We start from the raw sequence: 112,266 nt of genomic DNA on the forward strand, positions 1-112,266 counted from the left end.
TCAACATCCACCAAAGAGCCGACTTACGGCTCCGGTCATACAGGTAAATAGCCGCAAGTCCGCAGATGACCGCGGCAGCTAGCCCGATATTGACCGCATGGATATAGGATATGCCCACCTGATCCCCCTTTTTTATCCGGGTAACAGATAAGGACCTAATTTGAGGTAAACGCCGGTTTTCTGCAGCCTTGCGATGCTGCCAAATCCACACAAAAACGGGCGGAAATGGTTTCCGCCCGGTTAATTCGTCGATTAACGGTTAACGAGGTATTACCAATCGCGCACGTCCACAAAACGGCCCGCGACGGCCGCCGCGGCAGCCATGGCCGGAGAGACGAGATGGGTTCTTCCCTTGTAGCCCTGGCGGCCTTCGAAATTCCGGTTGGACGTCGACGCGCAGCGCTCTTCGGGCTTCAACCGGTCGTCATTCATGGCCAGGCACATTGAGCAACCCGGCTCACGCCATTCAAATCCGGCTTCGATGAAGATCTTGTCGAGCCCTTCCTGTTCTGCCTGGGATTTAACCAGCCCCGATCCCGGAACCACCATTGCATTGACCCGGTCGCTGACCCTGTGCCCCTGCAGCACGGCGGCGGCAGCGCGCAGATCTTCGATACGGCCATTGGTGCACGAACCGATGAAAACGCGATCGATCTCGATATCGGTGATCCTGGTGCCCGCAGTCAGGCCCATATATTCAAGCGCCCGCTGCTTCGAGGCGCGCTTGGTTTCATCTTCGATGTCGGCCGGATTGGGCACATGCCCGGTAACGGACACCACGTCTTCCGGTGAAGATCCCCAGGATACGATGGGCGGAAGGTGCTGCGCGTCCAGCACGATCGTGCGGTCGAAATGGGCGCCCTCGTCGGTTTTCAGCGATTGCCAGTGGGCTACGGCCAGATCCCAGTGCTCAGCATCCGGCGCCATCGGGCGGCCCTTCAGATATTCGAAAGCCTTTTCGTCCGGAGCGATCAGGCCAGCGCGTGCGCCGCCTTCGATGGTCATGTTGCAGACCGTCATGCGCCCTTCCATTGTCAGGTCAACAATTGCCTGGCCGGCGAATTCGATCACATGTCCCGTGCCGCCCGCAGTACCGATCTCACCGATAATGGCAAGGATGATGTCCTTAGCGGTGACCCCCGCCGGCGCGGTGTTGTCAACGCGCACCAGCATGTTCTTTGCCTTTTTCTGTATCAGCGTCTGAGTGGCCAGCACATGCTCGACTTCGGATGTTCCGATACCATGGGCAAGCGCCCCGAAAGCCCCATGGGTCGACGTGTGGCTATCGCCGCAGACGATCGTTGTTCCGGGAAGGGTAAAGCCTTGTTCCGGCCCGACGATATGAACAATACCTTGGCGCTCGTCGGCTTCGTGAAAATATTCAACGCCGAAATCGGCGGCATTTTTCGCCAGCGCTTCGACCTGAACGCGGCTTTCCTCGTTTTTGATGCCCTCTTTGCGGTCCGGCGTCGTCGGAACGTTGTGGTCAACCACCGCCAGCGTTCGCTGCGGGTGACGCACGTCGCGGCCGCTGTTACGCAGCCCCTCGAAGGCCTGCGGACTTGTCACTTCGTGAACGAGATGGCGGTCGATATAGAGCAGGCAGGTACCGTCGTCCTGCTCGTGGACGACGTGCTCGTCCCAGATTTTGTCGTACAAGGTTTTAGGTGCAGTCATGAATTTCATCCGAATGGGAAACGGTAATAAGGACGGATTGGCAGTGCGCGATTAACCCGCAAGACACCCGTCGGAGTGCCTCAGACGTGCAAAAAAACGCCCGGGAAGCCGTTTATGGTCATGCACAGGCAGGTAAGCCGTCGACGTCCTGTGACGGACGCGGCCGGTAAATTTTTTGCCTGTAATGATCAGGTTTTCCGTCATTGGAACCGTTCTTATCAAGCTTTTTGCCCTGCGGCAATCAGCCTGTCTCATCAATATTGCCGGCCTGCCGCAAACGGCGTTCAAGCGCTCTCAGCGCCAGTGACAGGCCCACTGTCAGCAACAGATAAATATAGGCAACGATGGAGTAGGTTTCAAAAAACCGGAAGGAGCCGGAGGCATAGACCTTGCCCATCTGCGTAAGGTCAGCAACGCCGAGGACCGAGACGAGCGAGGAGTCCTTGACCATGGCAACAAAATCATTCCCCAGCGGTGGCAAAATGGTGCGCAGGGCCTGCGGCATGATGATCAGTCGGAAACGCTGCCAGCGGGTGAGACCCAGCGCCTGCGCCGCCTCGATCTGTCCTTCGTCGACGGCCAGAATGCCGGCCCTGAACACTTCGGAAATAAATGCCGAATAGCCGATGGTCAGCGAGATGATGGCCCGCCACATCAGCGAAATGTCGCGCACCTTGAGCTCGTCGATAAGGCCGGCTTCCTGAAGCGGCGTCGACAGGTAATTCCAGGCGACCACAAAGCCGGGCGCGCCGACAAAGGCGATGTAGAAAAGCAGTACGAGAATGGGAACGCCGCGGATGATCTCGACATAGAACCGTGCCACCTGGCGCATCACCAGCGACCGCGACAATCCCATCACCGCGATGATCAGACCTAGCGCCGATGCAAGCGAAAAGCCGACAAGCGTAACGAAAATGGTGATCCACACGCCCTTCGAAACGATGACGAGGACCTGCGTGTAGAGGTCGTTGGTGGCGATGACGATGGCGATGAAAACCGCTATCGCGGTGGCCGCCACAAGCCAATAGGGAAAATCGCTGTCACTGGAAGGCTTGCTGAGTGCCATGGGCGCCAATCGATGCGCGGGCGGGAGAACCCCGCCCGCGAAAGAGCTTCAGTTATCCGGGTTTACTGGCCCAGTTCGTATTCCAGAAACCATTTCGTATTCAACGCGTCAATGGTGCCATCACCCTTCATGTCGGCGATTGCCGCATTGATCGGACCGACGAGTTCCGAGCCCTTCGGAAAGATAAAGCCGAAGTCTTCGGTACCCAATGGCTGGCCGACGAGCTTGAGCCCACCATCCGATGCCTTGACATAGCCCTTGCCGGCGGTGCCATCGGTCAGCACCAGGTCGACATCGCCTGCCTTTAAGGCCTGGACCTGCGCACCGAATGTCTCGAACAGTTTGATGCGCGGGTTCTGCTCATTACCGTCCAGAACTTCATAAACGGCGACGTAAAACGGCGTCGTGCCCGACTGTGCGCCGACCAGCCCGTCCTCAAGCGCAGCAAAGCCCTTGTGGTCTTCGAAGCGATCCTCATCGCCGCGCACCAGCATGAACATTTCGGAGCGCATATAGGGATCGGAAAAATCGACCTTTTCCTTGCGCTCTTCCTTGATGGTGATGCCGGTCATGCCAAGATCGTACTGCGCATCGGATACCGCCTGGATCATCGCGTCCCAGCTGGTGTTCTGATATTCGACTTTCATGTTGAGCCGCTTGGCGATTTCGTTCATCGCATCATATTCCCAGCCGATCTGGTCGCCTGTCTTCGGATCGATGAACTGCAGCGGCGGATAGGCATTCTCCGTGACGACGACGACGGTCTTGCCGCCCATGTCGGGAAGTTCGGACGCCATGGCTGCAAAGGGTGCGATCGCGACGGTCAGCGCCGCGGCAATGACAGATTTTACAAGTGACATGAAAAGCTCCCTGTGTTTGCCCGGCATCTTGCTCCAAGGCGCCGGCGAGAGCGAACAATGTCACAAACCCGCCCGCCAAGACAAGCCTGTGTGGACATTGCATTTTTCAAGGCAGGGAATCAAAAAGCGCGCACCGGCACGGTACGCGCTTGATTGAAATCCGTGACCGCTTGCGCGGGCGTTTGGCCTATTCGGCTGCGTCGTCCGCGGCGGTTTTTTCAGCAGCTTCGGCAGCGGCTTTTTCAGCGGCCTCCGCAGCAGCCTTTTCGGCAGCGAGCGCTTGAGCGGCTGCCACCTTTTCGGCTTCGATGCGTGCCTTCTCGGCAGCCAGCGCCTGGCGCTCGGCATCGTTCAGCTTGCGGGCGCGAACATTGGTGTTTTCGACGATACGGGCCGATTTGCCGCGACGCTCACGCAGATAGTAAAGCTTGGCGCGGCGAACCTTACCGCGGCGAACCACTTCGACGCCTTCGACCATTGGTGAGTAGATCGGGAAGACACGCTCGACGCCTTCGCCGTAGGAAATCTTGCGAACGGTGAAGTTCTCGTTGATGCCGCCGCCTGAGCGGGCAATGCAGACACCTTCATAGGCCTGCACGCGGGTGCGGCTGCCTTCGGTGACGCGCACCAGGACGCGGACGGTATCGCCGGGAGAAAATTCCGGCAGCTTGCGCTTTGATTCGATTTTAGCGGCCTGTTCGGCCTCAAGTTCACGGATGATATCCATGGTCCTGAACCTTTCTTTCTTCTAAAACGGTCAGAGCGCCTAACTGCCCTTTGGTCCTTGCCTCGGGGATTTGCCTTGCGGCGGAGCGGGTTCACCATTCTTTGCTTGGTGGTGTCGGATTATTCCGGTTGGCGGGGCACATACACCAATGTCGGCAAAATGTCATCCCTATCGCGGCTTTTTTTTGACCTTAAGCAGGTCCGGGCGCCGCTCCTTTGTCAGTTTCTCCGATTCCTGTCTTCGCCAGGCATCGATTTTGGCGTGATTGCCTGAAATGAGCACCTCCGGGATCGCCCGATCCTCCCATAGCTGCGGCCGCGTGTAATGCGGATATTCGAGCAGCCCTTCCTCGAAACTCTCCGACGCGCCGGAGTCCTCGTTGCCCATGACTCCCGGAAGCAGGCGGATCACCGCATCCAGCAGGATCAGTGCCGCCGGCTCACCGCCCGAAAGGATATAATCGCCGACGGAAACCTCTTCGAGACCGCGCGCATCGATCACCCGCTGGTCGACACCCTCGAACCGTCCGCAGACGAGAACGACGCCGGGACCGGACGCAAGTTCCCGCACTTTTTCCTGCGTCAATGGCCGGCCGCGCGGGCTGAGCAACAGGCGCGGGCGTCCGTCGCCTTCCGGGCTTGCCTGATCGATTGCGGCGGCAAGAATATCGGGCTTCAGAACCATTCCCGCACCGCCGCCGGCGGGCGTATCGTCAACGCTCCGGTGTTTGTCATGCGCAAAGTCGCGGATCTGAACGGTGTCCAGCAACCAGTCGCCCCTCTCCAGTGCCCGGCCGGCAAGCGATTCTGCAAGATGGCCGGGAAACATCTGCGGATAGAGGGTCAATACGCTGGCGCGGAAGCTCATGAACGCTCCTCTCCGGCAGGTCTCGCCTTTTTATTGGCCCGCGAAGGACGGCGCCGCCGGCTGCCCGGCCCCTGCTCCTCTTCCGAACCGTCAAGCCCCGCAGCGGCCGGATCGACGGTAAGAACACCGCTTTCCCAGTCGATATGGGGCACTGCGGCCTCGGAAAACGGGATCATCACCGGTTTTTTGCCGTGGCGCGACAGTTCCAGAATGTCACCGGCGCCAAAATTATAGACGCCACTGACAGTGCCATGCTCATTTCCATCGGGGTCGCGCACGGTCAGACCTTCCAGATCAGCATGGAAATACTCTTCCTCTTCGAGAAGATCGTCGGGCAGGCGATCGCGCGGCACATAAAGACTGGTGCCCTTCAGCGCCTCGGCGGCTTCGCGCCCATTGATGCCTTCGAGGCGAATGACTACAACATTCTTTGCCGGGCGCACCGACAAAACCTTGAAGACCCGGCCGGTCTCGTCGCAAAGCGGACTGTAATCGCTCAGCGCCAGCGGATCGTCGGTATGCGGATTGGCGCGCAGTTCCCCGCGCACCCCGTGAGGGGCGCCGATAACGGCCATCAGAACCATATCGTCGGGTTTTGCCATTTCCACCACGCACTACAAACAAAAGCGGGCAGCACATATATGCCGCCCGCTTATCATAACGCCATCTTGGACTTATTCGGCAGCGGCTTCTTCGGGAGCAGCCTCTTCCGCCGGCGCGGCCGCGGCCTCGGATGCCGCAGCAGCGGCGTCTTCTTCCTTGGCTTTCAGCTCTTCAAGGCGCTCCTGTGCCTTCTTGCCGGGCTTTGCCTTGTTCGGGTTGTTGCGGGCCGGGCGCTTTGCAAGGCCTGCCTCGTCGAGGAAGCGCAGCACGCGGTCGGTCGGCTGTGCACCCTGATCAAGCCAATGTTTGATGCGCTCTTCATTGAGCTCGACGCGGGCGCCGTCCTTCGGAAGCATCGGGTTCCACTTGCCGACACGTTCGATGAAACGGCCGTCGCGGGGCGCGCGAACATCGGCGATGACGACGTGATAGTAGGGGCGCTTTTTCGACCCACCACGGGCCAGACGTATTTTAAGTGCCATTTTGTTTTTCCTTCAAAAGTTGTTTCTGCGTTTTCATTGAAGCTGCTGGCGCAGCCCTAATTCGTTGGACGGATCATTTGGTCTCCGCCTCGTGCCTAAAGGCCTCGTGATGGCGGATGACTTCCTTGATGATGAAATTGAGGAATGCCTCGGCGAAGTCGGAATCGAGATCGGCTTCCTCGGCCAGCTTGCGCAGGCGTTCGACCTGCCGCTTTTCCCTGTCGGGATCGGCGGGCGGCATGTCGAATTCGGCTTTCAGCTTGCCCACAGCCTGCGTGCAGCGGAAGCGTTCGGCCAGAATATGGATAAGCGCCGCATCGAAATTGTCGATGGAACGGCGCAACTCGTGCAGTCTTTCTACCGGATCGGTGGTCATCAGCGTCACTTCTTCTTAGGCAAACCGGGAAGGCCGCCAAGGCCGGGAAGTTTCGGACCGCCGAGACCGGGCAAGCCGCCGCCTCCGCCAAGTCCGGGCAGGCCACCGCCTTTGCCAAGGCCTGCTGCATCGGCCTGTTTTTGCAGAGCCTCGAGCTGTTTGGCGTCAGGCATGCCGCCCATGCCGGGCATTCCACCGCCAAGACCACCCATCATCTTGCCGAGCATCCCGGCCTTTTTGCCCTTGCCGCCCATCGCCTTCATCATGTCGGCCATCTGGCGGTGCATCTTCAACAGCTTGTTGATTTCGGCGGCATTGGTGCCGGAACCGGCAGCTATGCGCTTCTTGCGGGAGTGTTTGAGTATGTCGGGATTGGCCCGTTCCTTGCGCGTCATCGAGGAGATGATGGCCAGTTGGCGCCTGAACACGGTGTCGTCGAGACCGGCAGCGGCAATCTGATCCTTCATCTTGCCCATACCGGGCATCAGGCCCATGAAGCCGGACATGCCGCCCATTTTCTGCATCTGTTTCAGCTGGTCAGCCAGATCATTGAGATCGAACTTGCCGGCCTTCATGCGGTCGGCCATGACCTGCGCTTTTTCGGCGTCGATTGTTTCGGCGGCCTTTTCGACCAGCGAAACGATGTCGCCCATGCCGAGGATCCGGTCGGCAATGCGGCTCGGATGGAACTCTTCAAGCGCATCCATCTTTTCGCCGGTACCGATCAGCTTGATCGGCTTGCCGGTCACCGCACGCATCGACAGCGCCGCACCGCCGCGTCCGTCACCGTCCATGCGGGTCAGAACAAGGCCGGTAATGCCGACGCGTTCATCGAAATTGCGGGCTAGATTGACCGCGTCCTGACCGGTCAGCGCATCTGCGACAAGCAGGATTTCGTGCGGATTGCCCTTGGCCTTGATATCCGCCATCTCGACCATCAGCGGCTCGTCGATATGGGTACGGCCGGCGGTGTCGAGAATAACGACATCGTGGCCGCCGAGCTTGGCCGCCTGAACGGCGCGTGCCGAAATCTCCGTCGGCGACTGGCCGGCGACGATCGGCAGGGTATCGACACCTGTCTGTTCGCCGAGCTGGCGGAGCTGTTCCTGAGCGGCCGGCCGGCGCGTATCGAGCGAGGCCATCAGCACATTTTTCTTGTCGCGCGATGTCAGCCGCGCGGCGATCTTGCCGGTGGTGGTGGTTTTACCCGAACCCTGCAGGCCGACCATCATGATGACGACGGGTGCCGGCGCATTCAGATCGATCGGAACGCCCTCGGCGCCGAGCATCTCGACCAGCTCGTCATGGACGATCTTGACGACCATCTGTCCGGGTTTGATGGATTTAAGCACTTCCGCGCCAACGGCCTTTTCACGCACCTTGTCGGTGAACGAGCGCACCACTTCGAGCGCCACGTCGGCCTCGAGCAGCGCCCGGCGCACTTCGCGAAGTGCGGCCGATACGTCCTTTTCCGACAATGCGCCGCGGCCGGTCAGTCCATTGAGGATGGAACCAAGGCGATCTTGAAGGCTTTCAAACATCCACTAATCCTTTGCTTTCAGGGCCTGTCCCTGAAAGATTGTTACCCCGCGCCAAATTGGCAAGCCCCGAAGGCAGATGACCGGCAATCGGCCAAAGCACAAAAGCACCCGGGGGCGCATCGCGCTGCCGGGTGGTGGCTTCCGGGATCTCTTTATACCTTTGCGGGTCCCGGTCAGCTGCTCGGAGTGTTCAACTCGTCGCGGAATAGGCGCGGATAAACAGGATTGGGGGGCAAATGTCAAGCGGGGCCTGATCTGGCGGGCATGTGGAACCGACCACCCGCTGGCCTCTTTGTCCTCATCGGGATAAAACAGTGACATCCGGGGGAAAGACCCATGTCATCACAACGGCAGTCCATCAGCGGCCTCACGGTGCTTGGTACCGCAACACTGATGATGACGGCATTCATCATCGGCACCGACTTCACCGGCGCGCTTTTGCTGGTGCCAGCCATCGAAAGCGAGCTCTCTGCCGACATCACCACCACACAATGGGTTCTGAATATCTACGCCCTGACATTTGCCATGTTCATGGTGACGGGCGGGCGTCTCGGCGACACGCATGAGCGGCGGCGCGTGCTCTTGATCGGGCTGGTGCTGTTTATCGTTGCCTCCGTCGGCTGCCTGTTGTCTACGACAATTGGATTTCTGATCGCAGCGCGAGCCTTTCAGGGTGTGGGCGCCGCATTGATCTGGCCGAGCATTCTGGCCATCGGCGCCACCAACGCGTCCGAGGATCAACGCGGCCTGGTTATGGGGCTAATCCTGGCAGGCGTGGCCAGCGGCAATGTAATCGGTCCCCTGATCGGCGGTGTCTCTACCTATCTTGGCGATTGGCGTTTGTTCTTTGTCGTCAATGCGGTGTTGTCCACTCTTGCCGCAATTCTGGTTTTCCGGATAGTGCCGAAACAGCCGCCGCAGACGGACAACGAACAGGTTGACTATGCCGGTATAACAATCCTGTCGGCCGCAATTCTGGCATTGCTCTATGCGCTTGACGTCGGTGCGAACCGGGGGTGGGGATCGCTTGTCATTGTGGGGCTGTTCTGTCTGAGCCTGATCCTGCTTGTGGCGTTTCCTTTTGTGGAACGCCGGGTCGCTGACCCCCTTCTGCCGCAGCAGATGATGCGGAACCGTGAATTTGTCCTGACGCTTTCTCTCAACGCGCTCATGGTGCCGGCGTTCTTCGTCGCGTTTTTATACTTTCCGCAATATATGCAAAAGACGTTGGGCTGGTCAGTTTTGCAGGCGTCCTTCGGCATGATCCCACTGATGCTGCCATTGGCAGTCGGATCGATCATCGCCGGGAACTTATACAAGCCTTACGGCCCGAAACGTCTTTTATTTGCCGGCTATCTATTAATTTCCCTGGGGTGCGCAACGGTTGTATTCCTGATACCGGCATGGGGCTATTTTGCAATCCTGCCTGCCATGCTGCTGATCGGTATCGGCGCTCCGCTGGCGGTCGGACCCTCCGGAACCGCCGCTGTCAGCGCCGTGGCGCCCTCACGGGCCGGTCTTGCCGGTGGCCTCTCGTTTATGCTTCACCTCGCTTACGGCGCGGTCGGCGTGGCCGTGGCAACGGCGATCATGTACGCGTCGAGCCTGGACCGGATTCAAACAGCGCTCGGGCAAGCCGGTATTTCGCTGTCCGATGCGGACCTCGGTGTGCTGAATGCCGGTTCGGCCGGCGCTGATGCGGCAAAGTCGGTGCTTGCCCGCTACAGCGCGGAAGATGCGGACAAAATCCGGACGATCCTCACCGAAGCCTTTGCCGGCGGTATGAGCCTTGCATACTGGCCCGTGCTGTTGTCGACGGTAATCGGACTGTTTGTGATACTTGCAATCGACGAGACCAAACTGCACGCTATCGACGAATAGTCTGTTCCATGATCGGATTGAATCGGATTAGACCGGCACGCGCACGACGATGCGGGCATTGACGATCGCCACGGATTCGCCCGAAGTCTCACCGACAACCTTCAGCCCACACATTAGACGAATTGATGAGTGTCTGGGCAATACATATTTAAAATCAAAACTTTGTAGTGAGTTTGTCGCCGTGGAGCCGTGTATAGGGCCAAAAGAAGGCACAACCCGTCACCATATGCCGAACTGAAACAGCAGGAACGGACACGATCAGGCCGATCTGCCCAACTAATCGCGCCCAGTTGGCGTGCTGCCTGGAGCGGCACCTGCACGATCAGGCCCGCATTGACGATGACGACGGGTTCGCCCGTCGTCTCGTCAATGACGTTCAACCCACCCTTTTGACCGTTTAAGTCCGGGCGCCTGCCTGCATCGGGGCAAAATGCAAGTAGACCGACCGGTCTACTTGCAGCGTCAACAAATGTACCTATCGGTAAATACCAATAAAAACAACATGATACAGCGCACTAACCATAACGGCGCCTTACAAGGTCGTGTTTTGTTTACAGCGGGAGAGGATAACAGAATTCAGAATTCTACCGGTCGTTTGCAAAATGGGATATCTGTACATTTCCCAGTCAAGGAAACGAAAAAATCATGTCAGACCCAACGAGCAGAGAACTGATCAATTCCATATGCCGGGGCTTTCCGGGCGCTGAGGTCTCCGATCCGTGGGGCGGCGGTCACGATGCCTGGAAGGTCGGCGGAAAAATGTTTGCCTGTATCGGCGCCGTCACGCCCGGCGTTTCAGTCAAGACCGACGGCATCGAGACAGCGCAGATGCTGATCGATGCCGGCGTCGGCGTAAAAGCCCCCTACTTTCACCGCTCCTGGGTCAATCTTCCCTGGGAAACGGAAGAGGACGAATTGCGTTACCGCCTGGAAAACTCCTATCGGCTGGTACGCAAGAGCCTGACCAAAAAAATCCAGTCCCAGCTCGATCCTTTTGAATGACGGCAAGGCATGAGCCGGGGTTCATTCGTCCCGGTGGGCTTCTTAGGCTGGCGTTTTACAGTCAGCCCTTCGGCTCTTCGTCGCAACCGATCATCCATTTGATGCCGAAACGGTCGGTGAGCGTTCCGAAGCCCGCGCTCCAGAATGTCGGCGCCCAGGCCATTTCCACCACACCGCCTTTTGCAAGCTTGTCGAACACTTCCTTGCCCTCGTCGGCAGTCGGAAAGCTCAGCATCACGGAAGAACCGGCCATATCGGGACACTCGCCCATAACATAATCGGATGCCATCAGATGGCCGTCTCCGACCCTGATCCGGGAATGCATGATCCAGCCCTTGCGGTCGTCCGCAACCGGATATTCGGGCGGCATTTGCGAAGCGGGCAGCTGTTCGAGAATCTCGCCTCCGAAAATCTCGGCGTAAGCCGCAATAGCCTCCGCGCACTGACCGTTGAAAAACAGATAAGGTGTCGGTGTCATATCGCTCTCCCTGCTCTGCTGGCGTTAATTGCCATATCAGGGTGCAGACCAACACAATTGTGAGGTGACAGTAAGACTGCCGGATAATCTGCGGGTATGATGGATCACCATCGCCGACGGGTTCCGCGGTATGACAGTCCAAATACAGACGGGTAAATCGGATATCTGCAGTCAGGAATGTGAGATGAGTATCGAAAGGTCATACGAGGCCGGGCGCAATCTGTCCCATGGACACGCGGGGCAGCCTTTCAGACAAACCCTTGCGGAAAAGCGGGCGCAGATTGAGGAACGGGGCAACCTCGACCACGCGACGATCGCAGAGCAACTCGACATTCTTAATCAGCTGGCAGAATTCCCGTTTGGCCGTTTCCTTCTACAAAATCAGGGCTGGAACGGGTTCTGGACAGACTTCGTCATGGAACACCCTGCACATGGCCGCAAGAGTGGCACCGCACCGGACGGGCGCGTCCTGACCGATCTGGAGCTGCGCCTCCTCGACACGTTTCCGATGGTGCTGGCCACACAGGAACGGTCCCGGCATTTTGCCGCCGCCATCCAGGATCATATTGTAGACGGTAATATCCTCGCTTCCGTTCCCTGCGGCCTGATGCGGGATCTGCTTGGTCGCGATTTTTCCGCCGTATCGGATATCCGCCTTGTCGGCATCGACATCGACGAGGAAAGCCTTTCTAAGGCACGTCGCCTGGCCGCAGGGTACAATCTGCCGGCGTCGGTAACCTTTCACAAAGGTGACGCTTGGGAACTTGGATACCGCGGCACATTCGACCTGATCGCCAGCAACGGACTAAACACGTACGAGCCGGATGATGAGCGCGTAACGGAGCTCTATCGCGGCTTCTTTTCCGCGCTGAAACCGGGCGGGATTCTTGTGACCAGTTTCCTGACACCACCCCCCGAAGCCAGTCCGGCCTCCGAGTGGAATATCAACGCCATCGACCCCGAAGCATTGCGCCTGCAAAGGATTGTCTTTGCGGACATCGTCGGGGTTTCATTTCAATGTTACCGGAATTCATCAACCACCCGGCGACAGCTGCGCGAGGCCGGCTTTTTGGCCGCCGACGTGGTCTGGGACCGGGCACGGATCTATCCGGCGGTCATTGCCGGAAAGCCCGCGTGAGAGCAGTTTCAGCCACCCCGTCTCCAGCTTCCTGTTTGTTCACGAATTGCAGGTAGCCTGCTCGCCATGCCAAGCGTGAGAATTCAGGAAACGGACCTTTATGCCCCGGTCAAGAAATTGCTCGAGGCGCAAGGCTATGACGTGAAGGGCGAAGTCGGATCCGCTGACATCGTTGCGGTCCGCGGCGGCGAAGAGCCGCTCATCGTCGAATTGAAAAGCGGTTTTTCACTCTCTCTTTTTCATCAGGCAATCGACCGGCAACGCATGACGGACGCAGTCTATGTCGCGGTCCCGCGCGGATCGGGCAGGGCATTTGGTGTGTCGCTGAGAAAGAACATTAAACTGTGCCGGCGCCTCGGACTGGGCCTTATGACCGTCAGGCTGAAGGATGGCCTTGTCGAGGCCCATCTCGATCCCGCACCCTACAAACCCCGCAAGGCCAAACGCCAGCAGGCACGACTGCTGCGCGAATTTGCCCGGCTTGCCGGCGATCCCAATACCGGCGGATCGACGAGAAGAGGCCTTGTTACCGCATACCGGCAGGACGCCCTGCGCTGCCTGAGCTTTTTGAACGACCAAGGCCCGGCAAAAGCAGCGGTCGTTGCACGGCAATCCGGCGTTGAAAAAGCACGTCGCCTGATGGCGGACAATCACTATGGCTGGTTTGAAAGGATTGAGACCGGCATTTACGCGCTAAGCCCCAACGGTCATCGCGCGCTCGTGGAATACGCCGATGAAATCACCCGGATTTGTTCAACTCAGGTATCCGTGGAGCATGAGGGCGTTGACACATCCAGTCCACAACCGGCCGCACTGAGCTGACACAATCTGTACCAACTCATTTCGGTGGCCTGACCGCAGAGCCTCTTTGGGCTGGTTGCCGCATGCTCACCGCATATTTCCGCATGTAAAATTTCTATGAATTCTTCCCGCGCGAAGTTGTGATTTTTGTTACTTCCCTATAATCTGATGGGGTCGGGGGCGGCGACAGGAATGTTTGTGAGTATTGGGGGATGGCACAATGAGTAACGCCGCACAGGTCTATTATGGCCGCGCGTCGGATGGGGACGAAAACACAAAGTTGCACAGCACAATATCCGCAATCAGCACATTCGATGCACCGGATGGCATCGAACGGTATGTGGTGTTGCGGGAGGCGGAGTTCCGCGCCATGCATGAAGCGCTTGAACTCGCCGAATCCATGGCTGCGCAGTCGATTCTCGAAGCAACGGTGGAACCGGCAACACACGAAATCGCGGAAGTCGCACGCAACAGCGGCAACTCTGTCACAGCCGTGCGCGAAGTGCGCCGCATGAGCCTGCGGCAGCTTGCTGCCCGCACTGGTCTTGATGAGCATTATGTCATCGGTATCGAGGATGGCTCGCGACGCCCGACGCTGACGGCGATCAGCAAGATCGCCAGGGTTCTCAACGTCACCATCGACGACCTCGTCAACAACTGACGGGCTTTTAGGCGTTGCCTTGGGGCCGCCAGCCGGTCCCGGGGCTCAAAGTCCTGACTGCCGCGCCATTGCGTCCCAAAACATCCGCTCGTAGTCCTGCATCATGCGCGCCGCGCGTATGATGACATAAGGCTCAACGCCGCGCCGGAGATCGTAGTCGATGACCTGAGCGGCCCTGTCCTCCAGGGAAGGCAGGCTTGAAAAGCCGTCAAGAAATGCGGTCTCGTCCACACTCAGCCCGAAATGCTCCTGCAGGCCGCGGCTCATCATGCCGCAATTATGGCCCCACGCGGCAAGGTTCAGCGCCCGCGCGCAGGCAATCTCGGCAGCCGACCCGTAGCAGATCAGCCAGGCCTTGTAGGCGGCATATGCAAACGCCTCTGCGGAAGGTTCGAAGCGGTCGAATTCATCCATGCCCAGCCTGTTGCCGAGCGCGACAAACGCGGCAGCCGCCCCCGCTTCCACTTCGGGTGGCGTCAGAAACACCGCGCGATAGGGATGATCGGAGAACCGGAACATGGCAACCGATGTGGCGTCGGCATTCGGTTTCCACATCTGATACTGATTGCCGCAAAAGAGCTGTAGCGCCGCCCGGTCCGCCTGCCCCGCTTCAATCGCCACAACGAAGGCGTGCCCGCGAATTTTGCTTTCCGTCTCGGCAAGAACGCCCTTTGCCTCGTCGATAACCTCGTTTGCGTTCGCCATGGCGGGCCTCCTGTGACATGTTATCAGGATTGATGGCATGCCCGTCATCAATGTCAACGCCGCAAGGGAGCCATGATGAAACGTGTCAGGGATATGGTCGCCGAGGCCAATGAAATTGTCGATTGCCTTTCGGCCGAAGAGGCGATTGCGCTGCATGGAAATCCGGATGTGACCTTCGTCGATCTTCGCGACGTGCGCGAGCTGCAGCGCGATGGGTTCGTTCCGGGCGCCTTCCATTGCCCCCGCGGCATGCTGGAATTCTGGATCGACCCGGAAAGCCCCTACGCCAAGGAGGAGTTCCAGTCAGACAAGCGTTTTGTGTTTTACTGCGCATCGGGTTGGCGCTCGGCACTTTCGACCAGGGCGGCGAAAGAGATGGGTCTTGCCGGTGTCAGTCATATCGTCTCGGGATTCACCGGCTGGAAGAAGGCGGGTGGCCCGGTCGACGAGAAGTAAAACCATTAGCGTTAAGTTTGCAACCTGCAGTAAAGCCACGGATCTTAACTGCAATTATGACTAATCCCGTAAGTTTTCATGGACGCATTATTAACCCGTGCTTAACGCTGATACGTGAATATTTGAAAAGCCGAAACACCGCCGATCCGTAATTGTGAATCGAATCGCCGGTCTGCATGATGCGCGTTTTCGGGAGCCCCTCGGCATGGAATTCCGCTCCCCGGAGAAAGCGCTTCATAATGTTGATTTCCCGTAAGCTCCCCCTGGCAGCAGCTCTCCTGACCATCGTTGCAATCGGCGCATCCAGCGTTGCCGCACTGATGATCAGTTCCGATACGCTCGAGCAAAGTGCCTACGAAAAACTGGAGGCAGTTGCCGACGGTCGCCGCAATCAGGTCGAAACCTATCTGATGAATATCAGGAAGGATCTGCAGACGCTTGTCAACGATCCGGAAGTGGGAAATGCCGTCAGTGCATTCAAGTTCGGCTGGACCTACATGGAGGGCGATGCCACCGAAACGCTGCAGAAGCGCTACATCGACGACAATCCGCATCCGATCGGTCAAAAGCACCTGCTCGATGCGGCAGGCATAGACGGCTATGACGCCATTCACAAAAAATATCACGACAGGATGCGCAAGGTCATTCTCGATAATGGCTACTACGATCTTTTTCTGATCGATCCTGAAGGCAATGTCATCTACACCGTGTTCAAGGAAAGGGATTTTGCCACCAACCTTGAGACGGGTGAATGGAAGGATTCCGATCTGGCCAACGCGTTCCGGGACGTAATGGCGGGCGGTGCCACCGAGGCCTTCGTGCTCAAGGACTTCCGCCCCTATGGCCCCTCAAACGGCGCACCGGCTGCCTTCATTGCCCAGCCCATAGTGCAGGGCAGCGACATTGCCGGCGTCGTTGTGCTGCAAATGCCGAACGACATCATCGCCAATATCATGGGCAACACGACCGGTCTCGGGGAGACCGGGGAAACGGTGCTGATCCGCAAGGACGGCTATTTCATATCGGATTCTGCCAAGACCGAAGAAAACGAATCTCTCGTCACGCAGCTCAATACTGACCTTCTCGGTCAGACGACCCGCGACCATATCGCGACGGGCACGATCGAGGGCTATCGTGGAATGGTCGGCGATGCCGCGCTCGCAAGGATAGATTTCAACAATTCCGGCTGGACGGTTGCGGCCATTATCGACCGGAACGAATCGCTCGCCGGCCTGGCTTCGATGCGCAATATCGTTCTACTTGTTGCCTTCGGCATACTTGCGATTGCGCTGATTGCCGCATTCCTGTTTTCGCGCACCATCACCAAACCGATCTCAGAGGTCGTAGACAACATGTCGGAGCTTGCCAAGGGCAACACCGACCTTGAGCTGAACGGTGAAGAGCGCAAGGACGAGATCGGCGAAATGGTCCGTTCCGTTGCGGTTTTCCGCGACGCTGCGATCGAAAAGGAAAACCTCGAAAAGGAAGCCGAGGAAAACCGTTCGCTGAGCGACCGAGAGCGGGCCGAGCGCGAAGCCGCCAAGGCCGAAGAGGCGCGGCAGATGCAGGAAGCAGTCGATTCTCTTGCCGGCGGCCTGACGCGCCTTTCAGAAGGCGATCTGACTGTCAATCTGGATACGCCGTTCATGGACGGTCTCGAGCGGTTGCGTATCGACTTCAACGCATCGGTCGAAAAGCTCAACGCAACGCTTTGCAATATCCGCGACAACTCGGGCTCGATTGACAACAATTCGAGGGAAATTCGAAGCGCAGCCGATGACCTGTCACGGCGCACAGAGCAACAGGCCGCATCACTGGAGGAATCATCGGCGGCTCTGGAGGAAATCACCTCCGCCGTCAAGGGCACATCGGAAAGGGCCGGCGAAGCAGCCCAGATGGCCAGCGCAGCGCAGACCGACGCCGAAAAATCGAGCGCCGTTGTCACCGAGGCGGTTTCCGCGATGGAAGGTATCGAAAGCGCCTCCGGCGAAATCTCGAACATCATCAACGTCATTGACGAGATCGCCTTCCAGACCAACCTTCTGGCACTCAATGCCGGGGTCGAGGCGGCCCGGGCGGGCGAAGCCGGCAAGGGCTTTGCGGTCGTCGCCCAGGAGGTGCGCGAGCTTGCCCAGCGGGCTGCAACCGCTGCTCAGGAGATCAAGGAACTGATCACCAAATCCGGCGACGAGGTCAACAACGGCGTCAAGATGGTGAAGGCCACCGGCGAAGCCCTGACGCAAATCTCCGAACACGTCACGAACGTCAACAACGCGATCAGCGCCATCGCAACCGCCGCCAATGAGCAGCTCACCGGCATCCAGGAGGTCAATGCGGCGGTAACGCAGATGGATCAGATGACGCAGCAGAACGCAGCGATGGTCGAGGAAACAACCGCCGTCACCCACCAGCTTGCGGAAGATGTGACTGGCCTTTCCAACCTGATCGGCGAATTCCAGCTCGCCGGGTCGGCGCCAATGCCCGTCAAGGAAGCCGATGCCAGCCATGAAAGCGTGCCCTCGCCTGCGCGCCGGATCGTCAAGGCGGTCAGCAATGCCTTCGGCTTTGAGGGAAATGCGGCAAAGGCCGATCAGGACGAAAACTGGGACGAGTTCTGATCAGATACCGCTATGCGTCTTCGGTGAGGGCCGGATGCGGATAGGTTCCTGAAAGGGCGCGCCGGATGAAACCGGCGCGCTTTCCAGTTTCTGCAGGCTGAGCACGGCTATTTCCTGCGGCTCGGCAACCCCCTCCAGCTGCTGGGTGGTGAACTCCGCCTGAAGCGCGCCTGCATACCCTTTTTCCAGCGCCTCGCGATAGGTTGCAGCGGCGGCTATCAACCGGGAACCGATCACCTTGTTGTGTTTTTCCAGCTTTGCCGAATAGTTGACAGCCGACCCGATCACGGTGATCTCGAGCCGGTTTTCCTGCCCCACCGCACCGAAGGCAACCGGGCCCGAGGCAACGCCGAGGCCGATGCCGGTACTGCTGATAACCTTGAGCGCTGGCTCTTCCGCCGCCCATTTGTCACAGTCGCGCAGGATGCTCTCAGCCGCCTCGATGGCCTTTAATGAACCGGCGGCCCGGTCTCCGGCGAAACTGAACGTTGCCATGATCCCGTCACCCATGAACTTGTCGATAACGCCACCGCATTGCTGAACGATCGGCACCACGCGGCTTTGGTAGCGCGACAGCGTCAGCATAACGTCAGAGGCTTCCATCGCCGCCGCCATGCGGGTAAAACCGCGAATGTCGATAAACAGGATCGCAGCTTCCCTGTTTTCGCCCTTGCCGGCCTCCAGCCGGTCAGCGCTTTCGCGGATTCCGCTTGCGATGCTGGTATCGAAAAAGCGCGACAGATCACTCGCCGCCTGCTCTTCGGTCACCGCACTGACAAGCAGGTTCTTCGAGGCATTCACAACCAGAGTCAGCACGCCCGTTACAAACAGAATTGACAGAATCTTGTCGATCTCAGCGCCAATGAGGATCGAATTGGACGTCAGATACTCGACATAGGAGCGGGTCAGCATGTTGTCGCCGGAATCGATACGCGTCACGTAGATAATCACGGCCGCCCAGCCTGCGGCCGCGACCATGCCGGCGGCAATGACGAACCGGGCTTCGAAGCGAAGCGCACGAATGGCAATGAAGATAAAGACGTAAAGCAGCGTCGGCGCCTTCAGTATGAATGAGGCAGGCTGCATATACTGGATATGAAAACTGACCATCAGGCTGTAGAGCAGCCCAAAGTCGAACAGGATGGAACCGTAAACGGACCAGTGCGGCAATTTCTGGCGGATCGACCAGATCAAACCGATGATACTGACGACGAGATAGGCCCCCAGCACATAAGGCACCGGAGAAAACGCCTCGTCCGGGCTGGTTTTGGGGCTGATCGTGTAGATCGCCGAAAACAGCAGCACAATGGTCAGCTGGATGAGACGCGCCATGATCTCATTGGCGCGCTCACGCTCGTCGATCGCCGCACGAACGCGTTCGGGCAACTGATCTCGCCGGGTTCCACGGCGGAAATTTTTTGTGATGAACTCAAATGCGGCCAACACAAGTCTCCATTCCGCCCCGGTGTGCATAAACGAACGTCTGCAGCTCCCGGGCAGGTAGGGACACAATATCAGTTCACGGAGCCAGCGCAGTTCAATTCACTTGAACCACACGTGATCACCGGTTGATGACCGCTGCATTGGACAATGACGCAAAGGCACGGGTCCGGCCTTGTCATCCGGCCAGTGAAAGCGTGCCTGCCGAAGCCTTGGCAAATGCCTGTTTGAGATCTTCAATCAAATCCTCGGCATTTTCCAGTCCCACCGATAGCCTGATCAGCCCTTCGGTAACACCCGCTGTCTTGCGCGCCTCAAGGGGAACGCCCGAATGGGTGGTCGAGGCCGGGTGACAAACCAGCGATTCCGTACCGCCAAGGCTCACCGCAAGCTTGAAGAGCCGCAATTCGTTGAGGATACGGAACGCCAGCGCCCGGTCGTCATCGACAACGAAGGCGAAGGTCGATCCGGGTCCGGTGCACTGCCGCTCATAAACCTCGCGCTCGATTGCGCTGGCTGTGAATTCCGGATGCAGCACCGTGCATGGAATGATCGTATTGTGTGCAAGCCATTCGGCGACCTTGGTCGCCGAATCAGCAGCGCGTTCCATCCGCAAGCTCAGTGTTTCCATCGATCTTGCAAGCATCCACGAAGAATGCGGGTCGAGCTGGAAGCCGAAGGCGCCGCGCGAAAGTCGGATGGATTTCAACAGCTCCTTCGAACCGGTTATGCCGCCGGCAATCAGGTCGCTGTGGCCGCCGACATATTTTGTCAGCGAATAGACGCAGATATCAGTGCCGAGAGCGTGCGGCTTCTGGAAAACCGGTCCGAGCATTGTGTTGTCGCACACGATGATCGGACGTTGACCGGAAGTTTGAGACCACGCATCGACCACCCGCCGCGCCATGGCCAGATCAATCATCGCATTGGTCGGATTGGCCGGCGTTTCAAGATAGAGGATCTTGACCGGCCCGTGCCGCGCCGCCTTTTCGAGCGTATAGATCAGTGTTCCCTCCGACAGGCCGTCGACAAAGGGAATGGGCTTGATGCCCCAGCTTGAAAGCACCTTGCCGATCAGTGTTTCCGTACCGCCATAGAGCGGCGAATAATGCGCAATCGCATCGCCCGGCCGCAGGAAGGTCAGGAACACCGCACTGATCGCCGCCATGCCCGACGAGGTCAGGAGCGCGCTTTCAGCGCCATCGAAAAGGGCAAGCCTGTCTTCGACGATTTCGGTATTGGGATGGTTGAAGCGGCTGTAGACGAGCCCGCCCGCTCCGCCATCGTCCGGTGCCGGTTTGCGGCCGGCAACGACATCGAAGAACTCCGCACCCTCTTCAGCCGACTGAAATGCGAATGTCGAGGTCAGAAAGACCGGTGGCTTGACCGCGCCTTCCGACATGGACGGCTCATAACCGTAAGAAACCATCTGCGTTGAAGGGTGGAGCGTATGACTGCCCAGGTGCTTTCTGCGGAAGGATTTTGTTTCGGACATCGATTCGGCCTCCTCTTTGCATATGAGTTTACGCTGTTAGCGTTGGCCAAATCTCGCCTAATTTGCTAATATTCAGAAAAAGATTAGAGGTTTTCAGCCAAATTGCTCGACAATATAGACAAAAAAATCATCACAACGCTCACAGAAGACGGGCGCGCCAGCGTTGAAACGGTGGCCCATGCTGTCGGGCTTTCGCCAACGCCAACGCGCCGCCGCATCAGACAGCTGGAGGATGCGGGCATAATACGCGGCGTGCGTGCCGACATCGACGCCGAAAAATGCGGTCTGGAACTGGCGATTTACGTGTTCATCAAATTGCTCAATCGCGACCGGGTGACGATCTCGCAGTTTGAATCGCGCATCATGAACCTGCCCGAGGTCCAGCGATGCGACCTCATCACCGGTCCGCACGACTATATTCTGACGCTGCGGCTCGCCGGCATGAAGGACTACAACCGCTATCTGCGCGAGGTTCTGGCCGAACTGCCGGGCGTATCAGGCATCGAAACCAGCATCGTTATCGGCAAGGTCAAGGACAAGCCGCATCTGCCGCTGGATGCGGCCTGATCATGCTGCACTATCTTTGAATAGTTGCGCCGAAGGCAAAGTCCCCATCAGTCGCGCAGCAGCACCGGGCCCTTGGACGCAAATGTCACGCCCACCGCGTCGCCGGGTGTATATTCGGCGTCAACATCCGTGGACGTTGCGAAAATCTGGCCATGCTCTGTGCTGACGGTCAGTTCGAGATGATTGCCCACATAGGTAAAGCGCAGGATCTCGCCGGGGATGGATTTTTCCATTCCTGCTTCTCCGACGATTACCCGGTTCGGTCTGACCGCCAGAAGCGCGCTCCCGCTTTCAATCCCGCGGGAAGGAAGGTCGGCAACATAGTCCCCGAGCCGCACCTGCGCCCGGTCGGCAATCACCGATGCAACCTCGCAGGTGAGAATATTGGCTTCACCAATGAAATCGGCGACAAACCGGTTTGCCGGCGCGTCGTAGAGTTCGCGCGGCGTTCCGTCCTGAGCAACGACCGCATTGTTCATCACGATGATCCTGTCCGATACGGCCAGCGCCTCTTCCTGGTCGTGGGTGACATAGACGACCGTCAGGCCCAGCTTCTGCTGGATTTCGCGAATTTCCTCGCGCACCTGGCGGCGAAGCTTGGCATCGAGGTTGGACAAGGGCTCGTCGAACAAAAGCACCTGCGGCTCCAGCACCAGGGCACGGGCAACGGCGACACGCTGCTGTTGCCCGCCCGAAAGCTCGCTCGGCAGTCTCGTGCCATAATCTGCAAGTCCGACGAGCTCAAGGCCCGCCGCGGCACGTTCCCTGGTCTCATTCTTGCTGAAGCCGGAGAACTTCAGTCCGTAGGAAACATTTTCCATCACCGTCATATGCGGAAATAGCGCATAGGACTGGAACACCATTGAGACATCCCGATCAGTCGCCGGAAGCTTGGTGACATCCTTGTCGCCGATGCGGATCGTCCCGCCGGTCGACATCTCGAGACCGGCGATCAGACGCAGTGTCGTCGTCTTGCCGCAGCCCGATGGTCCGAGCAGCGTCACCAGGGTGCCGGCCGCAATATCGACCGAGATATCGTTTACCGCGCGCACATCGGTGCCGTAGATCTTGGTCACGTTCTCAAACGAGACGGATGCGGCGTTGCTGTTTCCTGTCAGGGTCATGGGGTCTCCGTCATCCGTTCGCCTGTACATTCGTGCGTGACTGGCCCAGCCTGCGTCCGACATTTGTGCGGCCGACCAGAATCTGCAGCAGCCCGACGGCTATGAGCATCACGATGATAAGTGTTGTGGAATAGGCGATTGCCAGGCCGTAATCATTGTTCTCAACCCGCCCGATAATATAGCTGGTCGCCATGTTATATTGCGCGCTGACCAGGAAAATGACCGCCGAAATAGCCGTCATCGCGCGAACGAAGGAATAGACCAGCGCCGCCAGAATGGCCGGTTTCAAAAGGGGCAGAATAACATTCAGGAAGGTCTGCCACGAATTGGCGCCGAGCGTCAGTGAGGATTCGTCCAGGCTCTTGTCGAGCTGTGACATGGAGGCGATGCCGGCCCGCACGCCGACCGGCATGTTGCGGAAGATAAAGCTGACAACCAGGATGACGCCGGTGCCGGTTATCTCTATCGGCGGCACGTTGAAGGCGAGGATGTAGCTCACGCCGATCACCGTTCCGGGAATGGCAAAACTCAGCATCGTGCCAAACTCGAAGGCGCTCTTGCCGGCAAAATTCTGCCGGGTCAAAAGATAGGCCGTCACCAGCCCGACCGCAGCCGTCAATGGCGCGGAGATGGCGGCAATCTGCAACGTTGTCCAGAACGAATCCCAGGCCGATCCCGTCCAGTGGATGCCGTGTTCGCCGAACTTGACCGAAAAGGCCGTCAGGTAGTGCTTGAAGGTCAGTGCATTGTTGACGCCCCAAAGTTCGACGAAGGATCCGTAAATGATCATGACGTAGATCGTCAGCGTGAAAATGGTCCAGATGCCGGCAATGGTAAAAACCGGCATGGCCAGTCTTTTCGGCAGTTGCGGATGAACGCCCGAATCGCCTTTGCCGGTCATCGTCGTGTAGGATTTTTTGCCGAGCCAGAAGCGCTGCGCATAGAACGCACCAAGCGTGAAGGCGAGCAGAACCAGCGCCAGCACAGCAGCGCGCCCCTGATCATATTGCGCGCCGACAATGGCAAAGAATATCTCGGTCGACAGCACATCGAAATTGCCGCCGAGAACCAGCGGGTTGCCGAAATCCGCCATGCTCTCGATAAAGCCGAGCAGGAAGGCATTGGCAAGCCCCGGCCGCATCAGCGGCAGCGACACGGTGCGGAACGTTTCCCACTTGCTGGCACGCAGCGTCTGAGCAGCCTCTTCCATGGAGGGGCTGACACCCTCCACAACACCGATAAGGACCAGAAACGCGATCGGCGTGAAGGCCAGCAACTGGGCAATGAGAATACCGGGAAGACCGTAAATCCACCGTGTCGGTGCGATGCCGAACAGATCGGCGACAAATTGCGTGACACTGCCCGACAGGCCAAACAGCAGGATGATGGCAAGGCCGATGACAAAGGGTGGGGTGATGATCGGCAGCACCGTCATTGCCCGAAGCCCCCGTTTGAAGCGAAATCCGGTCCGCGTGACGACCAATGCGAAGATCAATCCGAGGATCGTCGTCAGCGCGCCGACGAGGATGGCAAGCACAAGCGAGTTCCATGCCGCACCGCAACGGCCGCCGGAAAGACAGGCCAGACCCCACAACCGCCTGTCGGTGAATTTTTCAAAGAAGACGCCGACGGAATAACTGTTGTCCTGTGTAATGAAGGCAGAGGCCAACATGCTCAGGATCGGATAAAAAACGAACACCGTGACGATGGCGATGACGAAGCCGATGGCGCCGACGACAAAGATATCGCCGTTGATGGCGCCGCGCGCGGCAATACCTTGGGTAAAGACGAACAAAAAGGCGCTGGCAACGAGCAGGCCGCCATAACCCATGCCGAACTGGCGGTCGCCGAGCGGTCCGGCGAGGGCCTCGATCCACGCAAACTGCCAGCCCCTGATACCGATGGCAAAGCCCTGCGCTATCAGCCAGCCGAACCCAAGCGCACCGCAGATAATGAGGATCTTTGCGTAGGCCGGGTCGTCACGCGACCTTCCGAAAGAGAAAAAGGGTCCGGCCAGAAACAGGATCAGCGGCGCAAGCCAGAGTTTTTCGCCCTGCAGAACCAGGAACAGGGCCGGCGCCGTATCGGTATCAAAAAGATAGCCCCAGCTCAGCCACTCAAAGCCGAAAAATCCATCTTCGACCCCGTACCAGGGAACGAGGCAAAAACCGGCCCAGCCGACAATCAGCCACATAAGCAGCGTCGACTGGGCGGTTTTTCTCTGTCTTGCCGGTTTCACCATGCTTTCGCAGAATATTACTGCGGCAGCGTGGAGACCTCGTCATCCCATTTCTTCAACAGGCGCTTGCGCTCCGCGCTGGAGCCGTACTTCTTGAAGTCGTAGTCGATCAGCTTGATCGAAGACAGATCGGGTGCGGCCGGTGAAGTCTTGGCGCCCTTGTTGGAAGGAACCTGATAGGCCTTGACGTCCAGTGCACGCGATTGCGCATCCTGGGTCAGAGCCCAGTCGTAGAACTTCTTGGCCTCTTCCATATTGCGGGCGCCTTTGATGATCGACATTGAGCCGATCTCGTAACCGGTTCCTTCGCACGGTGCGACAACCTTGATCGGGAAGCCCGATGCGGCCTGCTTCACCGCATCGTGCATGAAGACGATACCGATCGTGTTCTCGCCCCGTCCCGCGGCCTTGATCGGCGCGGACCCGGACTTGGTATACTGGTTGATGTTCTTGTGCAGCGCCTTCATGTAGTCGAAGCCGCCCTCTTCCCCGAAGAGCTGCACCATGGTGGCGAGCGTCGTATAGGCGGTGCCTGAGGAGTTCGGATTGGCCATTTGTACGTGGCCCTTGTATTCCGGTTTTGTCAGGTCCTTCCAGCAAGCCGGCTCAGGCAATCCCGCAGCCTTAAGCAACTCTTCATTATACCCGTAGCCAAGGGCTCCGGAATAAATGCCGATGGTTTTGTCATCCGCCGATTGAGCCTGTGAAATCGCCCAGTCATTAAGCTCACCGCGCATCGGCGAGACATAAGGTTCGGTAAGGCCTTCCTCGGCGGCCTGCAGATGCGGGTCGCCCGTACCGCCCCACCAGACATCGCCCTTGGGATTGGACGCCTCTGCCTTGACCTGGGCGAATGTCTCACCGGAACTCTTGCGGGTCATGTTGACGTCGATACCGGTCGCTTCCTCAAAACCACGGGCCATGGACTGGCACCAGTCCTCCTGCGCGCTGCAATAAAAGGTCAGCTTTGCTGCGCTTGCCATCGAGGTCGAAGCCGCCAGCGCTGCGGCGAATACAACAATCGTTCTTGTAATCTTTGTCATTGCCTGCCTCCCTGATTTCGGAATGTTGTTACCGAAAAATCTATTCAACGGAACATACGTTCCATTGATTGCCTGCAAGGTCAAGCGAAAAGCACCTCCAGGTTTTCATGCGGAAAAACTTCCGCAATCAGCTATCTGACTTTGAATCGTCAAGTCTTGTCAATCGCTGATTGGCTTGTCACCGCCGGCCGGGGTTTGTCGATTGGCACCGCGGACAGTGCCGTCACATTTGTCACTGGCCCTTAACTGTCCGTTTTTCCTGAAACCGCCTCCAGCTGCCCACGAAATGCAGGCACATCCTTTGATAATTTGAGTAACCTTCGCACTAAAAACCAACTTGAACTTCCGTTCCCGCAACTTATCTTTTGGGCATGGAACACAGACCAGACAGCCTTGGAGCGGTCAGCCAGAACGACAAAAAGGCCGGCCGCAACAAATACTATTCCGGGCCGGTTTCCGACCATTTCGACGGCACCGTCTTTTTCAATCCCGGTGGCAACCCGCCAAACGGTCTTCGCGACCTACTCAAGTGGCAATTCGGCGAAAAGCGAAACCGTTGGCCCGCGAGCTTCGATAGCCCTTATTCCGGCACCGCGCCCGACGCACGTGTCGACGCAGGCGGCCTCCGTATCACCATGGTCGGTCACGCCACCATGCTCATTCAGGTGGCGGGACTGAATATATTGACGGACCCGGTGTGGTCGCAGCGCGTTTCGCCGCTTTCATTCGTCGGTCCGAAACGCGTCAACACGCCGGGCATCGCCTTTGACCGGCTGCCGGATATCGATCTCGTGCTTTTGACGCACAATCACTACGACCATCTCGATCTCGACACGCTGTCGCGGCTTCACAAACACCACAAGCCGCTGGTCATCACCCCGCTCGGCAATGACAGGATCGTGCACTCCGCCGTTCCGCATATGCGCATGGAGACGGGCGATTGGGGTGATCATATCGACCTGGATTGTGACGTGCGGGTCCACATCGAGCCCTGTCATCACTGGTCAGCACGTGGCAGCCGTGACCGCCGCATGGCCCTTTGGGCCGCCTTTGTATTGGAAACGCCGGCGGGCCGCATCTACCACATCGGCGATACCGGATTTCACGACGGCGGCAATTACCGCGCGGCGTTCGACAAATACGGCGGGTTCCGCCTGGCGATCCTGCCCGTTGGCGCCTATGAACCACGCTGGTTCATGAAGGATCACCACCAGAATCCGGAAGAAGCCGTTGAAGGCTTCGAAATATGCGCGGCTGACCATGCCGTCGGTCATCATTGGGGCACCTTCCAACTCACCAATGAGGCCATCGAGGCACCGACTGAGGCCCTGTCCGAAGCGCTGGTGAAAAAGGGCATAAGCCCGGACCGCTTCCGCGCTTTGCGGCCGGGTGAATCCTGGGATATTCCTGCCGCCTCTCAAGGAGCCGAAAGCGCAATGAAAAACGCCGCATCTGGTAATTTGTAAAGAGTTCGGCCATATACGCTCCTGAAAGGGCTGGCCGATGGCTGAAATGGTTCCATTTGCAAAGATGAACGGACTGGGAAACGACATCCTGGTGGTCGACATGCGCGGCCGCTCCGATGCCGTTACGCCCGCAGCAGCCATCGCACTGGCGGGTGGCGGAGCAACCGCCTTCGATCAGATCATGGCCATCCACGACCCGCGCATCAACGGCACCGATGCCTATATCGATATCCTCAACTCCGACGGCTCCAAGGCACAGGCCTGCGGCAACGGCACCCGCTGTGTCGTCCAGGCGCTCAGTGCCGAGACCGGCAAGCAGGTTTTCACTTTCCAGACCGTTGCCGGGATCCTCAACGCCCGTGAACATGAAGACCGCTCCGTCTCGGTCGACATGGGCAAGCCCGAGTTTGACTGGGAAAAGATACCCCTTGGCGAAGAGTTCAGGGACACCCGCATGATCGAGCTGCAGATCGGCCCGATCGACGAGCCGGTGCTGCATTCGCCGTCGGCCGTCTCCATGGGCAACCCGCATGCGGTCTTCTGGGTGGATGAGGATGTGTGGTCCTACGATCTCGCCAAGTTCGGGCCGCTGCTTGAAAACCATCCGGTCTTTCCGGAACGCGCAAACATATCGATTGCGCGCGTGCGCTCGCGCACCGAAATAGACCTGCGCACCTGGGAGCGCGGCGCCGGGCTGACCGACGCCTGCGGGTCGGCCGCCTGCGCCGCCGCGGTTTGCGCTGCGCGCACCAACCGGACGGACCGCAACGTAACGGTCCATGTTCCGGGCGGCCCGCTACGCATCGACTGGAACGAGGACAATGGCCGCGTCATCATGACAGGCCCTGCTGAATGGGAATTTTCAGGCACGCTCGATCCGCAAACCGGCATCTGGAGCCCTGACGCACAGGAAGAAGAGACCGTTTCATGAGCGGCGTCGACGTCATCACATTCGGCTGCCGGCTGAACACCTATGAATCGGAGGTGATGCGGCGCGAGGCGGAAAAGGCCGGGCTCAACAACGCCATCGTCGTCAACACTTGTGCGGTGACGGGCGAAGCCGTGCGCCAGGCCAAGCAGGCGATCCGCCGCGCCCGGCGAGACAATCCGCATGCGCGTATTGTCGTCACCGGCTGTGCGGCGCAGACGGAAGCCGCAGCCTTCGCCGGTATGGATGAAGTTGATGCGGTTCTCGGCAACGAGGAGAAACTGAAAAGCGCCAGCTATCGCAAGCTCCCGGATTTCGGCGTGTCGGCGGAAGAAAAGATCCGCGTTAACGACATCATGAGCGTGAAAAACACCGCACCGCAGATGGTCGACGCCATCGAAGGGCGCGCCCGCGCCTTCGTTCAGGTGCAAAACGGCTGCGACCACCGCTGTACATTCTGCATTATCCCCTATGGCCGCGGCAATTCCCGCTCCGTGCCCATGGGCGCGGTGGTCGAACAGGTCGAACGGCTCGTCGGCAATGGTTATCTGGAAGTCGTCATCACCGGCGTCGACGCCACCAGCTATGGCGCCGACCTGCCGGGCAGGCCGTCGCTCGGACTGCTTGCCCGCACTATTCTGAATCAGGTGCCGGACCTTGCGCGGCTGCGGCTCTCCTCCATCGATTCCATCGAGGCGGACGATCACCTGATGGACCTGATCGCCGGCGAGCCGCGTTTCATGCCGCATCTGCATCTGTCGCTGCAGCACGGCGACGACATGATCCTCAAACGCATGAAGCGGCGCCATCTGCGCGACCATGCCGTCGCCTTTTGCGAAGAGGTACGAAGCCTTCGCCCCGGCATTGCACTGGGTGCAGATCTCATCGCCGGCTTTCCGACCGAAACCGATGAAATGTTCGATAACGCCCTGTCGCTTGTCGATGACTGCGGCCTTTCCTTCCTGCACGTCTTTCCGTTTTCGCCGCGCGAGGGAACACCGGCCGCGCGCATGCCGCAGCTCGATCGCGGCCTCATCAAGACCCGCGCCGCAAGGTTGCGCGAAAAGGGCAGTGAGGCGCATCTGAAGCATCTGGATAATATGGTCGACACTGACCAGAAGGTGCTGGTCGAGCGCGAGGACCTCGGCCGTACGGAAAATTTCACGCTGGTCAATTTGGATGGCGGCAGGCCCGGATCGATCGTGCCCGCTCGTATTTCAGGCCATGACGGAGAACGGCTGAAGGCCGGCAAGGCGTGCAACCGGCCGTCATCGCGGGCAGCAGCATAACAGGCACGGAAACAGGCGGCACCATGGCACTCGGCTTCATCAAGAAGGTCTTTTCCTTCGGCAAAAAAAAGACCGTCGTAACGACGGATGATTCCGACACGCCAGCGCCGGAGGTCGAAGAGGCCGCATCCGCCTCTGAGGTGCCGTTCGAAGCAGAACCTGAAATAGAGCAGGCCGCCACTCCCGTCGCCGAGACAGTCGAAGCACTGAGTGTAGCGCCTGAGCCTGAGCCTGAGCCTGAGCCTGAGCCTGAGCCTGAGCCTGAGCCTGAGCCTGAGCCTGAGCCTGAGCCTGAGCCTGAGCCTGAGCCTGAGCCTGAGCCTGAGCCTCGAAAGGCTGGGGTGGAACCGCCGCAGATCAAGGCGGATAACGAAGCATCCACAGATGATTCGACGCCAGCTCCAGCGCCCTCTGGCAAAGTATCGGTATCGGCAAGTGTCTCCGCGGTGGAAGCGCCGGCAGCAGATCCAGCCCCGGCGGAACAGACAGATGAAGTCCGGCCATCATGGTTCCGCCGGTTGCGCCAGGGCCTGTCGCGCACCTCGTCGCAGCTCACCGACCAGATCAGCGGCATCTTCACCCGCCGAAAGCTCGACGAGGATACGCTGCAGGACCTCGAAGACGTGCTGATCCAGTCGGACCTCGGGGTCGAAACGGCGCTGCGCATCACCGACACGCTTGCCTCCGGGCGTTACGGCAAGGACATTTCCACCGAGGAAGTCCAGGAAATCATGGCGAGCGAAATCGAGACGGTGCTCAAGCCCGTCGCCCTGCCGCTGGAACTCGATCTCAGCCACAAGCCGCATGTCATTCTTGTTGTCGGCGTCAACGGCACCGGCAAGACGACGACCATTGGCAAGCTCGCGGCAAAGCTCCACGATGGCGGCCTCAAGGTCATGCTCGCCGCCGGCGATACTTTTCGCGCGGCGGCCATCGAGCAGTTGAAAATCTGGGGCGAACGCACCAATTCACCGGTGGTGTCCTCGAAACTAGGCGCCGATGCCGCCGGACTTGCATATGATGCCTTCGAAAAGGCGCGCGAGGCTGGTAGTGACGTACTGATTATCGACACGGCCGGGCGACTTCAGAACAAGGCCGAGCTGATGGACGAACTTGAAAAGATCGTCCGCGTCCTCGGCAAGCACGATCCGGACGCGCCGCACACTGTGCTGCAGACACTGGACGCGACCACCGGCCAGAACGCGCTGAACCAGGTGGAAATCTTTCGCAATGTTGCCGGCGTCAATGGCCTTGTCATGACCAAGCTCGACGGCACTGCGCGTGGCGGCATTCTCGTGGCGATATCCGCCAAGCACAAGCTGCCGGTTTATTTCATCGGCGTCGGTGAAGGCGTCGACGATCTCGAACCCTTTGAGGCGGACGAGTTTGCCGCCGCCATTGTCGGGCGCGCGCCTGCTGAAAACTGAATGAGAGCAAAATGAGCCAACCCATTTTCGAAAGAGACCCGTCGGATCCGGCACGCCAGGAGATCAATCCGGTGCTAAAACTGGCGCTGGAGCTCGGTCCCCTCCTGGTCTTTTTCTTTGCCAATGCGCGTGGCGAATGGCTGATGGAGAAAGTACCGGCATTCAGCGCCTTCGGCGGGCCGATCTTTCTTGCCACCGGCCTGTTCATGATCGCAACGGCAATCTCGCTGTCGGTCTCATGGCTCATGACCCGCACCCTGCCGATCATGCCGCTGGTCTCCGGCATCGTCGTCTTCATCTTCGGCGCGCTGACCCTGTGGCTGCAGAATGACACTTTCATCAAGATGAAACCGACCATCGTCAACGGCCTTTTCGCAAGTGTACTGCTCGGCGGCCTTCTCTTCGGCAAAGCACTGCTCGGCTACGTCTTCGACAGCGCCTTCCACCTTGATGCGGCGGGCTGGCGCAAGCTGACCTTACGCTGGGGCCTGTTCTTCGTCTTTTTGGCAATCGTCAACGAAATCGTCTGGCGCTCATTCTCCACCGATTTCTGGGTCGCCTTCAAGGTCTGGGGCATCATGCCTATCACCATCCTCTTCACCATGAGCCAGATGCCGATGATCATGCGGCACACGATCCATGATGAGGGTGGGGAGGAGTGATCTTCTCTTTGTAAGTTTTTGCGCTCACGCGTGAGCGGCCCTTCGGGCCTACGCTCCGCGAGGGCGCCGCATAAGCGGCGACGCGCAGTCGCGCTTGCGGCGCTGCGCACCGAAATCTTTTTCCATGATGGCTTTCAGGGGAAACCACTTCGAAGCGCAAAGCGCTTCGCAAGGCCGACTGGCCGTCGCCGCTCGTGCGGCGTGCCAGCGCAGGCCAGCCGCTTCAGCGGCGGTACGGCCGTGAGCGAGAACAAAACGACACGGTGCGCTGCACCGCAAGCGCGACCGCGCGTCGGGCCAAGTGGCCCGCCCCGTCCGGAGGTTAGCGGCAAAGCCGCGCTCAACCGTGAGGACATATCAAGAAGCGTTTAGCGCCTTCTCAATCGCCGGAATCAGGTCATCATTCACGCTGTCCGGGCTGAACGGTCCGATCTGCTTGAATGTGATATTGCCGTCTTTGTCGAGCAGGTAGGTTTCGGGAATGCCGTAGACGCCCCAGTCGATCGCGGCAACGCCTTTCGGATCAATCCCGACAGCGGCGTAAGGGTTGCCGAGCTCTCCCAGAAATCGCAGGGCGTTCGGCGTCTTGTCCTTGTAGTTGATACCGACGAGGTTGATGCGGCTGTCCTGCGCCAGCGCCATTAAAAGCGGATGTTCCTGGCGGCAGGGTACACACCAGCTCGCCCAAATATTGACGAGCGTTACCTTGCCTTCAACGACGGCGTCGGTCAGCGCCGGCACCTGAACGCCGTGGCGCTTCAGCCCTTCCAGCGGCTGAAGGTCAAGCGCCGGAGCCTTGGTGCCGATCAGCACCGAGGGAACCTCCGAGACATCACGGTCGGAAATCAGCTGGCTGAAGAAGATCGCGGCGAGCGCCACAAAAGCGATCAGCGGCACAAAGGCTATAAACCTGCGGCGGCTTTTGGCGGCAACCGGCTGGTCTGGAGCACCGCCTTCGCTTTGCCCTGCATCACTTGACATTTTCTGCCTCTGGTTTGTTACCGGCGGAGCGACGTCTGACACCACGCGCTTCAAGGTCGGCAAGTTCAGCCCGGCGCGCACGCTGGTCGAACAATACCCACAGGACCAGGGCCAGGATGGTAAGCGCGGTTACGCCGTAGGAAATCAGGACGAAGGCAAGATGACTCATGAACGCGCCGTCCTCACACAGCCGACCGGGCGGCCTGCCGGCGCAGCGCCGAGACCCGCCGCCGCCAGATTTCGTTGCGCATCGCCATCAGGTGCAGTGTGAAGAACAGCATCGTGAAGGCGACAGCCATGATGAGCAGCGGATAGAGCATCGACGGGTGGATTGTCGGTCCGTCAAGGCGGATGACACTTGCCGGCTGGTGCAGCGTGTTCCACCAGTCGACCGAGAACTTGATGATCGGGATATTGACGTAGCCAACGAGAATAATGATGGCCGAGACCTTGGCCGAACGGGTCGGGTCGTCCATGGCGCGGTTGAGCGCTATGAGGCCGAGATACATCAAAAAGAGCACGAAAACCGAGGTCAGCCGTGCATCCCAGACCCACCAGGTGCCCCACATGGGCTTGCCCCAGAGCGATCCGGTCAGGAGCGCCAGAAATGTAAATGCAGCGCCAATCGGTGCTGCGGCCTTGGCCGAGACATCGGCGAGCGGATGGCGCCACACAAGCGTTCCGATCGCCGACAGCGCCATCACCGTGTAGCACATCATCGCAAGCCACGCCGACGGCACATGGATGAACATGATGCGCACGGTCATGCCCTGCTGGTAGTCCTCGGGCGCTTGGAAACTCATAAAAAGACCGACCACAAAGAGTACGACCGTGATACCCGCCATCCACGGCAAGAGCTTCGCCACCACCGACAGAAAACGTGTCGGATTGGCGAGGCCGGTAACAAAATTGGCGGCGCTGGTGAACGTCATGGTCACTCTATTACCGTTTGGAATGGTTCTCGACAATGCTGCCGATAAAGCAAATAGGCAATTTGCCGTGATGATGCGAGGCGCGTAATGCCGCATGCGCCGCCGGCAGCGGCCTGCAAAACTGCGTTTTACAGCCGGGCATCAAGCACCTAAGACTGCATAGGTTATCAATTCCCGAGTCGCGCGGCGCATGAGCAATTCAGACAACAAACAGGCAAACGGCGCTGCGCTCGGCATCATGGTCGTCGTCGCGGCGACCGTCAGCATCAGCCTTTCAAGCATCTTTGCCCCGATGGTCTACGACACCGGCAGCAATCCGCAGACGCTGACGGTCTTCCGCTTCGGTTGCTTTGCGCTGGTGTGCGGAGCGTGGCTGAAGTTTCGCAGCACGCGGACTTCGCTGTCGCGCCGCGATCTCATGCACTGCATCGGAGCCGGCATCGTCTATACGATCGCAACAGGATCGCTCGTTGCTTCATTCGCATTCATACCGGTCAGTCTGGCCGTTTTGATCCTCTATCTGTTCCCGTTGCTGACCCGTCTCGGCGAAAGCCTGCTCGATCGGCAAAGGCCGGCCATGGCGGAAATCGCCTGTTTCATCGGGGCACTTGTCGGCCTGGTAATTTGCCTCGGTATCGGCTTTGACCAATTGAATATGCCCGGCCTGGTTTTCTCCGCCATGGCCGCGATTGGCGTTGCCACGTCGTTTTTGTGGACCGGCCGGAAGCTGCCGGCGGTCCAGCCGACGGTCACTACATTCTACATGGCGGTCACCGGAACAATCGTCTCGGTGGGTTTTACCATTGGCACAGGTGCATGGGCACCGCCGCCGGCGGAACTAATCGCCGGCATCATCATGGCCGCTGCGGCCTTGAGCTTTGCCGGAGGGTTTTTGGGCATGTTTGCCGGAGTGCGGATTATCGGCGCCTCGCGCACAGCCATGGTCATGAATCTCGAGCCGGTGGTGACGATCATCCTGGCTTTAATGATCCTGAAGGAAGACCTTTCAGCCACGCAGTTCCTCGGTGCGGCGTTGGTTATAACCGCCATTTTCGCCGCGCAGAAGATCCCCGCCAGCGGTCAGACTCAGGGGCTGTAGAGATAATCCTGCACCGCCGGTATTGAACCGACCATGTCGTTGGCCACGAGGAATGTCGCAAACCTTGCATATTGCTCCTTGTCGAGCAGCGCCGGCTGCGTTGTAAACAGCGGCACCGTTGCATCCCAGGACTTGCGATTGAGTTCGTTATCGAGTTTCGAATCATATTTGACGAACAGTTCCCATGATGCATCGGGGTCCTCGACGAGCGCCTTTACGCCGCGCTCCACCGCAACAAGGAATTTTTCGACCACGTCCGGGTCAACAATGTCGCGGTTGACGATGTAGACGAGTTCGCTGTAGGTCGGCATCGCGCCCTTTTCGATATCAAGGACAAGCGGTGTCTTTCCGGCGAGTTCCACCTGAAACGGCTCAAAATTGCGGTAGGCATCGGTCAAAACGTCGACCTTGCCCTCAAGCAGCGCCGGTACCATGGCAAATTCGACATCCACCAATGTGACATCCGAAACCGGTATGTCATGGGCCGCGAGCGAGATTTTCAGGAGATCGCTTTCGGTTTTCTCGCTGTCGGCATAACCGATGCGCTTGCCGCGCAGATCGGAAATCGTCTTGACCGGCCCGCCCTGCACGGCAAGAACGATATTGAGCGGCACCGGTATGAGCGTCCCGACAATCACAAGCGGACTTCCGCCGGCCACCTCGATCTGCGTGCGCGGCTGGTCCGACATGCCTATGGCAACGCGGCCGTCGAGCACCATAGTGACATTGTCCATCGTGTTTTCCGGCGGAACCAGTGTGACATCAAGCCCGGCGTCAGCGAAAAATCCCTTTTCAAGGGCAACAACCAGCGGTGCATGGTTGGGATTGACGAACCAGTCGATACCGATGGCGACTTTTTTCAAACCCTCATCGGCAGCCAGCGCCGAATGCGCAGCAAGGGTAAAGAGGGCAAATGCGAAGGCAGAGAAAAGACGCCGGGTCATGACAGTCCTCCGTTGATAACCGCACAGGATACAATCCAAGCTAGCAATCAAATTGCGGCGATATCAAGCGTTTGAGGCCACCTTGTCACGGTAGCGGAAAAGCCGAAGGTTTACGTGTCCGCATCGGACGTACCGCAAACTCTGCTCGCCTCGAAGTTCAGATCAGCCAGTTGCGTCAGCGTCATATTCTGCAAAGCCGGATGCGACAACGGATCCCTTCGCCACTGCCGTTGTGCGTCATCGTCACAATGTGCAAGGGGATGGCTGTCAGGCTGTGACCGATATCCGGTCTTTTGCCACATAGGAGCGACAAGGGTTCTGTATATATTTAGCATGTCTGAAGACTAGCAGTTTGAAAGTCGTTGGTTTATCGACTTTATCTGCACTTGGGTATAGAAAAACTAAATGAAAAATCTAAATCGCATCCACTTGTCTTCGCTGCGTGCGGTAGAAGCCGCCGGTCGTCTCGGCACTTTGCGCGCCGCCGCGGATGAGCTGGGGGTCACCGTCGGAGCGGTCAGCCAGCAGGTGCAAAAGGCGGAAAAGCAGCTCGGCCGCATTCTGTTCGAACGCCAGCCTAAGGGACTGCAGGCAACTCCGCTCGGCGTTGAAATCACGCGCCGCCTGACAACAGCCATGACGGAACTGTCGGCGGCGATTGAACTTGCCGAAACCGATCGCGAAGAAACCCTGACCGTTTCAGTCCCGCCGGTGCTTGCGGAAAAATGGCTGGTCAAACGGTTGAGCGGATTTCACAAACAGCATCCTCAATATCGCGTGCGCCTCGATGCGTCGGTCACGATCATCGATCCCGGCAGGTCCGATGTCGATATCTGCATCAGGGTGGGTCGTGAAAGCTGGACTGGCGTCAAGTGTGAAAAACTGCTCGAACAGCGGGTCTTTCCGGTCTGCAGCCCGGCGCTTGCGGCAGGGCTTGAGACGCCCCGCGACATAAGCGGATATCCCATCATATACGACCCGGATGCCATGTTCGGCTGGGAAATCTGGCTCGCGCCCAATGATTTGAAAAAGGACATCCTGAGGCGGGGACCGGTCCTGTCAAACGCTTCGCTGTGCCTGGACGGAGCGATAGCCGGGCTCGGCGTATTTCTGGCCTGGGAGCCGATGGCGACCGACGCAATCAATGCCGGACAGCTCGTCGCCCCGTTTGCGGATCGATATCCGACCGGTTTGTACTATTGGCTGATCGAGGCCGAGGAGGGATCCAGAAACCCCGGTGTTCGCGCATTTGCCGACTGGCTGAAGGCCGAACTACTTTGATGCTTCCTTCTGCTTTTCAAGAACACCGCACGCGGCGACCATGTGATCGCCGGAGGCGACCTGAACGCAGTATTCCATCGTGGTCGGCGTCAGGATGGTGCCGGATTTATAGCCATCGTCATCGGCCATCAGCAGTGTCTTTCCGTCGGCCCGCACGACGCCGACGAAAAATTCCCTCTCCTCGTGATTGCCCATGAGGCCGTGAAAGGACCGGTCGTCCTGACCAACAATGGTCATTGTGATTTCCAACCTGGGATCAAGCGAGCTGTAGTAGGTTGGTGTCGGGTCTGTAGGAATAATCCGCGCGCCGTGCTCAATCGTACCGCTCCACACACCCACAAGCTCCGGCTTGTACTGGGCATAAGCAAGATTAGCGGATACCGGAAGCGCCAGGAAAACCGCAACAAAAGCTGCAAGTATTCGGCTGTTCATGGTCGATGCTCCTTTCATGGGCGCCCCCAATATCCGGCGATGATTTTGTCCGCACATTTTGTGCTGCTTATGACGCAGAGCCCTGGCCTTACAGATCGTAAAGCCCGCCGAACTTATCTTCGAGATAGTCCAGCAACGGTTGGGCGGATGGCGCCTCACCGGTTGCTTCCTCAATGAGCTTCGGCGCCGGCAGCAAACGGCCTTTCACGTGGATTTTTTCGCGCAGCCAGTCAAGGATCGGCCGCGTCTCAGCAGTGCGGACCGTCGCGTCGCGGTCGGGCATATCCCGACGCATCGCCCGGTCGAGACAGGCCGAATAGATATTGCCGAGACTGTAGGTCGGGAAATATCCGAACAGGCCGATGGACCAATGCACATCCTGCAGGACGCCAAGACTCGGATCCGGAACGTTCTCACCAAAGTCGCGGGCAAAACGTTCGTTCCATGCCTCCTCCAGGTCTTCGGCCTCCAACGCTCCGCAGATCAGCTCGCGCTCGAGCTCAAAGCGAAGCAGGATATGGAGGTTGTAGTGAACCTCATCGGCCTCGGTGCGGATAAAACCCGAGTGAACCCGGTTCACCGCCGCATAAAGCGCATCCGGACCTGCGAGAGAGAATTCGCCGAACGCCTCTTTCATCTGCGGATAGAGCCAATCGGCAAAGGCGCGCGAACGGCCGATCTGGTTTTCCCAAAAACGCGACTGGCTTTCATGTACGCCCATGGAGCAATAATCGGCCGCCGGCAGGTACGGATCAGGCGCGCCCTGTGCGTAGAGCGCGTGGCCGACTTCATGGATTGTCGAATAGAGGCAATTGAGAGGATCGGCCTCGTCTATACGCGTGGTGATGCGCACATCACCGCCATTGCCGGAGCAGAAGGGGTGAACCACAGTGTCGATACGTCCGGCGTTGAAATCATATCCGATGCGGGCGGCGACCGTCTTTGCAAGCGCCAGCTGGGCATCGGCGGCAAAGTGTCCGGTGAGCGGTTGCGGCGCGGGTTTGCCGGCAATCTTTTCGCGTAGGGCGACAAGGCCGGGCCTGAGGCTCTCAAGCAACGGCAACAGCTCGGCTGCCTTGGCGCCCGGCTCGAATTCATCAAGCAGGCTGTCGTAAAGATCGGTGCCCGGGTCTGCAAGGCAAGCCGCCTCTTCGCGCTTTAGCTCGATATTGCGCTTGAGCGCCGGCACGAACATGGCGAAGTCTTTCGCAGCACGTGCACGCGCCCACAAGAGCTGGCCCTCGGAACTCGCCTTTGCACTTTCCTCGGCAAGTCGCGCCGGAATTTTGGTCGCCCTGTCATAGGCCCGTTGCGCCTCCTCGATATTGCGCCGGTCGAAGGGCGAAAGCGGGTCCGGATCAATCTTCGCGATCCATTCGGGCACACGCGGATCGCCATTGTAGGCATGGATCACCGAGGCAAGCACACCCGATTGTTCGGCCCGCTGTGCCGCGCCTTCCCTGGGCATCATCGCCTCCTGGTCCCATGAGATCAGGCCGGCGACCTGGCTAAGCGCTGCGGTTTTTTTGAGATGCTCTAGAAGTTCGGGAAGAGGCATGGGCTGACCTGTCATCTGAAACCAAGATCCAAGGCGTTAGTCCAACTTCGCTCAAAAGGCAACCGGAGGACGCATGCCTTCAGTCCCGGTCTGTCGATCCGATGGCGGCACAGGCGAATGCCGAGGCGGCTTTACAGATTTCATCCGAGTATTCCGGATCGTCCACAGTGCGCGCAAGCACCATGGCGCCGACGCAGGTCGCCGACAGCGACAATGCCCGTTCCCGCGCCGAAAGCCCGCTTTCAGGCTCAAGGTTCATTTCAAAGAACTGCACCATGGCTTCGAGAACCTGAGTATAGGCGGCACGTGCGACCGGTCCGGCATGCGCAACGTCCGACGGCAGCGCCATCAACGGACAATGGGCGTCAATGTCTCCCAAATGCGTGCTCGAAATATACCTGCGGACCATGTCGCGGGCTGCCTCACCGCCGCATTGCGGCGCATTGCCGTTGTCTTCCCGCCGCCGCGATGCGTAGGCCAGCAGAGTTTCCGCATAGAGATCCTCCTTCGCCTTGAAATGGTTGTAAAACCCGCCGCGCGTCAGCCCGGCGGCAGCCATGATCTCGTCAATGGAAACATCACCAAATCCATGGCGATTGAACAGTTGATGGGCGCACTGGACAATTCGCGCCCGGGTCTCCTGCTTGTGTGTGGCGCTATAGGGCATGGGCAATCCTCCCTTCTGTCAGCATCCTACCGCGGAAGCTTAATATGTTCTTGAACATATATTAGATGTGCCTCAAGCTGTTGCAAAACGAATGATGGAGGAGACGATGAGGCTTTATTATTCCGAGACCCCAAATCCGCGCAAAGCCTGCGCTGTGGCAAAACATACGGGCGCACCGGTCGAATATGTCCGTGTGGAACTTGCCAAAGGCGAGCACAAACAGCCCGCCTACCTCGCCGTCAATCCCAACGGCAAGACCCCGGCGCTTGAAGACGGCAACATTCACCTGTGGGAAGCGCACGCAATCATGGCCTATGTCGCGCTCAAAGCCGGATCGGATCTGTGGCCAAAGGATCCGGTTGCCCAGATCGAGGTGATGAAGTGGTTGAACTGGGACACGGCGCATTTCTCCCGCCACGCCGGCCGCCTTTGGTTCCAGAGGTTTCTGAAAGGCGCAATCGGTGCAGGCGACCCTGATGCCGCCGAGATCGAGGATGCGACCGGCTTTTTCCTGCAATTCGCCGGCGTTCTCAATGACTACCTCAAAGGAAAAGGTCACCTTGTCGGCAACCGGCTGACGATCGCCGATTTTGGCGTCGCGACCTTTATGCCTCTAGCTGACCAGGCCGAACTGCCGCTTGCAGAGTTCGGCGAAGTTCGCCGCTGGGCAGACGGTTTGATGGAACTGGATGCCTGGCGCCATCCGTGGCCGACCGAGTTTTCGGCACTCGGCTGAATAGCCACCGCATCGCGCCAGGGCGTTTGTTACTGCGGTGCGGCCTGGCCGATGCGCCGGGTCATCTTCAACCCGTCGCGGATATTGAGGCCCATCATGGTAAGATTGGCCGCTCCGGCAATCAGTTCGACCGCCTGGACTGCATAGAACCAGTCGTCGAAATCGCCGGCATTTGCCTTTGAAGCCAGGTAAAAGGCAGCCGGCACAAGAATGACAAGACCGTTTGCGGCAATGACCGGCATGCGCGTCTTTTTGACCTTTGTGAGCCGGTCCCGGCGTTTTCGGCCAAGCGACATGCCGGTCGCGCCGACAATGGCCATTGCCGGGATAAGGACGAACATGCCGCTCAAAATCCACGATTTGACGGCAGCGATGGCCGCAGGGGTTCCGAACAGTTCGACAGTGACGGTCGACGTCCAGAACGACAGGATTGTGAGGAAGCCGACAACGCCGGCAATTGCGTGAATTCTCGTTTTCATGATTACCTCGCTCCGAACCACATACGATTGAGCAGCCCGTCTCGTATGACAAATTGATGGTAAAGCGCCGCTACCGTGTGCAGCGCCAGCAATGCGATCATCAGCCGCGCGGCAATTCCGTGAAGACGGCGCGGCGGGTATTCGCTGAAATCGGGCAGGTTGGCGGCGGAACCCTCAACAATGGACGGGCCCGCCCCCGACAGAATCAGCATGCCGATGCCGCTGAGGCCAAGCCCCAGGATCGCGACATAAAAGAGCACGTGAACGATCCCCGACAGCCGGTTCTGCAGACCGGACGCCGGCAATGGCCGGGGCTTGCTGTCGGCAAGCAGCCACCAGCCGATACGGATCACGGTCAGCAGCAAAACGGCTATTCCAAATGGAATATGCACCTGCAGCAGCGCCACCTTTGCTGCGGTGGTTGCCGCGGCGTCTGTGCGCAGACCCGTTGTGATCAGCGCGAAGATGGCAAGAGCACTGACCCAATGGATGGTGATTGCAACGATGCCGAATTTTTGCGGTGTACTCTTGAGCGACATGACACAACTCCCACTCCAATATCCTGTTCAAAATATTTACATAGCATACTATATAACATTGCATAGCTTGCTATTCAAGTGAAATATCCGATTATGAGATTCGAGAAAATGAAATCAGCGGGATATCTGGCCAACCACATGGCGCGCCTCTTTGCGCAAGGCCTGCACGAACGCATCGCACCGCTCGGAATTGTGCCGGGACAGTTCCCGGCGCTGCTGGCACTTTGGGAACGCGACGGCGTGACACAAAAGGAGCTGGTCGCACGGCTTGATATCGAGCAGGCGACCATGGCCAATACGCTGACAAGGATGGAGCGCGACGGGCTGATCCGCAGAACGAAGCACCCGTCCGATGCACGCGCCCAGCAAATCTGGCTGACCGCGAAGGCCAGGGGCATCCGCGATCAGGCTTATGAAGCAGCAAATACCGTCAACTCGAGGGCGCTGGGCGGCTTTTCTGAAAAAGAGCGCGCGCAGTTCCTCGACTTTATGGGCCGGGTTATTGATTCAATGCAGGCAAAAGACTGAGCAAGGTCAGCCCACCGCATCCATCCTGACCTCCCCATCGTTCAAGAAGAATGTTTTGTTGAAAAGCTTCAAATCCACCGGATTTGGCAATCGGACATCCCTCAGGTCGGGGCATCGCCTTGCCGACAGATCATAGGACCGGTCAATCTGCGAAATGAAAATGATGATCAATCCCCTGTCGCCCGCGAATGACTTCAAAGCGCTGACCTGGGTTGCCAGCTCCGGGTTCTCCCGCTTCTGATCGAGCAGCTGCAGATAGTCGATGACCACCGCTGTTCCCCGGGGAGCAGATGCAAGCTGCTTCATGATATAGTCTGAACTGATGGCGTCGGAATTGTCGAATTCGAACCGGTCGCCGATGACCGCGGGATCTCCAACAAGCATTTGTAACCGGTTGAGGACATCACCCTCATTGTACTCAAGCGTAAAAAACACACCTCGATGGCCCGACTTCATCGCTTCGAGCAAAAGCTCCAGACCCAATATTGTCTTGCCGTGACCGGGGCGCGCTCCCAAAAGCACCAGGTCTCCCGGCTGCAGCGCGTTAAGCAGCTCTACGGCATGAACGGGAGCCGACGCCCGGGCCGCAAGCAGGCTCCAGCCGTTGAAGCCCTCTTCCGTCGCGATGTGGTCAAGCGCCTGATTCAGCGAAATGCCTTTTTCGCGGGACAAAGCCTTGGCCCGGCGTTTGAGGTGATAAATCGGTGCAGACAGTTTCATATCGAAACCTCCTATTGCGAGCGGTTACCGCATTCCCTCCTTATGCTTGATGCTCGAACAGTCGGTTCAAAATAAGCAGCCCCATATGTGATGTACTTTCCCGACCGGAGGGGGGAGGCACGGGCCATGGCCTGCCCGGCAGTATGAACCAACCTCCAAATAGGGGAAATACCCGGCCTGCATTCCGTTGAGGATAAACCGGCCTGACGGGGAAAGCCTAGTCAGGCGACGCCCTCAACGCCGCGCCCGCTGCAAAGGGACCAAGCACGGAAAAGAACAATGTGATGGCGCAAAGGATCAAGAACGGCGGCAGGAACGGCGCCGGATCCTCAATGGCGCCGTTAACGGCGCTGACGCCGAAGATCAGCACGGGAATTGCCAGCGGCAGCACCAGCACAGAGACGAGCACGCCGCCGCGCGGCAGCGCCACGGATACGGCCGCCCCGACCGCGCCGATAAATGTGATCGCCGGTGTCCCGGCAAGCAGCGTTGCCGCAACGGCAAGCATCGCCACCTCATCGATATTCATGAAAAGCCCGAGCACCGGCGATGCGATGATCAGCGGCAGGCCCGTTGCCGTCCAGTGCGCAAGGCATTTGACGAGAACGGTCAGGAACATCGGCGTTTCCTGCATCAGCATGATGTCGAGCGAGCCGTCCTCCCGGTCGAGCTGAAACAGCCGGTCGAGCCCCAGAAGTGCTGCAAGCAGAGCCCCGATCCACAGGATCGCCGGACCGATGCGGGCAAGAAGATTCAGGTCCGGCCCGACGCCGAACGGAATGACGGCAACCACCGCAAGGAAGAAAAGCACGCCGATCAGCGCGCCCCCGCCGGCCCGTATTGAAAGCCGCGTATCGCGGACAAACAACGCCCACATCAGGCCGGCTCCTGCGAGGCAAACGGATCGTGGCTGCTCATCGCTGCCTGCGAATCGGGATTGAGTATCAGGTTGCGCGTGTTCTTAAGCCCCAGCGAATGGTGGGTGGCGGCGACAACAAGCCCGCCGGTTTTCAGATGGCCGGCGACGATGCCGGAAAACATCTCTTGCGACTGCACGTCCAAAGCGGCGGTCGGCTCGTCCAGAATCCACAGCGGCCTGTAGGCCGTCAAAAGCCGCGCCATGGCAATGCGCCGCTTCTGTCCCGCCGAAAGATAGCCGAAGGGCAGATGATCAAGACCGTCAAGGCCGACCATGGCGACCGCCTCGATCACGCCGGCTGATACTTTGGTCTGATCTCCACCGGCCTCGCCCATGAAGCTGCGCCAGAATTCGAGGTTCTCGCGCACGGTCAGCTCCGATTTCATCCCGTTGCGGTGACCGAGATAATGCGCGCCCTCCGCCGCGGTTTCGAACCCTGCATCTTCCAGCCGTACAGAGCCTTCCGCATCCGGCAAAAGACCGGCGAGAACCCTTAGAAAGGTTGATTTTCCGACCCCGTTCGGCCCCGAGACGACAAGCGCTTCGCCCGCCTCAAGAGAAAAACTGATTCCGGAGAAAAATATATGGCCGCCACGTGCAACCGAAACATTGTCGGCAACAAGCCGCATTTACCAGTCCAATTCTTGCAGGCGATGCTGCATCACGGAAAAAACTCCGAATTCGTCTCGAAACGGTCTAGAACCGTTCTATAAAATTATCTATAAGGCCTGCAACCACGCCAGCGGTCGGCGTGAACACCATATTTGCGCCGAACCTGGTTAGCGGTCAATCGGACAGAATGACCATCCACGGACGGACAGCGGAAATGGCCGCACCCGCAGGCTTCAACGCGCACTCAAGCGCGTCACAAGGCGTTCGTTCGTAGTTTTCGGTGAACCAACGTAGAATGAGAGCCGCCTGTGACGAAATCACTCGACAGCTTCAACTGCCGCAGCACCCTGAAAGTGGGCGATGCGGAATACACTTATTTCAGCCTCACCGAGGCCGAGAAGAACGGCCTTGAAGGCATCTCGGCCCTGCCGTTTTCCATGAAGGTGCTTCTGGAAAACCTGCTGCGCAACGAAGATGGCCGCACGGTCACCAGGGACGACATCCAGAATGTTGCGGGCTGGCTTTCCGACAAGGGCACCGCCGGCAAGGAAATCGCCTATCGTCCGGCCCGCGTGCTTATGCAGGACTTCACCGGCGTTCCGGCCGTTGTCGACCTTGCCGCCATGCGCGATGCCATGAAGAGCCTCGGCGGCGATCCGGAAAAGATCAACCCGCTGGTGCCGGTCGACCTTGTGATCGACCACTCGGTCATCGTCGACGAATTCGGCACGCCCAGCGCCTTTGCCCGCAATGTCGAACTCGAATATCAGCGAAACGGCGAGCGTTACCGGTTCCTCAAATGGGGCCAGCAGGCATTTGAAAACTTCCGCGTCGTGCCGCCCGGCACCGGTATCTGCCACCAGGTGAACCTTGAATATCTCGGTCAGACGGTCTGGACCAAGAACGAAGACGGCGCAACGGTCGCCTATCCGGACACCTGCGTCGGCACCGATTCCCACACCACCATGATCAACGGCCTTGGCGTGCTTGGCTGGGGTGTCGGCGGCATTGAGGCGGAAGCCGCCATGCTCGGCCAGCCGATTTCCATGCTTCTGCCGGAAGTCATCGGCTTTCGCCTGACCGGCAAGCCGAAGGAAGGCATCACTGCCACAGATATCGTGCTCACCGTCGTGCAGATGCTGCGCAAGAAAGGTGTTGTCAGCAAGTTTGTCGAGTTCTTCGGTCCCGGCCTCAACAACATGACCCTCGCCGATCGCGCGACCATTGCCAATATGGGCCCCGAATACGGCGCCACCTGCGGCTTCTTCCCGGTCGACGATGAAACCGTTCATTACCTCACGGTTTCCGGACGCGAAGAAGACAGGATTGCTCTCGTTGAAGCCTACTCCAAGGCGCAAGGCATGTGGCGTGACGAAGGTTCCGCCGATCCGGTCTTCACCGATACGCTCGAACTCGACCTCGGCGATGTCGTTCCGTCCATGGCCGGTCCCAAGCGCCCGGAAGGCCGCATTCCGCTGGAAGGCATTGCACCGGGCTTCGCCAAATCGCTTGCCGAGGAATACGGCAAGACCGCGGGCGCCGACGCCCGTTATGTGGTCGAGGGCGAGGATTACGATCTTGGCCATGGCGATGTTGCCATCGCTGCCATCACCTCCTGTACCAACACCTCCAACCCGTCGGTGCTGATCGGTGCGGGCCTTCTTGCCCGCAACGCCGCCGCCAAGGGCCTGAAGACCAAGCCCTGGGTCAAGACGTCGCTGGCACCCGGCTCGCAGGTCGTCGCCGAATATCTGGACAAGTCCGGCTTGCAGACGGAGCTCGACAAGCTCGGCTTCAACCTGGTCGGCTTCGGCTGCACCACCTGCATCGGCAATTCCGGCCCGCTACCGGGCCCGGTCTCCAAGACCATTAACGACAAGGGCCTGATCGCCGCCGGCGTTCTTTCCGGTAACCGCAACTTCGAAGGCCGCGTATCGCCGGACGTGCAGGCAAACTACCTTGCCTCGCCGCCGCTGGTGGTCGCCTATGCGCTTGCAGGCTCCGTGACCAAAGACCTGACCAGCGAGCCGATCGGCGACGATTCCGACGGCAATCCGGTTTACCTCAAGGACATCTGGCCGACCTCGCAGGAAATCCAGGAATTCATCGCCGCAAACGTCACCCGCGAACTGTTCGAATCGAAATATGCGGATGTCTTCAAGGGCGATGAGAACTGGCAGAACGTGCAGGCGCCGGAAGGCCAGACCTATGCCTGGGACGACGGGTCGACCTATGTGCAGAACCCGCCCTACTTCGTCGGCATGGGCAAGCAGCCCGGCGGTATTTCCGACATTGTCGGCGCCCGCGTGCTCGGCCTCTTCGGCGACAAGATCACCACCGACCACATCTCGCCGGCCGGCACCATCAAGGCGCAGTCACCCGCAGGCGAGTATCTTATGGACCACCATGTCGCCGTCGCCGACTTCAACCAGTACGGCACACGGCGCGGCAATCATGAGGTGATGATGCGCGGTACATTTGCCAATATCCGCATCCGCAACCACATGCTCGGGCCGAACGGCAAGGAGGGCGGCTACACGATCCACTATCCTTCGAAAGAGGAAATGTCGATCTACGACGCCGCCATGCTCTACAAGCAGGAAGGTGTGCCGCTGGTCATTTTCGCCGGCGTCGAATACGGCAACGGTTCGTCCCGCGACTGGGCCGCCAAGGGCACCAACCTGCTCGGCGTGCGCGCCGTCATCGCCCAGTCCTTCGAGCGCATCCACCGCTCAAACCTTGTTGGAATGGGGGTCATCCCGTTTGTGCTGGAAGACGGCACAAGCTGGGAAAGCCTCGATCTGAAGGGTGATGAGGTCGTCACCATCGAGGGTCTCGGCTCCATCCAGCCGCGCGAGAAGAAGATCGCCAAGGTCACCTATGGTGACGGCACCGTCAAGGACGTGCCGATCATCTGCCGCATCGATACGCTCGATGAGGTCGACTACGTCAATAATGGCGGCATTCTGCAGACGGTTCTGCGCGATCTCGCCGCCTGATTGACAACGGAATTCCGAAATACAGCAAGGGCCGCCGGAGTTATCCGGCGGCCCTTTTCATTTCCCTGTTCAGGAAACGGGTGGCCCGGCCAACAGTCATGAGTCTCGCGCCTCTGAGGTCATGAAAGTTGACAGAGGTGATCACACCTCACCGGCATATTCGCCGCGGGCCGGATAGTTTTTCTCGATGGCAAAATCAAGCGCACCGACAAGCTCGGTAAAATGCGGGCGCACGAACGGCATGGTCTGAACCGATCCGTAATAGAGTGTCTGTTCGGGTGTCACCATGAACAGCCCCGGCTCCGAAAACAGCGCGGGTTCTTCGATACCGATGGAGGTCTTGCCGCGCGATGTGGAAATGTAAAGGCCCCATTCCCGCGCTTTCGCAAGCGAAAGATCATATCCGAACCGCAAGGCCCCGGCATCGACCTTTTCGGCCATGGCCTCAGTGCGGTCGCGGCCGTCGGAACTGATCGCAATTGTCGTCACGCCGCGCTCGGCAAAGACCGGCGTCTGCTTTTCGAGTTCTTTCAGATAATTCGCACAAATCGGGCAATGCAGGCCGCGGTAAAAGCAGATAACGACTCCGCGCTCCGATCGTTCCTCAGACAGGTTGAAATCGCTTCCGGAAAGAGTCGGAACCAGCAAATCCGGGGTTTTTTGACGTGGCATCAACATGAAAAACTCTTGCTCAAATTTCATTTGATCTTGTAGTATCAGAAGTTATGATCCATAAAATCCGAATAATATGATCAAAACACCCAAAGTGTTCCGATGAGCAAATTTGACCGTCTTTCAGCATTGATGCGGTATTTTCATATGTCTGTGAAAATGGTCGCCCCCGGCGAAGGCAACCTGATCGTTTTCGGAAATCCGGCAGCCGGCAGCCCCTGCGGGGTCGAGTTCTGGCCGCGGCATCAGACAGCGCAAAGTTCAATCCCATCAATGGAGCGGCTGCTTGAAGCCCGGGCCGGCTGGGGCGGTCACAGCAATCCTCTGGTTTCGGCGCTATCCGAACGGCTGGTGATGGAAACGGACGGCAACGACAACACGGCCATGCTTTTGCAAATGGTCATGGCCGAGGCCATCGGCAATCGTTGCGGATCGGCCTCGGCGCTCAATCGCCTTTGCGAAGTCCTTATCATCCGGCTGTTGCGCAGACAGCTCGAACTTGGCGCAACGACGCCCGGGCTTCTCGCCGGCCTTTCCGACGACCGGTTGAGCCGCGCCCTGGTCGCCATGCACGAAAATCCAGGCAAAAGCTGGCGCAATACCGAGCTTGCCGATGTCGCCGGAATGTCGCTCAGCCGTTTCTCGGAGCAGTTCGTGAGCCGCGTCGGTGAAACGCCGCAATCCTATCTGCGCCGTTGGCGCATGATCCTTGCCCGCCAGGAGATCGCTTCCGGCCGGCGCATTCAGTCGGTGGCGAGGAAACTCGGCTATTCCAGCTCCGAGGCGTTAAGCCGCGCGTTTAACAAACATTACGGCCGCAGCCCGGTCGCCGTGAGGAAAGAAAGCCGCGAATTGTCCATTGTGCGATAGGCTTCAGGCGGCACCGGCAGCCGGCTTGGCTTCAGGCGCATTGCGGTTCCAACGCCACAGCCCGCCAAACAGCAGATAATATCCGCCCGGCACGAAAAACAGGCTCAGCACGGAGGCAATTGCCAGCCCGCCGATCATCAGCGTTGCCATCGGCTCAAACAGCGCGCCGCCATTGATCGCCATGGGCATCAATCCGAATATGGTCGTCAGCGATGTCAGCAGAATCGGTGTGACACGTTTCTTCGCTGCCTCGACAACGGCGTCCTTCAGCTCCAGCGACTTGCGCTCGATATCGACCTGGTCGATCAGCACGATGGCGTTGTTGATGATGATGCCGGCAAGCGAGATCATCCCGAGAATTGCGAAGAAGGACAGGGGCTGGCTGGTGATCAGCAGCGCCAATGGCGCGCCGATGATGATCAGCGGCACCGTCATGAAGGTCAAAAGCACCCGGCGTATCGAATTGAACTGGAACATCAGGGCTCCAAGCATGACCATCAGCGCAAGCGGCATGCCGGCCGCCAGTTTCTCGTTCACTTCGGCACTGTTTTCCGTCTCACCGGCAATCTCAAGTTTGTAGCCGCCATCGAGGTTGAGCTGGTTGAGCGTCGGACGTATCAGCGCCAGCACCTGGTCGGCGGCGATCGTATCGCTCTTGCCTGATATCTTGATGAGGCGCACCTGGTTTTCCCGGCGAAGCTGCGAATATTCCAGCTGCGGATCGAAAGTGGCGACCTGGTCAAGTGAGGTGAGCCGGCCTTCCGCAGGTATCGCCAGACCTGCAAGATCCTCCAGGCTCTGCCGGAAACTCTCTTCCGCCCGCACCACGATTGGAATGGACTGATCGCCCTCACGATAGGTGGAATAGGACGTTCCTGAATAGAACGTATCCATCAGGTCCGATATTTCCTTGGATGACACGCCAAGCTCACGCGCCTTGCTCTGGTCGACGTCGATGACGATCTTGAGTGTCTTGTTTCCCCAGTCGTTCTCGTTCTGGGAAATTCCCGGAACCGCGTCAAACGCAACCTCAACCTCATCGGCGAGCATGAGCAGCTTTTCCGCATCCGGTCCGGCGATCTTGATCTCGACAATGCCGGATTCACCGCCACCCATGGACAGACGCTTGACCTTGAACCGTGCTGCCGGATGGTTGGCGACAAGATGGCGCTGCGCCCGTTGGGCGGCGACAACGGCACCCTCAAAGCTTTCGGTATTGATCAGGATGAAAGCGCTCGACGGATCAGTGTCGGCAGGGTTCAGCGCCAGATAAAAACGCGGACCGCCATCACCGACAAAGACGGTTGTGTTGACCACTTCCGGATTCTGCTCCTTGTCCCGCAGCCATTTTTCGATTTCCAGCGCTTCGGCCCGCGTTGCTGAAATAGCCGTGCCCTTCGGCATATTCAGATAGATCATGTATTCGGCCCGCTCCGACAGCGGGAACATTTCCTTTTTGACACTGCCGAATTCGGCAATGGAAGCCGCAACCAGAATGTAGCATCCGATAATGATAAAAGGACCGAAGGCAAGTGTCCTGCCTATGACCGCGCCGTAGCTGCGAACAACAATATTCGGCTGCCGGTCGGCGTCACCGGAAACCTTTCGCTGTGCGAACCACACGCATAAGGAGGGCAGGATATAAAGTGCTGTGAACCAGGAACCGGCAAGCATGATGCCGACGACGGCACCGAGCGAGAACGCGAATTCGCCTTCTGTGCCTTCCAGGATCAGCATCGGAATGAAAGCCGATACGGTGGTAATGGAGGCAACGGCCAGCGGGATGAAGAATTGCCGCCCGGCCGCAAGTGCCGAATCTTCCGGTGACAGGCCCCGTTTGATGCGGCCCTCGATATCCTCGACCACCACCAGTCCGTTATCGACCAGCAGCCCAAGCGAGATGATCACCGCCGCGATCGAAATCTGCTGCAGGTCGATTTCCATGATATTCATGCCGATCAAGGCGAATGTGACGGTGAACGGCACGATGCAGGCAATGATCAGTGCGCCGCGGAATCCGAGGAAAATCAGCATCACGATAAGCACGACCACAAATGTCTGCAGGACGTTCATCAGCGCGCCGTTGATGGAGGTCGTGACATTGGTTTCCTGGAAGGTGGAGAAATTGTAGGTGATACCGATCGGCTGCGTCAGTTCGTATGCGGCAACGGCATTCTCCAGAGAAAGACCTATCTTCTGGATATCCTCTTTGTCGGTCATCTCAACACTGACGATAACGGCCTGCTGCCCGTTGAAATAGACCGGTTTGTTGACCGGGTCCTGATAGCCGCGCCGAACGGTCATCAGGTCCTTCAGTCGCACGAAGCCGGAAAGGCCCTGAACTTTTGTCAGCACGTTGCCGATTTCCTCGACCGAGCGCAGGTCACCATTGGCTTCCAGGATAAGATTGACCCCATTCGCATCGATCTCGCCGGCGGGCAGGATCACGTTCTGTGCCTGCAGATCGCTCAGAACCTGGTTGAGCTGGATACCGACGGCCGCCAGCTTCCTGGTGTCGAGCTCCAGCCATATGCGCTCTTCCTGAACACCGTAGAGCGTGACCTTGGATATGCCGTCGATTTCATAAAGGTATTCCCGCAGGTCATCGGCCGAATCGCGCAGATCCGCGTTGGAAAATCCTTCACCCGTCACGGCAACAGTGGCGATTGCCACATCGCCATAGTCGGTGTTGACGAACGGTCCCTCCGTACCTTCCGGCAGGGAGGGTTTGAGATCATCCATCTTGTTGCGGATATCCTCGAAGACGGAATTGAGTTCCGTCGGCGTTACATAATCGTAGATCGACACTGTCACCAGCGTGCTGCCGGTTGAAATCAGCGTGTTTATATCCTCGACTTCCGCAATTTCCCGCGCCTTGCGCTCGATCGGTTTGACGATGAGATTTTCCAGCCGGTCCGGCGACATGCCCGGAAACTGGGCGCTGATTTGCGCAGTGCGTATGGTGATTGCGGGGTTTTCACGCTTCGGCATGGTGGAATAAGCCAAAAGACCCTGGAGGATCAGGACCATCATGACCAGAATGGTGAGGCGGGATTTTGAAAGGCCGAAGCGGGTCAGGAAATCCATCGTCGCCCCCTATTCGGCTTCTGCCAGCAGTTTGGCCTTCATGCCGTCGCGCAGGAAGGACACACCTGCACAGGCGACGTGCTCTCCCGGAGACAGTCCGTCGACCACAATCAGCTGATTGTCGCGAAGCCCGCCAACCATGACCTTGCGCAGTTTCACCGTTCCGCTCGGCTCATCATAGACGTAGAGTTCCAGGCTGCCGGGCTGGTTCGGATCTTTCGGAACGTTGAAGTTGCCTTCCATCGGCATCACCGTCAGCGGTAGCAGATACCCGGTGCCACCCGGTACAGCGAATTCCAGGGTAATTTCGACGGCCATTCCCGCCTTTAGCAGATCATTGCTCTCATCAAGGACCACAACCACCGGGAACGCCGAGACGCTGTCGGCGCGCGAGCCAAGCTCACTGACATGACCCGGCAGCACGATCGTCGGATCATCAGCAAGGCGCACCGTCGCGCCCTTGCCGACCGCTATGCGGTTGACAACGTCGAAATTGACGGTGAAGGAGGTTTCGAATTTGTCGTCGGCATAGATCGTTGCGACCGGCGAGCCGGCCGTGACATTGGCAAAGGAATCGACATCTACCGCGCTGACGATGCCGTCAAAGGGTGCCGTCAGAACTGCCTTGCCAAGATTTTCCTGTGCGGTTTCAAGCTGCTTGCGCGCCTGCACCACCTGCGCCTGGCTGGTTTCCATATTCGTCTGCGCCTGGTCGGCTTCCGCCTTGGTGATGACGCCCTGGTCGACGAGCTGCGACTTGCGCTTGAAATCGTCTTCCGCATTGCGCGCGGTCGACTGTGCCTGCTGCAAGGCGGCGTTAGCGTTATCGACTTGAATCTGAAGGGATTTTGGATCAATCGTCGCGATAACGTCGCCCGCGCTGACACTCTGCCCGACAGCCAGATTCATCTGTTCGAGGCGGCCGGTGACCTCAAAGGAAAGCGTCGTTGTCGAGGACGGCTGCAAAACGCTCGGATAGTGCCTGACAACCGATTCCTCGACATCCTCGACGAGACAGGTTTTCACGCCTCTGACGACTGGCTCGATCTCACCGGTTCTGTTGTCGTCCTCGCCGCAGCCCGACACCGCGATCAAGGTCAGCCCCAGCACCACCAGTTTACGCATACATCAGTCCCCTCAACACATCCGCCGGTTTTGCCGGGCATTTGACCACATTGATAACTAAGGTCAATGGCGGGAACAAAATAAGGCGCCACACGCCGGCCGGAGCAGACATGCGACGCCTTGCTCTTAGACGGCTATGATGTTGCTTTGCGGACCGTAGGGAAAGCCGGTGATGTTCTCCGCATCGGTGTTGCCGACGACCAGGATATCGTGTTCGCGGTAGCCACCCGCTCCGGGCGTACCCTCAGGCACCCATAGCATCGGCTCCATGGAAACGACCATGCCGTCAACCAGTTCGGTATCGATGTCCTCGCGCAGCTCCAGCCCCGCTTCCCGTCCGTAATAATGCGACAGGATACCGAAGGAGTGGCCGTATCCGAAGGACCGGTAGTCGAGCGCGTTGTGTTCGGCGAAGAATCGGTTGATCTCCTCGCAGATACCTGAACAGGTGGCGCCCGGTTTGATGAGGGAAAGCCCAAGCTCATGTGCGCCAACATTGATTTCCCAAAGCCGCCGTGATGCCTCGTCCGGCTCTCCGAGGAACAGGGTGCGTTCAAGCGCCGTGTAATAACCTGAAATCATCGGAAAGCTGTTGAGGCTCAGAATATCGCCGGCCTGGAGTTTGCGCGTCGTTACCGGATTGTGCGCTCCGTCGGTGTTGATTCCGGATTGGAACCACACCCAGCTGTCGCGCAATTCGCTGTCGGGATGGGCCCGGGCAATTTCGGCTTCCATGGCATCCCTGCCGGCCATCGCGACATCAATTTCCCGCACGCCAACGGCAATGGCATCGCGGATCGCTTCGCCGCCGACGTCAGCAATGCGTGCGCCCTCGCGGATAAGGACGATTTCCTCCGCCGATTTGACCATGCGCTGCTGCATGGCTGCCGGCGCCACATCGACCAGCTCGATACCGCCGAGAAACTCGGCCAGCGTATCGCGGGCGGCAAGGGTCAGGTGATCGCCTTCAATACCCAGCCGGCGGACGGCGGGCAGCGCCGATTTGACCGCACGCCAGTAATTGTTGCGCTGCCAGTCCGTGTAGATGATGTTTTCGCCGACCGAGCGCCGCCAGGGCTGGCTGCCGTCGATATTGGCCGAAATGGTCAGGCAGCTGTCGGCGGTGACAACGCAGCCATAGGGCCTGCCGAAACTGCAATATAGGAAGCCCGAATAGTAGGCGATATTGTGCATCGAGGTGAACAGGACCGCCGGGATTTCGCGCCGCTCCATCTCGCCGCGCAGCGCTGTCAGCCTGCGGTCATATTCGTCATTGGAAAAGGGCAGGGGCGCCTTGCCGCCATCGTGGCGGCTGAAAAATTCCGGCCTGTCGATTTGCTTGCCTGTCATGGTCGTCGTCTCCATCTGCCTGCTGGGCTGACAGATGCGAACAGCCCGGCAGGTGATCCGGGCGTGCAGGATGCTGTACCGTTTGCTGTTTAGGCGTTCATGGTCCGTCGACGCCATCGCCGGACACGCCATTTGGGACTGGTAACCGATTGCACTTCTGTGGTCAATTCCCGGTTATCCATCAGATAACTTTCACCGGAACGTGACTTTATCTTGAACACCGCCGCAGGTACAACATTGCGGGGCTTGGGACGCATTGGGTTCGATCAATTTGAAAAGACACGGTGCGCCTTTGGAGAGGTATGCACTCCTTTTGGCGAGCAGGCGACGACATGGCAAGAACCCTTAGTAGACTGTTAGGCATTGTGTTCGCTGTCAGCGCCCTGACAGCGTTTTCCATTTCCAGTGCCGACGCCGTGGACGATGCGCCTGTGGGCGTCGTTGAACTGTTCACCAGCCAAGGATGCTCATCCTGCCCTCCCGCCGATGCCGTTCTTGGTGAACTGGTCAAGCAGGGCAATGTCGTCGCGCTGGCTTATCATGTCGATTACTGGAACTATCTGGGGTGGGAAGACACTTTCAGCTCGAAGCAGAGCACCGACCGCCAATATGCCTATGCCCGCACCCTGGGCAGGAAAAGCGTCTATACGCCTCAGGTTGTCATCAATGGCCGCGACCATATCAACGGTGCGGACAAAGGCGGCATCAATAAAAAGCTCGATGCTTTTGACAAGAGCGGAAGGGGCTTGAATGTTCCTGTTGCCGCAAAGCTGGACGGCGAGAAGATCAAGATCAATATTGGCGACGGTCAGGGCAAGGCCAATGTGATTCTGGTCTATTTCGACCGCCAGAACACCGTTGACGTAAAGCGCGGCGAAAATAGCGGCAGGAAACTGACCTACTGGAATTCCGTGCGCGACATCCAGACCGTTGCGATGTGGGAAGGCAAGGCTGTCGAGCTTGACCTGCCGGTGTCCGTCATGTCGGGAGACGGCTATGACGGATGCGCCGTATTGCTCCAGACCATGAAGACAGACGGCGTGCCGGGCGCAATCATCGGCGCCGGCGTTGTCATGGACGCCAACCCCTCCTGAGCGGCAAATCCACCGCCGCGGCCCGCCCGACTTGCATTTCCGGACACATTTGGCAAACTGACACCGTTCCGTCACGGAACGCAGGGTGATTTGCACGGATACAAAGGACAAGGCATGGGAGGTAAGGCGGAACAGCCAGATAGCGAACCAGCGTCAGTTCTGGTCGATCTGAAGGAGTTCCGAAAGAAGCGGGAACAGCTGCCCGTGACGTTCCACCGCCGTGAACTCGATGCGATATTGCGCATCTACTCGCGCATGGTCGCCGAAGGCGAATGGCGCGACTATGCCATCGATCATCTCAAGGACAAGGCTGTATTCTCCGTTTTCCGGCGCGCCAGCGAGGTGCCGATGTTCCGCATAGAAAAAGACCCGAAGCTCGCCCGCAAGCAGGGCGCATTTTCAGTTGTTGCCACAAGCGGCCTCATTCTCAAGCGCGGCCACGATCTGACACACGTGCTGCGCGTCTTCGACAAATCGCCCAAGCTGGTGCGCGGCTAGAACCCTTCACTATGATCAAACGACGGCATCCTTTTCGGGACCGCCGGATCGAAACGACTGCTGGGGCAGCGTCCAGACGGTCATCTTTTTGTCGAGGCCCCTGATTGCAACGCCGTCATGACGAACGAGATCGGATGTGAGGCCGTCATCCGCTCCGGATTCACTGCGCGCACGCTCCAGAAGGTCGTCTGTCGCCGCCAGTTCCGCCGTCAGTCCGCGCGTGAGGGCTTCAATCCGGCTTGCGACATTCACCGTATTTCCGATCACCGCAAACTCCAGCCGGTTCGAGCCGATGTCACCCAGCACGGCCGGTCCGTAGTGAAGCCCGAAGCTGGCTTTGATCGGTTTCTCACCGGTAAGGGCCCGCTCTTCATTCCATTGCGCCATCGACCGCATCATGGCGCGGGCGCAACGGAGCGCGTTTATCGCATCGGCGTCGCTTGCAAGCGGCGTGCCGAACGTCGCCATCAGCCCGTCGCCAAGATATTTGTCGAGCGTTCCGTTGTGCTGAAACACCTCCCGCTCCATGCGCTGGTGAAACTGCCGCAATGTGACAATCACCTCTTCCGAGCTTCGGTCGGCTGAATATTGGGTAAAGCCGACGATATCGACAAAGAGCACGGCAATGTCCTGGGTGCGGATCTGTTTGAGCGGTTCGTCGTTCTGAGACAGCTCCTCGACAACATTCGGCGAGAAATAGCGCGAGAGATTCTCGCGCTCACGCTCAAGTGCCGCGTGGCCCATCAGCAGGTCGCCGTAGCGCCGCACGGAAACCGACAATATCACCGCGACAATTGCAAAAACGACGACTTCCTGAAAGCGGATATAGAATAGAAAATCATTGGGGTTGAGAATTTCCGCCAGGTCCAGGTCTGTTCCGAAGGCGGCATTCACCGCATCGGTCATTGCAATGTTTTCCTGCGAAAACAACCATGCAATACCGATTGCGCCAAACCAAGATATGGCCACTATGGATGCAAAACCACGCACCGTCCGCCATGAATAGGCAAGCGTCGCAACTCCCAGGAAGACGTAGAAATACATGAAGCCTTCGAAACGGAATTGCATCCCGAGCGGCCACTCATTGTCCGACAGCGGATTTGGTACGACAATAACTGTTGTCATCAACACGATATCGCACAGCAGTAGCGCGACCTCTGCCTGGGATCGCCCGACCCGGGCAACGCGCATTTGCGCCCAGCCGATCAGAACAAAAACCAGCAGTACAGCTTCGTAATAGATGATCTCGCGGTCAAAATTGATGATCGGCAGCATGATCGCGATCAAGGCCATGGCCACCCAGCGCGCCTTTACGGCAAGCACCATGCCTTCCCGTTTGTGACGCTCAAGCGCCGCCTCGGCAAACTTGTTGGATATGTCGGCATCTGACGGAGTATCGGACAGTTCGGAATTCGTCTGCGATCCGTTTGTGTCGGATTGGTTCGTCACGACCTAGCTCCTCAGCGTTCGATTGCGTATGCATTCGGAAGATACCAGTGAGCAGGCGGGAAAGACACGGCAGTTTCCAAAGGAGGACCAACTCACGATTGTCGGGGCTCAATGCGCCGTATTTGAAAACCCGTCTTGGTCTGCTCAAAACCGGTGGTGGCATAAAACCTTAACGTGGCTGGATCCTTCGAACCCGTCAAAAGCATCACTTTGTAGCAATCATGGCTCCAAGCCGCCGAGAGGGCATGATTCAGAAGCAATCGGCCATAACCACGCTTTCGATGTGCGTTGTCTGTCACCACGTTTTCAATAAGGGCATAGGGTAAACCTGCCCGTGTGAGATTCGGAACCACAACGAGCGTGCAGGTTGTTACGATCACATCGTCTCTAACGCCAATGATGATTGCGCTCCCTGGATAGAGCACCAATTGTCTAAGGCTTCGTTCCGCTTCTTTCACGGAAAGTATCCGATCGCCTGGATTTAATTGGCGGTACAGCTCCAGCAGGGATGGAAGGTCCGCCTTACCGGCGGTTCTAATTGCGAGATCGATTTGTATGTGCCCTCCGATGGCCCAATAGAACGGCGTATGCCGATCTAACCCTCAAATAACGTCCCCGGATAGGTCTCCGGATCGGGATCCGTTTGACTGCCCTCGCCAAGCGAAAGCTGCATGACAACGGTGTCGAGCCAGCGGCCGAACTTGTAGCCTGTTGCATGCATTGTACCGATCTCATCAAAACCGAGCGCGCGATGGAGCGCGACGGAGCCTTCCTCCGGGCCGCCGATAATGGCGATCATCTGCCGGAAGCCGAGCGCTTCGCATCGCTCTATCAGCCGTATCAGCAGCGCCTTGCCGATACCGCGCCCACGGGCATCCTTGTCGATGTAAATCGAATCCTCGACTGTCCAGCGATAAGCCGGCCGTTCGCGATAGGGGCCCGCATAGGCATAGCCTAGCAATTGGCCGTTTTCATCCTCGGCAACGATATAGGGATAGTTCCTGCTTGTGAGCGACGCGAAGCGCCGCTTCATTTCGACTAGATCCGGCGGCGTCAGTTCATAGGACGAAATGCCGTTTTCCACCGACTCGCGGTAAATGCCGGTGATGGCTTCAAGATCGGATGGATTGGCGTCACGCATCACATAGGTCATGTGTTTTGTTTGAATGAGACGCCAACGGATTTCAATAAAAAAGGCGGCCCGAAGACCGCCTTTTCATAATCGTTCAATCCGTGTCCTATTCGCGGTTCCCGAGGAACTGCAGGAGGAACAGGAACAGGTTGATGAAGTCGAGATACAGGCGCAACGCACCCATGATGGCCTTGCGGCCGGCGACGGCTGCGCCATCGGCTTCCAGATACATTTCCTTGATCTTCTGGGTGTCGTAGGCGGTAAGACCCGCAAACACCAGAACGCCGATCGCGGAAATGGCGAACTGCAAAGCGCTCGACTGCAGGAAGAGATTGACCACCATGGCAATGATGATGCCGATCAGACCCATGAACAGGAAGGAACCCATGCCCGTCAGGTCACGTTTGGTCGTATATCCCCAGAGCGAAAGTGCGCCGAAGGATGCGGCAGTAATAAAGAACGTCTGCACGATGCTTTGACCGGTAAACACCAGAAAGATCGATGACAGCGACAGTCCCATAAGTGCCGAGAAGACCCAGAAGGTCGTTTGAGCGGCGCTTACGCTCATTTTTTCGATGCGAAAACTGAGGAAAAACACCAGCGCGAGCGGCGCCAGCATGACAACCCATTTCAGCGGGCTCGCATACAGCATTGAACCAAACTGGGTCAGCTGACCATTGGAAACCGCCATGATCGACGTTCCGTAGGCAGCCACACCGGTAATTGCCAGGCCCATTGCCATTAGGTTGTAGACCCGCAGCATGTAGGACCGCAGGCCCTCATCAATCGCAGCACCGGCATGCGTACCAACCTGCTGGTTGCGCGCCTGGTAATCACGAAGATCTGCCATATTTACCTCTCAAATAGCCTCGTTACGTGCGACAACGTACCCGATTCTGGACGAAAAGGGCACGGTTGCACTGAATATGATGAATCAAAACGGCAACGACAAGACCCGTCACGCCGATTTTATGAGTCTTTCGTCGCAAAGCGAACGGTTCGTTAACGGTACAAGCCCCCAAAAATGCTACAGGTTTCGCAATATTGGAGCGGCTTTCTGGCCAAGAACCCGCCAAGTTCCCGCAAGTCCGATCCCGACCGTCAGTATCAGTGCCGCAATAACCGTCAAAACGGCGACATCCGGCAGGAACTGTGACGGCAGCGTCATGATCCGCGCAACGACGAACCATGCGGCAACGCCGCCCGCAAACAGCGCAAACACGGCTGTTGCCAGCCCGAGGATCAGATATTCATAGGAAAACGCCCTGATCAGCGTGCGGCGTGTCGCGCCGAGCGTTTTGAGCACCACGGCGTCATGCGCCCGTGCGCGGTTGCCTGCGGCAAGCGCTCCGGCGAGCACCAGAACCGACGCGATCAGCGCAACAGCGGCCGCGGCGCGGATGGCCGTCGCCAGCTGACCGACGATGCGGTTGACCAATTCAATGGCATCCTTGACCCGCACGCTCGTCACCGTCGGAAACTCGTTGGTCACCGCCCGCAGCACCTCGCCCTCCTCGCCCGGACCTGCGTCCGGATCGCTCAGCGTCGAAAGCCACGCATGCGGAGCACCTGCGAAGGTGTTTGGCGAAAACACCATGACGAAATTGATCGACAGAGATTCCCACTCGACATCGCGGAAATTGGCGATACGTGCGGTCACGTTGCGTCCGAGAACGTTGACGGTCAGCAGATCGCCGAGCTTGAGGCCCAGTTCACCGCCTTCCTCCGCAGAGAACGACACCAGCGGTTCACCCGTGTAGTCGGCTGCCCACCATTCGCCCTCCGTCAGTTTCGAACTTTCCGGCACGTTTTTCGCATAGGTAACGCCCCGGTCGCCGCGCAGCACCCATTGACCTTCGGGCGGCACGTCGATCTCGCGCACGTCGACCCCGTTGAATTCGGTGATCCGGCCCCGCAGCATCGGCACGCTGACGATCTTTCCGTCCGGTGAAATGTCCCGGACCAGGTCCGTGAACGCGTCGATTTCGCTGCTTTGCACGTCGACGAAGAAGAAGTTCGGCGCCCGTTCCGGCAGGCTGCCACTGATTTCGCGCCGCAGATTGCCGTCGATCAGCGCAATGGTCACCAGCAGCGCAAGGCCGAGCCCCAGTGAAAGCACCACCGATGGCGTGAGCGATCCGGGCCGGTGGATATTGCCGATCGCCAGCCTGAGCGGTGTCGAATTAACAGCTGGCGCACGCCGCGCGAAATATTCGATAAGGGCGGATACAAACCGCAGGATGATGAAGGCGAAGGCGATCGATCCGATGAAGATGCTGGCGATGAAGCGATCATAGGACGTGAAGATCGCCAGGGCCGCCAGCACCGCGACCATCAGTGCCGCTGCGAACAGATAGCGCTTGCGCGGCAGGCCCATCGCATCGAAACCCTGCTCGCGGAACAGCGCGGTTGCCGGCACCTCGCGGGACCGCCCAAGCGGCAGGATTGCGAAGGCAAGCGCCGTCAGATAACCGAACACGGCGGCGAAAACCAACGCCCCTGGATAAAGCGTGGCTTCTGATGAGACCGGCAGGACTTCCGCAAGCGCAACCGATGCCACGATCGGCATCAGCGCGCCGAGCACCAGGCCGAAAGCGATGCCGATGGTCGTTATGATCAGGATCTGGATCAGATAGACGGAAAAGACGAATTCGCCCGAAGCGCCGAGGCATTTGAAGGTCGCAATCACGCTGCGCTTGGAATCGAGATAGGCGCGCACCGCATTGGCAACGCCGACCCCGCCGACAATCAGTGCCGTGAGCCCCACAAGGGTCAGGAACTGCGAGAACCGAACGATATTGGCGCTCAGCGCCGGCGCGGCGTTGCTGCGGCTGCGCACCGACCAGCCGGCCGAGGGGAACTCGGCTTCGGCGGCTTTGCGCAATTGCACGATATTCGCGTCGCTCGTTCCGGGCGCCATCCTGATTTTATAGGCATATTCCACCAGGCTGCCGACCTTGATCAGCCCGGCGGCCGCCAGCCCGTCCTGCGAAAGGATCAGCCGCGGTGCAAAGCCGAAGCCATCCGAAAGCGCATCCGGTTCACTGTCGATCAGCGCCCGGATCTCGAACTGCGCATTGCCGAGGAGCACGCTGTCGCCGATCGACACGCCCAGCCGGTCGAGCAGCAGCGGCGCCACGGCCACCCCGAATTCGCCGCCTCTGCTGCTGAACATCGCATCAAAGCCGAGCCTCGGGGACGTCTCGAAGGAACCGTAGAGCGGATACAGGGAATCGACCGCCTTTGCTTCGACCAGCGTCTGGTCCGAGCCGTCAGGCAGTCGGGTCATGGAGCGCAGGCCGACCGTTGTCGTCATGTCGCCCTTGCTGCTGAGAAATGCCAGTTCCTCTTCGTTCGCCGCCCGGTTCTGCAGCTCAAAACGGATATCGGCACCGAGGATCGCCTGACCCTCTTCGGTGATGGCCGACGTTATCGAGCGCGACACCGAGTTGACGCCGGCGATCGCCGCCGTGCCGAGCGCGATACAGGCAAGAAAGATGTAAAACCCGGAAAGGCCGCCGCGCATCTCGCGCAGGGCAAGCCGCAACGCCAGCTTCAGTTCGGCCCCGGGCGACAGGGTTTTTCGGGCGGCCTCCGTCACGCGACTGCCGCCGCGCTGTCGTCCGCACTCTCTTCACTGAGAATTTCTCCCGAGCGCACCTTGACCTGGCGCTCGCAGCGGGCCGCCAGCTTGTGATCATGAGTGACGAGCAGCAGCGTCATGCCCCGTTCGGCGCGTTGCGCGAACAACAGATCGGCGATCTGCTGCCCGGTTTCGGTGTCGAGATTGCCGGTCGGCTCGTCCGCGATCAGCATTGCCGGGTGCGGCGCCAGCGCCCTTGCGATGGCGACACGCTGCTGTTCGCCGCCCGACAATTCGCCCGGATAATGGGTCAGCCGCTCGGCAAGACCGACGGCCGCCAGCTCTTCGCGCGCCACGTCAAACGCATCCGACCGCCCGGCAAGCTCCAGCGGCACCGCCACATTTTCCAGCGCCGTCATGTTGGGAATGAGATGAAAGGACTGAAAGACGATGCCGACATTGCGGCCACGAAAATCTGCGACCTCATCCTCGCTCATGGTGTGGATCGGGTTGCCCGAAATATGGATTTCGCCCGAATCGATCTTCTCAAGTCCGGCAAGGACCATGAGCAATGTCGATTTTCCCGAGCCGGACGGCCCCACGATGCCGACGGATTCGCCTGCCGCAACGGTAAGGTCCATACCTTTGAGGACGTGCACGGACGAGGCGCCATCGCCCAGCGTCAGATCGGCTTTTTTCAGTTCGATAATGGGTTTTGTCACAGCAACCGCTCACTATATGTAGAGACAGCAGCCACCGTGCCGCTCCTCCCCTGGGGTTCAAAAGGATTTAGGAAGCATCCTATGAAAATTAAAGCCGCATATCGAATTTTCGTTGTTTTTTGCGGCGTGGCGCTTGGTTTGGTAGGCGCCGCCAGGGCCGAAACGCTCAATATTGTCGGCTTTGGCGACAGTCTGATGGCCGGCTATGAACTGGCGCCGTCCGACGCCTTTCCCTCGCGCCTCGAAGCGGCTTTGAAGGAAAAGGGCTACGACGTCGTCATCGCCAATGCCGGTGTTTCCGGCGACACGTCCACTGGCGGACTGGCACGGCTCGACTGGTCGATTCCCGACGGAACGCATGCGGTTCTGCTCGAACTTGGCGCCAACGATGCTCTGCGCGGTATCAGCCCGGAAAAGACGAGGCAGAATATCGACGAGATGATCACAAGGCTGAAAGAACGGGGCATTGTTGTTCTACTGATCGGCATCGTTTCGCCGCCCAATATGGGCGACGACTATGCGGAAAAGTTCAACCGTATTTATCCGGAACTGTCGAAACAGCACGGCGTGCCGCTCTATCCGTTCTTTCTGGACGGGGTGGCGCTGCAACCGGACCTAGATATCGGTGACGGCATGCACCCGAATCCGGACGGTGTGAACGTCATGGTTTCGCGTTTTTTGCCCTTCGCGGAAGATCTGATCGGTAATATTCCTGTTAAGGTTAACGAATAAAGAACAACTTATCACCGCCGAATCACAAAGGTTTTTAGTTACTTACGCCGGTTATGCTGTGAATATGCAAATAAGGCGATAACAGGACTTGCCCTCGAAGGGCACTCGTGATTCGCTGGACCTGTACATACGAATCGGGGAGGCTGCCATGCCGCGTTTGTTTGTTGCCCTCGAGATTCCACGCGAAGCCGCACTAAGCATGTCGCTCCTTCGCGGTGGACTACACGGCGCCCGCTGGATCGATGTCGAAAATTACCACATTACCTTGCGGTTTATTGGCGACGTCGACGCCCCCACGGCGGACGAACTCATCAATGCGCTGGACCGTGTCCGCCGCCCCGAGTTCACTTTGTCGCTGGTCGGTATGGGCTCATTCGGATCGAAAAAGCCGCATTCCATCTGGGCGGGCGTTTCCGCCTCACCGGATCTCATTGCGCTTCAGGCAGAAATCGAGCGCATTTGCCAAAGATTGCGCCTCAAGCCGGATCCGCGCAAATTCACCCCCCATGTCACGCTCGGCCGGCTGCGCGGCGCGCGGGTCGAGGATGTCGTCGACTATCTTTCGGCGCGCAGCAATTTCTTCACCGATCCGTTTCCGGTCTCGCGTTTCGTCGTTTTATCATCGCGCGAGTCCGTCGGCGGAGGCCCCTATGTAACCGAAGAGGCTTACCCGTTGACCGCCGGTTTTCCACCCCAACCGGCGATCCATGCGGCTTCCAGTTCGTCTGGAAGATATTGATAATTATCTGATTGTTAAAGTTTTTTAGGAGTGCGGCAATGAATGCACGCCATCTGACATCCGTTATTCCGTCGGCTGTTCTCGCCTTTGCGCTGATGACCGGCATTGCCGCCGCCAAGGATTACCAGCGCGTTGTTCCGCTGCTGAATGATTCCAAAACGATCCTCGGTCAGCCGCTCGCCTACCCCTCAAAGGGAACCCCGAAAATCCAGTCCGTCATCGTGACCATGCTTCCGGGCGAGGAAACCGGTCCGCACACGCACCCCTACCCTACCTATGGCTACATCCTGGAGGGTGAACTCACGGTCTCCTATCCCGGCGGCATCAAGAAAGTCTACAAAAAGGGCGAGGCCGTCATGGAAGCCGTCAACGCAATACACAACGGCAAGAACACCGGTTCGGAACCGGTTCGCATCCTTGTCGTCTTCATGGGCGTTGCAGATCAGGCCAATACGCTGCTTCCGGAGAAAGACTGACTGCGCGTCGGGCTACTGGTTTAAAGGTCGTCAAGGAGCGCCAAGCATCCCTTTTTGAGCATGCGGTAAACCGTCTCGAAGCCTTCCGGCCCTCCATAATAGGGATCCGGCACATCCTCGTTGCGGCCCTGCGTATAGACCATGAACTGGTGAAGTTCTGCCCGGTGTGTGCCCGGTGCGCGGGCCCGGAGGGTCTCCAGATTGGATCGGTCCATCGCCAGAATCAGGTCGAATCGGTCGAAATCGTCCCGTCCGACCTGCCGCCCGCGCTGACCCGAAATATCGACACCGTGTTCGGCCGCCTTGGAAATGGCCCTTGGATCGGGTGCCTCGCCCACATGCCAGCCGCCCGTACCGGCTGAATCGATGGTCAACAGCCCCTCCTTGCCTCCGGTGACCGCCAGGTCCCGCAATATGCCTTCGGCAAGTGCGGACCGGCAGATATTGCCGAGGCAAAGAAACAGAATTGCCCTGGTCTTGCTGTCCGGTTGATTGGCGGCCATTATTTCCTCCGGGAGTATGTACAGATGACAGCTATAGAGATTGATGAAAATGAAGCAAGGGAGCGCCTGAAAGCCCTTGGCGACTGGCAGTTGCGGGACGATGGAAAGGCGATCGAGCGCAAGTTCAAGTTTCGCACCTTCAACGAAGCATTCGGCTTCATGACCCGCAGCGCACTTTCAGCGGAAAAGATGAACCATCACCCTGACTGGTCCAATGTCTATAACCGGGTCAATGTAGTTCTGACGACCCATGACACGGGCGGGCTGACAGAGCTCGATTTCAGGCTTGCAAAGGCCATGAACAGGGCGGCGGGGCAAGCATGACCCTTGCCAGGCCGGCCAAACGGCAATCGCCGCAACGACCCCATAAATCTTGAATGGGAGCGTTGAAGAGACCATATCAGTTCTTTGACCGGCGCGGTGCCTCAAACGGCAAACCAATCGCCGCGCGGCCGGGTGCGCACGGAGGAGCGACCGATGGATGATGTCAAAATCGGTGAGATTCTGGAACCTGGCGATGAAGATACGCGGCAGGGCCGCGAACGCAGGGTTCAGGACAAGTTCTGGAGCACGGTCCGCAAGGCCGCAAGGCAGGTTCCCTTCATGGAGGACCTGGTCGCCGCCTATTATTGCGCCTTCGATCTCAACACGCCGCACCGCGTTCGCGGAATTCTCCTGGCCGCACTTGCCTATTTTGTCCTTCCGATCGACGGTATTCCGGACTTTCTGGCCTTTGTCGGCTTTTCCGATGATGTCGCGGTTCTGGCGGCTGCCCTTGCAGCAATCCGGGCGCATATTACGCCAGCCCACTACGAGGCTGCGCGAACCGCATTGCGTGAAGCGGACCTGGAGCCGAACGGACGCGGCAATTCATGAACGCCGGGTCCGGATCCAGTTTGTCCACCCGCAAAGGAAGAATCGCTATATAGTCGAGGAATATCAGCGTGGTATGCACAGCATGGCCGAATTACAGTCTTTGCCCTTGAAATAAGGGGATTTCTGTAAGATTCAGGTGCTGTGTTGACGGTTTGGTAACCGAAAATTATGCAAATTAAGACAAATTGTTGCCAAACCAGCATGTTCAAGGCAAGGCCTTCTTCCATGAAGGCAATGGAGACAACCGGTAGGTTTATTATGGTTTTGAAGAAATTCGTGCCCGCACTCGTACTGTCGATCGCGATGACCGGCGCCGCCCTGGCGCAGTCGCCGACCCGCATCAGCCAGTTCAACGCCTGGGGTGCCTACTCCTATGCGGCTCCGACCGGCAAGGTCTGTTACATCCTGTCCCTGCCGACCCGCAAAGAGCCAAGTAATGTCGATCACGGAGACATATTCTTCCTGATTTCCCAGCGCCCGGGGCAAAACGTCAGTTACGAACCGCAGGCGATGATGGGTTATCCGCTGAAGGAGCAGTCCAAGGTCACCGTTACGGTCGATGGCAGAAACTATGTACTGTTTACAAAGGGCGACTCGGCCTGGGTCGAAAACGCCGCCGAGGAACCGGCTCTTGTCAGCGCCATGCGTGCCGGATCGTCGATGACAGTCAAGGCAACCTCGCGCCGGGGCACCGCCACCACCTATACGTTCTCGCTCTCCGGCGTGACCGCCGCGCTCAACGAGATCCAGAACTGCAGATAAGCCGTTCAGCAGTTGCAGTTTCAAAAGGCCGGCTTTTCGCCGGCCTTTTGGCATTATATGCTTGATACCGGGCCTGATTGCGTGTCGAGGGTGACGCGGGCTTCGATTGATGATAGAGCAGCGCGCCGGAAAGCAGGCCGCGCGGGTTGCACATATCCGCACTTCAAATTCATATGATCTGAAAGATCTGCCAGATGCCCCTGTCGATAGACCTCAAAGACACTGAAAACCGCGATGCGCTTGGCGCACGACAGGCCGCCGATGCATCCACTGCTGACACCGGCAAACCATCACTGATCGGCATGACCCGGGAAGAACTGGGCGAGACCCTGCGCGAAGCCGGCGTCAAGGACCGGCAGATCAAGATGCGTGTGCAGCAGCTCTGGCACTGGCTTTATGTGCGCGGCGTTTCCGATTTTGACGACATGCTGAACGTGTCGAAGGAACTGCGCAGAACGCTGGCCGGTCGTTATACGATCGCCCGCCCGGAGATTGTCGACGAACAGATTTCCGAAGACGGCACGCGCAAATGGCTACTGCGGTTCGCGCCGCGCGGCGCTGGAAAACCGGTGGAGATCGAAACGGTCTATATTCCTGAAGAAGGCCGCGGCACACTGTGCATTTCCAGCCAGGTGGGCTGCACGCTGACCTGCTCTTTCTGCCATACGGGAACGCAGAAGCTGGTGCGAAACCTGACGGCGGAGGAAATCCTGTCGCAGCTTTTGCTGGCCCGCGACCGGCTCGGCGATTTTCCGCACAAGGACACGCCCCAGGGCGCAATCGTTCCTTCCGAGGGCCGCAAGATCTCCAACATCGTCATGATGGGCATGGGCGAGCCGCTTTATAATTTTGACAATGTCAAAACTGCGCTTCTCATCGCCTCCGACAATGAAGGCCTGTCGCTTTCCAGGCGCCGCATCACGCTTTCGACCTCCGGTGTCGTTCCGGAAATCTACCGCACTGGCGAAGAGATCGGCGTCATGCTGGCAATTTCCCTCCACGCCGTGCGCGATGACCTGCGCAACGAGCTCGTGCCGATCAACAAGAAATTCCCGATTGCCGAACTGATGCAGGCCTGCCGGGATTATCCCGGCCTGTCCAATGCCCGGCGCATCACCTTCGAATATGTCATGCTCAAAGGTGTCAACGACACGCTCGAAGATGCCCGCGATCTCGTTCGCCTGCTGAAAGGCATTCCGGCAAAGATCAATCTCATTCCGTTCAACCCCTGGCCCGGCAGCAACTACGAATGCTCCGACTGGGAACAGATCGAAAAATTTGCCGATTTCGTCAACCAGGCCGGCTACGCCTCGCCGATCCGCACGCCGCGCGGGCGTGACATTCTTGCCGCCTGCGGTCAACTCAAGTCGGAATCGGAACGGCTGCGCAAATCCGAACGTCTGGCGCTCGAAGCCATGATGATTGCCGGCCACGGTGAGGGCTAAGCGTGGATCGTTTCCTGCTCTTTTTCATCCGGCTCATCATGATCACGATCGGCTTTGTTGCCGCATCGCTTGCAGCCGGAATTGCGCTTGCCTTCTTGACCCGGATCATCACACCGCCCGAAGCCGCACAGCTTTCCGATGCCGGCCTTGGCGCCGGTCTGGTCATTGCGGCATTCGCATTTTCGAGCATGACCGGCTATGTGGCTTTTTTCCCGGCCATGATCATTATTCTCTATAGCGAATTTACCCGCCGGCGCGACTGGCTTTTCTATGCACTCACCGGTGGTGCCATTGCTGCAATCGCGCCGCTGATCATTACCGTGATCAGAAGCACGGGCCGGCCGACGGATTTTGAATTTCTATTCATGAGCATTGCCACCGGAATGATTGGCGGCCTTGCCTATTGGCTGGTCGCCGGCCGCAGTGCCGGCAACTGGCTGCCGGTGCAGCGTCCGGCAGATTAGAAAGCCAATCGCCACGGCACGGGCGCACCTTATGGCTGATCGACCTTCACATACCAGTCGTCCACACCGGACAGTTCTTCGAATTTCCTGACAAATCCGGCCGATGTCAGGAGTCCGTAGATGCGCTCCCTCTGGTCGGTGTGGTTGTGTTCGCAAGTAACGGTTCTGACATCATATTTGTCGAAATCGAAGGCGTTCAGTATTTCGAATTCGCTGCCCTCAGTATCGATGGAAATATAGTCGATCCGGGATGGAGCATTGTGCTCTGTTAAAAGATCCATCAGGGACACGGTTTCGACATCATATTCCCTGGCATCGGCTCTCATCGCACCATGCATGTCACTGGAAACGAACTGGGAGATGGTCGCAAATTCAGCCGAACGCGGTTCGGAAAACCGCAGAACCTCACCCGTTGTATGCCACACGCATCTCCGGTCGATGGCGCATGACCTGTTTTTGGTCAGCGCTCTAAGCCAATGAGATGCCGGTTCGGCCAGTATCCCGGACCAGCCATAGCAATATTCGAGCAGGTGGGTATTGCTGAGATATACGCCGTCAGTTGCGCCAAATTCCACGAAGAAGCCGTTGCGCCTGAATCCGAGCTCGGACAACACGAAGAGGTCCTGTCCAAACTGCGATTTTGATGCCTTCAGATCCTGCAGGATTTGCGAAACTTCATGGTCGATCCTGGCATTCGCAGCCTGAATGCCGAATTCCGTCTTGCCGGCCTCGGTGACCTCTTTCAAATGACCGTAATAGCGGATTGAACTGGCTGCGCGGCTCTTGAAATCCGCAATAGCACGCGTCAATCGTCTGACACGGACGCTCAGCCTGCTCATAGGAATTTGCCAACTTTGTTGCGATGCCCCAACGTGCGGCCATTCTAGACTGCCGGCAGATATATTCTACCCTCAGTATAGCGACGCAATGTTATTTGACGTTTGGAAAAGTTACTTTCCTTCTGTCAACAGGATACGCACCGCAAAGACGGAAAAGACGCTTGCAAAACAATAGTCCAGCGCCCGCATGAAACGCCGGTTGGCCCTCAGCCAGTTGGCGAGCCTGTCGGCAGTAAATATCATCAATATCAACACCGGCAGCGAAATTACATTAAAAAACATCCCTAAAAACAACAGCTTGCCGCGAATAAACGGGTCGCCTGCCGACACGAACTGCGGCAGGAATGTCATGAAGAAGATGATGATCTTTGGATTCAGCAGATTGACCGCAAGACCGTGGCTCCAGCTCGCATACAGGGAGCGCCGCCGCTCCACGACCTCGCCAAGCCTGAAGCGCGCACCCTTGCGCACGGCCTGAACGGCAAGCCAGAACAGATAGGCGGCGCCACCGGTCTTCAGGATCATGAAGGCCGTCGGTGAGGCCACCACAAGCGCCGATATGCCGAAGGCGACCAGGACCGTGTGAACCACGATCCCTGTCATCGTTCCCGACAGAACGGCAATTGCCGCCGCCCGCCCATCCGACAGCGCCCTGCCGATAAAAAGCGTCATGTCTGGTCCGGGCGTTACCGCAAGCAAAAGCGATGCCACGGCAAAGGCGATCAGAACAGGAAGGTCCGGTATGAAATGCATGCAAATACCCGATTGTTGGGAGCCGCGATTGATTGCCGCCCCCGATTGATTGCGGGAAGGACACCCTGTAAAGAAGCGCTGACGAGCCGCCGCGATAATACTCGAATTGCACGCCGGCTCCAGCACTGATTAAACCAGTACGGGTCCTCGAACCCGGTCACATGCAAGCAACGGATTATACAATGAGCGCTCTGAAAGATGTGAAAAAGGTCGTGCTCGCCTATTCCGGCGGGTTGGATACATCCATCATATTGAAATGGCTGCAAACCGAGCTGAACGCCGAGGTTGTCACATTCACCGCGGATCTTGGCCAGGGCGATGAGCTGGAGCCGGCGCGAAAAAAGGCCGAAATGCTGGGCATTCGCGAAATCTATATCGAGGATCTGCGCGAGGAATTCATTTCCAACTATGTCTTTCCGATGTTCCGCGCCAATGCGGTCTATGAAGGCGTTTATCTGCTCGGCACGTCGATAGCCCGCCCGCTGATATCCAAACGGCTGATCGACATCGCCCGCGATACCGGCGCCGACGCCATTGCCCATGGCGCTACCGGCAAGGGCAACGACCAGGTCCGTTTCGAACTTGCGGCCTATGCGCTCAATCCGGATATCAAGATCATCGCGCCCTGGCGCGACTGGTCGCTGAAATCGCGGACCGATCTCATCGATTTTGCCGAAAAGCACCAGATACCGATCCCCAAGGACAAGCGCGGCGAAGCGCCTTTCTCGGTTGACGCCAACATGCTGCACTCCTCGTCGGAGGGCAAAGTGCTGGAAGATCCGTGGGAAGAGCCGCCGGCCTATGTCTATCAGCGCACCATTTCTCCGGAAGAGGCGCCCGATGAGGCTACGGCCATTGAAATCGAGTTCGAGAAAGGCGATGCCGTTGCGCTCAACGGGAAAATAATGTCACCCGCAACGCTCTTTGCCAAGCTCAATGACTATGGCCGTGACAACGGCATTGGCCGCCTCGACCTGGTCGAGAACCGCTTTGTCGGCATGAAATCGCGCGGTGTCTATGAAACGCCGGGCGGAACAATCCTGCTGGCCGCACACCGGGCCATGGAATCGATCACGCTCGACCGCGGCGCTGCTCACCTCAAGGATGAGCTGATGCCGCGTTACGCCGAGCTCATCTACAACGGCTTCTGGTTCTCACCGGAACGCGAGATGCTTCAGGCCGCAATCGATCAAAGCCAGCGGGACGTTGAAGGCAAGGTGCGCCTGAAGCTCTACAAGGGCAATGTCATTGTCACCGGACGCGAATCCGATAAGTCACTCTATTCCGACCAGCTGGTAACCTTCGAGGACGACCAGGGCGCCTATGATCAGAAGGACGCGGCGGGTTTCATCAAGCTCAACGCGCTGCGTCTGCGCACATTGGCAGCACGCAACAAATAGCCGTTGCAAAATGCGCCCGCCAACCGCGGGCGCATTTGCTGATTCTTTTCACTCTTTTGGGCAAGCCCTTGTATCGGGCAGGGCCGCCGCCTACATCGCATCCTACTATCGTCTATACTGGGGGCCTGCAGGATGAGCGATGTCAATGATCATGTCTTCAATTGGAACGGGCCGGCAGGCTTGCCACGGTTCGACCGGGTCAAAGACGATGATCTGGCCCTGGCCTTTGATGAAGCACTGATCCGCCACCAGGCCGAGATCGACCGGATTGCGGACAATCCGGCGCCTCCCGACTATGACAATACGATCATATCGCTGGAGACGTCCGGCGACGCGCTCGAACGCGTTTCGGCGCTGTTCTGGAATCGGGCCGGCGCCCACTCCAACGAGGCAATCCAGGCGCTCGAGCGCGACATCGCGCCCAAGCTCGCGCGACATTATTCAGCCATCGCCATGAATGCCGCCCTGTTTGCCCGTGTCGATGCGCTCTGGCAGGCGCGAGAAAATCTCGACCTCGGTTCCGAGGCCTTGCGGGTCCTCGAAAGACACTGGAAGAGCTTCGTACGTGCCGGCGCCCGGCTGAACGCTGTCGAGCAGAAGCGCCTTGCGGAAATCAATGAGGAGCTCGCCAGTCTCGGCGCAAGCTTCAGCCAGAACGTTCTGGCGGATGAAAAATCCTGGTTCCTGGGGCTGTCAACGGAAGAGGATCTTGAAGGCATTCCGGATTTCCTGCGCGATGCCATGGCCGCTGCGGCTCGCGAACGGGAGCTTTCCGAACCCTATGCGGTGACCCTTTCGCGATCGATCATAGAGCCGTTCCTGACCTTTTCCGAACGGCGGGACCTGCGCGAATACGCCTTCACCGCATGGACCTCGCGCGGAGAAAATGATGGCGAGACTGACAATCTCGCCAATGTCGCCCGAATCCTTGCCCTCAGGGAGGAAAAAGCCGGCCTGCTGGGATATGGCAGTTTTGCAGAGTTCAAGCTCGACGACACCATGGCCAAGACTCCGGACGCGGTGAATGCCCTGTTGATGAAGGTCTGGGACCGGGCGCTGCTGCGCGCCCGCAAGGAAGAAGACGAGATTGCGCTGCTTATCGCCGAAGAGGGCAGGAACCACTCGGTCGCGCCCTGGGACTGGCGTCACTATTCGGAAAAGCTGCGCGCACGCAAGTTCAACTTCTCCGAAGCCGAGCTTAAACCCTATCTGCAGCTTGAAAACATTATCGAGGCGTGCTTTTCCGTCGCCAATCGACTGTTTGGTTTGAAAGCATCCGAACGCCCGGACCTTGAAGCCTATCATCCGGATGTGCGGGTCTTTGAAATCAGAAATGAAAACGACAACTTGATAGGTCTTTTCCTGGGCGACTATTTCGCCCGGCCAAGCAAGCGGTCCGGTGCCTGGATGAGCAGTTTCCAAAGCCAGCACCGGCTGGATGGCGGGCAGATTCCCATCATCTACAATGTGATGAACTTTGCCAAACCGCCCGCCGGAAAGCCGGCGCTTCTGTCGCTGGATGACGCGCGTACGCTGTTTCACGAATTCGGGCACGCACTGCACGGCCTGTTGTCAGATGTCGATCATCCCTCGGTATCAGGCACGTCAGTATCGCGTGATTTCGTCGAACTGCCTTCGCAGCTTTACGAGCACTGGCTGACGGTACCGGATGTCTTGCGCCGCTATGCCGTTCACCACGAAACGGGCGAGCCGATACCGCAAGACCTGCTCGACAAGGTGCTGGCGGCACGCAATTTCAACGGTGGTTTCGCCGCCATCGAATACACTGCTTCAGCGCTGGTCGACATGGCGTTTCACACATCGGGCAAGATCAGCGATCCCCTGGCATTCGAGGCGGAAAAACTTGCCGAACTCGGAATGCCGAGCGCTATCGTCATGCGCCACCGAACACCGCATTTCATGCATGTCTTTTCCGGAGACGGATATTCGGCAGGCTACTATTCCTATATGTGGTCCGAGGTTCTGGACGCCGATGCCTTCAGCGCCTTTGAGGAAACCGGCGACGTGTTTCACGACGAGACGGCTGAGCGGCTGCACCGCCATATCTATTCGGCCGGCGGCAGCATCGATCCGGAGGACACCTACCTTGCATTCCGCGGCAAGATGCCGGACGCCTCAGCAATGCTGAAAAAGAAGGGGCTTGCGGCCTGACCGGCGGGTCTTTTGGAACACCCCTCTTTCGCAAACGCACAAAACCCTGTATGAGCGCAGCAACGGAATAGCAGCTGCGCCCAAGCGCGCGCGCAAAACCCCCAGGTAGAACTCATGTCTATGCGCAATATTGCGATTATCGCCCATGTCGATCATGGGAAAACAACACTCGTTGACGAACTCCTGAAACAGTCCGGCGCCTTCCGCGACAACCAGCGCGTTGCCGAACGCATCATGGATTCCAACGAGCTGGAGAAAGAACGCGGCATCACCATCCTTGCCAAGGCGACATCCGTTGTCTGGAACGATGTGCGCATCAACATTGTCGACACGCCCGGCCACGCCGATTTCGGCGGCGAGGTCGAACGCATCCTCAACATGGTCGATGGCGCGATTGTGCTCGTCGACGCGGCGGAAGGGCCGATGCCGCAGACCAAATTTGTCGTCGGCAAAGCCCTGAAGGTGGGCCTTAAGCCCATCGTTGCTGTCAACAAGATCGACCGGCCGGACGCCCGGGCCGAAGAAGTCATCAACGAGGTCTTTGACCTTTTTGCTGCGCTCGATGCCAATGACGAGCAGCTTGATTTCCCCATCCTCTACGGTTCAGGCCGCGACGGCTGGATGAACTACGAGCCTGAAGGTCCGAAGGACAAGGGCCTTGCCCCGCTGTTCGACCTGGTGCTGGATCACGTTCCCGAGCCTAGCGTCGGCGAGGGCCAGTTCCGCATGATCGGCACGATCCTGGAAGCAAATCCGTTCCTCGGCCGCATCATCACCGGCCGTATTCATTCCGGCAGCATCAAGCCCAATCAACCGATCAAGGTCATGGACCGCAATGGTGAATTGCTCGAGCAGGGCCGGGTATCGAAGATCCTCGCCTTCCGCGGTATCGAACGCCAGCCGATCGACGAGGGCCGCGCCGGCGACATTGTCGCCATTGCCGGTCTGACCAAGGGCACCGTCGCAGACACATACTGCGTTCCCGAAATCAGCGAACCGCTCGAAGCCCAACCCATCGACCCGCCGACGGTCACGATGTCCTTCATCGTCAACGATTCTCCGCTTGCGGGCACGGAAGGCGACAAGGTGACAAGCCGCGTCATCCGCGATCGCCTGATGAAGGAGGCCGAAGGCAATGTGGCGCTGAAGATCGAGGAAGCCGACGACAAGGATTCCTTCTACGTTTCCGGACGCGGCGAGCTGCAGCTTGCGGTGCTGATCGAGACCATGCGCCGCGAAGGCTTTGAGCTTGCCGTATCACGGCCACGTGTGGTCATGCAAAAGGACGAAAACGGCACGCTAATGGAGCCGGTCGAGGAAGTTGTCATCGACGTCGACGACGAGCACTCCGGTGTCGTTGTGCAGAAAATGTCAGAGCGCAAGGCCGAAATGGTCGAACTGCGCCCCTCGGGCGGCAGCCGCGTTCGGCTGGTTTTTCATGCTCCGACCCGTGGTCTGATCGGTTATCAGTCCGAGCTTCTGACCGACACCCGGGGCACGGCCATAATGAACCGGCTGTTTCACGATTATCAGCCCTACAAGGGTGAAATCGACGGCCGTGTGAACGGCGTCCTGCTTGCCAATGAAGCCGGCGAATCCGTCGCCTATGCATTGTTTAACCTGGAAGATCGCGGTCCGATGGTCATCGATGCAGGCGAAAAGGTCTATGAGGGCATGATTGTCGGCATCCACACGCGCGACAATGATCTGGAAGTCAATGTGCTCAAAGGCAAGAAATTAACCAATATGCGCGCTTCGGGCAAAGACGAGGCCGTCAAGTTGACGCCGCCCATCCGCATGACGCTGGAACGCGCCCTTTCGTGGATCCAGGATGACGAACTTGTTGAAGTTACACCGAAAACCATCCGGCTGCGAAAACTTTACCTGGACCCGCACGAGCGCAAACGGTTCGAAAAATCGAAAACCGCGCTGTCTGCCTGACCGTCTGCCCTTGCCTGACCGTTTAACAATCCGTTAATCTGGGCCTGTAGCTGCGGGTTTTACCTGTGGGTACGGGCCGGCATGATGCACGGAACCCTTCGCGATTCATACCGGAACGGTTAGGATTCAGTCATGACGACGCTAGCGGTTGATGTAAGACGAGCGGAACCGGATGACGCGATAGCGATATCCGAGACCCATCGTGCCGCCTGGCAACATGCCTATTCCGGTCTCATTCCGTACCGCACGCTGATGGCGATGGTTGAGCGGCGCAGCTATGCCTGGTGGCAGCGCGCCATTCGCGGATCGACAAGCATTCTGGTGCTGGAAGTTGACGGCGCAATCGCCGGCTATGCAACACTTGGCCTTAACAGGGCGCGCTCGCTTCCCCAGGAAGGCGAGATTTACGAGCTTTATCTGCGGCCAGAATATCAGGGGATCGGCCTTGGAAGCCGCCTGTTCGGCGAGGCGCGCAGACTGCTCGGCTCCCTGGGGTGCAAGGGCATGGTCGTTTGGACGCTGGAAGAAAATGAGCGAGCGGTGAATTTCTACATGGCGCTGGGCGGCATCGACATTGCCGAAGGTTCGGAGACCTTCGACAAACGTCCGCTGAAAAAGATTGCCTTTGTATGGCCCTGAGCGGCCAAGCGGTTATTGCCTGTTGCTGAAATTTGCCGGTCCTTGAACCATGTGGCAGCTGCCTTTCGCGGGCGGCCAACGGGTGCGAAAATGCGGCTGTGATTTATCCGGGGGGACAAATCGGTTGAAGAGCATATTGCGAGGGCCGGGCGATATCGCTGGCGGACTGATCCTGGTTTTGTATGTCGCCACCATTTGCGCAGTGGCATTATTTTTTCCTCTCGCCAATTGGGACATGATCGCCTATGTGGCCACGATCCTTGAAAATGGCGGGCACCTCGGACACGAACTGCATACGGACGCCTATGGGCTGGTGCAGCAGAATGTGAGCGACGGCCAGTTTGTCGTGCTGACCTCAGACCGGCCCTACCGCATCGCCCAGTATGAAGATCCCGATGCCTTCATCACCATGCTCGGCTTTTACCGGGTAAAGCTCCTTTACATTGAATTCGCGCAACTGCTGACCAACTGGACCAATCCTGTTGAAGCATTGCGCTGGGTCTCGACCATTTCGGCGGCCGGCTTCGGTTGCTTGACGTTGCTTTGGCTGGGCGAGCGCAAAAGCCTGGCCCTTGCGCCTCTGGCAATCGTCGCGCTGATGCTGACCGGGTTCGGCGACGCGGCCCGGCTTGTAACGCCGGATCTCTTTTCCGCTGTGTTCCTGGTGGCCGGCGTCCTGCTCTATGTCAGCGAGCGCGGTTTCAGCGCCGGCATTGCCTTTCTGCTTGCCATTCTCGCACGGCCCGACCACCTCGCCCTGGTCGGCGTCTTTGCAGTCGTGTCGGTCGTCGTCAGGCCGTGGAGCCGGGGCGTTGTTCTTTCATTCATCGCAGGGCTTGCAGCCACATTCGCAATTTCCGGCATGTCGGCCCATCCCGGCTGGTGGGTCCATATGTGGTTCAGCAATGTCGAATATGTACCGACGCTGGAAGGCTTCGATCCGCCCTTTTCCGTGATCACCTATATCCAGATCATCGTTAAAACCGTGGTGCGGTCGATAGTCGAGCAGAAATGGCTCGGCGTGTTGCTGGCGCTGGTCTTCCTGCTTGCCCTCATGCTGCGCAACAATTTTTCATTCACCCGACGCGAGGGGGTCGCGATCACGTCCATCCTGGTTGCGGTACCGGCAAAGTTTGTGGTGTTTCCGCTGTATGATTCACGCTTCTATTTTGCCTATCTCATTGCGCTGTGCCTGGTTCTGATTGCCGTCTATGGCCGGCAAAGGCAGCCGGTCTTCTTTTCCATGCCGCCAGTTCGGGAGAACTGATCCGGCCAGTTGTCCCCAACAGGATCTTGGACCAAAGACAGGTTGCGCTGCAGCGCACAAAAGGCTATTTCCCGCCCCAAGCCAAGATCAAAGGAACCGGTTACGCCGCATCGGGCGATGACCAGTGTTCCGGGATACGAGTAATAACAGGATGCACCATGCGCATAGACGCTATTACAATCGGCGACAATCCGCCGAACGATGTCAACGTCATCATCGAAGTGCCGGTGGGTGGCCAGCCGATCAAATATGAAATGGACAAGGATGCCGGAACACTTGTTGTTGACCGGTTCCTCTATACCCCGATGGCCTATCCCGGGAACTACGGCTTCGTTCCCCACACGCTGTCCGAAGATGGCGACCCGATCGACGTGCTTGTCTGCAACACAAGGCCGCTGGTGCCCGGCTGTGTGATCAATGCCCGCCCGATTGGCGTGCTGATCATGGAAGACAATGCCGGCCAGGATGAAAAAATCATTGCGGTTCCGTCTTCACGGCTGACCAAGCGCTACGATAAAGTAAATGAATTCAAGGATATGCCCGATATCACGCTGCAGCAGATCGAGCATTTCTTCGAGCATTACAAGGATCTTGAGCCCGGTAAATGGGTCAAGATCGGCGACTGGCAGGGCGCCGACATCGCCAGAAAGCTGATTGTCGAATCGATCGAGCGCGCCAAATAGAGCCTGATTTCTGAAAGGCGGTTTTGCAGCCGGTGACAATCCGGCTGCACACAAATGCGGGCGGCAAATCTCACGATCGTCCGGCCTATTTTTTCGACACCTTCAAAAACGGCCACACCGTCGCCGGATCAACACGCTCCGCGCCCCTGTAGGCTTCAATATGGACATGCGGCCCCTTGGATAGGCCGGTGTTGCCCACGGTGCCGAAATACGTACCCTTTGCCACCTTGTCGCCCGGCTCGACCCAATAGCTGTGGAGATGAGTAAACCAGACAACGAGATCATCGTCGAACTGCAGAACCACCGCTTTGCCCCACCGCGGTTCTCCCCGGAAAAGGTCCGTTGCCTGCAGGACGACCGCATCGGCCGGCGCGGCAATCGGGGTCCTGAGTTGGGCAGCGACATCGATGCCGGTGTGATCCCTGAGAAATGGACGCGGGACGCCAAATGGGGACGTAACCCAACCACCAGGAATGAAAGAATCCATGGACTTTAACGAGCCTGTTGAGGTGGCCAGGGCACCTGCGCCACCCACTGCAACCAGCGACAGGACGGCACAGTGGGCAATCAGCCTCGGCAGCCCGCGGCCTGAATATTCAAAACCCTTCAAGATGGCACTGATGCGCATTTTGTCGCTCCTTATGCTGCGGTGGGAAAACGATGGTGACAGGAAATTTGCAGCGAAACCGTTCGCGATCCGCATCGCATCCAGTAATGTCTCCGCATAGGATTTTCTGGTCTCAGCCGTTGCTTGCCTGAGGACAGCCGCATCGGCCCGCAGCTCGCAGGCATGGCGCCATCGAACCACAAGATCGCGCACAAACGGATTGAACCAGAACAGCGCGACAGCGAACGCAAGGACGAATGCGATATCGGGATCGCGATGCCGCAGATGCGCTTCCTCATGCGCGGCAACCATTGCAAGCCGCGCCTGCGGCCAATTGCTGATCATCGCATCAGGAAGAACGATGCAAGGGTGCCGCCCGCCAACTGCAAATGGCGCGACCGGCGCCGATGTCCTCAGAACGGGCCTGCCGACGGAGAATTCGTGAACCGGACGAGCACCACGCAAGAGCGAAGCGAGGCGCGTAAAGCCGCGCGCAAATACCAGCAAATGAACCAGCAGACCAGCCACGTAGACGGACAGGACCAGCCAGACAAGCCAGTCCGCGCTGTTTCGACCGGGTTCCATGACAAGTCGCCCGACCGACGCCGGCAGTTCGAGGAATTCAAGATCTGAACCGCCATCTAAGATCGCTAAACTCGGTGTTTGCGCTGCCGGTACCGTCCAGCCTGTCAACATCAAGGCGCACGGCAGGATCACTGCCAAAATCGAGATCAGATAAATGCGCGGGCTGCACAATCGGGCCAACCCGCCGTGATATGCAGAAAGCATGGCAAGCCAGATAACAGCGCCCCAGACCAGGCTGAAAAGCAGTGCGGATATGAGGGTCATTTGCCACCCTCTTCATCAAGAAATTTCTGCAGCTCCTCCAGCTCGTCCTCGGAGAGGATTTTGCTGCCGGTAAATGAAGACGTTGGAAGCGGACCGTCGATCTCCAGAACGGCGCGGGCGAATTGCCGGGTGAGACCCGCCAGCGTCGACACCTTTTCAACGGCGGCCCTGTAGACCTTCATCCCGTGCTGGTCCTCCGCCGCGACAAGGCCCTTGTCGATCATCCTGTCAAGGGTTTTTCGCGTCGACGACAACGACCAGCCAAGTTGGCTGGCGACCCGGTCGTGCAGTTCACGTGCACTGAGCCTGTCGTTAGACCAAAGGGCTTTCAGCAGCGGCAATTCACTTGGAGAAGGTTGCATGACATCCATCGCTTGTGGCATTTGTCACAAGTACGCGACAGATGTCGCACGATGTCAACCCCCAACAGGAAATGCCCTCATTTTGGAAGTTCGAAGCTACTGCACAAGGCGCCAGGCCGCTTCACGGAGCGCCTTGCCGTCGCCCTCAAACAGCAGGGTTTTCATGCGGTGGGTTTCCCCTGACGTGACCTTGATGCTGCTTTTCGCAACACCGCCGCGCTTGGCCAGCAGAGCAATCAGCGCCCTGTTGGCCCTGCCTTTTTCGGGAACTGCCCGGACCCGGATTTTCAGATAGGCACGCCCGTCGGCACCTTCTTCGATACCATCGATCCCGTCTTTTGACGCGCCCGGCGTCAGCCGGACAAAGAGCTGCAGTCCGTTACGGGCGATTCGAAACCAGCCCTGAGGCGTGGCGGTCAACTCACCATCGGAAAGACGCTGGTCCACAGCAGGCGGCGAATGAAAAAGATGATCAGAAGTAGCACGATCGGAGAGATATCAAGCCCGCCGAGATCCGGCAGGATGCGCCGGATCGGCCGCAGGGCCGGTTCCGTCGCCTTGTATAGGAACTCGCCGATCATGCCTACAAAGCGATTGCCCGTATTGACGACGTTAAAGGCATAGAGCCAGGAAAAAATGGCGCTGCCGATAATTATCCAGGTGTAGATCCCCAAAGCCAGGTCAATGGTCTGAAAAAGGGCAATCATCGCGGTCTCCAATATTTGATTTTCGACATGTAGCCATTGCATCGCGTTGCGGCAAGTCCGCAAACTCCTAATCGAAAAGATTTGCCGGACTTTGCAATTCGCCCTCAGGCTCTATAAAGGGCTTGATGTTCCCTCATGCCAAACCGGTCTGCCATGCAGCACCATGAAAAAGACGCTGCTGGCCGCTTTGACGCGTTCCGGCATAAATCCTACAGCCGTTACTGGTTTGCCCGCTTCCTGTCGGCTTTCGGCATGCAGGTCATCGCCGTCGCGGTCGGCTGGCAGATCTACGATCTGACCCGTGATCCATTCGATCTCGGCATAATCGGCCTTGTTCAGTTTCTGCCGTCCCTGGTGCTGATCCTGGTAACCGGCGCAGTATCGGACCGGTTCGGCCGCCGTATGATCATGGGCATCTGCGAAATCGTCGCACTGCTGGCCGCCGGCGCACTGATTTATCTGACGATGCGCGGCCTGACCTCGCCGCTGCCGGTCTTCGGCGTGCTCCTCGTCTTCGGTATCACCCGCGCCTTTTTCGCGCCCGCGTCAACGTCGCTTGCTCCAAACCTCGTGCCTGAAGAAGATCTGGCCAACGCTATCGCCTGGAACTCGATTTCCTGGCAAAGCGCCACAATCCTGGGGCCGGTTGCCGGCGGGCTGTTATACGGGCTCGGCGCGTCGGTGCCCTACTGGACGAGCTTTGTGCTGTTTGCCTTTGCCTCGGTGCTGATTTTCGCGATCCCCAGGCCGCAGCAGGAACGCGGGGTGCACAATCAGAGCTGGGAGACCCTCTCAGCCGGCTTTCGCTATATCTGGCGCGAGAAGATCGTTCTGGGTGCCATTTCACTCGACATGTTCGCCGTTCTGCTGGGCGGTGCGGTTGCCCTGATGCCGGTTTTTGCCCGTGACGTTCTTGATCTCGGGCCCTGGGGCCTCGGCCTGCTGCGCGCCGCGCCCGGAATTGGCGCAATCTTGATGGCCGTTTACCTGGCCGCCCATCCATTCCGCAATCATGCCGGCATCACCATGTTTGTCGCCGTCGGTCTTTTCGGCGCTGCAACGGTGGTGTTCGGCATATCGACCATTACCTGGATATCCATCCTCGCGCTGATCGTTATGGGTGCGTCTGACATGATTTCCGTCTATGTGCGGCAGACACTCATACAGCTTTGGACGCCGGACGCGCTGCGCGGCCGCGTCAGCGCAGTCAATATGGTGTTCATCGGCGCTTCCAATGAACTGGGCGAATTCCGCGCCGGCGGCATGGCGGCGCTGATCGGCGCCGTGCCTGCAGTCATTATCGGCGGTGTGGGCGCCGTGGGTGTTGCCGGGCTTTGGGCTTTGATCTTTCCGTCGCTGCGCAATATCCAGCAGCTGGAGCGTGTCGAGCACAGATCAGAGCGCGCGTGACCGGGACGGTTTGCGGGACGGCGCGACCTCTTCCGGTATCGCCCTGCCGAACACGACTTGCAGGAAATTTGCCAGCCAGTGACGCAGATTGGCGTCGTAGAGCAATCGGCCTTTCAGATGGTCATGTCCCAGCTGCGCGCCAGGCAGCACAAAACGATGGGCGCCCCGCACCACCCAGCGCTGCATCATGACCTGCGTCAGCTCGGCATGAAACTGTATGCCCCAGGCGTTCTGGCCATAGCGGAAGGCCTGGTTGGTATAGTCGTCGGCCGTCGCCAGAAGCGCGGCTCCGTCCGGCAGGCTGAAACCCTCCCGATGAAACTGGTAGACCATATCCGGCCAGTCCATCAGCGCCTCGCCCACGGGCGTCGACTGCAGCGGATACCAGCCGATTTCGGTCAGGCCGTCATTATGGCCGGAAACCGTCCCGCCAAGGTGCCGCACAAGCATCTGCGCTCCAAGGCAGATGCCGAGATAGGGCTTGTTCTCGCGAAGCGGCACACGATGCCAGTCGATCTCGCGCCGTACATAGTCTTCGTCGTCATTGGCGCTCATCGGTCCGCCGAATATGACGGCCCCGGCATGGTCGTCAAGCGTGTCGGGAAGCGGGTCGCCCAGCGCATGTCGTCTGATATCGAGATCGAAGCCAGCCCTGAGCAGCATCTGCCCAACCCTGCCCGGGCTTGACCCCTCCTGATGCAGGATCACCAGTATCTTGTTGGGCCCCTCCGCCTCGTCGGGACGATGGTGAAGCATCAGCCGTCTTCTCCGGCACCCACGCGCGTGGCAACCCTTTGCCGCATAAGCACGCGATCGCGGTCGGACACGCCGAGCAATTCGGCAACGCGCCAGACTATGTTGTCCTCAAGCTCATGGCGCACGCCGTCGGCATAGACCATCTCCCACATGAGCTCGATGAAATTGACCCGCTGTTCGGCGTCGAGCGAGCGTTTCAGGACGCTGGTAAAGGCGTAGAAGTCAACGGACTCGTCTTCCGCCTGCTTGCCGGCATCCATCAGTTTCTGCAATTCGTTCTTGTCGAGCGCATATTGCTGCACCAAAAGCTCGCGCAGCTTGTCCCGTTCGGCCGGGTCGGAGACGCCATCGGCGTCGATCACATGGAAAAAAAGCGCTGCAGCTGCGACACGCGGATCGTCGCGTGACAGCTCCGCCTGCTCTTCGCCGCCCAGTGTCTGAATGAATTTTTGTAACCGATCAAACATTCCACAGTTCCGCCAGTCGCGGCCTATCCCTCAATACCGGCCGGCTCTTGTGGCCTGACCGCATCTTTGCAAATAACATTGCCCGCTGGGCTATGCAAAGGCGCATCAGCAATTGGCTCCCGATGCACTAATCTAGGTGCATCCGGCTGCGAAGCAAGAAATGGAATTCCAAAGCCCTTAAAACAAACGAAAACGTGATTTCGGTTCTTCTTCCTTGGGCGCCCCGTTGCCGACACCCGGATCGTCCGGCGGCTTGGAAAGGAAAGCCGCCTCACGCGCCTTGTCTTTGTCCACCCCGACCGCGTCGGTGACGATATGGGTTTCGCCCTTGCTTGCCGCCTTTTCAACCGCCGGCTCCTTCTCGGCAACCTCAATATCCTCCGGCTTTCCGTCCGGCTCGGCAGCATCCTCGGCTTTGGCTTCGACAGGTTCTTCTGAAGGAGCAACGACTTCGCCATCGATGACGTCCGGTTTCTTTTCCGGCTCGGTTACGGATACAACCACGGCCTCTTCGACGGTTTCCTCGACAACCGGCTGCGGAGTTTCAGCCTGATCTTCCTGCTCCGCCGAAGTGTCTGCGTCTACCGGCTCTTCTTTCATCGGCTCCGTTTCGACGTCTATCGGCTGCGGATCGGCAACATCCTCTAAAACCGGAGCGGCGGCAACGGGCGCAATGTCGGCCGGTTTTTCCTCTGCAACAGCGGTAACTGCCACTGGCGGCAGCGATTTAATGGCCTGCTCCGCATCGGCATGGGCCGAATCGACATCCTCGACGCGGCCGGCAATCTGCTCGACCGGAACCTTCCACTCGAATGCATCGAGCTTGCCGGTCACCGGCGATACGGGTGCCCACTGTTCGGCGACGTAACCATCGGCGGTCCAGGCCGGATCGCGCGGCGCTCTGACCGCCTGTGTAAGCCAATGGCGCACGCGACCCTGGTCACCGGTCTCTGCCTCTTCAATATCGGCCAGCAACAGATAAAGGCCCTCGCGTGCCTGAACGCGCACGGCAGCCTCCGCTTTTTCGCGCGCCAGGGTAAATTCCTGTGCATCGAGCGCAGCACGGGCAACCGCATAGAGCGACTCGACATTGTTGCGTTTGAAACTTTCCAGCTTCTGCGCCCGCTTCAACCGGTCATGCGTCGAATCACCCGGCCGCGCCCGGACATAGGCTTCGGCAATTTCCGGATGCGGTTCGGCCTTCCAGAGTTTTTCCAGGATGCGCGACCCCTTGCGAAGACTGTTTTCCCGGTAGAGCGCCTGTGCGGCGATCAGGCCGGCCGGCACAAGATCGCCCGCCAGCCGGTTGGCTTCGACACCATCGGCACGGGCCCCGGCAACATCGCCCTGCTCGAGCTTGTCCATTGCGCGGGCGGTCAGAAGCACCGCCTTTTTGCGGTCCGCATCGGATTTGTCGATAACCCGGGCCATACGCTGTTTTTCCAGGAGCCTGATAGCATCGTCCCAGGCGCCGTCCGCGGATCTGAATCCAAGCGCCGCCTCAGCAGCCCACGGCAGATGCGGGGCTTTTTCCGCCGCTTCCTCCGCATAGTGCTGCGCCGCCTCCATGGCACCGAGCTTGCGGGCTTCAAGATAAAGGCCGCGCAGGCCCAACTCCCGCGTTTCCGGATCTTCGACCATAGCTTCGAATTTTGCCCGCGCTTCGGCGTCCTTGCCTTCGATCAGCGCGGTTTGGGCGTCGAGCAGGTGAATAAGCGGCTCCTGATCCGAACGCAAAAGACCCATCGTGCGCTGGGTCATTTTGCGGGCAGTTGCCGCATCGCCGGCACCGGCTGCGATCAGTCCCGTCGACAGAGCCTGATAACCGCGGTCTCTCTTGCGTGCCCGGAAATAACGGGTGACCAGATGGGGCGAGGCGGCAAGCGTGCGGATGAGCCACCAGCCGAACATGATGACGGCGACCAGTGTGACGACGGCGGTGGCTGCCACCATGAGCGACATTTCGATGCGCTGACCCTGCCAGGTTATCACCAGATCGCCTGGGCGGTCGGCAAGCCACGCAAAACCGAAGCCGAACAGCAGTACGACTGCGATGTATATAAGCAAGCGGATCATCTTAGTTTTCGCCCCCGGTCTGCGTTGTTGCAGTGGAATTTGTTGTTGCCGCCTCCTTGGGCAGTGCTGCATTCACTGTCCCGGAAACCAGCTTTTCCACCAGAATGCGGGCTTCAAGATCCTTTTCGTAGTCTCCGGAAACCTTGCGGGAGGCTTCGGGCAGGGTCTTCCACTCATTGACGGCGCCCTGCAAGTCGCCATTGTTCAGCTTTGTTTCCATGCGCGCGACGATGGCCTGCACGCTGTCACCCGAAACCTCGCCGACCGGTCTGACCTGGACCAGCGAGGTCGCGCTGTTCATCAGCCTGTCGACCCAGCCTGTGTCCGGGGTGCTTCCGGTCGCAGCATTGATCATATCGGTTGCAACGGACGGAAATTCATTGAGCAGCGTCGCGCGCGATGGAACACCGCTCGCCGCCAGCGTGTTCAACTGTTCAATTGCCGGGCTGTCGCCATCGACGCTGGCAAATGCTTCCAGTTCGGCCATGAACGCTCCGCCGCGGTCGATTGCCGCCTTCAGGCTTGCCGCGGCAAGAGCGCGGGCAACCTTGATGTCCTCACGCGGTCCTTCCAGTGATTTTTCGATTGACGCAAGTCTGGCATCGAGTGCCTGCAGCGACTGATCCTGCTTGGCCTCGTCTGTGCCGATCCTGTTCGTCAGGTCCGTCACTGAGGATTGAAGCTTTGAAAAATCCGCCTGCCGGTCGGCCTGCGCCTTTTCAAGCGCCGTCAGCTTTTCCGTGACCGCTGAAAGTGCATTGTCCTGACCGGAACCCGCCACAGCGCCGACTTTCGCTTCCAGTGCCGAAACCTGCTCCTTCAACGCCGCAAGCGAGGAGCCATCGGCACTGTTCGCAGCAGAGCCGGCAGCCTTTTCGATTGCACTGATACGGTCTTCCAGCGCCTTTGAGACCGATGCCGTGCCGTCGGCGGCCCCGCTCTCGAGTGATGCGACCGATTGTTTGAGCGCCTCAAGCTCAGCGCTGATACCGCCGGATTGCGAGCCGGACGCTCCGGGCGCCGGCAAGACACCACCCCATTGCAACCCGGCAAAAATGGCTATTGCAACGACGCCACCCGCCAGTCCCGCTGTTACTGCACGGACTCCGCCGCCGCTATGTGATTTTTGCGGCTCTGCCTTTTGCGTATCGCTCTTTTGAGAATGCCCGGTATCCGTAGCCGGTTTCGATGCTCCACCCGGCTTGCTCGCAACCGGTTCGGATTTTTTGCCCGGCCCGTCCGCTTTTGCTTTGTTGTCGCCTTTTGCCGCTGTCGTGCTTTCCATGGCCTTTGCGGCACGCGCGGCCTCCGCCTTTACCTTTTCGGCAGCACTGGCTGCGGCTTTCTTGTCTTCGTCGGCTTTTGATTTGTCAGCCTTTGCCTGTTCTGCTTTGGCTTTGGCGCCAACAGCCGGTGTTGATTTTGCCGCCGCGGACTTGGCTCCGGTTGCAGGCTTCTTGTCGTCTTTCGCGGGCTTTTTGTCTTCGGAAACCGCCTCCGGTTCCAGATCGATGGTGACCGGTTTGCGGGTACTGCGCGAGTGACGTGGCTTACTGCCCTGTGCCATGGATAACCCTCTTAAGAAGACATGTTACGGATCAAAAGGACGGCCAATTTGTCCGTCCCAAATCTAGTGTCGGTGGAATTGCGATGGAAGAGATACAACTGCGATTTCTTCAGAACAAATTGTCGCTCCGGTCCAAAAGCGCCAGCAGATTTTCTTCCTTTGGTGACGCCGCAATGGCCGTTTGCTGTCCAAACTGCTCCGGAACTGCATCTGAAACATTTTTGCTAATACATAAAAAGCGACTGCTTTTCAAAAGCTTACAGATATCGTCGCCTTTCGAAACATCAAAAAACCGTTCGGCGGCCTTTCGGGAATAGAGCAATACAGCATCTGGAGCATTCGCCGAAAACAGCCGGAAAATAAAGTCAGTTGAATAACTGATATTCTCGATTTTGTATATTTCGACGACTGAAACCGGTGCTTTTCGTGCAGCAAGTGCGCTTTCGAAATGCGAATGCCGGACCGTCCCCGCCACATAGGTCAGGCGTGCGTCCGTCGATAGCAGCAAATTGCCTGAATCAACGTCGCTGATGATTTTCCCGGCCAGTCCGGCACCGTCGCCGCCGCCGGTACGCACATCCGCAAATCCGGCCTGCCGGGCGGTATTGCCAGTTCTATCTCCAACGGCATAGAGCGGGCGTTCAAGACAAGAGGGTTCGATGCCGAGCGCAAACCAGCTGCGAATCGCATTGGAGCTGGTCACCGCATAGGCACCTGTGTGGTTTGCCGCCAGTTTTACCCTGTCCGGCTGCAGATCGACCGCGCGGCTCAGCGGCATGAGGATCGGTTCATGACCGCGCTCGCGCAGGATTTGAGCCGTACGGCTCGCACCCGGTTCAGGCCTTGTGACAACAACCTTCACGCGTCACACCCAGCTTTCGAAAAATCCTGGTCCCGCTTGCGCTCTGATCTCTTCTCCGGCTGAGCGCCCCAGTTTGACCGCATCGGCTTCGGATCCTTCACGCGATACGTCAAAGCTTGTCTTGCCGTCCGGCGACAGGACCATTCCGGTGAACGAAATTATTCCGCCCGCAATTGTTGCAAGGCCCGCAATGGGTGTGCGGCAGGAGCCGTCAAGTGCGGCAAGAAACGCCCGTTCGCACAAAAGCGCGGTTTTGGTTGCCGGGTCGTTGATCGGTGCAAGCATGACATCCGTGACGTCGTCGGCTTCACGGCTCTCGATGCAGATCGCGCCTTGCCCGAGCGCCGGCAGAAACGTCTCCGTATCCATGACATGCGTTGCATGGCCTTCGAGCCCGAGCCGGCGAAGGCCGGCCATTGCAAGCAGTGTTCCGTCGACCACCCCTTCTTCGAGTTTGCGCATGCGGGTTTGAACATTGCCGCGAAAGGCAACCACATCCAGATCCGGCCGCATGCGGCGTACCATTGCCTGACGGCGCAATGACGAGGTGCCGACAACCGCCCCCTGCGGCAGCTCGGCAATCGAGCGCGCAGCACCGCCGATAAACGCATCGCGCACATCTTCGCGCGGCAAAAAGGCGGAAAGATAAAGCCCGTCCGGCAATACGGTCGGCATATCCTTCGACGAATGAACCGCAATATCGATACGGCCGTCGGAAAGCTGCGCCTCGATTTCCTCGGTGAAAAGCCCCTTTCCACCGATTTCGGACAATGGCCGGTCGGTCACCCGGTCGCCCTTTGTCGATATAACAACAATCTCGAAGGCATCGCTCGCAAGGTCATGCGCGGCCATCAGACGATCGCGCGTTTCCTCTGCCTGGGCCAACGCCAGCGGGCTGCCTCGTGTGCCGATACGGAAAGGTTTTGTTTGCATCTGTTGAATTCCGTTATTACCAGAGGCACAGGTAAACAGGAATCCGGCATTCCGCAATCACCGAAACGGCCAATGGAAAGATCGACCTGCATTCTCGGCATAGAAACCAGCTGCGATGAAACGGCGGCAGCCGTTGTGCGCCGTTACAGCGACGGCAGGGGTGAAATCCTGTCCGACGTCGTCTTCAGCCAACTGGAGGAACACGCCGCATTCGGGGGTGTTGTTCCGGAAATTGCCGCGCGTGCACATGTCGAAATGCTTGACGGGCTTGTTGGTGAAGCCCTGCGCGAAGCGAATATGGAAATTGACCGGCTCGATGCGATCGCTGCGACATCTGGTCCCGGCCTGATCGGCGGCCTGATTGTCGGTCTGATGACCGCCAAGGCACTGGCGGCAGCGGCGAAAAAGCCGCTATACGCGATCAATCACCTCGAGGGGCATGCGTTGACGGCACGCCTGACCGACGGTCTGGATTTTCCTTATCTTCTGCTGCTGGTCTCCGGCGGTCACACGCAGATGGTGCTGGTGCGCGGCGTGGGTGACTATGAGCGCTGGGGCACGACTATTGACGATGCGCTGGGTGAAGCCTTCGACAAGACGGCAAAACTCCTTGGCCTGCCCTATCCGGGCGGTCCCGCCGTCGAAAAGGCGGCAATGGATGGCGATGGCAACCGTTTTGCCCTGCCTAGGCCGCTTCGTGGCGACAAGCGGCTCGATTTTTCCTTTTCCGGCCTTAAAACCGCCGTTCGCCAGACGGCCGGGTCGATTGCGCCGGTCACCGACAAGGATATTGCAGACATCTGCGCCTCGTTTCAGACCGCCATCACCGCCACGCTGCATGAACGCGTGGAGCGCAGCCTCAAGCGCTTTACCGACGAATATGCCGGTATATGCGAGAAGCCGGCGCTAGTCGTTGCCGGCGGCGTTGCGGCCAACCATATGATCAGGCAGGCTTTGGAGGACCTGTGCGAGAAAAACGGCTTCCGTTTCGTCGCACCGCCTCACCGTCTGTGCACCGACAACGCCGTCATGATCGCCTGGGCCGCGGCTGAAAGAAGGGCAAAGGGCCTGGCAGCCGACAGTCTCGATACTGCGCCGCGGCCGCGCTGGCCGCTCGACGAACGCTCGGCAACTCTCATCGGCCATGGCAAGCGGGGAGCAAAGGCATGACTGAAAAAGCAAGCATCGCCGTCCTCGGCGCGGGCGCCTTCGGAACGGCACTCGCCGCCGTGGCCGCCAGTGAGGGCGACACGGTCACACTGGTCGGGCGCGATGCAACGCGGATGGAGACCATCCAGAGGCAACGGAAGAATGAAAAAGCCCTGTCCGGATTGACGCTACCCGCAAGTCTGACCGCAACGGCCGATGCCTCTGAGCTTTCAGCAGCCGATATCATCCTTCTCGCTGTGCCATCGCAGGCGTTGCGCGGTGCATTGCAGACTTACGGCAAAAAAATCGGGACAAGCACCAGTCTCGTCATCTGTGCCAAAGGCATCGAGCAGTCCAGCGGCCTTTTCCTTGCCGACGTCGTCGATGAGGTTTTGCCCGATCATCCGACTGCTGTTCTCTCCGGCCCGGGGTTTGCCGCGGACATTGCCAAGGGCCTGCCGACGGCAATGACGATCGCCTCGGCACATGCCGGTGTCGCCGAGAAGCTGGCCCGGCGCATCTCGTGCGGGACGTTCAGGCTCTATGCCTCCGACGACGTAATCGGAGTGGAAACCGGCGGCGCACTGAAAAACGTCCTGGCAATTGCCTGCGGCATCGTTGAGGGCAGGGGCCTCGGCGAATCCGCACGCGCGGCGCTCATTGCCCGCGGCCTGGCTGAACTGATGCGCTTTGCCAAGGCCCATGGCGGTGCCGCCAGAACGGTATCCGGCCTTTCCGGTCTCGGTGATCTTGTCCTGACGGCAACCAGCCACCAGTCACGTAACCTGCGCTTCGGCCTGGCGCTCGGACAGGGCAAAGCGCTTGACGAATTGATGGCCCCGGACGCACCGCTTTCGGAGGGCGCCTTCACCGCTTCGATCGCTGCGAAAATCAGCGCGGAAAAGAATATCGACATGCCGATTACCCAGGCCGTCGCCGCCATTCTTGGCGGACATCTTGGCATCGACGACGCCGTTGATGCACTGATGACCCGGCCGCTGAGATCGGAATAAACAGGTCCATAAACCTCGAGGATACGCCAATGCTATTTGCCCTGATCTGCAACGATAAACCGGACAGTCTCGATCTGCGTATGGAAGTCCGGCCTGATCATGTGACTTATCTCAACGGTCTCAACGACAAGGGCGCCCTGAAGATCGCCGGACCCTTTCTCAATGAAAACGAAAAGCCGTGCGGCAGCCTGGTGGTCATAGAGGCAGATAGCATGGAAGATGCGGAAAAAATTGCCGCCGACGATCCCTATGCCAAGGCTGGCTTGTTTGCCGGCGTCGACATCCGGCCCTACAACTGGGTCTTCAACAATCCGGGAGCTTGAAGCATGGCGTATTGGCTGTTCAAATCGGAACCCTTCAAATGGTCCTGGGAGGATCAAAAAGCCAAGGGCGAGGCCGGCGAGGAATGGGATGGCATCCGCAATTACCAGGCCCGCAACAACATGCGGGCCATGAAGCTCGGCGACAAGGGCTTCTTCTATCATTCCAATGAAGGGCTGGAAGTTGTCGGTATCGTCGAGATCTGCAACGAGATCCATCCTGATTCGACCACGGATGACGAACGCTGGGAATGCGTCGACATCAAGGCCGTGTGCGATATGCCGGACCCGGTGTCGCTGCCGGATGTAAAAGCCAACCCCGCGCTTGCCGAAATGGCGCTGGTGACGAACACGCGCCTTTCGGTCCAGCCGGTCACGGAAGAAGAATATCTGGAGGTGTGCCGCATGGGAGGGGTCGACAATCCGCCGCGCTAGAGCGAGGTCCGAACAGTGGGTACCGGCTTTTGGAAAAACAGGGCGCCAACGCAGATGAAGACCGAAGCTCAGGTCTTCATTGCCCAAAACACCGGCGTCATGGCGCCGCCCCATGTTCCGGAAATCCTGTTGCACCTTGCCTCTGAAGCACACGATTTATGGCAGAAAACGGAAGAAGAGCTTGAAGCCATCGGCCTGCCGCCGCCCTATTGGGCCTTTGCATGGGCCGGAGGACAAGGTCTTGCACGCTACGTCCTGGATAATCCCGAATTGGTACGCGGCAAATCCGTGCTCGATTTCGCCAGTGGCTCTGGACTGGTGGCTATTGCCGCAAAGATGGCCGGCGCGGCTGCGGTGTCCGCCTGCGATATCGATCCCTGGGCCGCCATGGCAACGGCCATGAACGCCGTCCGCAACAAAACCGTCATTGCAACGCGCAGCGACGAAATCATTGGCACTGACGACGGCTGGCAGGTCGTCCTTGCCGGCGACGTCTTTTATGATCAGGCGCTGGCAGGCGCACTGATCCCGTGGTTTGAAGACCTTGCCCGCCGGGGGGCGGAGGTCCTGGTCGGCGATCCCGGACGCTCCTACTGCCCGCGTGACCGGCTTGAGCAACTGGCGGTTTACGAAGTGCCGGTCACCCGCGCACTTGAAGATTCCGAAGTCAAGAAGACAACCGTATGGCGATTTGCCTGAACGAATGCCGGGTCCGGTTCCGCTTGTCTTGACTGCCGGCTCATTTTGCGGCCCCATGCTGCCATTCGGGCGGACACATTCAATTCCGAATCATTTGATGGCGTCAGAACCGGCTGCACGGGAGAAGCATCATGGATTTTGCAGGTGTGAGTTATGTGGGCATTCTCGTTGCCACGGTCGCGGGATTTATCATCGGCGGCGCCTATTACGGCATACTTGGCGGCCCGTGGATGAAAGCGGCGCGCATCAATCCGGACGATACCAAGATGTCGCCGATGCTGTTTATCAACTCGATCGTTTGCGAGCTGATCATGGCGTTCATGCTCGCCGGCGTCATCGGTCACCTGGGCGAGGGACAGGTAACGCCGCTGAACGGCCTGATCTCGGGCTTTTTCATATGGCTCGGATTCGTTGCGACGACGCTTGCAGTCAACCATCGCTATCAGGGCTTTGGCTGGGACCTGACCGTTATCGACGGCATCCACTGGCTGCTGGTGCTTCTGGCCATGGGTGCAATCATCGGCTGGTTTGACGTCTGAAACCGCATAACGCGGATCATAAAACCTGAACGACGGTCCCCTTGCGCAAAAGCGGCAGCAGCCGTCTCATTGCGCTGGGGCTGACAGCAATGCATCCCTCGGTCGGTTTTCCCTCGGGATGGGTCAGGTGCATGAAAATGGCACTGCCGCGGTGGCGACGGCGCTCAGAAATATTCCAGTCCAGAACCAGGCATATGTCGTAAAGGCGGTCGTTGCGCATCAAAACCTCATGAGAGGCGCCGAAGGGCAGGCGAACCGGCCGGTTGTAGGATGGATGATCCGGCGCGTCGCACCATCCCATATCGGCGCGGACCGGGATCATCGGCAGGCGGGTTTGCGGCAATGAGACCCGGTCTGCCCGGTAGAACCCATAGGCAATGCGCATCCGCGCCAGCGGCGTCGCACCGTCTCCCTCGGCCTTGAAGGCGGTACACCCGGAGCGCCCCAAAAAAGCCTGAAAAACAAGGCCATCTGCGTTCAGCTGAGCGTTCGTAGGGGACCTTGGATTGCGACGCACAATAACTGCGTGCAGCGCATGGCTTTTGCCGCAATCCTTGTTTATCTTGTTAATCACGTTTTGATCTCCGGGATCACAGCTGAGTGTGCTTGGCGTGTAGAGTACTTTTACATTGAGGTGAACAGGACTAAATAGAGCCAATGACGAAAACCAGCACATTCGCATTTGGAGGGATTGCATGACAGCCAGAACCATCCTTCTCGTCGATGATGACGATGACCTTCGGGAAACACTTGTTGAACAACTCTCGCTCTATGAGGAGTTTTCCATCATTGAGGAATCTTCGGCGACAAAGGGCATTCAGGCTGCCCGCGGCAACCACATCGATCTGTTGATCATGGATGTCGGCCTGCCGGACATGGATGGCCGTGAGGCCGTGAAACTGCTTCGTAAGGGCGGCTTCAAGGCGCCGATCATCATGCTCACCGGTCACGATACCGATTCAGACACAATTTTGGGTCTGGAAGCCGGCGCCAATGACTATGTCACGAAACCATTCCGCTTTGCCGTTCTTCTGGCCCGCGTTCGCGCGCAGCTGCGCCAGCACGAGCAGAGCGAAGACGCGACTTTCACCGTTGGTCCATACACGTTCAAGCCGAGCCAGAAACTTCTTGTCGACGATAAGGGTTCGAAAATCCGGCTGACCGAAAAGGAATCGGCAATTATCCGCTATCTCTACCGTGCCGACGAAAAAGTGGTCACCCGCGATGTCCTTCTGGAGGAGGTCTGGGGCTACAATTCAGGCGTGACGACCCATACGCTTGAAACCCATGTCTACCGGCTGCGGCAGAAGATCGAGCGCGATCCGTCGAATGCGGAAATCCTCGTCACCGAAAGCGGCGGCTACAAGATCATCCCCTGAGGAAAGATCCGAAAAATGGATACCGGTTTTCGGAAAATTCCAATGTCTGACAATGGAACAAGACACCGTGTGCGGCTCAAAATTCGCACCCGGTGTGTCTTCGGTTTCCCGGTTCCGCCGAATTCTCAAAATGGAGCTGTTTGCGCCAGATGGCCCTGACCGACGATATAACCCTGCTTTCCAAGGTTCCCCTGTTCGAGGATTTCAACGACGAGATGCTGCGGCTCATCGCTTTTGGCTCGGAGCGCAAGAAAGTCGCCAAAAACCGTCCCCTGTTTCATGAGGGCTCCAGCGCCGATTGCGCCTTTGTTGTCATGTCCGGCCACTTCAAGCTGATGCAACGCGACCGCAAGGGAAAGCCCGTCCAGGTAGGCGAGGCCGATGTCGGCGACCTGCTTGGCGAACTCGCGATCATTTCATCCGCCAACCGGAAGGTAACGGCTATGGCGGAAGAAGACAGCGAGGTCATGCGCATACACCGGCCGATGTTCCGCCGCATGATGGAGGAATATCCCGAGATCGCCAAAATGTTCAGCGACCGGATAAAACGCAACCTTGCGGTCATGCTCGATGAAATCACCAAGCTGTCGCCGCGTTTCGAAGAGCCCGGTTCGACGTAAGTTTACAGGCTGAAGCGGGCAAAGACCGGAACATGGTCCGACGGGCGCTCCCAGCCGCGAGCCTCACGCATGACGGTAATATCCGACAGTGCCGGCGACAGATCCGCCGAGGACCAGATATGGTCGAGACGGCGGCCCCGGTCCGAAATGTCCCAGTCGCGCGCCCTGTAGCTCCACCATGTAAAGATTTTTTCTTCCGGCGGAATGTGCTGGCGCATCAGGTCGACCCAGGCGCCCTTGGCCTGTACTTCGTTAAGCCCGTCGGTCTCAATCGGCGTATGACTGACCACCTTCAAGAGCTGTTTGTGTGACCACACATCGGTTTCGAGCGGTGCGATATTCAGATCGCCGACGAGGATGGAGGACACGCCGTCGCCGCGTTCCATTTCCGAATGCAGCGTCTTCATTTCTTCCAGGAAATCGAGCTTGTGGGCAAATTTCGGATTGATTTCACGGTTCGGCTCGTCACCACCCGCCGGCACATAGAAATTGTGTATGCGGATGGAGCGCCCGCCCGCCTGCGCGACAGCCGAAATGTGGCGCGTATCGCCCATGTTGCAGAAATCCCTGCGCTGCACGTTCACCAGCGGCAGCTTGGATATAATGGCAACGCCGTGATAGCCCTTCTGGCCATGGATCTCGATATGTTCGTAGCCGCTTTTTCGCAGCTCGCTATCCGGAAATGAGCCGTTCGGGCACTTCGTCTCCTGCAGGCACAATATGTCCGGCGAATGGTCCTCAAGCAGGGACAAAACCAGCGGCAGGCGCAGCCGCACAGAGTTGATGTTCCATGTTGCGATGGAAAAATCCGTCACATATCCCTCCGGCAGTTATGTTCGGCAAGACCCGAATCGTTTGCCGGAACGATATATCGCCGCGCGCAAAGGTTCAGCCGCAAAACCCTGCGGTTGGCCCGGATATCACAACTTACGGTGTGATTTGCGTGGATATCCTAACGATTATCCGACGAATGCACCTGGTCGTAGGGAACCTTGAAGACATTGTCGGCGAATTTCACATCCGTCTGGACGTTGAAAATCATCACGGTTGTGCCTTTGCCCTGGGCATCGGTAATGGTCCACTGCCGCAATTCGTAGGTCTTGGAATCGAACATCAGTGTGATGGTCGATTTTCCGAAAATCGATTTGTCACCCAGAATGATTGTCGTCAAATCCGGCTCGACACGCACCGATTTCACCATCTTGCCGTCGAGGTTGATACGGTCTGCCAGGAGCAGCTTCAGCGGCGTCTTGGACAGCGGATAAATGTCCCAGGTCCGCAGTTTTCTGTTGCCGATCACCACGGTCTTGCCGTCCGCGATGACCCGGACCGGTGACGGCGGCTCATAATTGAAACGCAGCTTGCCGGGGCGTTCGATGAAAAACTTGCCGCCCGTCTGCTGGCCGCTCGGACCGAACTGGACGAATTCGCCGGTCATGGAACGGACCTTGGAAAAATGATCGGCAATTTTCTGGGCTGTCGGGTCCTGTGCCTGCGCATCGGGCGCCGCAAGGCTGAAAAAGAGACCCGTGGCCGCAGCCGCGCACAATCCGCTCAGGACTGAGCGTCTGGATATGGAGCCTGATCGGGCCGGTGAAGTTGTCTGGCGCATTTGGTTTTCCTGATAACTGAAGCGCGTTTTGCTTCAGGAAGCTATGTTCTGTAACTGCGGCACGAGTGTGGTGAACCCGCGCCTATTATACCCGAAGCCTGTCCGGTTTCCGCATCGACCTTCCTACAACACGTCTTCTTCCGTCGGCACCAGAATCTCGCGTTTGCCCGCATGGTTGGCAGGTCCGATGACCCCTTCCTCTTCCATCCGTTCGATCAGCGAGGCGGCCCTGTTGTAGCCGATGCCGAGCCGGCGCTGGATATAGGAGGTGGAAGCTTTGCCATCGCGCAGCACCACGGCAACGGCCTGGTCGTATGGATCGGCCGATTCTCCGAGATTTCCCGCCGATCCGCCGCCGCCCTCGGAACCGTCTTCGTCGGTATCTTCGGTAATGGCATCGAGATATTCCGGCACGCCTTGCGCTTTCAGGAAGCTGACGATCTCTTCGACCTCGCCGTCGGCGACAAAGGGGCCGTGGACACGCTGGATGCGGCCGCCGCCGGCCATATAGAGCATATCGCCCATGCCGAGCAGCTGTTCTGCGCCCTGTTCACCCAAAATGGTGCGCGAATCGATCTTCGAGGTGACCTGGAAGGAGATGCGCGTCGGGAAGTTGGCCTTGATCGTACCCGTGATGACGTCAACCGACGGACGCTGCGTCGCCATGATCACGTGGATACCGGCGGCACGGGCCATCTGGGCCAGTCTCTGGACCGCACCCTCGATGTCCTTGCCGGCCACCATCATCAGGTCGGCCATCTCGTCGATAATTACGACGATATAGGGCATCGGGCTGAGGTCGAATTCCTCGGTCTCATAGACGGCTTCGCCGGTCTCGCGGTCGAAGCCGGTCTGCACGGTGCGGGTAATCGCGTCACCCTTCTTGCGCGCCTGCTCCACACGGGTGTTGAAGCCGTCAATATTGCGCACGCCGATCTTGGACATCTTCTTGTAGCGGTCTTCCATCTCCCGCACGGTCCATTTGAGTGCGACCACCGCCTTTTTCGGATCGGTCACAACGGGCGTCAGAAGATGCGGAATGCCGTCATAGACAGACAGTTCCAGCATTTTCGGATCGATCATGATCAGCCGGCATTTTTCCGGCGGCAACCGGTAGACGATCGACAGGATCATGGTGTTGATGGCAACCGATTTACCGGAGCCGGTGGTGCCCGCAACAAGCAGATGCGGCATCTTGGCAAGATCGGCGATGACCGATTCGCCGCCGATGGTCTTGCCCAGCGAAAGCGCCAGCTTGGCCTTACTCGATTCGAAATCGCGGCTTGAAAGCAGTTCCTTCAGATAGACCGTCTCACGGCCCTGATTGGGCAGTTCGATACCGATGGCGTTGCGTCCCGGCACGACCGCGACACGCGCGGCAATGGCGCTCATCGAGCGGGCGATATCGTCGGCAAGACCGATGACGCGTGAGGATTTGATGCCTGGTGCCGGCTCCAGCTCATAGAGGGTGACGACCGGCCCCGGGCGAACCTGGATTATTTCGCCGCGCACGCCGAAATCCTCAAGCACACCTTCGAGCATGCGCGCATTCTGTTCCAGCGCATCGGCCGAAAGACTCGGATCCTTGGTGACGTTTTTCGCGTCGGCAAGCAGATGCAGTGGCGGTAGCTCGAAACCATTCGACTTGATCATCGAGGTCTGCGCCTCGCGCTGGACCCGTGATCCGGGCGCCGGTCGCTTGGCTTGCGGCACGACCCGTTTCTGGTCGATCACGTCGGCCCCCCGCGACGGCGCGGGCTGTGGCGCCCAGTCGGCTGCCGGATCGTGGCCGTCATCAACGTCAAAGGGCGGAGCGTCGTCGTCAAGCGTCTGCCGCCGCGCGCCACCGGCCGAAAACTCCGGCTCAACGCGCCCATTGCCATTCAGGCCGCTGAATTCTTCCTCGTTGAAATCATAGGGCTCTTCAGGCTTCACCGACCATGGATCGGCAACCTTGCCGGTCATACGGCGATAATGCGCCCTTCCGGTCAGCCACATATGTGTAATGGCGCCGAGAACCAGCGCGCCGGCAAAGCTGCGCTCGGTTTCTTCTTCGTCGGCAGCTTCATCCTGATCGGCAGCCCGACTGATCTTCGCCTTGCGGGCTTTTGCCGGGGCTTGTGCTTCGGGAGTTGCAATCAGCAGCGCACCGAACATCGTCAGCCAGCAGGCTGGAATGGCGAGCGCAAGCGCCAGCACCACCGCGAGAATACCCGACGGATAGTCGCCAATCAGCACGGAGGGCATTTTCAGGATCATATCGCCGAACACGCCACCCAGGCCCGTGGGCAACGGCCACTGGTCCGGTGCCGGCACGCAGGCAAAGACCGAGGCAAACAAAACCGCACCGCCGAGCCAGGCGGCAAGCCGGGTGGCAACACGGTTGACCGGGCGGTTGCGAATCAAAAACACGCCCCAGGTGACCAGGGGCAGCAGGGCAACGATACCGGACAGTCCAAAAAACTGCATGGTGGCATCGGCAAAGGCGGCGCCGCCAAAGCCAAGCGCATTGAATGGCGTATTGCCGGTCGCGTAGGAAAAGCTCGGATCTTCCACGTTCCACGTGGCCAATGCCGCGACCGCCATTATCAGGCTGGCCAGCATGGACAGGCCAAGCACCAGCTTGAGCGGCCTTTTGAGAAACCCCGGAATCCTGAAACTGGGTAGGAATTGACTGCCAAACGCCAGTGGACTGCTTGACTGCATTGCTACGCTCCAACTCGAATACGCATACGGGCGGAAAAACCGCTCACAATCGCGGCGATTTTATGTGAGGTGGAGTTAATGGCGCATTAACCATCGACATAAATCGGCCGCCATCGTTTGGGCGAAGGCGGCCGATTTGCTTATGATCGCCGACGGGACGGGAGTTTTAGCGGATTTCCGCTTCCGGATTGGCACCGATCTTGTGAATGGAAAGATCCGCACCGCGCAGTTCCTCCTCTTCCACCATACGCAAACCGACGACACGGTCCAAAAGCCCGTAAACCACAAAGCCGCCGACAACCGCGTAGAGAGCGCCGATGACTGATCCGATAAGCTGGACGGTCGGCGATACGCCGCCAATGCCGCCAAGCGCCTCGAGACCGAAAATACCGCAAGCAATGCCGCCCCACAGCCCGCACAGCCCGTGCAGTGGCCATACGCCAAGAACATCGTCGACCTTCAGCCGTTCCTGACACCAGTGAAAACCTTTGACAAACAGCAATCCGGCGGCACCGCCGACAATCAGCGCGCCGATTGGGTGAAAAACATCAGAACCCGCACAAACCGCCACGAGGCCGGCAAGTGCGCCATTGTGAACGAAGCCCGGGTCGTTGCGCCCGATAATCAGCGCAACGACAATGCCGCCGACCATCGCCATCAGTGAATTGAGGGCGACAAGGCCCGTTGCCCCGCCCACCGACTGCGCGCTCATGACGTTAAAGCCGAACCAGCCAACACAAAGCAGCCACGAACCAAGGGCAAGCCACGGAATGGATGATGGCGGAAACGGGTGGGATGCGCCCGACTTTGTATACCGGCCGAGGCGCGAGCCCAGGAGAATGACCGCCGGCAGGGCGATCCACCCGCCGACGGCGTGAACGACGATTGAACCGGCAAAATCATGAAACGGGGCGCCAAAAGCATTCTCCATTGCCGCCTGGAAGCCGAAATTGCCGTTCCAGACGATCCCTTCAAAGAAGGGATAAACCAGCCCGACCAGCGCAACGGTTGCAAAACACTGCGGCTGAAAGCGCATACGCTCGGCTATACCGCCGGAAATGATCGCCGGAATGGCTGCTGCAAATGTGGTCAGAAAGAAGAATTTGACGAGCGTGAAGCCCTGCGGCAGGAAAATCTCGCCGCCTTCCGCACCGGACAAGACAGCTGCGTTGACGAAAAATGTCACCCCATAGGCAACGGCAAAGCCGACAAAGAAATAACTGATCGTCGAGATGGCGAAATCCGCCAGGATTTTGACGAGGGCATTGACCTGGCTCTTGTGGCGGACGGTGCCAACCTCCAGAAAGGCGAACCCGCCATGCATTGCAAATACGAGTATCGCGCCCAGAAGCACGAAAAATACGTCACCGCCGATTTGTGACTGATCCATGGAAATGACTCCGTTTCAAATGAATGCTTAGCCGGATGGAGTCAATTTTCGTGCCAATCCGGAAAACCCTGCCGTTTTCGTAGGCAGGGCCTTCCAATTGATGGGCATTTGCCTGTTTTTTCAGCACATCAGGGCGATACTGCCGATTTCATGGGCAGTTTCCGCCCTTCCGTTCAGATCCTGCCCATCTGTGCGCCCGACAAAAAAGGGGCCCGCGAACGGGCCCCAAGTGGCGCGAAGATGATCTGATCCGTCACAGGTCGGTCAGATCTTGGTAAACTCGGGATAGGCTTCGATACCGATCTCCGCCTTGTCGAGCCCGACCAGTTCCTCTTCGTCGCTGACCCGCAGGCCCATAACCGCATTGAGCACCAGCCACAGGACACCCGATGTGACGATCATGAAGACGCCGACAATGATGATCGAAGCAACCTGGCCGTAGAGTGTCGCTTCGCTGTTGGTGAAGATCACCGCGAAGGTGCCCCAGATGCCGGCCAGAAGATGAACCGGGATGGCGCCGACCACATCGTCGATCTTGAGCTTGTCGAGCATTGGAACGGAAAAGACCACGATGAGACCGCCGGCAGCGCCGATCAGCGTTGCAACGCCGAGTGACGGGGTCAGCGGTTCGGCCGTGATCGAGACCAGCCCGGCAAGAGCGCCGTTGAGGATCATGGTGATATCGACCTTCTTGTATATGATCTGGGTCAGCAGCAGTGCCGCAACCGCGCCGCCGGCGGCACCGGCATTGGTGTTGGCAAAGATCCGCGAAACATCTGCAACATCACCGACGGATCCGGCTGCAAGTTGTGAGCCGCCGTTGAAGCCGAACCAGCCGAGCCACAGGATGAAGGTGCCGAGCGTTGCCAGCGGCATGTTGGAGCCGGGGATCGGGTGAATTTCGCCATTCGAGCCGTACTTTCCCTTGCGCGCGCCGAGAATGAGCGCGCCGGTAAGCGCTGCCCAGCCGCCGACTGAGTGAACCACGGTCGAACCGGCAAAGTCGAGAAAACCGAGCTGCGAATCAAGGAAGCCGCCACCCCATTTCCACGATGCCTGGATGGGATAGAGGATACCGGTCAGAACCACCGTGAAAACCAGGAACGGCCACAGCTTGATGCGTTCTGCCAGCGTGCCCGAGACGATCGACGCGGTTGTCGCGCAGAACATGAGCTGGAAGAAGAAGTCCGATCCGACGGCGGCATAGGCAAGATCCTTGACGCTGTCAGGTGCGACGCCTGCCGGCTCCAGTACGGTGACGCCGAAGGCACCGAGGACGCCGGTAATCGACCAGGCATCGCCCGGATACATCAGGTTGAAGCCGATGAGATAGTACATGATCGCGGCGATCGAAAAGAGCGATATGTTTTTTGTCAGCTGCATGGAAACATTCTTGGAGCGCACAAGGCCGGCCTCCAGCATGGCAAAGCCCGCCGCCATCCACATCACCAGAAAGCCGGAGACCACGAACAAAAGCGTATTGAGAATGAAGACGGTGTGCGTCGGCACCACGGACGGTGCTTCCGTCTCCTGGGCAAGCGCCGGCATTGTCAAGAGACCGGTTATCGCTATGGCTGCGCCCGGCTTCAGGATTGAAGAAAATTTCATCTTGTTTGTCTCCTTGATACTCAAAGCGCGTCGGCGCCGGTTTCGCCCGTACGAATGCGCATGACCTGTTCCAGATCGCAGACAAAGATTTTGCCGTCGCCGATCTGTCCGGTTTTCGCAGCGCCCGAGATTGCCTCGATGGCGCGATCGACCACATCCGCCGAAACGGCGATTTCGAGTTTGAGTTTCGGCAAAAACGCCACGGCATACTCGGTGCCGCGATAGATTTCCGTGTGTCCCTTCTGGCGGCCGTATCCCTTGACCTCGGTGACGGTCAGGCCCTGGATACCGACTTCGGTCAGGGCCTCGCGCACCTCGTCCAGTTTGAACGGCTTGATGATTGCCATTACGATTTTCATCCCGCTTTCATCCTCTCTTCGGCCGTGGCGCAGGGCTGAGGTCTTCAGCCTGTTCGCCGACCGGCTCCGTTTTTGGTGCCGCGCCGTAAACGCCGGAATCTGGCGAGATCAGGCACGGTGGAGCCCCCGACCCTTGCGCATTGGTCATTAGCTCTGCCTAAGACCAATCAAGGATCGTGCCAGTTTGGACAAACGCCTGCTAAGACGTTGATATTTATGGAATAATTATAGAAGACCGACTGGGTGCTTATATTCCAGGCACCCGAATCGCACAAAAATAGTGCAAGATATAAGCATTGCCTATTTTTTAGTCTTTCTTGCGCTGCCGGATCAACCCTTCCTGGGCAACCGAGGCGATGAGCACGCCCTCGCGGGTATATAGCCCTCCGCGATTGAGGCCCCTGGCACCGCTGGTGCTGGGGCTGTCCTGTGCATAAAGCAGCCAGTCATCGAGCAGGCAGTTTCTATGGAACCACATGGAATGATCGAGACTTGCAGCCTGGATCTTGCCAGACCAGACAGAGAGCCCGTGGGCAAACAGCGACGTGTCGAGCAGCGTCATGTCGGAAAGATACGCAAGCACCGCCGCCTGAATGCGGCGGTCATCCGGAACGACGCCATTGGCCCGCACCCAGATATTTTGAAGCGGCGCCAGCTTTTCCGGCGAGATATAGTGGGTTAGCGAAACGGGCCGCATCTCGATGGGGCGCTCCCGCTCCCAGTAGCGGCGGACATTTTCCGGCGCATTCTTGAGGAATTTCTCCTTCAGGTCCGCCTCGCCGAAAAGCGCCTCCGGCGCGGCAACATCGGGCATGTCGATCTGATGGTCGAGGCCTGGCTCATCACGCTGGAACGATGCGGAGAGCGAAAAGATGGCTTTGCCGTGCTGGATGGCAACGACCCGCCTGGTATTGAAGCTGGCGCCGTCGCGGATCCGGTCGACCTCGTAGATGATCGGAACCTCAGGATCGCCCGGCCGCATGAAATAGGAATGCAGGGAATGCACAAACCGGTCGTCGGCGATTGTGCGCTGCGCCGCGACAAGCGCCTGGGCGATCACCTGGCCGCCGAAAACACGCTGCCATCCCGATTTCGGACTGTTTCCCCGATAGAGGTCCTGCTCGAGACGCTCAAGATCCAGGATAGCCAGCAAATTTTCCATGGCGCGCGACATATTGAAACTCCTGTTGGGTCTTTTTGTTCGGCGGGCGGGCCTATATGATCCGTCTTATAGGGACGGCCCGGCCTACCGCAAGAGGCGAAGGTTATTGGAGCCGCGCAATCGGGCATACCCGTCAGAGGATTAAAGCGTGACAGACGAAAAACTCGATATTGTTGTGGCCGGCGGCGGCTATGTCGGCATTGCCGCGGCCGTTGCAATCAAATCGGCCGCGCCCCGCATGAATATCCGCGTGATCGACGCGGCCCCGGCGGATGTCTGGCGCAAGGATCAGCGTGCTTCGGCCATTGCCGCGGGCGCCAGCCGCATGCTCACCCGGATGGGCCTTTGGAAGGACATCCTTCCCGAAGCGCAACCGATCACCGACATGATCGTCACCGATTCGCGCACCTCTGATCCGGTTCGTCCGGTCTTTCTGACGTTTGACGGCGAGGTGACGCCGGGCGAACCCTTTGCCCATATGGTACCGAACCACGTGCTCGTCGGTGCGCTTCGAAAAGGTGCCGATGAGCTCGGTATAACAATCGAACAGGGCACGACGGTCACCGGGTTTGAAACCGGCGATACCGACACGCGCATCGCGCTTGGCGACGGACGCACCCTCTCGGCGCGCCTGCTCATCGCTGCCGACGGTGTTCGCTCGAAGCTTCGCGACATGGCCGGCATCAAGACGGTCCACTGGTCCTACGGCCAGTCCGGCATCGTCACGACCGTTTCGCATGAACGCCCGCACAATGGCCGCGCGGAAGAGCATTTCCTGCCGGCCGGTCCCTTTGCCATTTTACCGCTGACCAATAATCGTTCTTCTCTGGTGTGGACGGAACGGACGGAGGACGCTGAAAAGCTCGTCGAAGAGGACGATCTCGTATTCGAGGCCGAACTCGAGCGCCGTTTCGGCCATAAGCTCGGCACGCTGGAACTGGCCGGCGGGCGGCGCTCCTATCCGCTCGGCCTTACGCTGGCGCGCGAATTCGTGCGCCCGCGCCTTGCCCTTGCCGGCGATGCCGCCCACGGCATTCATCCAATTGCCGGCCAGGGCCTCAATATGGGTTTCCGCGATGTCGCGGCATTGGCAGAAACGATTGTCGAGGCTGACCGGCTCGGTCTTGATATCGGCTCGTTCTCGGTGCTTGAGCGCTATCAGATCTGGCGCCGTTTCGACACGTTCCAGATGGGCGTGACGAGCGATGTGTTGAACCGGCTCTTCTCCAACGATTTCACGCCGGTGCGGGCGCTCCGCGATTTCGGTCTCGGCCTCGTCGACCGCATGCCGCCGCTCAAATCATTCTTTATCCGCCAGGCATCCGGCCTCGCCGGCCCCGATGGCCCGCGGCTGCTGCGCGGCGAGGCGATCTAGGGCGCCGGACCGGCTGATTTCTCAGGGACTGCAGGTCCGCTTGGAGCGCAATTTTCACATGCCCGTATTGAGATATGGTCGCTTACTGTACACTTCTGATCAGACCAGATTCATTGCAATGGCGGAGCGTGGCACAATTGACAGGTCGGCGAACGTTGCAACGTCATCGCCAACTATGTTGTCCTTCTGCATCAGGGCAACCTGCCCGGGTGTCAGTGGTGGGTTCGGCAGCAGATTTGCCAAGATAGCAAGGGTTCGCCAGACCATAAATGGCACCGGCAGGAACAGCCGACGCCGACCGGCGCGTGCGGCGAGCCGGTTCAGAATCTCTCGGTATGTAAACACCTCAGGCCCGCCCAGGTCAAACACTGCGCCGGTTGATTCGTCCTGATCGAGAACACGACAGGCAGCCTCGGCGACGTCGTCAACGTGGACGGGCTGAAGCCGCGTGCCGCCAGTGCCGAAAAGTGGCACTACAGGAAGCCGCTGGACGATCGCATCGAGATCACCGAAAAAGGCTCCGTCACGGCTGAACATGACACTCGGCCGCAGGATGATTGCTTTCGGACAGATGATGCGTAACTCCTCTTCGCCCTCAGCCCGAGCGCGGACATATGCTGAAGGAGAATTCCGACATGCGCCGATCCCGGATATGTGGATCAGTTTACAATCTCCAGCCGCCTTCACGATCTCCGCAATGCTGCGCGCCGCATCCACATGTATTTTGCGGAAGGTTTCTGCGCACGTTTCGACATAAAGCCCGATGCAATTGATCACCGCCGCTGCGCCGCAAAGGGCCCGGCTCAGGGTGTCATGATCCAGAACGTCGACATGAACCGGGCGGACCTTACGATCCCAATTGTTGGAAAGTTGAGCGATCTTTTCGGGAAAACGCGTTCCGACAGCAACGGTATGTCCATGCTCCTGCAGCTTGCGAACCACCCGCCTTCCAAGGAACCCGGTTCCGCCAAGTACAATCACCTCACGATCAGCCATCAGCGCGTTCAATCCTCCGCAGTTCAGCGTCGCACATTATTATGCGATCGAACACAGCGTGTTGCGATTCGTCTGGCTTTTGTGACGCAGCCCCTGGGACAATGAACCAAATGGCCGCTTCGTCCGCATCGCAGCCGATAATCACGCCGCAGTTCGCATGATATTCGAACGCGGGCATGCGCCCACAGCGCTGCGCAACCCCTCGGCTATACGCAAGCAGACTTGACACTCGGGTTTCACACACCATATAAGTAAATGACCAGTCATTTACTTATGGAAGCCGACCATGGATGATGCTGAAACCGAACCGAAATGGCGCCGCAGGGCCGACGAACGGCCGGACGAAGTCCTTGATGCCGCGCTGAAAATGTTTGCCCGCAACGGATTTGCCGCCACCAAGGTCGAGGACATCGCCAGCGAGGCCGGCCTGTCTAAGGGCGCCATCTACCGCTATTTCTCTAGCAAGGAAGACATCTTCGAATCCCTGGTCAACCGGGCGATTGCGCCGATGGCTGAACGAACGCTTGAGCTCGTCGAAACGTCCAATGAAGATCCCGAAAAGCTGCTAAGGGCCATCTTTTCGGTGATTACGATGAGACTTTCCGACCCCCTGACGCTGGCGCTGCCGCGCGTCGTTCTGCAGGAGGCGGGCCGTTTCCCCCACCTTGCCGAAACCTATCGCAGACAGGTCCTCGACAAGGGCATTGCCGCATTTGAAATGATCGTGAAAAGGGGCATAGAAACCGGCCATTTCCGCCCCGTCAACGCGCGTCTCGCAATCCGCAACGTCCTGGGCCCGATGCTGGCTCATTTCATTCTCGGGCAGATATTCCAGATCGACCGCGACGCCCCGGTTTCGACTGAGGAATTCCTGGAAAGCCATCTCGACATTCTCATGAACGGCCTTTTGAAGCCGCAGACAGGAGATTGACATGAACACGATCTATGCCTGGTTCATTGCCGTCATGGCCTTCTTCGGCATTGGAGCCGATCAGGACGCCGGCAACATCTATTTCGGCTATGTCGAAGGCGAATATGTCTATGTCGCCGCCAAGCAGAGCGGCATTCTGCAGACCCTTTCCGTCACGCGCGGCGATAGTGTTGTGGCCGGACAGGACCTCTTCACGCTGGACAATGATCAGCAGCTTGTCGCTCTTGGCCAGGCCGAGGCCGACCTGATGATGGCGCGCGCCAAACTCATCGACGAAAGCACCGGACAGCGGCCCGAAGAACTGGAAGTTATCGAGGAGCAGCTCCGCAATGCCGAAGCGAGTTTTGCGCTTGCAAAGGCTGATTATGAGCGTTCGAAGGAATTGTCCGTAAGTGATTTCGTCTCGCCGAGCCAGCTCGATCAGGCGGCCGCAACACTCGATCAGGCGGCCGCGACGGTCGCCCAGCAACGCGCGCAGCTCAAGGTCGCGCGCCTGCCGGCAAGAAGCGCACAGCTCGACGAGGCGCGCCAGTCGGTCAAATCCTCCGAACTTGCAGTCGACAACGCCCGCATCGATCTTTCGGACCGGTCACTGTCCGCGCCCGCCAGCGGCTATGTGCAGCAGACCTATTTTCTGCCGGGCGAATATGTTTCTGCCGGAATGCCGGTCGTTTCAATCCTGCCGCCGGGTGAGGTCAAGTTCCAGTTCTATGTCGGCGAGCCGGATCGTGCGGATATGACGATCGGTCAACAGGTGCTGATCGGCTGCGACAATTGCAAGGAGCCGATAAAGGCGCGCATCACCTACATCTCGTCCTCGGCGGAATATACGCCGCCGGTCATCTACAGCCTCGAGGAACGCTCCAAGCTCGTCTTCATGGCCGAGGCCCTGCCCGACGGGCCGACGACACTGCTTCCCGGCCAGCCGATTGAAGTCAGGCCGGCAAAATGAGCAACACCGAAGAAGAGCCGGTCATCGATGTCGAGGGACTGGTCAAGAAATTCGGCGACAAGACCGTCGTCGACAAATTCGACATCCGCGTCCCCAAGGGGGCCATATACGGCTTCCTCGGCCCCAACGGCAGCGGCAAGACGACGACCATACGCATGCTGTGCGGCCTGTTGACCCCCGACGCCGGCTCGGGCCGCTGTCTCGGCTATGACATTTTGCGCCAGTCCGACAACATCAAGGAACATGTGGGCTACATGACGCAGAAATTCTCGCTTTATGAGGATCTGACGATCCGCGAAAACCTCGATTTCATGGCCCGCATGTACCGGGTGCCGGACCGCAAGGAAAAGGTCGACAAGGCGCTTGAAGACCTTGGTCTTGCCAACCGGTCCCAACAGCAGGCCGGTGAGCTTTCGGGCGGCTGGAAGCAGCGGCTGGCGCTTGCCGCATGCCTTCTGCACGGGCCTGATCTGCTCCTGCTCGACGAACCGACGGCCGGGGTCGACCCGAAGGCGCGCCGTGACTTCTGGGACGAGATCCGCCGCCTGTCGGATGCCGGCGTGACAGTGCTGGTCTCGACCCACTACATGGACGAGGCGATCCAGTGCGACAACATCGCCTATATCGCCTATGGCGAAAAGCTGATCGACGGCCCGGCAAAGAAAATCCCCGAAATGGTCGGCCTTCACACCTGGCGCGTCGAGGGGCCTGATCTTGCCACCCTGTCGGCGGCTCTCGAAGGCAAGGAGGGGGTGGAGCAGGTCGCCCGCTTCGGCTCGGCGCTGCACGTATCGGGCATGGACCGCGAAAAGCTGGAAGAGGCCGTTGAGCCTTTCAGGAAGGACGATCGCTACAGTTGGGCCTATCAGCCGGCTGGCCTTGAAGAGGTCTTCATTCATCTCATGAGCGGTTCCACCGACAATTTCGCGGAAAAGAAGGCCGGTTGACATGGTTTTCTCAGTCAGCAGATTTCTGGCGATTTTGATGAAGGAATTCATCCAGATGCGGCGCGACCGCATGACCTTCGCCATGATGGTTGCCATACCGATCATGCAGTTGATGCTTTTCGGATTCGCCATCAACTCCGATCCGCGCCATCTGCCGACCCTTGTCGAAGTCCATGACAGCGGGCCGTTTGTGCGCCGTTTCCTGGCGTCAATGGAAACATCCACCTATTTCGATATCCAGGGGACCGTCGCCAACAGCCGCGAGGTGGACCGGGTCCTCAAAGCCGGAGACGCCAATTTCGTCGTCACCATCCCGGAAAATTTCGAGCGCGATATCATCCGCGGCGAAAAACCCGCACTGCTGGTCGCCGCCGATGCATCCGACCCTTCAACGTCCGGATCGGCGACAAGGGCGCTGACCGTTCTTGCACAAAATTCGATCAACGCGCTGGCAACCGGACCTTTGTCCTATCTGGCTGGCACCGCGGATGCTTTTTCCGTCATTGCCCATGCCCGCTACAATCCGGCAGCCAAGACAAGCTACAACATTGTGCCGGGCCTGCTTGCCATCATCATTTCGATGACCATGGTGATGATCACGGCAATCGCCATCGTGCGCGAAAGCGAGCGCGGCACCATGGAAACCCTGCTTGCGACGCCGGCGCGGGCGCCGGAAGTCATGCTCGGCAAGATCATTCCCTACGTGGTGATCGGCTATGTGCAGACCTGTGTCTTCTTCGTCCTGGCATTCTGGGTGTTCAGCGTACCGTTCGCCGGACCTTTCATGCCGTTTCTTCTCGGCCTCAACATCTTCATCATCGTCAATCTTGCGCTTGGTTTCCTGTTTTCGACCGTCGCCAAGAACCAGATGCAGGCCATGCAGATGTCGTTCTTCTACATGCTGCCGTCGATCCTTCTGTCCGGCTTCATGTTCCCCTTTGCGGCAATGCCCGGCTGGGCCCAGGCCATAGGCACGGTCATCCCGTCGACCCATTTCATGCGCATCATCCGCAAGATCATGCTCAAGGGCGCTGATCTTTCCGACATCGTTCCCGACATAAGGGCACTGCTGATCATTCTTGCCGCTGTCTCGATCCTTGCCATGCTGCGCTACAAGCGTACGCTGGACTAGGCGTTGCCTTAGACCTGCACCAGCCGCTGCTCGGCCCGGCGGAAGCTTTCGGCAAGCACTGTCGCATCGCCCAGTGCATGGGCGAGCGATATACCGCCTTGCCATTCGACGACGATCTCACGCGCTTTCGCGAGCGCCACAGACGGTCGCGAACCGGTGCGCTGCAATTCGCGCCCGATGAAACCTGTCAGAAGCTCAAAGGACTGGGCCGCGCGTGTGGAGGCATCGGGCGCCTCGATGCGAAAATCGCGCACTGCCAGTGCAATCGGACACCCGTGTTCAACGCGGCTGCGGCTTGATTGTGAAAGTTTGCGCAGGAGATTGAGAACCCGGCGGCGCGGATCGGCCTCCGCCTGCGATATCTCCTCCAGCATCGCCTGCGTTTCCTGCACGAAGATATCAGCCACCCCGGTGGCGATGTCCTGCTTGGTGCGGAAATAGTAATAGACATTGCCGAGCGGCACTTCGGCGTCCTTGGCAATATCGGCAAGGCTGGTGCTGCCATATCCGAAATGCCAGAACCGGTTCGCAGCCGCCGCCAGCAACTGACGGCGCCGTTTGTCGCCGCGTTTGCTCAATTCCTATGCCTTTTTATCTTCGTCGATTTGCCGCGCTTCCGACGGCAGCATGATGGGAATTCCGTCGCGAATCGGATAGGCCAGTCCCGCCGATTGGGAAATCAGCTCGTTTGTCTCCTCATCCAGAACCAGCCGGCCCTTGGTCAGCGGGCAGACGAGCAGATCCAGGAGCTTCTTGTCTATGGTGGCGGACGGACGGATATCGGACATGCTGAACCCTGATTTCGCGCGAATCTATTGCAGCACCGTATCATAATCGTCATTGTCACGCGCCAGCGCTATCTCGGTGATGGCGATCAACGTATCCGCACGCGTTTTGAGGTCCGGCGCCTCTAAAAGCGCCTGTTTTTCCGCCGGACCATAGGGCGCCATCATCGACATGGTATTGACGAGCGTTGAATTGCTCGCCTGGCCGACGCTTTCCCAGTCCGCTTCGAGCTGATTGGCTTCGAGGTAAGCGCGAAAACTTTCAAGCAATGCCTCGCGGTTGACCTTGTCTTCGCCGTTGTCGGCAGAAAGGTCGTTGAGGAATGGTGCAATGCGGCCCTGCCGATAGGCCTTTTTCATTGGCGCCTCTTCGAGCAGCCGGAAACGGCAGATGCCGACAAGCGAAATGATGTAGCGTCCGTCTCCGGTTTCCGAAAGGGAGGTGATGCGCCCGAGCGTTCCAACCGCACACAGCGCCGGATGGTCACCGCTTTCAACATTGCCGTTGAGATCGAAGCGGGGCTGGATGATGGCGACGATACGGTTTGACGACAGCACATCGTCGATCATGGCGAGATAGCGCGGCTCGAAAATGTTGAGCGGCATCTGCCCGCAGGGCAATAGCAGCGCACCGGACAGGGGAAACAGGGCAACGTTTGCCGGAATATCCTTCTCGGTCCGGTAATGTACATTTCCTACTTGCAACGGCCATGACCCCAAAAAACTACGCGACACTCTAGAAGATTTGGGGCCGGTCGCGCAATTCTCAAGAGCCGAAACATCTTTTGACTGAAGCACCCGGCGCGGCAATTTGCTGCAGCATTGACGACAGCCGCCCTGCAAGTGCCAGAAGTTGCCGCTCGCAACCCGTCTTTCCCACAAGTTGCGCACCGACCGGAAGGCCGAAACCGTCCAGTCCAAGGGGCATGGTTACGACCGGATTTCCGGCCAGCGACACCGGTGTTGTAAAGGCTGTCAGCGCATCGAGATAACCGAGCTGATTGCCGTCGATATCGAACGGTTCCGCATAATCGCGCACCGGCCCGGTAACCGATGTCGGTTTTCGGTGACGAAAGGTGCCGACACATGAGACCGGCAACAACAGCGCATCATGATTTTCCAGAAATGCCGAAAGATCGGCAGCCACCGCCCGCTGGCGGTCAAGAGCCCTGCCATAGGCTTTTTCGCAGCGGCGGTATCCCTCATGGACCGGCTTGAGAAACCGCGGCGACCGGGCAGCTGC

General features: G+C 58.6%; 114 protein-coding genes (2 of these 114 running past the window's edge). 49 read left to right on the forward strand and 65 right to left on the reverse strand.

Annotation, left to right across the window (positions count from 1 at the left end):
* The 10 genes from ABVT35_RS24650 to ffh form a co-directional block, all read right to left on the reverse strand.
* On the reverse strand, nt 1-118 hold the beginning of the coding sequence (locus tag ABVT35_RS24650) for a GGDEF domain-containing protein (RefSeq protein ID WP_368470186.1). It extends 1,076 nt beyond the left edge of the window; the window shows 118 of its 1,194 coding nt (coding positions 1-118); its start codon is at nt 116-118; its stop codon lies beyond the left edge, outside the window.
* 152 nt (nt 119-270) lie between these two features.
* Nucleotides 271-1,677 (reverse strand): 3-isopropylmalate dehydratase large subunit, encoded by a 1,407-nt coding sequence (gene leuC / locus ABVT35_RS24655; protein ID WP_368470187.1) that lies wholly within the window; start codon nt 1,675-1,677, stop codon nt 271-273.
* 241 nt (nt 1,678-1,918) lie between these two features.
* Nucleotides 1,919-2,743 carry an amino acid ABC transporter permease gene (locus ABVT35_RS24660; RefSeq protein WP_368470188.1) on the reverse strand — a complete coding sequence of 275 codons (825 nt, stop codon included), beginning with the start codon at nt 2,741-2,743 and terminating at the stop codon, nt 1,919-1,921.
* A 62-nt stretch (nt 2,744-2,805) separates the two neighbouring features.
* Nucleotides 2,806-3,603 (reverse strand): transporter substrate-binding domain-containing protein, encoded by a 798-nt coding sequence (locus ABVT35_RS24665; protein ID WP_368470190.1) that lies wholly within the window; start codon nt 3,601-3,603, stop codon nt 2,806-2,808.
* A gap of 187 nt (nt 3,604-3,790) precedes the next feature.
* Nucleotides 3,791-4,330: a 50S ribosomal protein L19 gene (rplS, locus tag ABVT35_RS24670; protein ID WP_368470191.1), complete on the reverse strand. Its 540-nt coding sequence runs from the start codon at nt 4,328-4,330 to the stop codon at nt 3,791-3,793.
* 168 nt (nt 4,331-4,498) lie between these two features.
* Nucleotides 4,499-5,197 carry a tRNA (guanosine(37)-N1)-methyltransferase TrmD gene (gene trmD / locus ABVT35_RS24675; protein ID WP_368470192.1) on the reverse strand — a complete coding sequence of 233 codons (699 nt, stop codon included), beginning with the start codon at nt 5,195-5,197 and terminating at the stop codon, nt 4,499-4,501.
* Nucleotides 5,194-5,799 (reverse strand): ribosome maturation factor RimM, encoded by a 606-nt coding sequence (gene rimM, locus ABVT35_RS24680; protein WP_368470193.1) that lies wholly within the window; start codon nt 5,797-5,799, stop codon nt 5,194-5,196. Before rimM ends, trmD begins: the two co-directional genes overlap by 4 nt.
* 72 nt (nt 5,800-5,871) lie before the next feature.
* The gene (gene rpsP, locus ABVT35_RS24685) at nt 5,872-6,282 is read right to left on the reverse strand and encodes a 30S ribosomal protein S16 (RefSeq protein ID WP_368470194.1); all 411 of its coding nucleotides are present in this window, start codon (nt 6,280-6,282) and stop codon (nt 5,872-5,874) included.
* A 73-nt stretch (nt 6,283-6,355) separates the two neighbouring features.
* Nucleotides 6,356-6,658 carry a chorismate mutase gene (locus ABVT35_RS24690; RefSeq protein WP_368470196.1) on the reverse strand — a complete coding sequence of 101 codons (303 nt, stop codon included), beginning with the start codon at nt 6,656-6,658 and terminating at the stop codon, nt 6,356-6,358.
* A gap of 5 nt (nt 6,659-6,663) precedes the next feature.
* Nucleotides 6,664-8,199 (reverse strand): signal recognition particle protein, encoded by a 1,536-nt coding sequence (gene ffh / locus ABVT35_RS24695; RefSeq protein WP_368470198.1) that lies wholly within the window; start codon nt 8,197-8,199, stop codon nt 6,664-6,666.
* A gap of 336 nt (nt 8,200-8,535) precedes the next feature.
* On the opposite strand from ffh, the gene ABVT35_RS24700 reads away from it, so the two are divergent.
* Both ABVT35_RS24700 and ABVT35_RS24705 read left to right on the forward strand, forming a co-directional pair.
* Nucleotides 8,536-10,080 carry an MFS transporter gene (locus ABVT35_RS24700; RefSeq protein ID WP_368470200.1) on the forward strand — a complete coding sequence of 515 codons (1,545 nt, stop codon included), beginning with the start codon at nt 8,536-8,538 and terminating at the stop codon, nt 10,078-10,080.
* Between the two features lie 645 nt (nt 10,081-10,725).
* Complete coding sequence (locus tag ABVT35_RS24705) at nt 10,726-11,082, forward strand: MmcQ/YjbR family DNA-binding protein (protein ID WP_368470201.1); 357 nt, start codon at nt 10,726-10,728, stop codon at nt 11,080-11,082.
* A 61-nt stretch (nt 11,083-11,143) separates the two neighbouring features.
* On the opposite strand, the gene ABVT35_RS24710 is transcribed toward ABVT35_RS24705, so the two are convergent.
* Nucleotides 11,144-11,560: a VOC family protein gene (locus tag ABVT35_RS24710; RefSeq protein WP_368470203.1), complete on the reverse strand. Its 417-nt coding sequence runs from the start codon at nt 11,558-11,560 to the stop codon at nt 11,144-11,146.
* Nucleotides 11,561-11,744: 184 nt separating this feature from the next.
* On the opposite strand from ABVT35_RS24710, the gene ABVT35_RS24715 reads away from it, so the two are divergent.
* The 3 genes from ABVT35_RS24715 (at nt 11,745) to ABVT35_RS24725 (ending at nt 14,160) form a co-directional block, all read left to right on the forward strand.
* Nucleotides 11,745-12,698, forward strand: a complete 954-nt coding sequence (locus tag ABVT35_RS24715; protein ID WP_368470205.1) for a class I SAM-dependent methyltransferase — start codon at nt 11,745-11,747, stop codon at nt 12,696-12,698.
* A gap of 66 nt (nt 12,699-12,764) precedes the next feature.
* On the forward strand, nt 12,765-13,520 hold the full coding sequence (locus tag ABVT35_RS24720; protein WP_368470207.1) for a DUF2161 domain-containing phosphodiesterase: 756 nt from the start codon (nt 12,765-12,767) through the stop codon (nt 13,518-13,520).
* A 199-nt stretch (nt 13,521-13,719) separates the two neighbouring features.
* On the forward strand, nt 13,720-14,160 hold the full coding sequence (locus ABVT35_RS24725) for a helix-turn-helix domain-containing protein (RefSeq protein WP_368470209.1): 441 nt from the start codon (nt 13,720-13,722) through the stop codon (nt 14,158-14,160).
* Nucleotides 14,161-14,205: 45 nt separating this feature from the next.
* Here the strand turns inward: ABVT35_RS24725 and ABVT35_RS24730 are convergent, their stop codons facing one another.
* Nucleotides 14,206-14,865 (reverse strand): hypothetical protein, encoded by a 660-nt coding sequence (locus ABVT35_RS24730; RefSeq protein WP_368470211.1) that lies wholly within the window; start codon nt 14,863-14,865, stop codon nt 14,206-14,208.
* A 72-nt stretch (nt 14,866-14,937) separates the two neighbouring features.
* On the opposite strand from ABVT35_RS24730, the gene ABVT35_RS24735 reads away from it, so the two are divergent.
* Together ABVT35_RS24735 and ABVT35_RS24740 are read left to right on the forward strand one after the other, a co-directional pair.
* Complete coding sequence (locus ABVT35_RS24735; RefSeq protein WP_368470213.1) at nt 14,938-15,321, forward strand: rhodanese-like domain-containing protein; 384 nt, start codon at nt 14,938-14,940, stop codon at nt 15,319-15,321.
* Nucleotides 15,322-15,560: 239 nt separating this feature from the next.
* Nucleotides 15,561-17,939 carry a methyl-accepting chemotaxis protein gene (locus ABVT35_RS24740; protein WP_368470214.1) on the forward strand — a complete coding sequence of 793 codons (2,379 nt, stop codon included), beginning with the start codon at nt 15,561-15,563 and terminating at the stop codon, nt 17,937-17,939.
* Here ABVT35_RS24740 and ABVT35_RS24745 read toward each other — a convergent pair whose 3' ends face one another.
* Nucleotides 17,940-19,325 carry an adenylate/guanylate cyclase domain-containing protein gene (locus ABVT35_RS24745; RefSeq protein ID WP_368470216.1) on the reverse strand — a complete coding sequence of 462 codons (1,386 nt, stop codon included), beginning with the start codon at nt 19,323-19,325 and terminating at the stop codon, nt 17,940-17,942.
* A gap of 232 nt (nt 19,326-19,557) precedes the next feature.
* Nucleotides 19,558-20,874 (reverse strand): cystathionine gamma-synthase family protein, encoded by a 1,317-nt coding sequence (locus ABVT35_RS24750; protein ID WP_368470217.1) that lies wholly within the window; start codon nt 20,872-20,874, stop codon nt 19,558-19,560.
* A 102-nt stretch (nt 20,875-20,976) separates the two neighbouring features.
* On the opposite strand from ABVT35_RS24750, the gene ABVT35_RS24755 reads away from it, so the two are divergent.
* A complete protein-coding gene (locus ABVT35_RS24755) occupies nt 20,977-21,441 on the forward strand; it encodes an Lrp/AsnC family transcriptional regulator (RefSeq protein ID WP_368470219.1) in 465 nt (154 codons plus the stop codon).
* Between the two features lie 47 nt (nt 21,442-21,488).
* On the opposite strand, the gene ABVT35_RS24760 is transcribed toward ABVT35_RS24755, so the two are convergent.
* Genes ABVT35_RS24760 through ABVT35_RS24770 form a run of 3 tightly spaced genes read right to left on the reverse strand, consistent with a single transcriptional unit; the run spans nt 21,489 to nt 25,847 of the window.
* Entirely contained in the window at nt 21,489-22,565 is a 1,077-nt protein-coding gene (locus tag ABVT35_RS24760) for an ABC transporter ATP-binding protein (RefSeq protein WP_368470220.1), read from the reverse strand.
* Between the two features lie 10 nt (nt 22,566-22,575).
* Nucleotides 22,576-24,807 carry an ABC transporter permease gene (locus tag ABVT35_RS24765; protein ID WP_368470221.1) on the reverse strand — a complete coding sequence of 744 codons (2,232 nt, stop codon included), beginning with the start codon at nt 24,805-24,807 and terminating at the stop codon, nt 22,576-22,578.
* A gap of 14 nt (nt 24,808-24,821) precedes the next feature.
* A complete protein-coding gene (locus ABVT35_RS24770) occupies nt 24,822-25,847 on the reverse strand; it encodes an ABC transporter substrate-binding protein (protein WP_368470223.1) in 1,026 nt (341 codons plus the stop codon).
* A 371-nt stretch (nt 25,848-26,218) separates the two neighbouring features.
* On the opposite strand from ABVT35_RS24770, the gene ABVT35_RS24775 reads away from it, so the two are divergent.
* The 5 genes from ABVT35_RS24775 to ABVT35_RS24795 are packed head-to-tail and all read left to right on the forward strand — an operon-like array spanning nt 26,219 to nt 31,619.
* Complete coding sequence (locus ABVT35_RS24775) at nt 26,219-27,313, forward strand: MBL fold metallo-hydrolase (protein ID WP_368470225.1); 1,095 nt, start codon at nt 26,219-26,221, stop codon at nt 27,311-27,313.
* Between the two features lie 37 nt (nt 27,314-27,350).
* Nucleotides 27,351-28,244, forward strand: coding sequence for a diaminopimelate epimerase (gene dapF / locus ABVT35_RS24780; RefSeq protein ID WP_368470227.1), 894 nt, complete (start codon nt 27,351-27,353; stop codon nt 28,242-28,244).
* On the forward strand, nt 28,241-29,530 hold the full coding sequence (gene mtaB, locus ABVT35_RS24785; RefSeq protein ID WP_368470229.1) for a tRNA (N(6)-L-threonylcarbamoyladenosine(37)-C(2))-methylthiotransferase MtaB: 1,290 nt from the start codon (nt 28,241-28,243) through the stop codon (nt 29,528-29,530). The genes dapF and mtaB overlap by 4 nt, the downstream gene beginning before the upstream one ends.
* A gap of 23 nt (nt 29,531-29,553) precedes the next feature.
* Nucleotides 29,554-30,957, forward strand: coding sequence for a signal recognition particle-docking protein FtsY (gene ftsY / locus ABVT35_RS24790; protein WP_368470231.1), 1,404 nt, complete (start codon nt 29,554-29,556; stop codon nt 30,955-30,957).
* Nucleotides 30,958-30,968: 11 nt separating this feature from the next.
* Nucleotides 30,969-31,619 carry a septation protein A gene (locus ABVT35_RS24795; protein WP_368470233.1) on the forward strand — a complete coding sequence of 217 codons (651 nt, stop codon included), beginning with the start codon at nt 30,969-30,971 and terminating at the stop codon, nt 31,617-31,619.
* A gap of 357 nt (nt 31,620-31,976) precedes the next feature.
* Here ABVT35_RS24795 and ABVT35_RS24800 read toward each other — a convergent pair whose 3' ends face one another.
* From ABVT35_RS24800 to ABVT35_RS24810, 3 genes are read right to left on the reverse strand one after another with little or no spacing between them, the layout of a single operon-like run.
* Nucleotides 31,977-32,600, reverse strand: a complete 624-nt coding sequence (locus ABVT35_RS24800) for a DsbE family thiol:disulfide interchange protein (RefSeq protein WP_368470235.1) — start codon at nt 32,598-32,600, stop codon at nt 31,977-31,979.
* Nucleotides 32,590-32,769 carry a heme exporter protein CcmD gene (ccmD, locus tag ABVT35_RS24805; protein ID WP_368470237.1) on the reverse strand — a complete coding sequence of 60 codons (180 nt, stop codon included), beginning with the start codon at nt 32,767-32,769 and terminating at the stop codon, nt 32,590-32,592. The genes ABVT35_RS24800 and ccmD overlap by 11 nt, the downstream gene beginning before the upstream one ends.
* A 13-nt stretch (nt 32,770-32,782) precedes the next feature.
* Nucleotides 32,783-33,532: a heme ABC transporter permease gene (locus ABVT35_RS24810; protein ID WP_368470239.1), complete on the reverse strand. Its 750-nt coding sequence runs from the start codon at nt 33,530-33,532 to the stop codon at nt 32,783-32,785.
* A gap of 190 nt (nt 33,533-33,722) precedes the next feature.
* Between ABVT35_RS24810 and ABVT35_RS24815 the strand changes: the two genes are divergently transcribed.
* Nucleotides 33,723-34,631 (forward strand): DMT family transporter, encoded by a 909-nt coding sequence (locus tag ABVT35_RS24815; protein WP_368470241.1) that lies wholly within the window; start codon nt 33,723-33,725, stop codon nt 34,629-34,631.
* Here ABVT35_RS24815 and ABVT35_RS24820 read toward each other — a convergent pair.
* Nucleotides 34,619-35,575, reverse strand: a complete 957-nt coding sequence (locus tag ABVT35_RS24820) for an ABC transporter substrate-binding protein (RefSeq protein WP_368470243.1) — start codon at nt 35,573-35,575, stop codon at nt 34,619-34,621. The genes ABVT35_RS24815 and ABVT35_RS24820 overlap by 13 nt on opposite strands.
* 405 nt (nt 35,576-35,980) lie before the next feature.
* Between ABVT35_RS24820 and ABVT35_RS24825 the strand changes: the two genes are divergently transcribed.
* Nucleotides 35,981-36,856: a LysR substrate-binding domain-containing protein gene (locus ABVT35_RS24825; protein ID WP_368470245.1), complete on the forward strand. Its 876-nt coding sequence runs from the start codon at nt 35,981-35,983 to the stop codon at nt 36,854-36,856.
* Here ABVT35_RS24825 and ABVT35_RS24830 read toward each other — a convergent pair.
* The 3 genes from ABVT35_RS24830 to ABVT35_RS24840 all read right to left on the reverse strand — a co-directional run bounded on the left by ABVT35_RS24830 (nt 36,848) and on the right by ABVT35_RS24840 (nt 39,513).
* Entirely contained in the window at nt 36,848-37,288 is a 441-nt protein-coding gene (locus ABVT35_RS24830; RefSeq protein ID WP_368470246.1) for a hypothetical protein, read from the reverse strand. The two genes, ABVT35_RS24825 and ABVT35_RS24830, sit on opposite strands and share 9 nt — an antisense overlap.
* Before the next feature lie 88 nt (nt 37,289-37,376).
* The gene (locus ABVT35_RS24835) at nt 37,377-38,861 is read right to left on the reverse strand and encodes a carboxypeptidase M32 (protein ID WP_368470247.1); all 1,485 of its coding nucleotides are present in this window, start codon (nt 38,859-38,861) and stop codon (nt 37,377-37,379) included.
* Nucleotides 38,862-38,925: 64 nt separating this feature from the next.
* Nucleotides 38,926-39,513 carry a TetR/AcrR family transcriptional regulator gene (locus ABVT35_RS24840; RefSeq protein WP_368470248.1) on the reverse strand — a complete coding sequence of 196 codons (588 nt, stop codon included), beginning with the start codon at nt 39,511-39,513 and terminating at the stop codon, nt 38,926-38,928.
* A gap of 106 nt (nt 39,514-39,619) precedes the next feature.
* Between ABVT35_RS24840 and ABVT35_RS24845 the strand changes: the two genes are divergently transcribed.
* Complete coding sequence (locus ABVT35_RS24845) at nt 39,620-40,249, forward strand: glutathione S-transferase family protein (protein WP_368470249.1); 630 nt, start codon at nt 39,620-39,622, stop codon at nt 40,247-40,249.
* 29 nt (nt 40,250-40,278) lie between these two features.
* On the opposite strand, the gene ABVT35_RS24850 is transcribed toward ABVT35_RS24845, so the two are convergent.
* Complete coding sequence (locus tag ABVT35_RS24850) at nt 40,279-40,728, reverse strand: hypothetical protein (RefSeq protein WP_368470250.1); 450 nt, start codon at nt 40,726-40,728, stop codon at nt 40,279-40,281.
* Nucleotides 40,729-40,730: 2 nt separating this feature from the next.
* On the reverse strand, nt 40,731-41,267 hold the full coding sequence (locus ABVT35_RS24855; RefSeq protein WP_368470251.1) for a cytochrome b: 537 nt from the start codon (nt 41,265-41,267) through the stop codon (nt 40,731-40,733).
* A gap of 108 nt (nt 41,268-41,375) precedes the next feature.
* Between ABVT35_RS24855 and ABVT35_RS24860 the strand changes: the two genes are divergently transcribed.
* A complete protein-coding gene (locus tag ABVT35_RS24860) occupies nt 41,376-41,795 on the forward strand; it encodes a MarR family winged helix-turn-helix transcriptional regulator (RefSeq protein ID WP_368470252.1) in 420 nt (139 codons plus the stop codon).
* 6 nt (nt 41,796-41,801) lie between these two features.
* On the opposite strand, the gene ABVT35_RS24865 is transcribed toward ABVT35_RS24860, so the two are convergent.
* From ABVT35_RS24865 to ccmA, 3 genes are all read right to left on the reverse strand, one after another.
* Nucleotides 41,802-42,515: a DNA helicase gene (locus ABVT35_RS24865; protein ID WP_368470253.1), complete on the reverse strand. Its 714-nt coding sequence runs from the start codon at nt 42,513-42,515 to the stop codon at nt 41,802-41,804.
* Nucleotides 42,516-42,732: 217 nt separating this feature from the next.
* The gene (gene ccmB / locus ABVT35_RS24870; protein WP_368470255.1) at nt 42,733-43,392 is read right to left on the reverse strand and encodes a heme exporter protein CcmB; all 660 of its coding nucleotides are present in this window, start codon (nt 43,390-43,392) and stop codon (nt 42,733-42,735) included.
* The gene (ccmA, locus tag ABVT35_RS24875; RefSeq protein ID WP_368470257.1) at nt 43,392-44,063 is read right to left on the reverse strand and encodes a heme ABC exporter ATP-binding protein CcmA; all 672 of its coding nucleotides are present in this window, start codon (nt 44,061-44,063) and stop codon (nt 43,392-43,394) included. Before ccmA ends, ccmB begins: the two co-directional genes overlap by 1 nt.
* Before the next feature lie 291 nt (nt 44,064-44,354).
* Here ccmA and acnA point away from each other — a divergent pair, with 291 nt between their 5' ends.
* Nucleotides 44,355-47,045: an aconitate hydratase AcnA gene (gene acnA, locus ABVT35_RS24880; protein WP_368470258.1), complete on the forward strand. Its 2,691-nt coding sequence runs from the start codon at nt 44,355-44,357 to the stop codon at nt 47,043-47,045.
* 141 nt (nt 47,046-47,186) lie between these two features.
* On the opposite strand, the gene ABVT35_RS24885 is transcribed toward acnA, so the two are convergent.
* Nucleotides 47,187-47,723, reverse strand: coding sequence for a peroxiredoxin-like family protein (locus ABVT35_RS24885; RefSeq protein ID WP_368470259.1), 537 nt, complete (start codon nt 47,721-47,723; stop codon nt 47,187-47,189).
* A 141-nt stretch (nt 47,724-47,864) separates the two neighbouring features.
* Between ABVT35_RS24885 and ABVT35_RS24890 the strand changes: the two genes are divergently transcribed.
* On the forward strand, nt 47,865-48,587 hold the full coding sequence (locus ABVT35_RS24890) for an AraC family transcriptional regulator (RefSeq protein ID WP_368470260.1): 723 nt from the start codon (nt 47,865-47,867) through the stop codon (nt 48,585-48,587).
* A gap of 3 nt (nt 48,588-48,590) precedes the next feature.
* Here the strand turns inward: ABVT35_RS24890 and ABVT35_RS24895 are convergent, their stop codons facing one another.
* The 3 genes from ABVT35_RS24895 to ABVT35_RS24905 form a co-directional block, all read right to left on the reverse strand.
* Entirely contained in the window at nt 48,591-51,674 is a 3,084-nt protein-coding gene (locus ABVT35_RS24895; protein WP_368470262.1) for an efflux RND transporter permease subunit, read from the reverse strand.
* Between the two features lie 9 nt (nt 51,675-51,683).
* Entirely contained in the window at nt 51,684-52,799 is a 1,116-nt protein-coding gene (locus ABVT35_RS24900; RefSeq protein WP_368470264.1) for an efflux RND transporter periplasmic adaptor subunit, read from the reverse strand.
* Nucleotides 52,800-52,925: 126 nt separating this feature from the next.
* The gene (locus ABVT35_RS24905) at nt 52,926-54,149 is read right to left on the reverse strand and encodes an aminopeptidase P family protein (RefSeq protein WP_368470265.1); all 1,224 of its coding nucleotides are present in this window, start codon (nt 54,147-54,149) and stop codon (nt 52,926-52,928) included.
* A gap of 332 nt (nt 54,150-54,481) precedes the next feature.
* Between ABVT35_RS24905 and ABVT35_RS24910 the strand changes: the two genes are divergently transcribed.
* A complete protein-coding gene (locus tag ABVT35_RS24910) occupies nt 54,482-55,243 on the forward strand; it encodes a DUF1223 domain-containing protein (protein WP_368470266.1) in 762 nt (253 codons plus the stop codon).
* Between the two features lie 114 nt (nt 55,244-55,357).
* Entirely contained in the window at nt 55,358-55,741 is a 384-nt protein-coding gene (locus tag ABVT35_RS24915) for a DUF2794 domain-containing protein (RefSeq protein WP_368470268.1), read from the forward strand.
* A gap of 15 nt (nt 55,742-55,756) precedes the next feature.
* Here the strand turns inward: ABVT35_RS24915 and ABVT35_RS24920 are convergent, their stop codons facing one another.
* The 6 genes from ABVT35_RS24920 to ABVT35_RS24945 form a co-directional block, all read right to left on the reverse strand.
* Nucleotides 55,757-57,190: an adenylate/guanylate cyclase domain-containing protein gene (locus tag ABVT35_RS24920; protein WP_368470269.1), complete on the reverse strand. Its 1,434-nt coding sequence runs from the start codon at nt 57,188-57,190 to the stop codon at nt 55,757-55,759.
* A 92-nt stretch (nt 57,191-57,282) separates the two neighbouring features.
* Complete coding sequence (locus ABVT35_RS24925) at nt 57,283-57,747, reverse strand: N-acetyltransferase family protein (protein WP_368470449.1); 465 nt, start codon at nt 57,745-57,747, stop codon at nt 57,283-57,285.
* Nucleotides 57,748-57,785: 38 nt separating this feature from the next.
* Entirely contained in the window at nt 57,786-58,343 is a 558-nt protein-coding gene (locus ABVT35_RS24930) for an N-acetyltransferase family protein (protein WP_368470271.1), read from the reverse strand.
* Between the two features lie 85 nt (nt 58,344-58,428).
* Nucleotides 58,429-59,172 (reverse strand): Bax inhibitor-1/YccA family protein, encoded by a 744-nt coding sequence (locus tag ABVT35_RS24935; protein ID WP_368470273.1) that lies wholly within the window; start codon nt 59,170-59,172, stop codon nt 58,429-58,431.
* A gap of 177 nt (nt 59,173-59,349) precedes the next feature.
* Nucleotides 59,350-61,848, reverse strand: a complete 2,499-nt coding sequence (locus tag ABVT35_RS24940) for an ABC transporter permease (RefSeq protein WP_368470450.1) — start codon at nt 61,846-61,848, stop codon at nt 59,350-59,352.
* A gap of 71 nt (nt 61,849-61,919) precedes the next feature.
* Nucleotides 61,920-62,627, reverse strand: a complete 708-nt coding sequence (locus ABVT35_RS24945) for an ABC transporter ATP-binding protein (RefSeq protein ID WP_368470274.1) — start codon at nt 62,625-62,627, stop codon at nt 61,920-61,922.
* An 81-nt stretch (nt 62,628-62,708) separates the two neighbouring features.
* On the opposite strand from ABVT35_RS24945, the gene ABVT35_RS24950 reads away from it, so the two are divergent.
* From ABVT35_RS24950 to ABVT35_RS24960, 3 genes are all read left to right on the forward strand, one after another.
* Nucleotides 62,709-63,359, forward strand: a complete 651-nt coding sequence (locus ABVT35_RS24950; RefSeq protein ID WP_368470275.1) for an arylesterase — start codon at nt 62,709-62,711, stop codon at nt 63,357-63,359.
* Nucleotides 63,360-63,507: 148 nt separating this feature from the next.
* The gene (gene thpR, locus ABVT35_RS24955) at nt 63,508-64,098 is read left to right on the forward strand and encodes an RNA 2',3'-cyclic phosphodiesterase (protein WP_368470276.1); all 591 of its coding nucleotides are present in this window, start codon (nt 63,508-63,510) and stop codon (nt 64,096-64,098) included.
* 38 nt (nt 64,099-64,136) lie between these two features.
* A complete protein-coding gene (locus tag ABVT35_RS24960; protein ID WP_368470277.1) occupies nt 64,137-64,574 on the forward strand; it encodes a cupin domain-containing protein in 438 nt (145 codons plus the stop codon).
* Nucleotides 64,575-64,594: 20 nt separating this feature from the next.
* Here ABVT35_RS24960 and ABVT35_RS24965 read toward each other — a convergent pair whose 3' ends face one another.
* Entirely contained in the window at nt 64,595-65,077 is a 483-nt protein-coding gene (locus tag ABVT35_RS24965) for a low molecular weight protein-tyrosine-phosphatase (RefSeq protein WP_368470278.1), read from the reverse strand.
* A gap of 24 nt (nt 65,078-65,101) precedes the next feature.
* Here ABVT35_RS24965 and ABVT35_RS24970 point away from each other — a divergent pair, with 24 nt between their 5' ends.
* The 5 genes from ABVT35_RS24970 (at nt 65,102) to ABVT35_RS24990 (ending at nt 68,624) form a co-directional block, all read left to right on the forward strand.
* Entirely contained in the window at nt 65,102-65,401 is a 300-nt protein-coding gene (locus ABVT35_RS24970) for a 4a-hydroxytetrahydrobiopterin dehydratase (RefSeq protein ID WP_368470280.1), read from the forward strand.
* 153 nt (nt 65,402-65,554) lie between these two features.
* Entirely contained in the window at nt 65,555-65,953 is a 399-nt protein-coding gene (locus ABVT35_RS24975; RefSeq protein ID WP_368470282.1) for a YkvA family protein, read from the forward strand.
* A gap of 258 nt (nt 65,954-66,211) precedes the next feature.
* Nucleotides 66,212-66,715 carry an invasion associated locus B family protein gene (locus ABVT35_RS24980; RefSeq protein WP_368470283.1) on the forward strand — a complete coding sequence of 168 codons (504 nt, stop codon included), beginning with the start codon at nt 66,212-66,214 and terminating at the stop codon, nt 66,713-66,715.
* A 194-nt stretch (nt 66,716-66,909) separates the two neighbouring features.
* Nucleotides 66,910-68,160 (forward strand): 23S rRNA (adenine(2503)-C(2))-methyltransferase RlmN, encoded by a 1,251-nt coding sequence (gene rlmN / locus ABVT35_RS24985; RefSeq protein ID WP_368470285.1) that lies wholly within the window; start codon nt 66,910-66,912, stop codon nt 68,158-68,160.
* Between the two features lie 2 nt (nt 68,161-68,162).
* Complete coding sequence (locus ABVT35_RS24990) at nt 68,163-68,624, forward strand: hypothetical protein (RefSeq protein WP_368470287.1); 462 nt, start codon at nt 68,163-68,165, stop codon at nt 68,622-68,624.
* 29 nt (nt 68,625-68,653) lie between these two features.
* Here ABVT35_RS24990 and ABVT35_RS24995 read toward each other — a convergent pair whose 3' ends face one another.
* Nucleotides 68,654-69,463: an FkbM family methyltransferase gene (locus ABVT35_RS24995; RefSeq protein ID WP_368470289.1), complete on the reverse strand. Its 810-nt coding sequence runs from the start codon at nt 69,461-69,463 to the stop codon at nt 68,654-68,656.
* Between the two features lie 111 nt (nt 69,464-69,574).
* Nucleotides 69,575-70,216, reverse strand: a complete 642-nt coding sequence (locus ABVT35_RS25000; protein ID WP_368470291.1) for a LysE family translocator — start codon at nt 70,214-70,216, stop codon at nt 69,575-69,577.
* A 182-nt stretch (nt 70,217-70,398) separates the two neighbouring features.
* Between ABVT35_RS25000 and ABVT35_RS25005 the strand changes: the two genes are divergently transcribed.
* The 6 genes from ABVT35_RS25005 (at nt 70,399) to ppa (ending at nt 78,318) form a co-directional block, all read left to right on the forward strand.
* A complete protein-coding gene (locus ABVT35_RS25005) occupies nt 70,399-71,616 on the forward strand; it encodes an argininosuccinate synthase (protein ID WP_368470293.1) in 1,218 nt (405 codons plus the stop codon).
* A gap of 132 nt (nt 71,617-71,748) precedes the next feature.
* The gene (locus ABVT35_RS25010; protein ID WP_368470294.1) at nt 71,749-73,788 is read left to right on the forward strand and encodes a M3 family metallopeptidase; all 2,040 of its coding nucleotides are present in this window, start codon (nt 71,749-71,751) and stop codon (nt 73,786-73,788) included.
* A 114-nt stretch (nt 73,789-73,902) separates the two neighbouring features.
* Complete coding sequence (gene typA / locus ABVT35_RS25015) at nt 73,903-75,729, forward strand: translational GTPase TypA (RefSeq protein ID WP_368470295.1); 1,827 nt, start codon at nt 73,903-73,905, stop codon at nt 75,727-75,729.
* Between the two features lie 132 nt (nt 75,730-75,861).
* Nucleotides 75,862-76,368 carry an N-acetyltransferase family protein gene (locus ABVT35_RS25020; protein ID WP_368470297.1) on the forward strand — a complete coding sequence of 169 codons (507 nt, stop codon included), beginning with the start codon at nt 75,862-75,864 and terminating at the stop codon, nt 76,366-76,368.
* 124 nt (nt 76,369-76,492) lie between these two features.
* On the forward strand, nt 76,493-77,635 hold the full coding sequence (locus tag ABVT35_RS25025; protein WP_368470298.1) for a hypothetical protein: 1,143 nt from the start codon (nt 76,493-76,495) through the stop codon (nt 77,633-77,635).
* A 158-nt stretch (nt 77,636-77,793) separates the two neighbouring features.
* Complete coding sequence (gene ppa, locus ABVT35_RS25030) at nt 77,794-78,318, forward strand: inorganic diphosphatase (protein ID WP_368470300.1); 525 nt, start codon at nt 77,794-77,796, stop codon at nt 78,316-78,318.
* Between the two features lie 85 nt (nt 78,319-78,403).
* Here ppa and ABVT35_RS25035 read toward each other — a convergent pair whose 3' ends face one another.
* The 4 genes from ABVT35_RS25035 to ABVT35_RS25050 form a co-directional block, all read right to left on the reverse strand.
* The gene (locus ABVT35_RS25035) at nt 78,404-79,774 is read right to left on the reverse strand and encodes a M23/M56 family metallopeptidase (RefSeq protein ID WP_368470302.1); all 1,371 of its coding nucleotides are present in this window, start codon (nt 79,772-79,774) and stop codon (nt 78,404-78,406) included.
* The gene (locus tag ABVT35_RS25040) at nt 79,771-80,136 is read right to left on the reverse strand and encodes a BlaI/MecI/CopY family transcriptional regulator (protein WP_368470303.1); all 366 of its coding nucleotides are present in this window, start codon (nt 80,134-80,136) and stop codon (nt 79,771-79,773) included. The genes ABVT35_RS25035 and ABVT35_RS25040 overlap by 4 nt, the downstream gene beginning before the upstream one ends.
* 96 nt (nt 80,137-80,232) lie before the next feature.
* Nucleotides 80,233-80,556: a DUF167 family protein gene (locus tag ABVT35_RS25045; RefSeq protein ID WP_368470304.1), complete on the reverse strand. Its 324-nt coding sequence runs from the start codon at nt 80,554-80,556 to the stop codon at nt 80,233-80,235.
* The gene (locus ABVT35_RS25050) at nt 80,553-80,843 is read right to left on the reverse strand and encodes a YggT family protein (RefSeq protein ID WP_368470305.1); all 291 of its coding nucleotides are present in this window, start codon (nt 80,841-80,843) and stop codon (nt 80,553-80,555) included. The genes ABVT35_RS25045 and ABVT35_RS25050 overlap by 4 nt, the downstream gene beginning before the upstream one ends.
* Before the next feature lie 135 nt (nt 80,844-80,978).
* Between ABVT35_RS25050 and ABVT35_RS25055 the strand changes: the two genes are divergently transcribed.
* Nucleotides 80,979-82,253: an MFS transporter gene (locus tag ABVT35_RS25055; RefSeq protein WP_368470306.1), complete on the forward strand. Its 1,275-nt coding sequence runs from the start codon at nt 80,979-80,981 to the stop codon at nt 82,251-82,253.
* On the opposite strand, the gene ABVT35_RS25060 is transcribed toward ABVT35_RS25055, so the two are convergent.
* The 6 genes from ABVT35_RS25060 to hemC all read right to left on the reverse strand — a co-directional run bounded on the left by ABVT35_RS25060 (nt 82,239) and on the right by hemC (nt 88,914).
* Complete coding sequence (locus ABVT35_RS25060) at nt 82,239-83,009, reverse strand: glutamine amidotransferase (protein WP_368470307.1); 771 nt, start codon at nt 83,007-83,009, stop codon at nt 82,239-82,241. The two genes, ABVT35_RS25055 and ABVT35_RS25060, sit on opposite strands and share 15 nt — an antisense overlap.
* Nucleotides 83,009-83,476: a TerB family tellurite resistance protein gene (locus tag ABVT35_RS25065; RefSeq protein WP_368470308.1), complete on the reverse strand. Its 468-nt coding sequence runs from the start codon at nt 83,474-83,476 to the stop codon at nt 83,009-83,011. Before ABVT35_RS25065 ends, ABVT35_RS25060 begins: the two co-directional genes overlap by 1 nt.
* A gap of 177 nt (nt 83,477-83,653) precedes the next feature.
* Nucleotides 83,654-85,552 (reverse strand): heme biosynthesis HemY N-terminal domain-containing protein, encoded by a 1,899-nt coding sequence (locus ABVT35_RS25070; protein ID WP_368470309.1) that lies wholly within the window; start codon nt 85,550-85,552, stop codon nt 83,654-83,656.
* Between the two features lies 1 nt (nt 85,553).
* Nucleotides 85,554-87,119, reverse strand: a complete 1,566-nt coding sequence (locus ABVT35_RS25075) for a COG4223 family protein (protein WP_368470310.1) — start codon at nt 87,117-87,119, stop codon at nt 85,554-85,556.
* A 109-nt stretch (nt 87,120-87,228) separates the two neighbouring features.
* Nucleotides 87,229-87,981: a uroporphyrinogen-III synthase gene (locus ABVT35_RS25080; RefSeq protein ID WP_368470311.1), complete on the reverse strand. Its 753-nt coding sequence runs from the start codon at nt 87,979-87,981 to the stop codon at nt 87,229-87,231.
* A 3-nt stretch (nt 87,982-87,984) separates the two neighbouring features.
* A complete protein-coding gene (hemC, locus tag ABVT35_RS25085; protein ID WP_368470312.1) occupies nt 87,985-88,914 on the reverse strand; it encodes a hydroxymethylbilane synthase in 930 nt (309 codons plus the stop codon).
* Nucleotides 88,915-88,986: 72 nt separating this feature from the next.
* On the opposite strand from hemC, the gene tsaD reads away from it, so the two are divergent.
* The 6 genes from tsaD (at nt 88,987) to ABVT35_RS25115 (ending at nt 93,069) form a co-directional block, all read left to right on the forward strand.
* Complete coding sequence (gene tsaD, locus ABVT35_RS25090) at nt 88,987-90,084, forward strand: tRNA (adenosine(37)-N6)-threonylcarbamoyltransferase complex transferase subunit TsaD (RefSeq protein WP_368470313.1); 1,098 nt, start codon at nt 88,987-88,989, stop codon at nt 90,082-90,084.
* Nucleotides 90,081-91,076 carry an NAD(P)H-dependent glycerol-3-phosphate dehydrogenase gene (locus tag ABVT35_RS25095; RefSeq protein WP_368470314.1) on the forward strand — a complete coding sequence of 332 codons (996 nt, stop codon included), beginning with the start codon at nt 90,081-90,083 and terminating at the stop codon, nt 91,074-91,076. The genes tsaD and ABVT35_RS25095 overlap by 4 nt, the downstream gene beginning before the upstream one ends.
* A gap of 29 nt (nt 91,077-91,105) precedes the next feature.
* Complete coding sequence (locus ABVT35_RS25100) at nt 91,106-91,399, forward strand: YciI-like protein (protein WP_368470315.1); 294 nt, start codon at nt 91,106-91,108, stop codon at nt 91,397-91,399.
* Between the two features lie 3 nt (nt 91,400-91,402).
* Nucleotides 91,403-91,831 carry an EVE domain-containing protein gene (locus tag ABVT35_RS25105; RefSeq protein WP_368470316.1) on the forward strand — a complete coding sequence of 143 codons (429 nt, stop codon included), beginning with the start codon at nt 91,403-91,405 and terminating at the stop codon, nt 91,829-91,831.
* Nucleotides 91,832-91,885: 54 nt separating this feature from the next.
* A complete protein-coding gene (locus ABVT35_RS25110; RefSeq protein ID WP_368470318.1) occupies nt 91,886-92,530 on the forward strand; it encodes a methyltransferase in 645 nt (214 codons plus the stop codon).
* Nucleotides 92,531-92,661: 131 nt separating this feature from the next.
* Entirely contained in the window at nt 92,662-93,069 is a 408-nt protein-coding gene (locus tag ABVT35_RS25115) for a DUF1761 domain-containing protein (protein WP_368470321.1), read from the forward strand.
* A gap of 16 nt (nt 93,070-93,085) precedes the next feature.
* Here ABVT35_RS25115 and ABVT35_RS25120 read toward each other — a convergent pair whose 3' ends face one another.
* Nucleotides 93,086-93,550 (reverse strand): L,D-transpeptidase, encoded by a 465-nt coding sequence (locus ABVT35_RS25120; protein ID WP_368470451.1) that lies wholly within the window; start codon nt 93,548-93,550, stop codon nt 93,086-93,088.
* Nucleotides 93,551-93,764: 214 nt separating this feature from the next.
* Between ABVT35_RS25120 and ABVT35_RS25125 the strand changes: the two genes are divergently transcribed.
* Both ABVT35_RS25125 and ABVT35_RS25130 read left to right on the forward strand, forming a co-directional pair.
* Complete coding sequence (locus ABVT35_RS25125) at nt 93,765-94,448, forward strand: response regulator transcription factor (RefSeq protein ID WP_368470322.1); 684 nt, start codon at nt 93,765-93,767, stop codon at nt 94,446-94,448.
* Between the two features lie 149 nt (nt 94,449-94,597).
* Complete coding sequence (locus tag ABVT35_RS25130) at nt 94,598-95,068, forward strand: cyclic nucleotide-binding domain-containing protein (protein ID WP_368470324.1); 471 nt, start codon at nt 94,598-94,600, stop codon at nt 95,066-95,068.
* 2 nt (nt 95,069-95,070) lie between these two features.
* Here ABVT35_RS25130 and ABVT35_RS25135 read toward each other — a convergent pair whose 3' ends face one another.
* From ABVT35_RS25135 to tesB, 7 genes are all read right to left on the reverse strand, one after another.
* Entirely contained in the window at nt 95,071-95,883 is an 813-nt protein-coding gene (locus tag ABVT35_RS25135) for an exodeoxyribonuclease III (protein ID WP_368470326.1), read from the reverse strand.
* A gap of 137 nt (nt 95,884-96,020) precedes the next feature.
* On the reverse strand, nt 96,021-96,680 hold the full coding sequence (locus ABVT35_RS25140) for an outer membrane lipoprotein carrier protein LolA (protein ID WP_368470328.1): 660 nt from the start codon (nt 96,678-96,680) through the stop codon (nt 96,021-96,023).
* Between the two features lie 123 nt (nt 96,681-96,803).
* Complete coding sequence (locus ABVT35_RS25145) at nt 96,804-99,284, reverse strand: DNA translocase FtsK 4TM domain-containing protein (RefSeq protein WP_368470453.1); 2,481 nt, start codon at nt 99,282-99,284, stop codon at nt 96,804-96,806.
* A 268-nt stretch (nt 99,285-99,552) separates the two neighbouring features.
* Entirely contained in the window at nt 99,553-100,776 is a 1,224-nt protein-coding gene (locus ABVT35_RS25150) for an ammonium transporter (protein ID WP_368470329.1), read from the reverse strand.
* Between the two features lie 264 nt (nt 100,777-101,040).
* Nucleotides 101,041-102,384, reverse strand: coding sequence for an ammonium transporter (locus tag ABVT35_RS25155; RefSeq protein ID WP_368470331.1), 1,344 nt, complete (start codon nt 102,382-102,384; stop codon nt 101,041-101,043).
* A gap of 20 nt (nt 102,385-102,404) precedes the next feature.
* Nucleotides 102,405-102,743 (reverse strand): P-II family nitrogen regulator, encoded by a 339-nt coding sequence (locus ABVT35_RS25160; protein WP_368470332.1) that lies wholly within the window; start codon nt 102,741-102,743, stop codon nt 102,405-102,407.
* Between the two features lie 307 nt (nt 102,744-103,050).
* A complete protein-coding gene (gene tesB, locus ABVT35_RS25165) occupies nt 103,051-103,917 on the reverse strand; it encodes an acyl-CoA thioesterase II (protein WP_368470333.1) in 867 nt (288 codons plus the stop codon).
* Nucleotides 103,918-104,053: 136 nt separating this feature from the next.
* Between tesB and ABVT35_RS25170 the strand changes: the two genes are divergently transcribed.
* Nucleotides 104,054-105,280: a ubiquinone biosynthesis hydroxylase gene (locus ABVT35_RS25170; protein WP_368470334.1), complete on the forward strand. Its 1,227-nt coding sequence runs from the start codon at nt 104,054-104,056 to the stop codon at nt 105,278-105,280.
* A gap of 99 nt (nt 105,281-105,379) precedes the next feature.
* Here ABVT35_RS25170 and ABVT35_RS25175 read toward each other — a convergent pair whose 3' ends face one another.
* Nucleotides 105,380-106,276: a complex I NDUFA9 subunit family protein gene (locus tag ABVT35_RS25175; protein WP_368470335.1), complete on the reverse strand. Its 897-nt coding sequence runs from the start codon at nt 106,274-106,276 to the stop codon at nt 105,380-105,382.
* Between the two features lie 286 nt (nt 106,277-106,562).
* On the opposite strand from ABVT35_RS25175, the gene ABVT35_RS25180 reads away from it, so the two are divergent.
* Genes ABVT35_RS25180 through ABVT35_RS25195 form a run of 4 tightly spaced genes read left to right on the forward strand, consistent with a single transcriptional unit; the run spans nt 106,563 to nt 110,238 of the window.
* A complete protein-coding gene (locus ABVT35_RS25180) occupies nt 106,563-107,207 on the forward strand; it encodes a TetR/AcrR family transcriptional regulator (RefSeq protein ID WP_368470336.1) in 645 nt (214 codons plus the stop codon).
* 1 nt (nt 107,208) lies between these two features.
* Nucleotides 107,209-108,159: an HlyD family secretion protein gene (locus tag ABVT35_RS25185; protein WP_368470337.1), complete on the forward strand. Its 951-nt coding sequence runs from the start codon at nt 107,209-107,211 to the stop codon at nt 108,157-108,159.
* Nucleotides 108,156-109,106, forward strand: a complete 951-nt coding sequence (locus ABVT35_RS25190; protein WP_368470338.1) for an ABC transporter ATP-binding protein — start codon at nt 108,156-108,158, stop codon at nt 109,104-109,106. Before ABVT35_RS25185 ends, ABVT35_RS25190 begins: the two co-directional genes overlap by 4 nt.
* A gap of 1 nt (nt 109,107) precedes the next feature.
* Nucleotides 109,108-110,238 (forward strand): ABC transporter permease, encoded by a 1,131-nt coding sequence (locus ABVT35_RS25195; RefSeq protein ID WP_368470339.1) that lies wholly within the window; start codon nt 109,108-109,110, stop codon nt 110,236-110,238.
* Between the two features lie 8 nt (nt 110,239-110,246).
* On the opposite strand, the gene ABVT35_RS25200 is transcribed toward ABVT35_RS25195, so the two are convergent.
* The 4 genes from ABVT35_RS25200 to ABVT35_RS25215 form a co-directional block, all read right to left on the reverse strand.
* Complete coding sequence (locus tag ABVT35_RS25200) at nt 110,247-110,816, reverse strand: TetR/AcrR family transcriptional regulator (protein ID WP_368470340.1); 570 nt, start codon at nt 110,814-110,816, stop codon at nt 110,247-110,249.
* A 3-nt stretch (nt 110,817-110,819) separates the two neighbouring features.
* Nucleotides 110,820-111,026: a Trm112 family protein gene (locus ABVT35_RS25205; RefSeq protein ID WP_368470341.1), complete on the reverse strand. Its 207-nt coding sequence runs from the start codon at nt 111,024-111,026 to the stop codon at nt 110,820-110,822.
* A gap of 24 nt (nt 111,027-111,050) precedes the next feature.
* Nucleotides 111,051-111,728, reverse strand: coding sequence for an LON peptidase substrate-binding domain-containing protein (locus ABVT35_RS25210; protein ID WP_368470342.1), 678 nt, complete (start codon nt 111,726-111,728; stop codon nt 111,051-111,053).
* Nucleotides 111,729-111,789: 61 nt separating this feature from the next.
* A protein-coding gene (locus ABVT35_RS25215; RefSeq protein ID WP_368470343.1) for an amidase crosses the window boundary here: on the reverse strand, nt 111,790-112,266 show its final stretch. The gene runs 927 nt beyond the window's last position; the window shows 477 of its 1,404 coding nt (coding positions 928-1,404); the start codon falls outside the window, past its right edge; its stop codon occupies nt 111,790-111,792.

This window comes from Hoeflea sp. TYP-13, assembly GCF_040932035.1.
In the GTDB taxonomy this organism is placed as follows: domain Bacteria; phylum Pseudomonadota; class Alphaproteobacteria; order Rhizobiales; family Rhizobiaceae; genus Hoeflea_A.

Excerpts from the sequence above, each read along its gene's own strand:
- leuC (WP_368470187.1), bottom strand. The coding sequence starts at position 1,677 with ATGACTGCACCTAAAACCTTGTACGACAAAATCTGGGACGAGCACGTC.
- ABVT35_RS24660 (WP_368470188.1), bottom strand. The coding sequence starts at position 2,743 with ATGGCACTCAGCAAGCCTTCCAGTGACAGCGATTTTCCCTATTGGCTT.
- ABVT35_RS24665 (WP_368470190.1), bottom strand. The coding sequence starts at position 3,603 with ATGTCACTTGTAAAATCTGTCATTGCCGCGGCGCTGACCGTCGCGATC.
- rplS (WP_368470191.1), bottom strand. The coding sequence starts at position 4,330 with ATGGATATCATCCGTGAACTTGAGGCCGAACAGGCCGCTAAAATCGAA.
- trmD (WP_368470192.1), bottom strand. The coding sequence starts at position 5,197 with ATGAGCTTCCGCGCCAGCGTATTGACCCTCTATCCGCAGATGTTTCCC.
- rimM (WP_368470193.1), bottom strand. The coding sequence starts at position 5,799 with ATGGCAAAACCCGACGATATGGTTCTGATGGCCGTTATCGGCGCCCCT.
- rpsP (WP_368470194.1), bottom strand. The coding sequence starts at position 6,282 with ATGGCACTTAAAATACGTCTGGCCCGTGGTGGGTCGAAAAAGCGCCCC.
- ABVT35_RS24690 (WP_368470196.1), bottom strand. The coding sequence starts at position 6,658 with ATGACCACCGATCCGGTAGAAAGACTGCACGAGTTGCGCCGTTCCATC.
- ffh (WP_368470198.1), bottom strand. The coding sequence starts at position 8,199 with ATGTTTGAAAGCCTTCAAGATCGCCTTGGTTCCATCCTCAATGGACTG.
- ABVT35_RS24700 (WP_368470200.1), top strand. The coding sequence starts at position 8,536 with ATGTCATCACAACGGCAGTCCATCAGCGGCCTCACGGTGCTTGGTACC.
- ABVT35_RS24705 (WP_368470201.1), top strand. The coding sequence starts at position 10,726 with ATGTCAGACCCAACGAGCAGAGAACTGATCAATTCCATATGCCGGGGC.
- ABVT35_RS24710 (WP_368470203.1), bottom strand. The coding sequence starts at position 11,560 with ATGACACCGACACCTTATCTGTTTTTCAACGGTCAGTGCGCGGAGGCT.
- ABVT35_RS24715 (WP_368470205.1), top strand. The coding sequence starts at position 11,745 with ATGAGTATCGAAAGGTCATACGAGGCCGGGCGCAATCTGTCCCATGGA.
- ABVT35_RS24720 (WP_368470207.1), top strand. The coding sequence starts at position 12,765 with ATGCCAAGCGTGAGAATTCAGGAAACGGACCTTTATGCCCCGGTCAAG.
- ABVT35_RS24725 (WP_368470209.1), top strand. The coding sequence starts at position 13,720 with ATGAGTAACGCCGCACAGGTCTATTATGGCCGCGCGTCGGATGGGGAC.
- ABVT35_RS24730 (WP_368470211.1), bottom strand. The coding sequence starts at position 14,865 with ATGGCGAACGCAAACGAGGTTATCGACGAGGCAAAGGGCGTTCTTGCC.
- ABVT35_RS24735 (WP_368470213.1), top strand. The coding sequence starts at position 14,938 with ATGATGAAACGTGTCAGGGATATGGTCGCCGAGGCCAATGAAATTGTC.
- ABVT35_RS24740 (WP_368470214.1), top strand. The coding sequence starts at position 15,561 with ATGTTGATTTCCCGTAAGCTCCCCCTGGCAGCAGCTCTCCTGACCATC.
- ABVT35_RS24750 (WP_368470217.1), bottom strand. The coding sequence starts at position 20,874 with ATGTCCGAAACAAAATCCTTCCGCAGAAAGCACCTGGGCAGTCATACG.
- ABVT35_RS24760 (WP_368470220.1), bottom strand. The coding sequence starts at position 22,565 with ATGACCCTGACAGGAAACAGCAACGCCGCATCCGTCTCGTTTGAGAAC.
- ABVT35_RS24765 (WP_368470221.1), bottom strand. The coding sequence starts at position 24,807 with ATGGTGAAACCGGCAAGACAGAGAAAAACCGCCCAGTCGACGCTGCTT.
- ABVT35_RS24770 (WP_368470223.1), bottom strand. The coding sequence starts at position 25,847 with ATGACAAAGATTACAAGAACGATTGTTGTATTCGCCGCAGCGCTGGCG.
- ABVT35_RS24775 (WP_368470225.1), top strand. The coding sequence starts at position 26,219 with ATGGAACACAGACCAGACAGCCTTGGAGCGGTCAGCCAGAACGACAAA.
- dapF (WP_368470227.1), top strand. The coding sequence starts at position 27,351 with ATGGCTGAAATGGTTCCATTTGCAAAGATGAACGGACTGGGAAACGAC.
- mtaB (WP_368470229.1), top strand. The coding sequence starts at position 28,241 with ATGAGCGGCGTCGACGTCATCACATTCGGCTGCCGGCTGAACACCTAT.
- ftsY (WP_368470231.1), top strand. The coding sequence starts at position 29,554 with ATGGCACTCGGCTTCATCAAGAAGGTCTTTTCCTTCGGCAAAAAAAAG.
- ABVT35_RS24795 (WP_368470233.1), top strand. The coding sequence starts at position 30,969 with ATGAGCCAACCCATTTTCGAAAGAGACCCGTCGGATCCGGCACGCCAG.
- ABVT35_RS24800 (WP_368470235.1), bottom strand. The coding sequence starts at position 32,600 with ATGTCAAGTGATGCAGGGCAAAGCGAAGGCGGTGCTCCAGACCAGCCG.
- ccmD (WP_368470237.1), bottom strand. The coding sequence starts at position 32,769 with ATGAGTCATCTTGCCTTCGTCCTGATTTCCTACGGCGTAACCGCGCTT.
- ABVT35_RS24810 (WP_368470239.1), bottom strand. The coding sequence starts at position 33,532 with ATGACGTTCACCAGCGCCGCCAATTTTGTTACCGGCCTCGCCAATCCG.
- ABVT35_RS24815 (WP_368470241.1), top strand. The coding sequence starts at position 33,723 with ATGAGCAATTCAGACAACAAACAGGCAAACGGCGCTGCGCTCGGCATC.
- ABVT35_RS24820 (WP_368470243.1), bottom strand. The coding sequence starts at position 35,575 with ATGACCCGGCGTCTTTTCTCTGCCTTCGCATTTGCCCTCTTTACCCTT.
- ABVT35_RS24825 (WP_368470245.1), top strand. The coding sequence starts at position 35,981 with ATGAAAAATCTAAATCGCATCCACTTGTCTTCGCTGCGTGCGGTAGAA.
- ABVT35_RS24830 (WP_368470246.1), bottom strand. The coding sequence starts at position 37,288 with ATGAACAGCCGAATACTTGCAGCTTTTGTTGCGGTTTTCCTGGCGCTT.
- ABVT35_RS24835 (WP_368470247.1), bottom strand. The coding sequence starts at position 38,861 with ATGACAGGTCAGCCCATGCCTCTTCCCGAACTTCTAGAGCATCTCAAA.
- ABVT35_RS24840 (WP_368470248.1), bottom strand. The coding sequence starts at position 39,513 with ATGCCCTATAGCGCCACACACAAGCAGGAGACCCGGGCGCGAATTGTC.
- ABVT35_RS24845 (WP_368470249.1), top strand. The coding sequence starts at position 39,620 with ATGAGGCTTTATTATTCCGAGACCCCAAATCCGCGCAAAGCCTGCGCT.
- ABVT35_RS24850 (WP_368470250.1), bottom strand. The coding sequence starts at position 40,728 with ATGAAAACGAGAATTCACGCAATTGCCGGCGTTGTCGGCTTCCTCACA.
- ABVT35_RS24855 (WP_368470251.1), bottom strand. The coding sequence starts at position 41,267 with ATGTCGCTCAAGAGTACACCGCAAAAATTCGGCATCGTTGCAATCACC.
- ABVT35_RS24860 (WP_368470252.1), top strand. The coding sequence starts at position 41,376 with ATGAAATCAGCGGGATATCTGGCCAACCACATGGCGCGCCTCTTTGCG.
- ABVT35_RS24865 (WP_368470253.1), bottom strand. The coding sequence starts at position 42,515 with ATGAAACTGTCTGCACCGATTTATCACCTCAAACGCCGGGCCAAGGCT.
- ccmB (WP_368470255.1), bottom strand. The coding sequence starts at position 43,392 with ATGTGGGCGTTGTTTGTCCGCGATACGCGGCTTTCAATACGGGCCGGC.
- ccmA (WP_368470257.1), bottom strand. The coding sequence starts at position 44,063 with ATGCGGCTTGTTGCCGACAATGTTTCGGTTGCACGTGGCGGCCATATA.
- ABVT35_RS24885 (WP_368470259.1), bottom strand. The coding sequence starts at position 47,723 with ATGTTGATGCCACGTCAAAAAACCCCGGATTTGCTGGTTCCGACTCTT.
- ABVT35_RS24890 (WP_368470260.1), top strand. The coding sequence starts at position 47,865 with ATGTCTGTGAAAATGGTCGCCCCCGGCGAAGGCAACCTGATCGTTTTC.
- ABVT35_RS24895 (WP_368470262.1), bottom strand. The coding sequence starts at position 51,674 with ATGGATTTCCTGACCCGCTTCGGCCTTTCAAAATCCCGCCTCACCATT.
- ABVT35_RS24900 (WP_368470264.1), bottom strand. The coding sequence starts at position 52,799 with ATGCGTAAACTGGTGGTGCTGGGGCTGACCTTGATCGCGGTGTCGGGC.
- ABVT35_RS24905 (WP_368470265.1), bottom strand. The coding sequence starts at position 54,149 with ATGACAGGCAAGCAAATCGACAGGCCGGAATTTTTCAGCCGCCACGAT.
- ABVT35_RS24910 (WP_368470266.1), top strand. The coding sequence starts at position 54,482 with ATGGCAAGAACCCTTAGTAGACTGTTAGGCATTGTGTTCGCTGTCAGC.
- ABVT35_RS24915 (WP_368470268.1), top strand. The coding sequence starts at position 55,358 with ATGGGAGGTAAGGCGGAACAGCCAGATAGCGAACCAGCGTCAGTTCTG.
- ABVT35_RS24930 (WP_368470271.1), bottom strand. The coding sequence starts at position 58,343 with ATGACCTATGTGATGCGTGACGCCAATCCATCCGATCTTGAAGCCATC.
- ABVT35_RS24935 (WP_368470273.1), bottom strand. The coding sequence starts at position 59,172 with ATGGCAGATCTTCGTGATTACCAGGCGCGCAACCAGCAGGTTGGTACG.
- ABVT35_RS24940 (WP_368470450.1), bottom strand. The coding sequence starts at position 61,848 with ATGCGCGGCGGCCTTTCCGGGTTTTACATCTTTCTTGCCTGTATCGCG.
- ABVT35_RS24950 (WP_368470275.1), top strand. The coding sequence starts at position 62,709 with ATGAAAATTAAAGCCGCATATCGAATTTTCGTTGTTTTTTGCGGCGTG.
- thpR (WP_368470276.1), top strand. The coding sequence starts at position 63,508 with ATGCCGCGTTTGTTTGTTGCCCTCGAGATTCCACGCGAAGCCGCACTA.
- ABVT35_RS24960 (WP_368470277.1), top strand. The coding sequence starts at position 64,137 with ATGAATGCACGCCATCTGACATCCGTTATTCCGTCGGCTGTTCTCGCC.
- ABVT35_RS24965 (WP_368470278.1), bottom strand. The coding sequence starts at position 65,077 with ATGGCCGCCAATCAACCGGACAGCAAGACCAGGGCAATTCTGTTTCTT.
- ABVT35_RS24970 (WP_368470280.1), top strand. The coding sequence starts at position 65,102 with ATGACAGCTATAGAGATTGATGAAAATGAAGCAAGGGAGCGCCTGAAA.
- ABVT35_RS24975 (WP_368470282.1), top strand. The coding sequence starts at position 65,555 with ATGGATGATGTCAAAATCGGTGAGATTCTGGAACCTGGCGATGAAGAT.
- ABVT35_RS24980 (WP_368470283.1), top strand. The coding sequence starts at position 66,212 with ATGGTTTTGAAGAAATTCGTGCCCGCACTCGTACTGTCGATCGCGATG.
- rlmN (WP_368470285.1), top strand. The coding sequence starts at position 66,910 with ATGCCCCTGTCGATAGACCTCAAAGACACTGAAAACCGCGATGCGCTT.
- ABVT35_RS24995 (WP_368470289.1), bottom strand. The coding sequence starts at position 69,463 with ATGAGCAGGCTGAGCGTCCGTGTCAGACGATTGACGCGTGCTATTGCG.
- ABVT35_RS25000 (WP_368470291.1), bottom strand. The coding sequence starts at position 70,216 with ATGCATTTCATACCGGACCTTCCTGTTCTGATCGCCTTTGCCGTGGCA.
- ABVT35_RS25005 (WP_368470293.1), top strand. The coding sequence starts at position 70,399 with ATGAGCGCTCTGAAAGATGTGAAAAAGGTCGTGCTCGCCTATTCCGGC.
- ABVT35_RS25010 (WP_368470294.1), top strand. The coding sequence starts at position 71,749 with ATGAGCGATGTCAATGATCATGTCTTCAATTGGAACGGGCCGGCAGGC.
- typA (WP_368470295.1), top strand. The coding sequence starts at position 73,903 with ATGTCTATGCGCAATATTGCGATTATCGCCCATGTCGATCATGGGAAA.
- ABVT35_RS25020 (WP_368470297.1), top strand. The coding sequence starts at position 75,862 with ATGACGACGCTAGCGGTTGATGTAAGACGAGCGGAACCGGATGACGCG.
- ppa (WP_368470300.1), top strand. The coding sequence starts at position 77,794 with ATGCGCATAGACGCTATTACAATCGGCGACAATCCGCCGAACGATGTC.
- ABVT35_RS25035 (WP_368470302.1), bottom strand. The coding sequence starts at position 79,774 with ATGACCCTCATATCCGCACTGCTTTTCAGCCTGGTCTGGGGCGCTGTT.
- ABVT35_RS25040 (WP_368470303.1), bottom strand. The coding sequence starts at position 80,136 with ATGCAACCTTCTCCAAGTGAATTGCCGCTGCTGAAAGCCCTTTGGTCT.
- ABVT35_RS25050 (WP_368470305.1), bottom strand. The coding sequence starts at position 80,843 with ATGATTGCCCTTTTTCAGACCATTGACCTGGCTTTGGGGATCTACACC.
- ABVT35_RS25055 (WP_368470306.1), top strand. The coding sequence starts at position 80,979 with ATGCCAAACCGGTCTGCCATGCAGCACCATGAAAAAGACGCTGCTGGC.
- ABVT35_RS25060 (WP_368470307.1), bottom strand. The coding sequence starts at position 83,009 with ATGCTTCACCATCGTCCCGACGAGGCGGAGGGGCCCAACAAGATACTG.
- ABVT35_RS25065 (WP_368470308.1), bottom strand. The coding sequence starts at position 83,476 with ATGTTTGATCGGTTACAAAAATTCATTCAGACACTGGGCGGCGAAGAG.
- ABVT35_RS25070 (WP_368470309.1), bottom strand. The coding sequence starts at position 85,552 with ATGATCCGCTTGCTTATATACATCGCAGTCGTACTGCTGTTCGGCTTC.
- ABVT35_RS25075 (WP_368470310.1), bottom strand. The coding sequence starts at position 87,119 with ATGGCACAGGGCAGTAAGCCACGTCACTCGCGCAGTACCCGCAAACCG.
- hemC (WP_368470312.1), bottom strand. The coding sequence starts at position 88,914 with ATGCAAACAAAACCTTTCCGTATCGGCACACGAGGCAGCCCGCTGGCG.
- tsaD (WP_368470313.1), top strand. The coding sequence starts at position 88,987 with ATGGAAAGATCGACCTGCATTCTCGGCATAGAAACCAGCTGCGATGAA.
- ABVT35_RS25095 (WP_368470314.1), top strand. The coding sequence starts at position 90,081 with ATGACTGAAAAAGCAAGCATCGCCGTCCTCGGCGCGGGCGCCTTCGGA.
- ABVT35_RS25100 (WP_368470315.1), top strand. The coding sequence starts at position 91,106 with ATGCTATTTGCCCTGATCTGCAACGATAAACCGGACAGTCTCGATCTG.
- ABVT35_RS25105 (WP_368470316.1), top strand. The coding sequence starts at position 91,403 with ATGGCGTATTGGCTGTTCAAATCGGAACCCTTCAAATGGTCCTGGGAG.
- ABVT35_RS25110 (WP_368470318.1), top strand. The coding sequence starts at position 91,886 with ATGAAGACCGAAGCTCAGGTCTTCATTGCCCAAAACACCGGCGTCATG.
- ABVT35_RS25115 (WP_368470321.1), top strand. The coding sequence starts at position 92,662 with ATGGATTTTGCAGGTGTGAGTTATGTGGGCATTCTCGTTGCCACGGTC.
- ABVT35_RS25125 (WP_368470322.1), top strand. The coding sequence starts at position 93,765 with ATGACAGCCAGAACCATCCTTCTCGTCGATGATGACGATGACCTTCGG.
- ABVT35_RS25130 (WP_368470324.1), top strand. The coding sequence starts at position 94,598 with ATGGCCCTGACCGACGATATAACCCTGCTTTCCAAGGTTCCCCTGTTC.
- ABVT35_RS25140 (WP_368470328.1), bottom strand. The coding sequence starts at position 96,680 with ATGCGCCAGACAACTTCACCGGCCCGATCAGGCTCCATATCCAGACGC.
- ABVT35_RS25145 (WP_368470453.1), bottom strand. The coding sequence starts at position 99,284 with ATGCTGGCCAGCCTGATAATGGCGGTCGCGGCATTGGCCACGTGGAAC.
- ABVT35_RS25150 (WP_368470329.1), bottom strand. The coding sequence starts at position 100,776 with ATGGATCAGTCACAAATCGGCGGTGACGTATTTTTCGTGCTTCTGGGC.
- ABVT35_RS25155 (WP_368470331.1), bottom strand. The coding sequence starts at position 102,384 with ATGAAATTTTCTTCAATCCTGAAGCCGGGCGCAGCCATAGCGATAACC.
- ABVT35_RS25160 (WP_368470332.1), bottom strand. The coding sequence starts at position 102,743 with ATGAAAATCGTAATGGCAATCATCAAGCCGTTCAAACTGGACGAGGTG.
- tesB (WP_368470333.1), bottom strand. The coding sequence starts at position 103,917 with ATGTCGCGCGCCATGGAAAATTTGCTGGCTATCCTGGATCTTGAGCGT.
- ABVT35_RS25175 (WP_368470335.1), bottom strand. The coding sequence starts at position 106,276 with ATGGCTGATCGTGAGGTGATTGTACTTGGCGGAACCGGGTTCCTTGGA.
- ABVT35_RS25180 (WP_368470336.1), top strand. The coding sequence starts at position 106,563 with ATGGATGATGCTGAAACCGAACCGAAATGGCGCCGCAGGGCCGACGAA.
- ABVT35_RS25185 (WP_368470337.1), top strand. The coding sequence starts at position 107,209 with ATGAACACGATCTATGCCTGGTTCATTGCCGTCATGGCCTTCTTCGGC.
- ABVT35_RS25190 (WP_368470338.1), top strand. The coding sequence starts at position 108,156 with ATGAGCAACACCGAAGAAGAGCCGGTCATCGATGTCGAGGGACTGGTC.
- ABVT35_RS25195 (WP_368470339.1), top strand. The coding sequence starts at position 109,108 with ATGGTTTTCTCAGTCAGCAGATTTCTGGCGATTTTGATGAAGGAATTC.
- ABVT35_RS25205 (WP_368470341.1), bottom strand. The coding sequence starts at position 111,026 with ATGTCCGATATCCGTCCGTCCGCCACCATAGACAAGAAGCTCCTGGAT.